General features: G+C 37.0%; 106 protein-coding genes, 8 tRNA genes, 1 other RNA gene and 1 riboswitch (1 of these 116 cut by a window edge). Of the genes, 44 read left to right on the forward strand and 71 right to left on the reverse strand.

The genetic code is table 11. The features are described 5' to 3' along the window. From V0410_RS12245 to V0410_RS12305, 13 genes are all read left to right on the forward strand, one after another. A protein-coding gene (locus V0410_RS12245) for a Kelch repeat-containing protein (protein WP_330743378.1) crosses the window boundary here: on the forward strand, positions 1-507 show its end. It extends 669 nt beyond the left edge of the window; the window shows 507 of its 1176 coding nt (coding positions 670-1176); its start codon lies off the left edge, out of view; its stop codon occupies positions 505-507. 58 nt (positions 508-565) lie between these two features. Next, positions 566-1120, forward strand: a complete 555-nt coding sequence (locus V0410_RS12250; RefSeq protein WP_330743380.1) for a hypothetical protein — start codon at positions 566-568, stop codon at positions 1118-1120. A 118-nt stretch (positions 1121-1238) separates the two neighbouring features. Next, positions 1239-1565: a hypothetical protein gene (locus tag V0410_RS12255; protein WP_278352435.1), complete on the forward strand. Its 327-nt coding sequence runs from the start codon at positions 1239-1241 to the stop codon at positions 1563-1565. Next, on the forward strand, positions 1540-2268 hold the full coding sequence (locus V0410_RS12260; RefSeq protein WP_330743384.1) for a TauD/TfdA family dioxygenase: 729 nt from the start codon (positions 1540-1542) through the stop codon (positions 2266-2268). Before V0410_RS12255 ends, V0410_RS12260 begins: the two co-directional genes overlap by 26 nt. Positions 2269-2331: 63 nt before the next feature. After that, positions 2332-2877: a hypothetical protein gene (locus tag V0410_RS12265; protein ID WP_330743387.1), complete on the forward strand. Its 546-nt coding sequence runs from the start codon at positions 2332-2334 to the stop codon at positions 2875-2877. A gap of 7 nt (positions 2878-2884) precedes the next feature. After that, a complete protein-coding gene (locus tag V0410_RS12270; protein WP_330743389.1) occupies positions 2885-3544 on the forward strand; it encodes a DUF2461 domain-containing protein in 660 nt (219 codons plus the stop codon). Between the two features lie 280 nt (positions 3545-3824). Then, positions 3825-4208: a 5-carboxymethyl-2-hydroxymuconate Delta-isomerase gene (locus V0410_RS12275; protein WP_330743391.1), complete on the forward strand. Its 384-nt coding sequence runs from the start codon at positions 3825-3827 to the stop codon at positions 4206-4208. A gap of 36 nt (positions 4209-4244) precedes the next feature. Further along, positions 4245-4748 (forward strand): DinB family protein, encoded by a 504-nt coding sequence (locus tag V0410_RS12280; RefSeq protein WP_330743393.1) that lies wholly within the window; start codon positions 4245-4247, stop codon positions 4746-4748. A 636-nt stretch (positions 4749-5384) separates the two neighbouring features. Next, complete coding sequence (locus V0410_RS12285; protein WP_330743395.1) at positions 5385-6212, forward strand: hypothetical protein; 828 nt, start codon at positions 5385-5387, stop codon at positions 6210-6212. Positions 6213-6342: 130 nt separating this feature from the next. Continuing rightward, entirely contained in the window at positions 6343-7119 is a 777-nt protein-coding gene (locus tag V0410_RS12290; RefSeq protein WP_330743396.1) for an alpha/beta fold hydrolase, read from the forward strand. 9 nt (positions 7120-7128) lie between these two features. Then, positions 7129-7482, forward strand: a complete 354-nt coding sequence (locus tag V0410_RS12295; protein WP_330743399.1) for a DUF2200 domain-containing protein — start codon at positions 7129-7131, stop codon at positions 7480-7482. 145 nt (positions 7483-7627) lie between these two features. After that, positions 7628-7753, forward strand: a riboswitch (FMN riboswitch). Positions 7754-7845: 92 nt separating this feature from the next. Beyond that, positions 7846-8493 (forward strand): 3,4-dihydroxy-2-butanone-4-phosphate synthase, encoded by a 648-nt coding sequence (gene ribB, locus V0410_RS12300; RefSeq protein WP_330743401.1) that lies wholly within the window; start codon positions 7846-7848, stop codon positions 8491-8493. Positions 8494-8629: 136 nt separating this feature from the next. Further along, positions 8630-9628, forward strand: coding sequence for a T9SS type A sorting domain-containing protein (locus V0410_RS12305; protein WP_330743403.1), 999 nt, complete (start codon positions 8630-8632; stop codon positions 9626-9628). Positions 9629-9690: 62 nt separating this feature from the next. Here the strand turns inward: V0410_RS12305 and V0410_RS12310 are convergent, their stop codons facing one another. Then, complete coding sequence (locus V0410_RS12310) at positions 9691-11775, reverse strand: TonB-dependent receptor domain-containing protein (protein ID WP_330743405.1); 2085 nt, start codon at positions 11773-11775, stop codon at positions 9691-9693. 165 nt (positions 11776-11940) lie between these two features. Between V0410_RS12310 and V0410_RS12315 the strand changes: the two genes are divergently transcribed. Together V0410_RS12315 and V0410_RS12320 are read left to right on the forward strand one after the other, a co-directional pair. Beyond that, positions 11941-12693, forward strand: a complete 753-nt coding sequence (locus V0410_RS12315) for a DUF3575 domain-containing protein (protein ID WP_330743406.1) — start codon at positions 11941-11943, stop codon at positions 12691-12693. A gap of 109 nt (positions 12694-12802) precedes the next feature. Then, positions 12803-14095, forward strand: a complete 1293-nt coding sequence (locus V0410_RS12320) for an MFS transporter (RefSeq protein WP_330743408.1) — start codon at positions 12803-12805, stop codon at positions 14093-14095. Positions 14096-14153: 58 nt separating this feature from the next. On the opposite strand, the gene V0410_RS12325 is transcribed toward V0410_RS12320, so the two are convergent. Further along, entirely contained in the window at positions 14154-14372 is a 219-nt protein-coding gene (locus tag V0410_RS12325; protein ID WP_110008184.1) for a hypothetical protein, read from the reverse strand. A 218-nt stretch (positions 14373-14590) separates the two neighbouring features. Here V0410_RS12325 and V0410_RS12330 point away from each other — a divergent pair, with 218 nt between their 5' ends. The 5 genes from V0410_RS12330 to V0410_RS12350 all read left to right on the forward strand — a co-directional run bounded on the left by V0410_RS12330 (position 14591) and on the right by V0410_RS12350 (position 17978). Beyond that, on the forward strand, positions 14591-15265 hold the full coding sequence (locus V0410_RS12330) for a DUF4919 domain-containing protein (RefSeq protein ID WP_330743409.1): 675 nt from the start codon (positions 14591-14593) through the stop codon (positions 15263-15265). Positions 15266-15465: 200 nt separating this feature from the next. Further along, entirely contained in the window at positions 15466-16317 is an 852-nt protein-coding gene (locus tag V0410_RS12335; protein WP_330743411.1) for an alpha/beta hydrolase family protein, read from the forward strand. Continuing rightward, positions 16317-16787, forward strand: a complete 471-nt coding sequence (locus V0410_RS12340; RefSeq protein ID WP_110008187.1) for an RNA polymerase sigma factor — start codon at positions 16317-16319, stop codon at positions 16785-16787. The genes V0410_RS12335 and V0410_RS12340 overlap by 1 nt, the downstream gene beginning before the upstream one ends. Then, entirely contained in the window at positions 16777-17370 is a 594-nt protein-coding gene (locus V0410_RS12345) for a hypothetical protein (RefSeq protein ID WP_330743414.1), read from the forward strand. Before V0410_RS12340 ends, V0410_RS12345 begins: the two co-directional genes overlap by 11 nt. After that, complete coding sequence (locus tag V0410_RS12350) at positions 17367-17978, forward strand: class I SAM-dependent methyltransferase (protein ID WP_330743416.1); 612 nt, start codon at positions 17367-17369, stop codon at positions 17976-17978. Before V0410_RS12345 ends, V0410_RS12350 begins: the two co-directional genes overlap by 4 nt. 97 nt (positions 17979-18075) lie before the next feature. Here V0410_RS12350 and V0410_RS12355 read toward each other — a convergent pair whose 3' ends face one another. The 3 genes from V0410_RS12355 to truA all read right to left on the reverse strand — a co-directional run bounded on the left by V0410_RS12355 (position 18076) and on the right by truA (position 21149). Then, positions 18076-19833, reverse strand: a complete 1758-nt coding sequence (locus V0410_RS12355) for an ABC transporter ATP-binding protein (protein ID WP_330743418.1) — start codon at positions 19831-19833, stop codon at positions 18076-18078. A gap of 215 nt (positions 19834-20048) precedes the next feature. Continuing rightward, the gene (locus V0410_RS12360) at positions 20049-20390 is read right to left on the reverse strand and encodes a hypothetical protein (protein ID WP_110008194.1); all 342 of its coding nucleotides are present in this window, start codon (positions 20388-20390) and stop codon (positions 20049-20051) included. A gap of 27 nt (positions 20391-20417) precedes the next feature. Then, a complete protein-coding gene (truA, locus tag V0410_RS12365; protein ID WP_330743420.1) occupies positions 20418-21149 on the reverse strand; it encodes a tRNA pseudouridine(38-40) synthase TruA in 732 nt (243 codons plus the stop codon). A gap of 108 nt (positions 21150-21257) precedes the next feature. Between truA and lpxK the strand changes: the two genes are divergently transcribed. The 6 genes from lpxK to V0410_RS12395 all read left to right on the forward strand — a co-directional run bounded on the left by lpxK (position 21258) and on the right by V0410_RS12395 (position 27130). Continuing rightward, positions 21258-22283, forward strand: coding sequence for a tetraacyldisaccharide 4'-kinase (gene lpxK, locus V0410_RS12370; protein WP_110008196.1), 1026 nt, complete (start codon positions 21258-21260; stop codon positions 22281-22283). Continuing rightward, positions 22267-23082, forward strand: a complete 816-nt coding sequence (locus tag V0410_RS12375) for a purine-nucleoside phosphorylase (protein ID WP_330743422.1) — start codon at positions 22267-22269, stop codon at positions 23080-23082. The genes lpxK and V0410_RS12375 overlap by 17 nt, the downstream gene beginning before the upstream one ends. 209 nt (positions 23083-23291) lie before the next feature. After that, the gene (locus tag V0410_RS12380; RefSeq protein WP_110008320.1) at positions 23292-23807 is read left to right on the forward strand and encodes a TlpA family protein disulfide reductase; all 516 of its coding nucleotides are present in this window, start codon (positions 23292-23294) and stop codon (positions 23805-23807) included. Between the two features lie 81 nt (positions 23808-23888). Then, entirely contained in the window at positions 23889-24344 is a 456-nt protein-coding gene (locus V0410_RS12385; RefSeq protein WP_330743426.1) for a GNAT family N-acetyltransferase, read from the forward strand. Between the two features lie 171 nt (positions 24345-24515). Beyond that, on the forward strand, positions 24516-25613 hold the full coding sequence (dinB, locus tag V0410_RS12390; protein WP_227943201.1) for a DNA polymerase IV: 1098 nt from the start codon (positions 24516-24518) through the stop codon (positions 25611-25613). Positions 25614-25657: 44 nt separating this feature from the next. After that, a complete protein-coding gene (locus V0410_RS12395) occupies positions 25658-27130 on the forward strand; it encodes an alpha-amylase (RefSeq protein WP_330743428.1) in 1473 nt (490 codons plus the stop codon). Positions 27131-27188: 58 nt separating this feature from the next. Here the strand turns inward: V0410_RS12395 and V0410_RS12400 are convergent, their stop codons facing one another. The 3 genes from V0410_RS12400 to V0410_RS12410 form a co-directional block, all read right to left on the reverse strand. Continuing rightward, entirely contained in the window at positions 27189-27356 is a 168-nt protein-coding gene (locus tag V0410_RS12400; protein WP_171006304.1) for a hypothetical protein, read from the reverse strand. A 246-nt stretch (positions 27357-27602) separates the two neighbouring features. Further along, complete coding sequence (locus V0410_RS12405; protein ID WP_330743433.1) at positions 27603-28943, reverse strand: carboxylesterase family protein; 1341 nt, start codon at positions 28941-28943, stop codon at positions 27603-27605. Between the two features lie 134 nt (positions 28944-29077). After that, the gene (locus tag V0410_RS12410; protein WP_330743435.1) at positions 29078-29980 is read right to left on the reverse strand and encodes a helix-turn-helix domain-containing protein; all 903 of its coding nucleotides are present in this window, start codon (positions 29978-29980) and stop codon (positions 29078-29080) included. A 235-nt stretch (positions 29981-30215) separates the two neighbouring features. Between V0410_RS12410 and V0410_RS12415 the strand changes: the two genes are divergently transcribed. Beyond that, a complete protein-coding gene (locus tag V0410_RS12415; protein WP_330743437.1) occupies positions 30216-31268 on the forward strand; it encodes an NAD(P)-dependent alcohol dehydrogenase in 1053 nt (350 codons plus the stop codon). Positions 31269-31320: 52 nt separating this feature from the next. Here the strand turns inward: V0410_RS12415 and V0410_RS12420 are convergent, their stop codons facing one another. Continuing rightward, positions 31321-31749 carry a winged helix-turn-helix transcriptional regulator gene (locus tag V0410_RS12420; RefSeq protein WP_330743439.1) on the reverse strand — a complete coding sequence of 143 codons (429 nt, stop codon included), beginning with the start codon at positions 31747-31749 and terminating at the stop codon, positions 31321-31323. 82 nt (positions 31750-31831) lie between these two features. Here V0410_RS12420 and V0410_RS12425 point away from each other — a divergent pair, with 82 nt between their 5' ends. Further along, positions 31832-32710 carry an NAD(P)H-binding protein gene (locus V0410_RS12425; protein ID WP_330743440.1) on the forward strand — a complete coding sequence of 293 codons (879 nt, stop codon included), beginning with the start codon at positions 31832-31834 and terminating at the stop codon, positions 32708-32710. Positions 32711-32987: 277 nt separating this feature from the next. Here V0410_RS12425 and V0410_RS12430 read toward each other — a convergent pair whose 3' ends face one another. From V0410_RS12430 to V0410_RS12595, 34 genes are all read right to left on the reverse strand, one after another. Then, positions 32988-34271: an alkaline phosphatase family protein gene (locus V0410_RS12430; RefSeq protein WP_330743441.1), complete on the reverse strand. Its 1284-nt coding sequence runs from the start codon at positions 34269-34271 to the stop codon at positions 32988-32990. Positions 34272-34502: 231 nt separating this feature from the next. Further along, positions 34503-35228, reverse strand: coding sequence for a GNAT family N-acetyltransferase (locus V0410_RS12435; protein WP_330743445.1), 726 nt, complete (start codon positions 35226-35228; stop codon positions 34503-34505). 175 nt (positions 35229-35403) lie between these two features. Beyond that, the gene (locus V0410_RS12440) at positions 35404-36153 is read right to left on the reverse strand and encodes a DOMON domain-containing protein (protein ID WP_330743447.1); all 750 of its coding nucleotides are present in this window, start codon (positions 36151-36153) and stop codon (positions 35404-35406) included. Between the two features lies 1 nt (position 36154). Beyond that, on the reverse strand, positions 36155-36679 hold the full coding sequence (locus tag V0410_RS12445; RefSeq protein WP_330743449.1) for an ankyrin repeat domain-containing protein: 525 nt from the start codon (positions 36677-36679) through the stop codon (positions 36155-36157). After that, complete coding sequence (locus V0410_RS12450) at positions 36676-37221, reverse strand: YceI family protein (RefSeq protein ID WP_330743451.1); 546 nt, start codon at positions 37219-37221, stop codon at positions 36676-36678. The genes V0410_RS12445 and V0410_RS12450 overlap by 4 nt, the downstream gene beginning before the upstream one ends. An 11-nt stretch (positions 37222-37232) precedes the next feature. Continuing rightward, the gene (locus V0410_RS12455) at positions 37233-37580 is read right to left on the reverse strand and encodes a hypothetical protein (RefSeq protein ID WP_330743453.1); all 348 of its coding nucleotides are present in this window, start codon (positions 37578-37580) and stop codon (positions 37233-37235) included. A 1-nt stretch (position 37581) separates the two neighbouring features. Beyond that, the gene (locus V0410_RS12460; RefSeq protein WP_330743455.1) at positions 37582-38424 is read right to left on the reverse strand and encodes a DUF5777 family beta-barrel protein; all 843 of its coding nucleotides are present in this window, start codon (positions 38422-38424) and stop codon (positions 37582-37584) included. Between the two features lie 125 nt (positions 38425-38549). Beyond that, on the reverse strand, positions 38550-39200 hold the full coding sequence (locus tag V0410_RS12465; protein WP_330743457.1) for a Crp/Fnr family transcriptional regulator: 651 nt from the start codon (positions 39198-39200) through the stop codon (positions 38550-38552). A gap of 204 nt (positions 39201-39404) precedes the next feature. Then, complete coding sequence (locus V0410_RS12470; protein WP_330743459.1) at positions 39405-41588, reverse strand: TonB-dependent receptor; 2184 nt, start codon at positions 41586-41588, stop codon at positions 39405-39407. A gap of 32 nt (positions 41589-41620) precedes the next feature. Next, positions 41621-42124 (reverse strand): hypothetical protein, encoded by a 504-nt coding sequence (locus tag V0410_RS12475; RefSeq protein WP_330743461.1) that lies wholly within the window; start codon positions 42122-42124, stop codon positions 41621-41623. Positions 42125-42195: 71 nt separating this feature from the next. Then, a complete protein-coding gene (locus tag V0410_RS12480; protein ID WP_330743463.1) occupies positions 42196-42666 on the reverse strand; it encodes a hypothetical protein in 471 nt (156 codons plus the stop codon). 3 nt (positions 42667-42669) lie between these two features. After that, positions 42670-45510, reverse strand: coding sequence for a T9SS type A sorting domain-containing protein (locus V0410_RS12485; RefSeq protein ID WP_330743464.1), 2841 nt, complete (start codon positions 45508-45510; stop codon positions 42670-42672). A gap of 207 nt (positions 45511-45717) precedes the next feature. Further along, positions 45718-46023: a DUF3467 domain-containing protein gene (locus V0410_RS12490; protein WP_002976436.1), complete on the reverse strand. Its 306-nt coding sequence runs from the start codon at positions 46021-46023 to the stop codon at positions 45718-45720. 87 nt (positions 46024-46110) lie between these two features. Continuing rightward, positions 46111-50376, reverse strand: coding sequence for a DNA-directed RNA polymerase subunit beta' (rpoC, locus tag V0410_RS12495; protein ID WP_110008212.1), 4266 nt, complete (start codon positions 50374-50376; stop codon positions 46111-46113). A gap of 122 nt (positions 50377-50498) precedes the next feature. Then, complete coding sequence (gene rpoB, locus V0410_RS12500) at positions 50499-54320, reverse strand: DNA-directed RNA polymerase subunit beta (RefSeq protein WP_137905183.1); 3822 nt, start codon at positions 54318-54320, stop codon at positions 50499-50501. A 641-nt stretch (positions 54321-54961) separates the two neighbouring features. Continuing rightward, on the reverse strand, positions 54962-55375 hold the full coding sequence (locus V0410_RS12505) for a hypothetical protein (protein ID WP_330743498.1): 414 nt from the start codon (positions 55373-55375) through the stop codon (positions 54962-54964). A 267-nt stretch (positions 55376-55642) separates the two neighbouring features. Further along, complete coding sequence (rplL, locus tag V0410_RS12510) at positions 55643-56011, reverse strand: 50S ribosomal protein L7/L12 (protein ID WP_062675820.1); 369 nt, start codon at positions 56009-56011, stop codon at positions 55643-55645. A 46-nt stretch (positions 56012-56057) separates the two neighbouring features. After that, positions 56058-56645 (reverse strand): 50S ribosomal protein L10, encoded by a 588-nt coding sequence (gene rplJ / locus V0410_RS12515; protein ID WP_110008215.1) that lies wholly within the window; start codon positions 56643-56645, stop codon positions 56058-56060. 17 nt (positions 56646-56662) lie between these two features. Next, positions 56663-57355: a 50S ribosomal protein L1 gene (rplA, locus tag V0410_RS12520; protein WP_002976422.1), complete on the reverse strand. Its 693-nt coding sequence runs from the start codon at positions 57353-57355 to the stop codon at positions 56663-56665. Positions 57356-57366: 11 nt separating this feature from the next. After that, complete coding sequence (rplK, locus tag V0410_RS12525; protein ID WP_047435399.1) at positions 57367-57810, reverse strand: 50S ribosomal protein L11; 444 nt, start codon at positions 57808-57810, stop codon at positions 57367-57369. Positions 57811-58080: 270 nt separating this feature from the next. Further along, positions 58081-58749, reverse strand: a complete 669-nt coding sequence (locus V0410_RS12530) for a hypothetical protein (protein WP_330743512.1) — start codon at positions 58747-58749, stop codon at positions 58081-58083. Between the two features lie 7 nt (positions 58750-58756). Next, positions 58757-59404 (reverse strand): hypothetical protein, encoded by a 648-nt coding sequence (locus tag V0410_RS12535; protein WP_137905186.1) that lies wholly within the window; start codon positions 59402-59404, stop codon positions 58757-58759. 11 nt (positions 59405-59415) lie between these two features. Beyond that, positions 59416-60036 carry a hypothetical protein gene (locus V0410_RS12540; RefSeq protein ID WP_330743515.1) on the reverse strand — a complete coding sequence of 207 codons (621 nt, stop codon included), beginning with the start codon at positions 60034-60036 and terminating at the stop codon, positions 59416-59418. Positions 60037-60550: 514 nt separating this feature from the next. Then, on the reverse strand, positions 60551-61093 hold the full coding sequence (nusG, locus tag V0410_RS12545; RefSeq protein WP_002976412.1) for a transcription termination/antitermination protein NusG: 543 nt from the start codon (positions 61091-61093) through the stop codon (positions 60551-60553). A 19-nt stretch (positions 61094-61112) separates the two neighbouring features. Further along, positions 61113-61319, reverse strand: coding sequence for a preprotein translocase subunit SecE (secE, locus tag V0410_RS12550; protein WP_002976410.1), 207 nt, complete (start codon positions 61317-61319; stop codon positions 61113-61115). A 12-nt stretch (positions 61320-61331) separates the two neighbouring features. Continuing rightward, positions 61332-61402 (reverse strand) — tRNA-Trp (locus V0410_RS12555). Between the two features lie 64 nt (positions 61403-61466). Then, positions 61467-62654 (reverse strand): elongation factor Tu, encoded by a 1188-nt coding sequence (tuf, locus tag V0410_RS12560; RefSeq protein ID WP_110008219.1) that lies wholly within the window; start codon positions 62652-62654, stop codon positions 61467-61469. 260 nt (positions 62655-62914) lie between these two features. Continuing rightward, entirely contained in the window at positions 62915-64021 is a 1107-nt protein-coding gene (locus V0410_RS12565; RefSeq protein ID WP_330743546.1) for a hypothetical protein, read from the reverse strand. Between the two features lie 2 nt (positions 64022-64023). Then, positions 64024-64590, reverse strand: coding sequence for a hypothetical protein (locus V0410_RS12570; protein ID WP_330743549.1), 567 nt, complete (start codon positions 64588-64590; stop codon positions 64024-64026). Positions 64591-64749: 159 nt separating this feature from the next. Beyond that, a complete protein-coding gene (locus tag V0410_RS12575) occupies positions 64750-67848 on the reverse strand; it encodes an efflux RND transporter permease subunit (protein WP_330743551.1) in 3099 nt (1032 codons plus the stop codon). A 69-nt stretch (positions 67849-67917) separates the two neighbouring features. After that, positions 67918-69003, reverse strand: a complete 1086-nt coding sequence (locus V0410_RS12580) for an efflux RND transporter periplasmic adaptor subunit (RefSeq protein ID WP_330743552.1) — start codon at positions 69001-69003, stop codon at positions 67918-67920. A gap of 4 nt (positions 69004-69007) precedes the next feature. After that, positions 69008-70249, reverse strand: coding sequence for a TolC family protein (locus V0410_RS12585; protein WP_330743553.1), 1242 nt, complete (start codon positions 70247-70249; stop codon positions 69008-69010). Between the two features lie 215 nt (positions 70250-70464). Then, positions 70465-71829 carry a sensor histidine kinase gene (locus V0410_RS12590; protein ID WP_330743555.1) on the reverse strand — a complete coding sequence of 455 codons (1365 nt, stop codon included), beginning with the start codon at positions 71827-71829 and terminating at the stop codon, positions 70465-70467. Then, positions 71830-72510 carry a response regulator transcription factor gene (locus V0410_RS12595; protein ID WP_110008227.1) on the reverse strand — a complete coding sequence of 227 codons (681 nt, stop codon included), beginning with the start codon at positions 72508-72510 and terminating at the stop codon, positions 71830-71832. It lies immediately after the preceding gene. 268 nt (positions 72511-72778) lie between these two features. On the opposite strand from V0410_RS12595, the gene V0410_RS12600 reads away from it, so the two are divergent. Then, on the forward strand, positions 72779-73555 hold the full coding sequence (locus V0410_RS12600; RefSeq protein WP_202841478.1) for a GLPGLI family protein: 777 nt from the start codon (positions 72779-72781) through the stop codon (positions 73553-73555). Positions 73556-73911: 356 nt separating this feature from the next. Here V0410_RS12600 and V0410_RS12605 read toward each other — a convergent pair. The 10 genes from V0410_RS12605 to rpsU all read right to left on the reverse strand — a co-directional run bounded on the left by V0410_RS12605 (position 73912) and on the right by rpsU (position 76342). Then, positions 73912-73983: transfer RNA gene (locus tag V0410_RS12605), tRNA-Thr, on the reverse strand. A 41-nt stretch (positions 73984-74024) separates the two neighbouring features. Then, positions 74025-74097 (reverse strand) — tRNA-Gly (locus V0410_RS12610). A gap of 85 nt (positions 74098-74182) precedes the next feature. Beyond that, a tRNA-Tyr gene (locus V0410_RS12615) sits at positions 74183-74263 on the reverse strand. Positions 74264-74281: 18 nt separating this feature from the next. Then, positions 74282-74358 (reverse strand) — tRNA-Thr (locus V0410_RS12620). 89 nt (positions 74359-74447) lie between these two features. Then, positions 74448-74520: transfer RNA gene (locus V0410_RS12625), tRNA-Gly, on the reverse strand. A gap of 88 nt (positions 74521-74608) precedes the next feature. Next, a tRNA-Tyr gene (locus V0410_RS12630) sits at positions 74609-74689 on the reverse strand. An 18-nt stretch (positions 74690-74707) separates the two neighbouring features. Further along, positions 74708-74781: transfer RNA gene (locus tag V0410_RS12635), tRNA-Thr, on the reverse strand. Positions 74782-74890: 109 nt separating this feature from the next. Then, the gene (locus V0410_RS12640) at positions 74891-75181 is read right to left on the reverse strand and encodes an HPF/RaiA family ribosome-associated protein (protein WP_002976393.1); all 291 of its coding nucleotides are present in this window, start codon (positions 75179-75181) and stop codon (positions 74891-74893) included. Continuing rightward, the gene (locus V0410_RS12645) at positions 75178-76065 is read right to left on the reverse strand and encodes a tyrosine-type recombinase/integrase (protein ID WP_330747690.1); all 888 of its coding nucleotides are present in this window, start codon (positions 76063-76065) and stop codon (positions 75178-75180) included. Before V0410_RS12645 ends, V0410_RS12640 begins: the two co-directional genes overlap by 4 nt. A gap of 79 nt (positions 76066-76144) precedes the next feature. After that, positions 76145-76342 (reverse strand): 30S ribosomal protein S21, encoded by a 198-nt coding sequence (gene rpsU, locus V0410_RS12650; RefSeq protein ID WP_034693154.1) that lies wholly within the window; start codon positions 76340-76342, stop codon positions 76145-76147. Between the two features lie 268 nt (positions 76343-76610). Between rpsU and ssrA the strand changes: the two genes are divergently transcribed. The 7 genes from ssrA to pyk all read left to right on the forward strand — a co-directional run bounded on the left by ssrA (position 76611) and on the right by pyk (position 82520). Beyond that, positions 76611-77012: a transfer-messenger RNA gene (gene ssrA / locus V0410_RS12655) on the forward strand. Between the two features lie 381 nt (positions 77013-77393). Next, entirely contained in the window at positions 77394-77849 is a 456-nt protein-coding gene (locus tag V0410_RS12660) for a hypothetical protein (protein WP_330743564.1), read from the forward strand. 489 nt (positions 77850-78338) lie between these two features. Further along, positions 78339-78578, forward strand: coding sequence for an acyl carrier protein (locus V0410_RS12665; RefSeq protein WP_002976354.1), 240 nt, complete (start codon positions 78339-78341; stop codon positions 78576-78578). A 34-nt stretch (positions 78579-78612) separates the two neighbouring features. Further along, positions 78613-79857 (forward strand): beta-ketoacyl-ACP synthase II, encoded by a 1245-nt coding sequence (gene fabF / locus V0410_RS12670; protein WP_002976350.1) that lies wholly within the window; start codon positions 78613-78615, stop codon positions 79855-79857. A gap of 9 nt (positions 79858-79866) precedes the next feature. Next, entirely contained in the window at positions 79867-80631 is a 765-nt protein-coding gene (gene rnc, locus V0410_RS12675) for a ribonuclease III (RefSeq protein WP_076594972.1), read from the forward strand. Beyond that, complete coding sequence (locus V0410_RS12680; protein WP_110008247.1) at positions 80609-81082, forward strand: IPExxxVDY family protein; 474 nt, start codon at positions 80609-80611, stop codon at positions 81080-81082. The genes rnc and V0410_RS12680 overlap by 23 nt, the downstream gene beginning before the upstream one ends. Continuing rightward, positions 81075-82520, forward strand: a complete 1446-nt coding sequence (gene pyk / locus V0410_RS12685; RefSeq protein WP_110008248.1) for a pyruvate kinase — start codon at positions 81075-81077, stop codon at positions 82518-82520. Before V0410_RS12680 ends, pyk begins: the two co-directional genes overlap by 8 nt. Before the next feature lie 192 nt (positions 82521-82712). Here pyk and V0410_RS12690 read toward each other — a convergent pair whose 3' ends face one another. From V0410_RS12690 to hutI, 4 genes are all read right to left on the reverse strand, one after another. After that, the gene (locus V0410_RS12690) at positions 82713-84005 is read right to left on the reverse strand and encodes an aldehyde dehydrogenase family protein (RefSeq protein ID WP_330743784.1); all 1293 of its coding nucleotides are present in this window, start codon (positions 84003-84005) and stop codon (positions 82713-82715) included. A gap of 138 nt (positions 84006-84143) precedes the next feature. Then, positions 84144-85058, reverse strand: a complete 915-nt coding sequence (hutG, locus tag V0410_RS12695) for a formimidoylglutamase (protein ID WP_330743786.1) — start codon at positions 85056-85058, stop codon at positions 84144-84146. Between the two features lie 9 nt (positions 85059-85067). Next, positions 85068-85469, reverse strand: a complete 402-nt coding sequence (locus V0410_RS12700) for a hypothetical protein (RefSeq protein ID WP_330743788.1) — start codon at positions 85467-85469, stop codon at positions 85068-85070. A gap of 14 nt (positions 85470-85483) precedes the next feature. After that, positions 85484-86707: an imidazolonepropionase gene (gene hutI / locus V0410_RS12705; RefSeq protein WP_330743790.1), complete on the reverse strand. Its 1224-nt coding sequence runs from the start codon at positions 86705-86707 to the stop codon at positions 85484-85486. A 177-nt stretch (positions 86708-86884) separates the two neighbouring features. Between hutI and ruvB the strand changes: the two genes are divergently transcribed. From ruvB to coaE, 4 genes are all read left to right on the forward strand, one after another. Further along, on the forward strand, positions 86885-87907 hold the full coding sequence (gene ruvB, locus V0410_RS12710; RefSeq protein ID WP_110008252.1) for a Holliday junction branch migration DNA helicase RuvB: 1023 nt from the start codon (positions 86885-86887) through the stop codon (positions 87905-87907). A 64-nt stretch (positions 87908-87971) separates the two neighbouring features. Continuing rightward, positions 87972-88583, forward strand: coding sequence for an FMN-binding negative transcriptional regulator (locus tag V0410_RS12715; protein WP_330743794.1), 612 nt, complete (start codon positions 87972-87974; stop codon positions 88581-88583). A 13-nt stretch (positions 88584-88596) separates the two neighbouring features. Then, entirely contained in the window at positions 88597-89463 is an 867-nt protein-coding gene (locus V0410_RS12720) for an MBL fold metallo-hydrolase (protein ID WP_110008254.1), read from the forward strand. Between the two features lie 9 nt (positions 89464-89472). Next, a complete protein-coding gene (gene coaE / locus V0410_RS12725) occupies positions 89473-90102 on the forward strand; it encodes a dephospho-CoA kinase (RefSeq protein WP_330743797.1) in 630 nt (209 codons plus the stop codon). Positions 90103-90240: 138 nt separating this feature from the next. Here coaE and V0410_RS12730 read toward each other — a convergent pair whose 3' ends face one another. The 12 genes from V0410_RS12730 to lpxB all read right to left on the reverse strand — a co-directional run bounded on the left by V0410_RS12730 (position 90241) and on the right by lpxB (position 110342). Beyond that, positions 90241-94671, reverse strand: a complete 4431-nt coding sequence (locus tag V0410_RS12730) for a GEVED domain-containing protein (RefSeq protein ID WP_330743799.1) — start codon at positions 94669-94671, stop codon at positions 90241-90243. A 167-nt stretch (positions 94672-94838) separates the two neighbouring features. Next, positions 94839-97874, reverse strand: a complete 3036-nt coding sequence (locus V0410_RS12735) for a reprolysin-like metallopeptidase (protein WP_330743800.1) — start codon at positions 97872-97874, stop codon at positions 94839-94841. 180 nt (positions 97875-98054) lie between these two features. Continuing rightward, positions 98055-98720, reverse strand: a complete 666-nt coding sequence (locus tag V0410_RS12740) for a DUF6048 family protein (protein ID WP_330743802.1) — start codon at positions 98718-98720, stop codon at positions 98055-98057. Next, entirely contained in the window at positions 98686-99162 is a 477-nt protein-coding gene (locus tag V0410_RS12745; RefSeq protein ID WP_330743804.1) for a hypothetical protein, read from the reverse strand. Before V0410_RS12745 ends, V0410_RS12740 begins: the two co-directional genes overlap by 35 nt. A 30-nt stretch (positions 99163-99192) precedes the next feature. Next, positions 99193-100605: a 23S rRNA (uracil(1939)-C(5))-methyltransferase RlmD gene (gene rlmD, locus V0410_RS12750; RefSeq protein WP_330743805.1), complete on the reverse strand. Its 1413-nt coding sequence runs from the start codon at positions 100603-100605 to the stop codon at positions 99193-99195. Positions 100606-100713: 108 nt separating this feature from the next. Beyond that, entirely contained in the window at positions 100714-102255 is a 1542-nt protein-coding gene (locus tag V0410_RS12755; RefSeq protein WP_227944177.1) for a TlpA family protein disulfide reductase, read from the reverse strand. 309 nt (positions 102256-102564) lie between these two features. Continuing rightward, a complete protein-coding gene (locus V0410_RS12760; RefSeq protein ID WP_062675785.1) occupies positions 102565-103332 on the reverse strand; it encodes a succinate dehydrogenase/fumarate reductase iron-sulfur subunit in 768 nt (255 codons plus the stop codon). Between the two features lie 24 nt (positions 103333-103356). Next, on the reverse strand, positions 103357-105369 hold the full coding sequence (locus V0410_RS12765) for a fumarate reductase/succinate dehydrogenase flavoprotein subunit (protein WP_110008262.1): 2013 nt from the start codon (positions 105367-105369) through the stop codon (positions 103357-103359). 15 nt (positions 105370-105384) lie between these two features. Continuing rightward, entirely contained in the window at positions 105385-106047 is a 663-nt protein-coding gene (locus tag V0410_RS12770) for a succinate dehydrogenase cytochrome b subunit (RefSeq protein ID WP_062675783.1), read from the reverse strand. Positions 106048-106192: 145 nt separating this feature from the next. Then, the gene (locus V0410_RS12775) at positions 106193-107965 is read right to left on the reverse strand and encodes a ComEC/Rec2 family competence protein (RefSeq protein ID WP_330743814.1); all 1773 of its coding nucleotides are present in this window, start codon (positions 107963-107965) and stop codon (positions 106193-106195) included. A 141-nt stretch (positions 107966-108106) separates the two neighbouring features. Continuing rightward, positions 108107-109198, reverse strand: a complete 1092-nt coding sequence (locus tag V0410_RS12780) for a glycoside hydrolase family 99 protein (RefSeq protein WP_330743816.1) — start codon at positions 109196-109198, stop codon at positions 108107-108109. 40 nt (positions 109199-109238) lie between these two features. Then, the gene (gene lpxB / locus V0410_RS12785) at positions 109239-110342 is read right to left on the reverse strand and encodes a lipid-A-disaccharide synthase (protein WP_330743818.1); all 1104 of its coding nucleotides are present in this window, start codon (positions 110340-110342) and stop codon (positions 109239-109241) included. Between the two features lie 78 nt (positions 110343-110420). On the opposite strand from lpxB, the gene V0410_RS12790 reads away from it, so the two are divergent. The 3 genes from V0410_RS12790 (at position 110421) to V0410_RS12800 (ending at position 112928) form a co-directional block, all read left to right on the forward strand. Next, complete coding sequence (locus tag V0410_RS12790) at positions 110421-110930, forward strand: DUF2480 family protein (protein ID WP_110008267.1); 510 nt, start codon at positions 110421-110423, stop codon at positions 110928-110930. 1 nt (position 110931) lies between these two features. Continuing rightward, positions 110932-112191 (forward strand): protein O-mannosyl-transferase family, encoded by a 1260-nt coding sequence (locus V0410_RS12795; protein WP_330743820.1) that lies wholly within the window; start codon positions 110932-110934, stop codon positions 112189-112191. A gap of 80 nt (positions 112192-112271) precedes the next feature. Then, positions 112272-112928 (forward strand): DUF937 domain-containing protein, encoded by a 657-nt coding sequence (locus tag V0410_RS12800; RefSeq protein WP_330743822.1) that lies wholly within the window; start codon positions 112272-112274, stop codon positions 112926-112928. Positions 112929-112986: 58 nt separating this feature from the next. On the opposite strand, the gene V0410_RS12805 is transcribed toward V0410_RS12800, so the two are convergent. Next, positions 112987-113106: a 30S ribosomal protein THX gene (locus V0410_RS12805; protein ID WP_065119703.1), complete on the reverse strand. Its 120-nt coding sequence runs from the start codon at positions 113104-113106 to the stop codon at positions 112987-112989. Between the two features lie 232 nt (positions 113107-113338). Next, entirely contained in the window at positions 113339-114733 is a 1395-nt protein-coding gene (locus V0410_RS12810; RefSeq protein ID WP_330743827.1) for an MATE family efflux transporter, read from the reverse strand. A gap of 112 nt (positions 114734-114845) precedes the next feature. On the opposite strand from V0410_RS12810, the gene V0410_RS12815 reads away from it, so the two are divergent. Continuing rightward, a complete protein-coding gene (locus tag V0410_RS12815) occupies positions 114846-115208 on the forward strand; it encodes an ankyrin repeat domain-containing protein (RefSeq protein ID WP_137905203.1) in 363 nt (120 codons plus the stop codon). Positions 115209-115343 lie beyond the last annotated feature (135 nt).

Raw genomic sequence — 115343 nt, forward strand, 5'->3', positions numbered from 1 at the left:
CATACATTAGCGGTATCCGGTGATAAGATTTTCATTGCAGGAGGTTATAATAATCAGACGTTTCTGGCTTACTTTGATACAACAACCAATAAATTCCACCAGCTATCATCCAATATGATTCCCAGAAGACATGCTGCAGCGGAAGTTTATAACAATAAATTATATATCATCGGCGGAAGTACAACGTCTGTAACCAAATCAGCTATTAAAAGCTTACAGGCAGCTGATATTTCTGAGAATGCACTCTCATCAAATACAGCCAATGACGATCGTGAGACCAAAACAAGAGTGTATACCAACGCATCCAAAGACGGTTTTATCATCAGCAATAAAAATAACAGCAATCAATTTGAGTTTACCGTCTACTCTTTAGATGGAGAAGTGATCAACAGGGGCTTTGCCTATTATAACAGAAATATAGATTTATCTAAAGTACAAAGAGGAACTTATATTTTCAGTTTTAAAGATGAGAAAGGGGTTTTGCAGAAGATTAAAATTGTAAGATGATAGTAAGTGCTATTTATTAAATATTTGCTTTGAAATCCTATTCACAAATAAAACACAAATGACCCAACAGATTCGTGATTCATTATTCTATGAAGGAAAAGAATATTATCTGAATAATGAAATTTTAGAGTATTACTTTAATGAATTTCCGGAATACAGACCGGAACATACAGGAGCGTTCAGTGCTTGCTGGAGAGGATATGTAGCATTCTTTGAAATAAAAGACAATGAATTGCTGATCAAAAATGTTAAATGGATGTTCAGTAAGGAAAACAAAACTCACAAATTAAAAGATTTATTTCCTAATACAAAGTTTGATTGGTTTTCAGGATTAATTCGGATCGATGCCTTTCGTGGAGAATATGATGATGAAAATAATGAAGAAGCCATTTATGAATTACTTGAAATAAGAGAAGGAAATCTGCTCAATCATTGGAAACTAAATTTTGAAGAATTTAATGATTTCAAGGAAATCCTGTTCAGAGATTTTAAAACTACAACTGACTACGAAAAATTGTTTCTCAAATGGAAAAATAATAATCCCGGAATTACAGAAACAGAAATAGACCACTATATTTTTCAAAATATTATTTATAATGTTCGTAAAATATAATACTCTTCTCTTCTTTTAAGTACAAGGGAAAACAAATAGCAATGTAATTTGATTAACAAGTAAATCTGTACTTTCGTAAAATATTTCTTAATCAGATTTTACAAAAAAATAAGCCAAAATGAAAATTGAATTAAAGACAATACTCGCAGTGGAACACGATGAGTTTCCTCAATTTATTGATATCGATATTGATGAAAACTCAGCTTCAATCGGAGAACTGATTTCAAAGGTTCATGAACTGACAAAAATCCCAACTCATATTGAACTAAAATGGGATGATCAAATTGAAAATATATCCTGTATGCATTATGTCATAGAAAATAAGGAATATGTAGACTATGTTATGATTACAGATTTAGAAGAAAAAATCTGTAATTTTCCTAAACATGGGCAGGACGGATCATTATTCATATTTATAGATGGAAATACAAGACTTGTTAATTAACTACAACTGGAAGCAAGATCTTAATCTCCAGGAAATAACAGAAGATTTACGACAGGGAAAATCTTTGGTAATTGTAAAAGATTTTCCACCACATGATGATGAATTACAATCATTTATCGGTCGTTTAGGAGTAGTATTAAATGAGAAACGGAATAATAATGGCAAAGCGGTTTTTGATGTAAAAATAACCCGCCGTAATAATTTTTTCACATCAATTGCCAACTCAAATCTAATTTTCCCATTACATACAGACTGTGCCGATTTTGATCAAATTCCTGATACCGTAGGATTGTTGTGTGTGGAACCTGCAGAAGAAGACCAGGGCATCAATACATTTATGTTCCTGAATGACCTGTTAAGACATTTATCAGTAGACGAAAGACAGAAGCTTTTGAATAAAAAATGGAAATTCAAAAATCAGGAACGAAGTATTTTAGAAATAGAAAACGGAAGATATAAAATCTGTTACGACAGAATTACGATGGAATCTTTTTCAAAACTTACTGAAGTCGAAATTGAGGAATTAAACAATCTTGATAAGCTTTTCAAACATCTTTCTTTTAATATTAAATTAAAAAAAGGAGATTTGATTTTATTTAGAAATGATTTAATGCTGCATGGTCGAAGTGCTATTGATACCAACTCTCATAGGCTGATGAAAAGGATCAGATTTACGATCCTTAATGAGTCTCTTATCCCCTAGCTTTCCCCTATATTTGTTTCCACAACCCATGCAGTGATGACGGCACAAACCAAACAAAAAAATATGACAACAAAAGAAGATTTCTGGGACAGGAAAAAGAAATTAAATGATGATTTTTTCGTAATGAGTTCCCTGGCAAATCCAGCCACCGAAGAACAGATTACAAAGTATGAAGAAAGTACAGGTTTTACATTCAGTGAAGATGTTAAGGATTTCCTGACAACATTTGGATCCTTGCTTCTTGAAGTTAAAGAAGAAGTATGGAAGCGGCCCGAAGAATTTGATGTTCTTCCGGCCTGGAAATTCGGATACGCCTTTTTTGTATATGGCCTTTCACAGGATAAAGAAATGCCTTCATGGATGGGTTTTGAAGAGAAACATGCCGAAGCGCTTGAATATAAAGAAAAACCTCTGGGCCAATTATTTTTCAAACGCAGCGGAAATCTGTACAGAGCTTATACCGACAACGGCATCATCAAAGTGGAGTACGACAAATATGACGAGGAAGATTACGATATATTTGAAGGAAATATTTATGATTTCCTGATAGAGGAAATTAACAAATTAGAAGAAGATTATCAAGAATATATCAACGAAGGAAAATCCTGATCTGAATATGAAAAAAGCATTTGAGTTTCTCACCCATCTGAAAGGAAATAACAACCGGGAATGGTTCGCAAAGCACAAATCTGAATATGATACCATTGTAAAGGAAAATAAAGTTTTATTTACCCAGATCTACAATGAACTTCAGGAGCATGATCAGCTTAAAGGAATGCATATTTTCAGGATTTATAATGATGTCCGTTTTTCCAAAAACAAAACACCCTATAAAACCAATTTCGGGGTGGGATATTCCCGTTCGAAGCCTATGCTGAGAGGCGGATATTATATTCAGCTGGAACCGGGTAACAGTTTTGTAGGAGGTGGCTTCTGGGGTCCAGAGCCCAAAGATTTGCTTCGCATCCGTAAAGAATTTGAAATCAGCAGTAAAGAAATTGAGAAAATTATCTCTGATAAAACTTTCATCAAATATTTCGGAGAATTGAAAGGAGACGCTGTAAAAACGGCACCTCGTGGGTTTGATAAAAATCATCCGGCTATTGATCTGATCAGGAAAAAACAATTCCTGGTGATGCGGAAATTTACGGATAAGGAGGTTCTGTCAGACAGCTTTCAGAAGGAAGTCATTCTGACTTTGCTTGCCATGCGGCCTTTTTTTGATTATATGAGTGAGGTACTGACTACGGATCTCAATGGAGAGCCTTTGTACTAAATTTATACTTTACAAAGTAAAATGATAATCAAAGTATTGCCTTTGATGCCTATGCCTTCCCAATTTCTGAAGATGGAATTTATGATATTGTCCTCGACATGACCGATGTTGTAAAACCACGATACAGCATTAAAAAATCAAATCCATAAAATCAGCATTCACAAAGTAAAAAATACACTTTTTCAAACCATTCTGTTTAAGAGTGGTTTTTTATTTTGGATATCCATTACTAATTTTCACTACTTTTATCTCACACAAAATCAAACACAAAATAGAATCTATGCCTCATTTTATAATAGATTGCTCACAGGATATTCTTCTGCAGAGAACACCGGATGAATTAATGGATGCTGTTTACGAAGCAGCAGACGCAACAGGACTATTTGCTCCCAACGACATCAAAGTAAGGCTTCAGCCTTATCAATATTACCGATTAGGCACAGGTAAGAAAAATTTTCTACATGTGTTTGGGTATATCATGCAGGGACGCAATACAGAACAAAAAGCTAATCTTTCCAAGAAAATCTGTACGGGGCTTTCAGAATTGCTGCCTGATATTTCTTTTCTTTCTGTAAACATCAGTGATTTTGAAGCGGCGACCTACAGCAACAAAGCACTCATCAATCCTGAAAACTCAGACCAGGACAGGCATTTTGGTTTATAACATTCACCCTTACACACACAACTAAACATTAATATTATGAGCTTAAAAACATTAGTCAGCAAAAGTGCGCAGTACAACAATTGGGTAGTCAACAAATACATCGACTGGCTATCCACAAAGTCTGACGAACAGCTGAATCAGGAAACCATTTCCAGTTTTCCAACTATTTTAAAAACATTACATCATATCTGGCAAACCCAGGAATACTGGTGGAGCCATATTTCTGAAAAGGATGATTTTGATTTTGTAAAAACAACAGAGACTACCAGCAAAGAAGATGTTTTCAATGCCATAAAAAACAATTCGCAGAAACTGGCAGATTATGTAGAAAGCTTGTCTGAAGAAGATCTTACAAAAAATGTAAAAATAGAATCCCAATGGTTTCAATGCGATTTTTCCAAATACGAGTATATCCAGCACGCTATTCTTCACAGTACCTATCACAGAGGACAAATAGTAACAATGGGAAGAAATATAGGAATTACTGATGCTCCTATGACGGATTTTAATTTCTGGAATATTTATAAAGATCAGCAGTAAAAGCCTCCAATTTTGTGGATAAGTCTGAAATAAAATCTCCGGACATCAATCCAACTCAATTAAGATATTGATTTTAAATATTTTAAATCAAAAACAGACAGTTATCCACATTTTCAAGTATTTGTGGATAATTTTCTATGATCCTTTTTTCCATTGTGGATAAACTATGGATAAGTTTTTAACCCATTGAAAACAAGCTTTATAAACATCTATAAACCATTGTCTTATAATGAATATAGTTTTTTAAGGATTTTCCACAATAGAAAATCATGTGGATAAGTTTTGTGGATAAAATTAACCCCAGTTTTTCAGCCTTACTCTTTTATTTATTTAAAGTAATAATTTAAAATTTTATCTATTTATTCATAAATCTTTATGAATATTTTTTATAAATTGCATCAAAAACAAATCACCAAATAAAGAAATACATACCACAAAATATTTATATTCAATTAATTAAAAATATATTTATAAAAAACACTATCAGAATAACAATGATTGGCAATTGTTTTTTCTGATTCCTGAATAAAACGGTTTAAGAACATAAACCATAATCAGCACAGATAATGTTTTACACAATGATGAAAAGTTATCCACAACCGAAAAAGTTTAATAACCCAATAATCCCTCATCAAAATGACAACAATCAACATCAAAGACATCATTCCTTTTCTCGGAGAAACGGCGCCGTACCTCTCTATTCCTGAAGGTATAACTTTCAGAGACCATACAATAGAAACAGAGATAGAAGACTGGAATTTTGAAAATGAAAATTTCTCACAATTAATAAAACTATTATTTTCGTTTGGAAGTCTCAGCCTGTATAACATTCTGAACGATAAAACCGGAGAAAAAATGTATTTCCTCGGCGAAAAAATCAGGATCAGAAAGTTATCTTATAAAGAACCGGCTGCCATTACCATTACCAGCGAATGTATTCTTGAATCAGACAGAAAGGGAAAATCTCACATTTATATAAGAGAGATTGATTCCAAAGAGCTCCTTTATTCTGCAGAGCTGGACTATTATATTATCACCCGTGAAGCATTCGAACTTTTTTATAAAGACCTTTTCAGTGCAGTTCCGGTAGAATATCATGACAAAAATCTTCCTGAAAGCAAAATAATCAATACCGGAATACCTCATCATTTTACAATTTCAACAGATCCTTTTACTCCTAATCAATGCAAAGGGCATTTTGAAAATCATCCCATAGTACCATTTGTGTTTATGACTCATTGTATTCTAAAGGAGATTTTCCGTTTCCTTGGAGATGAAGTATCATACGAAATAGAAAGCTTTGAAGGATACGCTTCTAATGCACTCCCAACAGGAATTACCTTCCTGACCGAAGTCTTTTACCAAAAGTATTTAAAAAATCTGCTGTATTTTAAATGTGAAATAAAAGATACTTCCGGAATCCTGTATGGAGTTATTATTTTTAGCATCAAATCAAAAAAATAAAATAAAAACGTAAACACTGTAAATTGCAGTGTTTGCTTTTCTATTAAGTTTAACAATACAGAACCATTATGATTGAAGCCTTTTTGTAAATTTGATCTAAAATATAATATACTTAATTACTCTTGTTGAAATGGAAAAATACGCAATATCATCAGACGGTCAGAAAATTCATTATAAAGAATCTGGAAATGGAAATCCTGCGCTGATCTTCATCCATGGATGGCTTGGCAATACCGAATGGTGGGAAAGCCAGAAAGAATATTTCAAAGACCAATATCATATTGTTTTGATGGATCTTGCCGGACATGGAAAATCAGATGCTTCAAGACAGGAATGGACAAGCGAAAGATATGCTGATGATATTAAATCAGTGGCTGATGCTGTTAACACGCAGGAAATAATTCTTGTAGGACATTCGATGTCCGGAGCTTATGTCCTGGAAGCTTCTTTAAAAATTCCTGAGGTAAAAGCCATCATTCTGATAGACACTCTAAAAAATCTGGACGAATCTTTTACCAGGGAACAAACTGAAGAAGTGCTTTCTCAGTACAGAAAGGACTTCAAACACACTGTAGAAAACTTTCTGCCGCAATTTTTGTTTGCAGAAGGAACACCGCCTGCGGTAAGAGAAAGAGTACAGCATGAATTTCTTCAAAATGAACCTGAATTGGCCATCAATGCTCTGTGGCCTTTATATAAAACAGACTTCAAAACAATTGCAAAACAGATTCAGGTACCCGTTATAGCTATTAATTCCGATGCTTCTCCGACTCACCTGGAAAACAACAGAAAATATTTGAAAAATTATGATTATGTAACCATCGAAGGTGTCGGACATTATCCTATGCTGGAGAAACCTGAAGAATTCAATACCATTTTGGATGGAGTCATCAAAAAATTAATCTAATATATTCCCATGCAGAACACCAGAATTTTCACAACTGCTTTTGCCAGTGTTTATCCACATTACGTTCAAAAAGCTGAGAAAAAGGGACGTAGCCGAGAAGAAGTGCATGAGATCATATTCTGGCTGACGGGATATGATGAAAGTGATCTGCAGAACATCCTTAACAACAAAACCGACTTTAAAACTTTCTTTGAACAGGCACCTCAACTCAATCCAAATGTTTCATTGATCAAAGGAGTCATCTGCGGATATCGTGTGGAAGAAATTGAAGATGAACTGATGAGAAACATCCGGTACCTGGACAAACTGATTGATGAACTGGCCAAAGGAAAGAAGATGGAAAAAATATTAAGAACAGTCTGAAAATATAATTTCAAAAAGAGTCATTGCTTAAATATGATTAAAAAGCTTCTCCAATTCAAAAAACTTCCCGAAATTAGCGGTCTGTGCGTTAAATACTATTAATGAAATAAAAATTTAATTACAACATACAGCAAAACTTAGTATAAGTTTTCTTCGGGGCAGGGTGAAATTCCCTACCGGCGGTTACAGTCCGCGACTCCTTTCTTCGGAAGGGACTGATCTGGTGAAATTCCGGAACCGACAGTTAAAGTCTGGATGGGAGAAGAAAATGAGATGACCAATAAGATTCCTTATGGACTCTTGTTGTGTTGTATTTCATTTCCATGTACCGAAGTGTATTTTAACTTTTAAAAGTAAAATAACATGGAAAAATTATTAGAACAATTCGGAGCAACCTCCAAAGAACGTGTAGAAAGAGCACTTCAGACATTACAACAGGGAAAAGGAATTCTACTGGTAGATGATGAAAACCGCGAAAATGAGGGCGATATCATCTTTCCCGCCTCCACTATTACAGAACAGGATATGGCACTTCTGATCCGCGAATGCAGCGGTATCGTGTGCCTTTGTATTTCCGAGGAAAAAAGCCGCCACCTTAATCTTCGTCCAATGGTGGAAAACAACAATTCAAAAAACCAGACCGCATTCACGATTTCCATTGAGGCAAGAGAAGGCGTAGAATCGGGAGTTTCTGCCAAAGACCGCGTGACAACAATCAGAACCGCTGTAGCAGCAAATGCCCAGGCAGAGCATATTGCAAGTCCGGGCCACGTTTTTCCTCTGATTGCAAGAAAAGATGGTGTATTTGAAAGGCGCGGCCATACTGAAGGCAGTGTAGATCTTGTAAAAATGGCCAATCTTGGTGAAGATGCCGTACTTTGTGAACTGACGAATGAAGACGGTTCCATGGCAAGACTTCCTGAAATTGTGGACTTTGCCATCAAAAAAGAAATGAGTGTCGTAACCATTGAAGATATTTATGCTTACCGTAAAATGGTAATAAACAATTAAACCCAAGCATTTTTAACGCACAGACCGCCTGTTGATCCGATCAGCAGGCGTTTTTATTAAAAATATAATTAAAAAGGAAAAAAATTAACATTTGAATACTATTTTTTAATTATTTTTAACAAAAAAAATTTTGACTATGAAAAAATCTTTACTCCTTTTACTAGGAGCATCTGCCATGATGTCTGCGCAGATCACGCTTACAAAAGCAGCCAATGACCCTATTTCCGGAAATATTGTTAATTACAACAACACAGCCGGCACCGTAAACAACTCTGCAACAGGTCCTAACGCAACATTTTCCAATGGAGGGCTTACGATGGGAGCAGCATCACAAACAACATATTCAACTCCTAGTTCTACTGAAATAGCAACTTTCCCGGGTTCTACTCTTAAAATGGTAGACGGAGCAACAACCGTTTATTACAAAGCTTCAACTTCTAAACTGGAAATTACAGGAATTGTAAATACACAGGCCACTTTAAACTTTAGTGTGGATAACGGTACTCATATTAATTATCCAACAACGTACGGACCGACACAGAACGACACCGCCAAAGGTACTTTTTCCTCATCTTCTGCCAGCGGATTATTCAGTGGCACAATGACAGCCATTGCTGATGCATATGGAACTTTAATTATAGGCAATCAAACATACAGTAATGTTCTTAGAGTAAAATTCACACAGAATTTCAATCTGTATTCATCTCTGGATGTTACTTATTCTAACCCTATCGGAGCAATAACCAATACAGCCTATTCTTATTACGATGCTTCTCACAGATATGCCCTGCTTAATTCTACAAGCGGAAATATCAGCATTCCACTGTTGAGCATCAACCAGAATGTAAAAACTACATTTGCATTAAGTGAAACATTCCTGGGCGTAAACAGTGCAGTAAAAAAAGAAAACTTAGTGGTTTATCCTAATCCTGCACAGGATTTTATCGGTTTCAAAGGAAATACGGATAATTATTCCAGGGCCAATATTTACAGCCTGGATGGCAAACTGGTTAAAACTTCAGATGTAAAGTCCGGAAACATCCAGATTTCAGATCTTCCTCCTGCATCTTATTTTATTCAGATCAGCGGAAAAAATGCTGCAGATACAAAGAACACAAAATTCATTAAGAAATAATAAAACAAAATCCCCGCTCCTACAAATGAGCGGGGATTTCTTATTAACATTCAAATTAGCATCTAAAAGGTAGCTGCAGGAGCCGTTTCATTATTAAGCTTTCGCTGAATTTCTGTCTTTTTCCCTTTCGAGAAATCATAGCTCAGCCCTAATACAAACATGGATTTGTTGTTCATAATCTGTGTATGAACTTTATAATCTACGAGACTTTCCGGTAAGCTTTTCGTTTTGTATTCTGAAGGCATTCCTATCCAGTACATTCCTGTAGAAAATGTCCAGTTCTTATGTTTATAGCTCACAAAAATATTATTCTGGTTTTCATTCGTATTAAGAAATGCTCCATTAAGGCTGTATACCGGAATATTGAACTGGTACTGAACGGAGAAAGATTTATATTCTGAAGAAAGCGAAAAGTAATTTCCTAAATAGTCATTTTTTATCAGAGCACCTTTACTAGTTCTTACTGTTTCAGAAGTTGGTGTGATTACAGCTTTTATGACCAAAAGAGTATTCCCGAAAGGTTTATAAGATCCTGTTAACTGAACTCCATATCTCTGAGCATTCTTCCCGTTTTCATAAGTCAGGGCATACCCATTCAATACATCATCGTGAACGTAGTACTGATTGATTACCCTGTTGGTATACCGGTAAAATAAGCCTGCATTAAAATCAAAATACTTATTATTAAAAGAATAAGTCAGGTTATTAGAAAAAACCTGCTGAGATTGTAAAAAGGGGTTTCCCCTCTGAACAATATTAGGAGCCAATTGCACCACGTTACTACTCAAAGCATTACTCCATGGACTTACCGGATTATAACTTGCTGTAAAACGTAGGTTCTGATTTCCTTTAAGCTGATAAGCTAAAATAACCTTTGGAGTAAAAGTCCATTCATCAAAAGTATTTTCTGCACTTTTATTGTGAATATTGGTAAGCCCTGCACCGATACGGTAGCTGAATTTATCAACCTTTCCTGCAAATTCAGTATAAAAATACTGTTCCAGATAAGTAACATTATATTGAGAATATCCGGCAAGATTATTCAGATCATTGGAAATAGAAGACCTTGAAATCCGGTATCCGGATGAAAGTTTTCCTGACTTGAAATCATGGATATGTGCAAGTTCCCCAACCAAACTCGTTTGTTTTGCTTTCAATACCATATCATTATCATATACAGACAATCCTGAACCTACAATCCATTCTTTGGCCGTTTCTGTGGTATTGGTGGTGTAATGAGAACCTACTACATTAATACTCAACTCATCTTTTTCACCGATCTTTTTAGAATAATATAGATCCAGCTTAGGAATCACATAATCCGAGCCATTATTTTTAAACATATGGTGTTCTTCTTTCAGATTATCTTCGGTAAAGACGCTCTGCCCTGTTCCTTTCGAAAACCTGCTGAAAATATCCATATTCAGTTTAGCCTGAAAAGCATAGTCGTCAGGAACAAGTCTGGTATAGCGCAAAGCTATACTCTGAAAGGTATATCCAAAATGATCTTTGCGGTTTTCATCAGACCGGTAATGCTTCCCGTTCAGCTGATAATCATAGATGCTGTTGACTCTTCTGTCATTATAATCCCTAAGATTCAGGGAATACTCAAGTCCGAAATTATTTTTCCCTTTTGTATAATTGGCGTAGGCAGAACCGTTCACAAATCCGGTATTCAAAGCCGTAGATACATCAGCCCCGAAAACATATCCTGTTTCTGTGGATCTTGTCAGAATATTAACTACCGTATCTGCTCTCGTAGCCCATCTTGCTGGCGGAATATCATAATATTCTACTTTCACCACTTCACCGGGTGCAACACTTCGGATCTGCATATCTGTCGCTTCAATCCCGTTGATAAGAAATAGTGTGGTTCCGCCTTTCGTACTGGTAATGGTATTTTCTACTGGATTCAGTTGTAACTCCGGAAGTGTACTGAGTAAATCTTTTGCATAGCGTGCTCTGGCAAGCGCTTCTTTGTCAAAAGTATAAACAGCTTTGTCTGCAAACTGTTTTTTACGCTGTGATTTCAGAATAACTTCCTGAATTTCTTTAGGGGTCCCTGCATCAGCCGTATCATTTTTCTTCTCCTGCGAAAACATAAAAGCACTGCAAAGAAAGAAGATGGTATATATAGTTTTTTTCATGTCTGAAGATGAATTATACTATTAGGACAATCAATTACCGATGAATATTACATTTATCACTTCAAACAGTTAAGGAATTGCATAATCTTTCCTCAAATTCGAATTATTATGTTAAATTCAGCCCGTTTTTTGCTGGTATTTTTTTACATCACAAAATATAGAGTCATGAAAAAAGCATTCATAGTAATTCCGTGCTTCCTGTTTTCTGCCCTGGGAGCTCAGGAAATTCAGAACAGCCCGGCAGAGAAAATGAATATCATCAAGACCAATGTCACGGCTTATGCGTTCAGAAATATCAATCTGTCTTATGAAAGAGCTATCAGCCAATGGCTTTCTGTGAATATCGGTTTCGGAACAATGCCCGAAGGAAAAGTACCTTTTATCAATGCTTTTCTGAAAGATGAAGATGAAAAAAGATTCCAGAATCTGAGAGTAAAAGCTACTAATTTTACAATAGAACCTAGATTTTATATTGGAAAAGGCTATGGAAAAGGTTTCTATTTTGCACCTTATTACCGCTACTCAAGTGTTACTTCCAATACTTTTGATTTTTATTATGATTATAAAGGTCCGAACGGAGTTACTTATCCAATTCCGCTTAAAGGACAGGGAGACACCAAAGGAAACAGCGGTGGGTTAATGGTTGGTGTACAATTCTTTCTGACCAGAAGCCAGAATCTTGTCCTTGATTTCTGGATCGCTGGAGCCCATTACGGAAGCGGAAAAGGTGATTTTACCATGACCTCGGATTATGTACTGACGCCTGATATGCAGACTCAGCTTAAAAAGGAAATTGAAAACCTGGATATTCCTTTTGTAAAGTATACGGTAGAAACCAATGCCAATGGTGCCAGAATAAAAGTTGACGGGCCATGGGCAGGCTTCAGAAGCGGGCTTTCCATTGGATATCGGTTTTAAAAACTCATTCTTATATAGTATTAAACCGTTCTTTTTAGGAACGGTTTATTTTTTTCTGAAATTTGTATCTTGGATGTCATTATAAAAAAACTTTCTGGAAACAACATCTATGGACTCAACCTCAATCTCCACAGGTCAAAGAATCAAGGCCATTATTGGCGGATCTATCGGTAATCTCGTTGAATGGTACGACTGGTATGCTTACGCCGCCTTCGCCATTTATTTCTCCCATTCATTTTTTCCTGATTCTGATTTGAATGCCCAACTGATGAATACCGCAGGTATTTTTGCCGTAGGTTTTCTTATGCGCCCTATCGGCGGTTGGATGTTCGGAAGCATTGCAGATAAGATCGGAAGGAAAAAAGCAATGACGCTCTCCGTCCTGCTGATGTCTTTTGGATCTCTGCTGATTGCCCTTACTCCCACTTATCAGTCTATTGGTATTCTGGCTCCTTTGTTACTTTTACTGGCAAGATTGCTTCAGGGATTAAGTGTGGGTGGTGAATATGGAGTTTCCGCCACTTACCTCAGCGAAATGGCCACCCAGGACAGACGCGGATTTTATTCAAGTTTTCAATATGTCACTTTGATTGGCGGACAGCTTATAGCTTTAGGTATCCAGCTTATTTTACAAAAGTTATTACTCACTGAGGCCCAGCTTGAAGAATGGGGCTGGAGAATTCCTTTTGTGATCGGAGCTATGCTTTCTATTATTGCCTTATATCTTAGGGCTAATCTTCATGAAACCGAAGCTTTTGAAAATAAAAAGGAAGTCAGCGAAAAGAAAAAAGGAACCGTAAAAGAACTTCTGAAACATCCAAAAGCATTACTTACCGTTGTGGGACTAACTTTAGGAGGAACGCTGGCATTTTATACCTACACCACTTATATGCAAAAATTTCTGGTGAATACCGTACACCTTACAAAGGAAGAATCTACATTAGTCTCCTTTATTTCACTCTTTATATTTGCCTGTCTCCAGCCTGTATTTGGAGGATTATCAGATAAAATCGGAAGAAGGCCGCTCCTTTTAGGATTCGGGATCCTGGGAACTTTATGTACGGTTCCGCTCCTTACAGCCCTCAGTACTACCACTTCAATATGGGTTGCATTTTTCCTGATTATGGCAGCTTTAATTATTGTAAGCGGTTACACCTCCATCAATGCAGTAGTAAAAGCAGAACTTTTCCCATCTGAAATCAGGGCATTGGGTGTAGGTTTGCCCTACGCAGTTACGGTTGCTGTATTTGGCGGCACAGCAGAATATATTGCGCTTTGGTTTAAAAAAATAGGGTCTGAAGAATATTTTTATTGGTATATAACAGGCTGTATTCTTTTTTCCCTGCTCGTTTACATCGGCATGAAAGACACCAAAAAGACCTCTACACTGGATAAAGATTAATATTACAAATTTTACAAAAAACATGCGCCACAGAAAATCTGCGGCGCATATTCTATTTTTAATGATAGGCCTGTTTAAATTTTTCAATCATATGATCCAGATTATGACGCTGGACATAGATACTTTTTACCTCTTCATACCTCGGCGATTTGTAGAAAACTTCATGGAAATCCATGCTGCCGTTTCCTACTTTCACAACTTTCTGTACTTCGATATTCAACTTTCTTAATTCGTCTTTGAAGACTTTAAATTCATCTTGTATACTACTACTGCTCATTAATATTTTTAGTTTTTTAGTTAAAAATTCCTTCTACCCCTTCAAATGTCAGGGGTAACATCTCAAATTCCGAATAAAGTTAGTAAATTTATTGACACAAAGTAGCAGTTTGGCAATATTTTATTATTTTTTTTACAAATAGTAAGTTGATATTATCCGATTGATGCATATTTCGTATTTTTAATCTCACAAAAAATTGTAACAACCTTATACAAACTATGAGTATCAAAGCATTTTTCTCTTTATTCTTTCTAACACTGCTGACTTTTCTGCATGCTCAGAAAATGGAATTCAAAGCACCGGATTATGCTGCGATTCAAAAAAATATTGAGGATAAAAATTCAGAATTCTATTATCCAAAGCTTTTAAAAAGATTAAAACAGAATGATACGCTCCTTACCAGCAATCAGTACCGCCATCTTTATTTCGGATATACATTTCAAAAAGAATATCAGCCTTATAAAACAGGAAAGAAAGCTGAGGAAGTAGCCAAATATTACCGAGGCGAAGGTATTTCACAAAAAGATCTTTCAAAGGGGATCCAGTTGTTTTTGGGTGCGTTGGAGGAGAATCCACTGGACTTGCGGGCTATGAATTATCTCGCTTACTTGTATCATTTGAATAAAGATGATGCTGCCGCCGAAAAAATTGCAGGAAATTTCCACGGATTATTAAATGCCATTCTTACTTCCGGTGATGGTCTGGCATGTGAAACAGGTTTTCATGTGATTTCTGTAACAGATGAATATGTCCTTTTAAACAGATTTCAAATGGAAACCAAATCTCAAAGCCTGAAGGGAAAGTGCGATTATCAGGAGTTTGAAAAGGACCAATATAAAGTTCCCGGATTCTATTTTGACATCAGCAGGTTCTATGGAAAAATATTGGATTAATCATCCCGGGAACTACTCATCAATTTAATATTTGAACCATTTAACAAAAAATAGCTAAAATAAATTTCATATGATTTTGCCCTGAACAAAAGGGTTGAGAAGGAGGAGAAATATTTTTTTTCAAAAAAAATCAAATAGTGTGTAACATTTTTTAAAGGTTCGTCTCTAAAAGACAAATACACTTTAAAACTTTAGAAATCATGAAAAAATTTACATTCCTTTTAATTATTATGTTATTTTTTTTAGCAGTATGCAATATATTCGGTCAGCAAAAAGCCTATCCGTTTGAAGTAAAGAAAACAGGAAAAGGAGATCAGGCATTAATTTTCATTCCCGGATTTGCCTCTTCAGGTGACGTCTGGAATGAAACCACCGCAAAGTTTGAAAAAGATTTCACCTGCTATACTTTAACAATGGCTGGCTTTGCCGGAACAAAACCTCAGACAGATGCCAGTTTTACAGATTGGGAAAGAGGAATTGCCGCTTATATCAAAGACAATAAAATTGAGAAACCCATTCTTATCGGACACAGTATGGGAGGCGGTCTTGCTCTGGCCATAGCGGCAGATTATCCGGAGCTTGCAGGTAAAATTATCATCGTAGACACGCTTCCCTGTCTGGCAGCACTATCTGATCCCCATTTTACATCGAAAGAAAATAATGACTGTTCGCCTGCTATTGCTCAATTGACAGCTATGAGCGATGAGCAGTTCCGGAAAATGCAGGCACAGGCGATGCCCCGTCTTCTGGCAGATACTTCTATGCAGGAAACGGTAATCAACTGGAGTATGAAATCGGACCGAAAAACATTTGCTAAAATGTACTGTGATTTTTATAATACCGATCTCAGAGAGAAAATAAAAAACATCCAATGTCCTTCTCTTATTCTTCTGGAATCTTATTTTGTCACTCTAAAGCCAACGATTGAAAACCAGTACAAAAATTTAAAAAATGCCAATATGCAGTATGCTTCAAAAGGTTTGCATTTTATCATGTACGATGATAAGGATTGGTATTTTAATCAGCTTACTCACTTTTTATCTGCGAAATAATGGTTTTTGAAGAGATATATGAACTCTACTGGCAAAGGATATTCCGTTTATGTATGGGATATGTGAATGATGCCGAACTTGCTCAGGATCTTGCCCAGGAAACCTTTATCATCGTCTGGCAGCAGCTTCCGAAATTCAGGAATGAATCCAGTATAGGGACGTGGATTTTCAGAATTGCTTCTAATAACTGCCTCCGGCAGATTGAAAAGGAAAAGAAATTCAGCAAAACCGATCTGCCCATCAATCTGGAAGAGAAAAAACAGGAATCTATAGAACCTCAGATCCAGATGCTCTACCAGTTTATTTCGGAGCTGCCTGAAACGGACAGAATTATTATTTCATTGGAACTGGAAGAGGTGAAACAGGCTGAGATAGCCCATATCGTAGGACTTTCAGAATCCAATATAAGGGTAAAGATTCACAGGATAAAAGAAAAATTAACGCAAAAGTTTAAAGAAAATGGATTCTAATATAGATTTTAACAATATATGGAAGCAGCAGACTTCTAACAGACCCAATATGGAAGAGCTTCTCGGCAAGCTGAAAAAATTCAGAAACCAGAACCTGCGCAGACTGATCTTTGCTAATATTGCATTAATCGCTACTTCCTTATTGATTCTTTTGATCTGGTACCGTTACCAGCCTGAAATGATCACTACAAAAATCGGGATTGTACTTGTCGTGCTGGGAATGGTTATTTTTCTGCTTGCCTACAACAAAATGTTTATGATATTCTACAAAATTGATCAGACCCAATCAAACCATGAATATCTGCAAAGTCTGTATGTAGTAAAAAATAAGCAGAAATGGATGCAGACCACTATACTCAACCTTTATTTTGTCATGTTGTTTCTGGGAATATCCCTGTATATGTACGAATATACTTCAAGAATGACCCTTAGCTCAGGTATTCTGGCCTATGCTTTAACATCTGTCTGGATTGCTTTCAACTGGTTTTACCTGAGACCGCGAACAATAAAGAAACAGCAAGGCAAACTTGACGAATTAATTAATAAATTTGAAGAGATCAATAATCAATTAAAAGAATCATGATATCTTCTGACAACAAAAATCACTGGGAAAATGTATATGAAACCAAAAATCCGGATCAGGTAAGCTGGACCCAGAAAAAACCTCAGACTTCCCTTGACTTTATACATTCTTCCGGATTGGGAAAAGAGGCCAGCATCATAGACATTGGTGGTGGAGACAGCAACCTTGTTGATTTTCTTCTTGAAGAAGGTTATGAAAATATTACAGTTCTTGATATTTCTGCCAAAGCTTTGGAAAAGGCACAGAAACGACTTGGAGCAGCAGCAGACAAAGTAAAATGGATCACTAGCGACATTACGGCTTTCGAACCTATGGAAACCTATGATATCTGGCATGACAGAGCAGCCTTTCATTTCCTGACCACCCCGGAACAGGTTTCAAAATATATTGATATTGCAGAAAAGAAGGTAAACCATTTTATGATTGTCGGAACTTTTTCGAAAAACGGTCCCACCAAATGCAGTGGATTGGATATTCAACAGTATGATGAAGAATCATTATCCGAAAAATTTGAAAAAAGTTTTAAAAAAGTAGACTGTATTACTGAAGATCACACCACTCCTTTTGACACGGTTCAAAATTTTGTATTCTGCAGTTTTAAAAAGTAGTAATGAATTGTATGTAGTTAATTAAATATAAAAAAAGAGAGTCATTTCTGGCTCTCTTTTTTGTTTATCTCATTTCAAAGGAATGGTTTCTCTCTGATTATGATTCTTTTTTTTCTTCCATTTCCACTTCATGTCGAAGCTGAGCTTTGTAAAGCGTGGCATAATATCCGTTCTTATCCAGAAGTTCAAGATGCTTCCCTTCTTCTACAATTTTACCATGCTCCATCACAATAATCTTGTCTGCTTTCTCAATGGTGGAAAGTCTGTGGGCAATAATAATGGAGGTCCTGTTTTTCGTAATTTTCTCTGTAGCTCTCTGAATCAGCTTTTCACTTTCATGATCAATGGAAGAGGTAGCTTCATCCAGAATTAAAATTTTCGGATCTGATAAATAAGCTCTCAGGAAAGACAGTAATTGTCTCTGACCTAAAGAAATTGAAGAACCTCTCTCACTCACTACATAATCGTATCCACCAGGAAGCTGTTCAATAAACTGATCTACTTCAATTTCTCTGGCACCCGCTTTTATTTTATCCAGTGTTATACTATCATCCCCGAAGGCAAGGTTTTCAAAAATACTTCCGTGGAAAAGGAATACATCCTGCAGCACCACGCCGATATGACTTCTGAGATTATAAAGCTCGTAATCTTTTAAATCCACATCATCAATCAGAATATTTCCGGAGTTGATATCATATAATCTTGTAATCAGGCTGATAATGGTAGATTTTCCTGCTCCTGTTGCTCCTACAATCGCTACGGTTTCTCCCGGATTTACTTTAAAATCAATTCCTTTCAGTACTTCCTGTTTTTCATCATATGCAAAGTGTACTTTCCGGAATTCAATTTTTCCGGCAAAATGATCTTTCTTCACGGTTCCGTTATTCGGCATTGAGTTTTCTTCATCCATTAATCCCAGCACTCTTTCCGCTCCTACAATTCCTCGCTGAATATTATTAAAGCGGTCTGCAATCTGTCTCAAAGGACGGATCAGCATTGAAATATACTGGATAAATGCAATCACGACTCCCGCACTGATGGTAATATAGCCTCCATAGAAAAGAATAAATCCTATGAATAATGAAGAAATAAGTTCCACCACAGGGAAGAACAGTGAGAAAATAAATACAGTTCTCAGCAATGCTCCCTTCAGCGTAATATTGATATCATCAAATTTCTTAAACTCAGATTCCTGTCTGTTGAATACCTGAATAATAGACATTCCTGCCAGTCTTTCCTGAACAAAAGAGTTTTGATTGGCTGTCCAGTTTCTCTCATCCCCGAAAGCTTTTTTCAGCCTTTTCTGGAAGAATCTTGTAATAACCACCATTAAAGGCAATATTGCCAGGGTAATATAACTCAGGTGAACATTGGTGCTGAACATCATCACCAGCACAAACAGAATTCTCAGGATATCACCGAATACCATCAGGAAACCATCTGTATATACGGTCGCAATGGTTTCCACATCTCCTACAGCCCGCGTTACCAGCTGTCCGATGGGTGTTTTATCAAAAAATGAAGTTTTAAAATAGATCAGTTTAGCATACAATCGCTCTCTGATATCCCTGATCACATTCTGTGAGATAAAATTTGAAAAATAAACCAGGAAAAAGTTTAAAACCGTTTCAGCAAATACCAATCCTACAAGAATATAGATATGCTTCATCATCAAAGCTTTGTCATGCAGCTTTGTAATATCATTATCCACCACCTGCATGGTAAGATAAGGCCTGTAGGTGGAAACGATGGAAAGGAATATGGAAATGATAAGGGTAAGGATGAACCAAGAACGAAATTTCATTCCGATAAAGAACAGCCTCTTTATAATTCCCCAGGTATCTTGTTTTTTCATTGTACGAATCGAAAGAAAGAATTAAAATAAAATTCTATGCAAAAATAAGACATTATAACCGGACTGCCTTTACAACTTTTGCAAATCGTCATAGAAAATATCAGATACCTACCATTTACAATATGAATATATTAAGCATCATTTTGTATCCAATCCGCTACATATTCTGCTTTGTTTCCTGGTTTCTGACTGCTGAAATAGAAACGATATGTCACTTACTGATCAATAGTCTTCCCAATCTCTTCAATTTCGATGGTCTTTGCAGGTCTTTCTTTTATAAATTTATTTTCAAGGAATTTATAAACTCCCCAAACCGCAACAATAGAGATGAGCCAGCCAACGATATTCACTGCTGAAAATCCTGTATAATTGACATTTTCTGCGGATTCAGGATCTGTTAATCCCATATACATACCATAACCGAAGCCTAACAAAAGCTGGGTTCCCAGATAAATACCGATAGCCAAAACACCGTATTGCCACTTTGTTTTTCCAAACCTTTCTGCTAATTGTGCATAATACCGGTAAGCGCCGATAAGAATAAAAATTGATAACATGATTATTATTTTGTTTTTAAGTTTTATTTAAAATTCATATCCCACATCTACAAGATACAACCCGTGTCCCGGAGCTGAAGTTCCCGCAGCGTTACGGTTTTTGTCTTCAATCACTTTACGGAGATCTTCAGGCTTCAGTTTTCCGGTTCCTATTTCTACCATCGTTCCGACAATCGCGCGAACCATATTTCTCAAAAAACGATTGGCAGAAACCGTGAACTTCAGCTCTGAACCATTCTGCTCCCATACTGCTTTGTAGATTTTACAGATATTGGTTTTGTTGTCGGTTTTTAACTTGGCAAAACTGGTGAAATCTTCATATTCAAAAAGAATTTTACAGGCTTCATTCATAGCATTAATATCCAGTGATCTTTTCCAGTGCTGCCATGCAGATTCCTGTGTGAATGGATTTTTTTCCAGGGAAATATAATATTCGTAGGTTCTGTACGTCGCATCAAAACGGGCGTGAAAATCATCTTTTACCGGAAAAATCCTTTTAATGGAAATATCGGGCGGAAGAAAACTGTTCAGCCTTCTTGTAAGCTGATCATCCAACTCTTTTTCCGTGTCAAAATGGGCAAATATTTTTTTAGCATGAACTCCTGTATCCGTTCTTCCTGCTCCTGTAGTTTTTATCTCTTCGCGCAAAATGATAGACAGCGCTTTTTCCAGCTCTTCCTGTACAGAAATAGCATCCGGCTGTATCTGGTAGCCGAAATAATTCTTTCCGTTGTAAGAAAATTCAATAAAGTATCTCAATGTATTGTAATAACTCCACAAAAATACTTTAATTTAACGAAATATTTGTTGAAAAGTCTTCGAGAATATTACATCAATGCTTATTAAAATTCCTATTTTTGCAATCGTATGAAAAGATGGTACCTTTATCCTTTTTCCCTTGGTTATCATTTGGTAACGGGTATCCGGAACACAATGTATGATCTGGGAGTTTTTAAGTCGACGAAATTCAAAACACCGATAATCAATGTCGGGAATCTTTCTGTGGGCGGAAGCGGAAAGTCACCAATGGTGATGTATCTTGCTCAGTTCCTGTCCAAACATTACAGAACCGGAGTGCTTTCACGGGGTTACGGAAGGCTTACAAAAGGCTATGAAGTAACCAATTACGACAGCAACTACAAAATGGTGGGTGATGAAGCGATGCAGCTTTTTGAGCGTTTTAAAAACCGTTTTGTCATTGCCGTTTCCGAAGAACGTGTTCCCGGTGCCAAAAAGGTGATCGATGATATGGATCTTGAAGTTCTTGTACTGGATGATGCCATGCAGCACAGAGCTATCAAGGCGGGATTCAATATTCTGATGACCGATTTCAGTGATCCTTTTTTCAAGGATTATCTTCTTCCTGCGGGGGATCTGAGAGAATCAAGAGCAGGATATAAAAGGGCTGACATCATCATGGTCAGCAAATGTCCTGATGAGCTGACAGAGGAAACAAAAAGGTATTACATTTCAAGAATACGACCTTCTTACGGACAGAAAGTATTCTTTTCATCCATCGGTTATGACGAAAATGTATACGGAAAAGATAAAATGCTTCCGGATAACAACCTGAATTATTATGATATTTTGCTGATCACCGGAATTGCGAACCCTAAACCGCTTCTGGAACATCTGGCAAAATTCTCAAAAAGGGTAAAACATTTAAAATTCAGAGATCATCATAATTTCACGGATGATGATATTAAAAAAATCCTTGCCGAGTATAAAAAATTAGGGGAATATAAACTGATATTAACCACAGAAAAAGACTATGTGCGTCTGAAAACTTTTGACTATCTTAGAGAAATTGTTTACTACTGGCCTATCAATGTATTGATTGATAAGAAAGAAGAATTCAATCAAATCATCTTAGATTATGTTAGAAAAAATTAAAGAAACTGCAGATTTTATCAGAAACAGGATTCAGGAAACCCCTGATTTTGCAGTGGTTTTAGGATCCGGACTGGGAAAATTACAGAATGAAGTAGAACAGATCCATGTTTTAGAGTACAAAGATATTCCTCATTTTCCGCAAACTACAGTGCCCGGACATACCGGAAAACTGATTTACGGAATCCTGGAAGGAAAAAAAGTACTGATGATGAGCGGACGTTTCCATTATTATGAAGGACATTCGATGGAAACGGTAACATTCCCGGTGAGAGTTTTCAATCTGCTGGGTATTCAAAATCTTATTCTTTCCAATGCCTGCGGTGGTGTAAACCCGGCTTACAGCGTTGCAGATATTGTCATCCTGAAAGATCATATCAACATGATGCCCGAACATCCTTTACGGGGAAAAAATATCGATGAGCTCGGACCTCGTTTTGTAGATATGAGCGAACCTTATAACAAAAAAATGATTGCCACAGCGGAACAGGCAGCTGCAAATCATCATATTAAAATTCATCAGGGAGTTTATGTGGCACTACAAGGACCAACCTTTGAAACCCCGGCCGAATATGGCATGATTAAAGCTATTGGTGGGGATATGGTAGGAATGAGCACCGTTCCCGAAGTTATAGTTGCCAGACATATGGGAATGGATGTTTTCTGTATTTCCGTGATCACAGACCTTGGCGGACCGGATGTAGCTTTTGCCGTTTCCCACGAAGAAGTTCTGAATGCTGCCAATAAAGCAATGCCCAATGTAATTGCCGTTGTCAAAGGCCTGATTAAAAACTATCAGTAAAAATAACCTAATACTGCAACTGAAGACGTAATATTCCCATCCTCTTGAGGGGTAGCAAAAACTCAAAGAATTTTTGTCGGGGTGGTTTTCACACTCTCACTCTCCTATTCCATAGAATCCATCAATATTATAAATTTTTCCTAATTCACCGGAAATCAGTTTCAGATTCCAATTCATTGTTTAGATTTGTACCCATGAAATTGTACGAAATGAAAAAGCTGATATTAATTTTTATGATGGGTATTTTTGGAATAAGTTATTCACAAAAAGCACCAGCTGTCCTTAAAACAGGATTTTCAAAAGAAGCTTTACAGCAGAAGCTGGAAGATGAAGAAGGGAAAACCGTTACCATACAACAGATTCTGGATCAGCATAAAGGAAAAGTTTTAGTCATTGATTTTTGGGCAGGATGGTGCAGAGACTGCTTAAATGCGCTGCCAAAAGCGAAGGAATTAGAAGAACATAATAAGAATATTGATTTTGTATTTCTGTCATTAGACCGTTCAAAAGAAGGGTTTGAAAAAAGTATGGAAAGATTTGATATGAAAGATAAAGAAAATTATTGGTTTTCCACAGGCTGGAAAAATGATTTCAATAATTATGTAGATCTTAACTGGATCCCGAGATATATGGTGATTGATCAGAAATCTTCCATTGCAAAATATTACGCAATATCTCCCGAAGATCCTGAACTTCAGCAAACCATCGACAAGCTTTTACAATAGTTATCCTTAACTTTAACAACATAAAAACTCATTGGAAATTTTAATTTTCAATGAGTTTTAAAATTTTATTTATATAACACCATGATCACAAGAGAAGCCACAGAACAGGATTTAGAAATCCTTTTAAAATTTGAACAGGGAGTTGTTACTGCCGAAAGACCTTTCAACAGTACATTGATTGAAGGAGAGATTCATTATTATGATTTAAAACATTTAATACAATCTCCGCTGGCAACCGTAATTGTTGCTGAAGAGAATCATGAAATCATTGCTTCAGGATATGCCCTGATCAAAAAAGCAGAGAAAGATTATTATCAGTTTAAAGAATATGCTTATCTGGGATTTATGTACGTAAAACCTGAGCACAGGGGAAAAGGAATCAATAAAGTGATTACCGATGAACTCATTTCCTGGTCAAAATCAAGGGGAATGACTGAGGTAAGGCTGGACGTATATGCTCAGAATGAATCTGCCATAAAAGCTTATGAAAAAGCAGGATTTGAACCTCATCTTCTCACCATGAGACTGAAGGCTTAAAAAGGATGGAAGCAGGAAGATGGAAGTAGTTTATGTCCTAGGAATAATCTATGATTTTTTTTAATTAATTTTAAACAAATAGGTTATAACTTCCCATATCTACCACATTAATCTCAAACTTCCCTGCTACAAAAAAATTTACCGTCAATAAAGGAATCCATATCTTTGTATATGGATTTTTCTTTGCCTCTTCGTAAAATTATTCATGTGGACATGGATGCATTCTATGCTTCTGTGGAGCAGCATGATAATCCTACGTTGAAAGGTAAGCCCATAGCCGTAGGAGGACAACACCGTGGTGTAGTGGCAGCCGCAAGCTATGAAGCCAGAAAATATGGTGTCCGATCTGCCATGCCCAGTAAAACAGCCAAAGAAAAATGCCCTCAGCTTATTTTTGTTCCTCCCCGCTTTGCCCGATATAAAGAAATCTCGAAAAAGATCCGGGAAATTTTTTACGAGTATACCGATCTGGTAGAGCCGCTGTCTCTGGATGAAGCCTATCTGGATGTCACCGAAAATAAAAAAGGAATGGAATCTGCCAACCTCATCGCCAAAGAAATCCGTCAGAAAATCTTTGAACAGACCGGATTAACAGCTTCTGCGGGAATTTCAGTGAATAAGTTTCTGGCTAAAGTTGCTTCTGACATCAATAAACCTAATGGCCAGAAAACCATTCATCCTGATAAAATGGAACAATTCCTTGAAGAATTGCCCGTAGAAAAATTTTATGGGGTTGGAAAGGTTACGGCTAACAAAATGTTTAGTTTAGGAATTTATAAAGGAAAAGATTTAAAAAAGAGATCACTTGAAGATCTGATAAGGCTTTTTGGAAAATCCGGCCAGCATTATTATAATGTGGTTCGCGGAATTCATACATCCGAAGTGAAACCTCACCGGATTCAGAAAAGTGTAGCCGTAGAAAGGACTTTTTTTGAGGATCTTCTTGATGAACAGCAGATTAACGAAAAGCTGGAAAGCCTGGCTGAAGAAATTCATCAGAGATTACAGAAAAATAATATTCTCGGAAGAACTTTAACATTAAAAATAAAATATAAAGATTTCTCTCTTTTTACAAGAAGCATTACAAAAGAAGATTATTTCTCGTCACCGGAACAGTACTATAACACCGGAAAAAAACTATGGGAACTCCGGCCTTTTGATAAAGCTGTCCGGCTGCTTGGGTTATCTCTTTCCCACCTGAATACGGAAGAAAAGAAACAGGTTTCCGTTCAACTAAAAATCCCGTTTGAGGAATTTGAAAATGAATAGGTCATATTTTTTTGCTATCTTGTATCAATCAAATCAGCAAATTTATGAACCCAACCATGATTCAGTTTTTTCACTGGTATTCTGAAGGAGACGGAAAGTTGTGGAAAGAAGCCGAAAAACAGGCAAAATATCTGGCAAAACTTGGAATTACTTCTGTATGGTTCCCTCCAGCCTATAAAGGAACAAACGGCGGCTACTCGATTGGTTATGATGCCTATGATCTGTATGATCTCGGAGAATTTGACCAGAAGGGAACTATTCCTACCAAATACGGCACTAAAAACGATTATATAAAAGCTATTAAAGCCTTAAAGAAACAAAACATACAAGTCATTGTAGATATTGTTCTGGGACATAAAGCCGGAGGTGATGAGCTTGAAAAATTTAAAGTTGTAAAAGTAGATGAGGAAAACAGGGAAAAAGTGATTTCTGATGTCATCGAAATAGAATCTTATACGAAATTTACCTTTCCCGGAAGAGGAAAAAAATATTCTGATTTTGAATGGAACTTCACCTGCTTCAGCGGTGTAGATTATGCCGAGGGTATGGACTCTCATATCTTTAAAATCCAATCTGAATATGGAAATGACTGGGAGGAAATGATTGATGATGAAAAAGGAAATTATGATTACCTGATGTATAATGACATCGAACACCGGAATCCTTTTGTACGGGAAGAACTCAACCATTGGGCAAAGTGGTATTTTGACCAGACAGATTTTGACGGCGTGAGACTGGATGCTTTAAAGCACATTTCATTTGATTTCTACAAAGAATGGCTCACTCTGCTTCGTTCCAATTCCGGGAAAAATATTTTTGCCGTAGGCGAATACTGGGCTCCGGGATATCTACATTTACTTCAAAAGTATATTGAAGTGACAGAAGGCTGCATGAGCCTTTTTGACAGTTCATTACAGAATAACTTTCATACAGCATCACGGGAAGGCGCTTCGTATGATCTCAGAAGAATTTTTGATGAAACCCTTACCCAGGCAGATCCCCTACATTCGGTAAGTTTGGTAGCCAATCATGATACGCAGCCTTTACAGGATCTTGAAGCTCCTGTAGAGCCATGGTTCAAGCCACTTGCCTATGCTCTTATTTTATTGAGAAAAGACGGTTATCCATGTGTTTTCTATCCGGATCTTTATGGTGCTCATTATACGGATAAGGACAGAGAGGGCAACGATCAGGAAATATTCATGCCTAAAATTGATGGAATTGAAGAACTATTAAAAGCCAGAAAAGAACATGCCTATGGTGACCAGCATGATTATTTTGAAGATGCCAACTGTCTCGGCTGGGTTCGTACAGGAGATGAGCAACATAGTGGATGCGCAGTCGTTTTAAGTAATAAAGATGCTTATAACAAACCTATGGAAGTAGGAAAACTTTATGCCGGAAAGAAGTTTAAAGACCTGCTGAAAAGATTCGAAGAAAAAGTAATTATTGATGAAAACGGATGGGGAAATTTCTCTGTTCCCGCTGGAAATGTGAGTGTCTGGATTCCGGAGTAAAATTAATTTAACAGAAACCCTTGTCAAGGTTTGGAACCTTGACAAGGGTCTTTAAGATTTAGCAGTAAATATATCTGCAATTCCAAACATCTATAGCCCATTCACAACAATACCCTTCTTCGTTGGAAGTACAACATACCCTGTCTCTGTTGATATCTCCGGCTTTTAAACTTTTTAATTCCTGACGGTTCAGTTTTCTTACTTTGAAGTCTCTGTTCGTTTTCATAATTATTATTTTTTATGGTTTAGATAATAAATATACATTAAAAATTATAATTATGAATAAACATTCAACACTAACTACTTGATTTAGCATATATAATTTCATTATTAAAGATAAATATTGAGAATATGATGAACCACCCCGTCAAAAATTTTTCGAATTTTTGCCACCCCTCCAAAGGATGGGAATGTTTACGTCTTCAGTTGGATTTCGGTTAAGATTAGAGATTTCCTAAAGTTGGATTTATTATTACATCTTTCGCAGTTCCAGGATTTCCGGTCTTTCTGAGGTATCAGCTATTTTTCCGGTTCTGGCAAATTCTGCCCAAAGTGCCCGTAATTTTACACCATTCTCATGAATACGGCTCCAGGGAATATCTTTCAGCAGTTCGGAAGATTTCCAGGCAGCTTCGTTGCCAAAAATCAATGGGAGATCTATACAATGTGGTGCTCCAATGTGATTATCTTTTAATTTTGAATGAATCCTGAAGAGATAGACATTTCCACCGGCTTCAGCCAAGTTACTCGCAAACTGTCTTGCCGGATTTCCGTAGATAAGCGCAGTCGTTTTTTCAACTGTTTTATCCATGAGTTTTAAACCCAATCCTTTTCCAAAGTATTTATTTAAAGCCTCTGAAGTTTTAAGATAAAAAGCAGTTTCATCATTATTTAAGCCAATCAGAACATCATATTTCTGAGCGCTTTTTTTCCACATTTTCACGGATTCTTCTTCTTTACACAAAGGAAAATATCCGTATTGAGTACCAAAAGGCATTGCTGCTTTCAAACCATATTTTATTACAGAGGGTACCAATATTTTATATTCGTCCATCATTTTTAAAACGTCGGTTTCATCTTTCAAAAATTCTGTTTTTTTCAGAAATTCTGCCGACATTTTTTGTCTTTTATGGCGTAATCCCAGGGGAGCACTCTGAATAATCACACGCTGGAATAAGCCTTCCACACCTTCTGATATCATTAAATGGGCAATAGCATCGCCTCCTGAAGACTGTCCGAGAAGGGTAATATTATTTTCATCGCCTCCCAGATCAGCTATATTGTTTTTAATCCACTTTAGTGCTTCGATGATATCCAACAGTCCTAAATTGGCAGGTCTTTTTTTATCTCCCCCTAAAAAACCAAATAATCCCAGACGATATGAAACACTCACAACGATAATATGCTGTTCTTTTACCCATTCGGCAGGATCGGCTGTAGCCAGATCTCCACAGCCTATTTCATGGGAACCTCCATGAATCCAAACGACAACAGGGAGATTTTCATTTTCAGAAATAACTTCGGGACAGGTTATGGAAAGATATTGGGTAGATTCATCTGCTTCAAAACTTTCAACAGGTGTCGCTCCGATCATTTTTTCAACAAGCGGACTTAAAGCCTGCGGGCACACCGGAGTCTTTTCCGGAGATATAATGATTGATGATAGAGAGGATTCTACAGCGACTGGTTTTTTAAATCTTTCAGAATGGGCATAACGGATACTTCTGGCTCTGATAATTCCATTTTCTTTTAAGGCTAAAATTTTTCCGAAACGAGTCTCGAAAATAGTGGTATTCTGCTGATTGGGTGTCATCTTTACAATGGTGAAAACTTTTCTCTTTAAATTTAATTATTTAAACCTAAATATCACAAATGCAGGTACAAATATTCACAAACCATTATTGTGTTATTCGTGAAAAAAAATAGTGTTATCCGTTTTGAAAAAGACTAGTTCAGGATTTTATATTCGCTGGGAGAAACTCCTACTTTGGTTTTAAAAAGTCTTGTAAAATGCTGGGGATATTTAAATCCTAAATCATAAGAAATTTCACTTATTGTTTTTGTCTGATCCAGAATCTGTTCTTTGGCTATATCAATCAGTTTATTGTGGATAAACTCCTGAGCTGAGATTCCCAGTTCTTTTTTGATCAGATCTCCGAAATAATTGGCAGATAAATTCAGCTTTTCTGCAAAATAATTGACCATTGGAAAACCTATATTTTTGGGATTTTCAGATTTTAAATAATCATCCACCAGATTTTCAAATTTCCCGATGACTCCCTGATTGATATGGTCTCTTGTAATAAACTGGCGGTCATAAAAACGCATACAGTAGTTCAGAAAAAGCTCAATATTATTAACAATTAAAGATTTGCTGTGTTTATCAATAGACTGCTCCAGTTCCAGTTTAATATTTTTAAAACAATCCAGCACTACTTCCCTTTCTTTTTCTGAGAGATGAAGCGCTTCATGCACATCATAAGAGAAGAAGGAATAGTCTTTCATATTCTTCCCTAAGTTGGTTCCTTTAATTAAATCCGGATGAAAAATAAGGGCAAAACCTGCAGGCTGGATAAATTTGTCATTATTATAAATTCCGTACGTCTGCCCGGGAGCAATAAAAACTAAAGTTCCTTCCTGATAATCATAGCTGTGTTTCCCATATTGCATGTCTCCGCACATTACATCTTTCAGAAAAACGGTATAAAACCCGAATTTTCTCTGGTGCTGGCAGATAGGATCGGATTTGGAAAAATCAATAATACTCACCAGCGGATGCAGGGTTTCATGATTGGCCATTTTATTGTATTCCGAAACACTGTTGTAGATTTCAACCTCCTGATTTTCCATGAAGTACATTTTTATTACTATTCAAAATTACCACTTTCATTTGTAACTGAAATAGTGCCTGTAAAATTGGTAAGTAATTCGGTAATCTGTATAAGTTGGGTTTAAATGAAACTTTCGACTTTTGTACCGTTATGGATTCTACTCCGAACGGCAGGTTTACTTATTGACAACGGATTATAATGCAACGGGTACCATAACATATAAATGATCCTAAATAAACTAAAATATAAAAAAAATGAGTACAATCACAGTAAAAGCTTATGGCGCTGAGTCTACCACGGCAGATCTGAAAGAAATGAATATTGAAAGAAGAGAAGTCACCTCAAAAGATGTAGAAATTGAAATTCTATACTGCGGAGTATGCCACTCTGACCTTCATACCGCAAGAAATGACTGGGGCGGATCTTTATATCCTGTAGTTCCGGGGCATGAAATTGTAGGAAGAATTACAAAAGTGGGAAGTGAAGTTTCCAAATTTAAAGTTGGAGATCTGGCAGGTGTAGGATGTATTGTAGATTCTTGTGGACACTGCGACAGCTGTCAGCATGATCTTGAACAATATTGCCTGAATGGCTTCACCGGAACTTACAACGGAAAGGATAAACATCTGGGAGGTCATACTTTTGGAGGATATTCTCAAAAAGTGGTAGTGGATTCTCACCACGTTTTAAAAGTGCCTGAAAATCTTGATCTGGCAGCCGTAGCTCCTCTTCTTTGTGCAGGTATTACCACCTGGTCACCTTTAAAACACTGGAATGTAGGTCCTGGTTCTAAAGTGGCAGTTGTAGGGTTGGGAGGTCTTGGTCACATGGCCATTAAACTGGCAAAAGGACTGGGAGCTGAAGTTACTTTATTCTCCAGAACTCCGGGGAAAACTGAAGATGCAAAACAATTGGGTGCTGATCATGTTGTGATTTCTACAGACGATGCACAAATGGATTCTGTAAAAGGAAAATTCGATGTGATTATTGATACAGTTCCTTATGTACATGACGTTAATCCGTATGTGGCTACTTTAAATATCAATGGAACTCATGTTCTAGTAGGATATCTTGGAGGTTTAGAGCCTATTCTGAATACAGTTCCTATGATTATGGGAAGAAAATCGGTGGCTGGTTCGGTAATCGGTGGTATTGCGGAAACTCAGGAATTGCTGGATTTCTGTGGAGAGCACAATATCGTTTCGGAAATTGAAATGATCAAAATGCAGGAAATCAACGAAGCGTATGAAAGAATGCTGAAAAGTGATGTAAGATACCGTTTCGTTATTGATATGCAGTCTTTATAATTCTTTGATAGAATAGTAACAGAAACAGGCGCTTCACTCCGAAGCGCCTGTTTTATTTTTTCAGGTTTTGGCTGAAAGCATTCTGATCCTGATTCGTTATATATCTGTTTCCTTCAGCACATTTATTATCATTTCTTTCCATATCCTGAAATGCCCAGGCTGCCATGGCATCAATAACAGGAGCCAGTTCATTCCCTGCGTCGCTCAGTTTATAGGTGACATGTGGTGGTATTACCGGTTTTGCCGTTCTGATAATCAATCCGTCTGCTTCCAGCTGTTTCAAATGCTGGATGAGCATTTTTTCTGTTACGGCCGGAATTGCTTTTTTCAATTCACTGTATCTTTTTTCTCCTGTGGAAAGATTGAACAGGATAATAGGTTTCCAGAATCCCCCGATTCTTTCCATAACATACATTACAGGACAATCCTGTACCGTCTTTCTGTTTTCCTGGATAGTTGAACTTTCTTTGATGGCTGTCATAGTTACATACTTTAGGGTAAGTACTTGTATAAAAGTAAGTACAAATATAACTTTGTTCTCAGAAATAAAAAAATATTCACATATGAAAATTGTAATCACAGGATCACTAGGAAATGTAGCTAAGCCATTAGCCCAACAGTTAATTGCAGAAGGGCACAATATTACAGTAGTAAGCAGCAGCGAGGCAAGAAAACAGGATATTGAATCGATGGGTGCAACGCCAGCCATAGGATCTATCACAGACGTTAACTTTTTAACTCAGACTTTTGAAGGGGCTGATGCTGTTTTTGTAATGACCCCTCCGGCTATCAGTCCGGATAAGATCGTGGAAAACACAACCAATGCAGGAAAAAATTATGCTGAAGCTTTAAAAAATGCCCAAGTGAAAAGAGCAGTAATGCTAAGCAGCGTAGGAGCAGAATCGCCGGTAGAAAATGGCCCTATCGCCGGTCTTCACAATATTGAAAAAATATATAATGAAGCAGAGAACACTTCTTTTACTTTTTTAAGAGCCGGATACTTTTACAATAACTTTTTTAATGATATTCCTTTGATTCAAAATGCAGGAATCATTGGAGCAAATTATCCTGCGAGTATTGAAGTACCAGTTGTACACCCAACTGATATTGCGAAAGCTGCTGCAGAAGAACTGGTAAACGACGGAAATACCAATACTATCAGATATATTGTAAGCGATATAAGAAAAGCCTCTGATTTTGCTAAAGTTTTGGGTTCTGCTGTTAATAAGCCGGAACTTCCATGGGTAGAGTTCTCTGATGAAGATTCTTTAAACGGAATGCTGCAGGCAGGATTACCTGAAGATATGGCTAAGCTATATGTTGAAATGGGAAGAGGAATAAGAACCGGTGTTGTGCAGAAAGATTTTATTGATCATGGTTCCCCGGTTACAGGAAGTGTTAAATTGGAAGATTTTGCCAAAGAATTTGCTTCTCAATTGTAATTTCTTTTGTCTTGAAACAAAAGAAACAAAAGTTCAAGACTGGAATTAAAATGCTAAAAATAATTTTTGCTCTCTAAAAATTCTAAACTCGCGTGGATTCACTATTAATTTAGTATCGAATTTAATTCCCGCGCTTCAAACAGTAGAATTTTCTTAACGTTCACAAAACTTATTTTTTTAACGCTTTTAATTCCTAAATCAATTTATAAAACAAGATTCGGCGCACCTTTGGTGCGCCGAATCTTGTTTTATACTATTATATTTTAATCTTTAAAAATTATTTCTTCTCTTTCAGGGCCTCTTTTAAAACTTTCAGCTTCCCGTCAATAGGCTGATCAATTTTTAATCCTAAAACCTCAGCGACCAATGGATAGACATTGATGTTCGCAAATTCGCTGATCACCATATTGTTTTTAAATTCCGGTCCCCAGGCAAAGAAAACCGCTTTCATTTCCGGTACCACTTTAGGGTTATAGCCGTGTTTTCCAACAGATGTTTTCTTACCTTTTTCCAGAAATATTTTTGGGGCTTTAGGAATCAGAAGAATCTGTCCTATTCTGTTGTACTGGTCGTCTCTTGTTGCAAAGTGAAGGTATCTGGGAAGTTTTTTATCGAGATATACTTCGTAATCATCCGTTTTATTAGCCTTCAGTTCTTTGTAAACTACTTTTACCTCATCCGGATTTTTAACATAAACTCTCAACAAAGTCTGGGAATTATAAAAATCAAATCTGTTTTTATCAAAAAGAAGAGCAGGAATTTCCAAAGGTGTACCGCCGTCTACTTTAATCATCCCATGATCGGAAACAAAAACAAAGTTAACATTTTTTAATCCTAAGCCATTTACTTTCTGAACAAGATCACCAATAGCCTGATCTATGAGATGAACAGCTGTTTCCGTTTCTTTGGCATCAGGACCAAAATGATGCCCGCTTCCATCTACTTCCGGGAAGTACAATGAAATAAAATGAGGTCTTTTATCTTCAGGCAGTTTCAGCCAGTTTACCACTTTTTCTACCTTTTCGGAAGGCGTGAACTTTTCGTGATATGGATAATAATAAGTGGGTCTCATCCCTCCTGCATCGCTGGCAGATCCTACCCACATTAAAGAGGCTGACACCATTCCCTGTTTTTCAGCAAGCCCCCAAAGCGGAATTCCTCCGTACCAGCTCCCGTCCTCAGCATTTTTCTTATTGCTCATCGCATATCCTTCTTTTCTCTTATAATCATAGAAAAAATTATCAATCAGACCATGATGGGAAGGATAAAGCCCGGTGATAAGACTCCAGTGGTTGGGGAAAGTAATGCTTGGATAGCTTGGAATCATTGCTTCAGCCTTTACACCGCCATTAGCCAGTTTTAAAAGATTTTCAGCATTATATTTCTGAGCATAATCATAACGGAAACCATCCGTTGATATCATGATCATATAAGGTTTCGACTGTGCTTCAGTATTATTTTGCCTTCCTGGTATCACAACCTGGGCAGTATCAATACTGGTTTGCTGGGCAAAAGCCGTAAAGGAAATGAGCAGCAGTAAAAAATGGATTCCTCGCTTCATTAATTTAAAATTTTCGGCAAAGTTACATCCTATCCTTCTCCCTGAAAAGTTTAAGAGATTAAAAGTATATTAAAACCTCTTATTTTGTTTGAATCAAAATTAATCGCTGTTTAAATAGACCTTTTCATTTCAAATTGTGACAGCCAGTTGTTCAGTCCTATTTTTTCACTAAGAAACTTTCCAGTACTTTCTGAAGAATCATCCACATTGTTTAACGCTATCGCCTGCCCATTATTTTTTTTCTCTGATAGCATTAAAGAGCTTTGTACCTATTCCTTGATTTCTGTAATTCTTATCTACAGCAAACTGATATATTTTTTTCGATGCAGGGCCATAAACAATATATCCGACGAGCTTTTCCCCTTCATAAGCCCCTAAAGTCACATAATTCTCAGGCATCGGTTCCAATACGAAAACAGATCCCTGCCATGAAGGTTCAATATCCCAGAAAGAACATAACAACTCCCATTGAAATTCTTTCAAATCCTTAATAGAAACCTCAGCATTTTCTTTTCCCTGCTGAATACTTCCGTTGAAGCAAAGTAATCTTCGTACAATTGTAAATCCGAGATTTTCATAGGCTCTGATGGCAGGCTGATTTCCTTCAATCACTTCAAGCAGTAAGGTATTGGCATTTCTATCCTTTAAAACAGGAATAATAAAATCATACATTTTTCTCACCAGGCCTTTCCCCCTACTTTCAGGAACTACTCCTGTACCGCCATTGTAAATAATTTTCTCCCCGTTTTCAATTTTTTCGGACTGAAGGATAAAGCCAACCAGTTTCCCCTCTTCAAATGCTCCGGCAGACAAACTCAGATCTAATTTTTCTGCTGCAATTTTTGAAACAAGCACTTCTTTTGTCAAGTGAAAAGGAACAACATAATCAGAAAATGAGTAATTGAATACGGATAAAAGTTCATCTATTGTGATCTCTGCTAAGGTTTTGAATTCCATAGGGCTCGTAAAAATTATAAGGTCAAAAAATTTTCCTTTATTAAGAATCAGGATATATACAAATATATAAATTTTAAAGGAATCTCCCTGAAATCGGGACTTTAAGAAAAAATGATACCCCTGAAAAATCAGAGGTATTCATTATTAAATATTGAGGTGTGTTTTTTCCGAAAAATTATTCTTTGATCAGTTTTTCATATGATGTGCTTCCATCTTTAAGCTGAATTTCAAGATAATAACTTCCTGATTTCAGATTTTCAACACTGATGCTTTCTCCATCCGGTTTTACTGACAGCACTTTTCTGCCTGTTGCTTCGTAGATATCAACGGATTTTATTTTGTCAGAATTTTTGAAATTAACGGTTGATTTTGCCGGATTAGGGTATAGATTTACCTTATTGCTATTGGCTGCAATTTCACTGGTAGATAAAGTGGCAGCTGTCATTGTTAATGTTGCATATCCTCTTCCTGCATCATGATATCCTAAAGAAGTTCCTCCACTTTTACGGGAATAGAAAATATTGATGGTTCCGGCAGCATTGGCAATGGCAAAATCTCCTGCTCCACCTGTAAGTGACCTTGTTGCCACTACAGTTCTTGTAGATCCGGATACGGTGTTCGAAGTTTCTGTCCAGTCCTGAGATGCATCAGCTGAAGGTGTGTTGGGAACTCCGCTAAAAGAATAGTCTCTGTTGGCAGAAGCGTTATAAATAAAACCATCTGCACCGACTGCCATTCCTGTAGTTCCAAAACCAATTCCCATCATAGAGTTGCTGTCACCTGTTACCGTAATCGTTACTCCAGAGGGAGTCGTATCTAATTTCACCGTCATGGAAGTTGCCGGTAAATTTACCGTTCCAGACGAAAACTGTGCCAATGCGAAATTGGCAAAAAGCACGCTAAGCGTTAGTAGAGTTTTTTTCATATCAATTTTTTAAAAGATTAATAATTTCCTTGTTATTGGTTTGTAATGCATATTCGAAAGGGGTCATTCCCATTGAATCTTTCTTTGTTTTATCTGCTTTATATTTCAGCAGCTGTTCTACCAGATCTTTATTTCCGGATTTTACAGCCCAGAATAAAGGAGTGTATCCTGTTTCATCTGCAATATTGGGATCTGCTTTTTTCTTAAGCAGATGTTCTACAAGGTCTTTGTTGTATTTAATCGCCAGACCTGCCAATGCCGTTCCTTCACGGCTTTTGTAATTGACATCTTTTACATTTTCAATCAGAAAATCGGCAACGTCTGTATTTCCTCTGTAACAGGCCAGAATAAGGGGTGAAAATCCGTGTTCATTGTTTTGATTGATCACATCCGGGTTCTGTTTCATCAGTTCCTGTACTTCAGCAACCGTTCCGCTTCTGGCAATATCAAATATTGATTTCGTTTTTTCCTGGGCAGATAACAATGAACCCAGGAACAGCCCCAATACTAAGATTATATTTTTCATTGCTTTACCATTACATAGTTATATTCGATGTTGACATTTTCAGCCACTTTCTTGGTTACCATTTTCGGAATGGTCACCTTATAATCTACCGGTCTGGCTACAAACCCACCCTGCATATAGATTTTGCCGTCTTTTGCATATAATGTGGCAGAAGAAGTAACAGCTTTGTCCACACCATGAAAATTAAGCGTTCCCTGAACGGTATATTTCTGAGGACTTGTGGTAAGCTTTGTTTTATCAAAGTTGACAATTTTCCCTTTGAAAGTGGTTTTAGGATATTTTGAAGATTCAGCATAGCTTTCATTGAAATGCTCTTCCATTAATTTTGTTTTAAAATGAAAGTTTTTAACGGTTGAAACAGATGCCATTTCCCCGTTATCTGCATTCAGAATCACAATATTATTATCATCCTGGGCAAAGATATCGTCAAACAGAGGTACTGATGCTTCAAAAGTTACTTTTCCAGTTTTAGAGCTATATTTTTGTGCCGAAGCGTAACCCGCAGAGAGTAGTAATACGCTTAATAATGCTAATTTTTTCATAATCATTTATTTTAATTTTCATGTAATCCGTCAGCTTTCCATTTGATGAAAATATTAATCTGAGCGGCAGATAATGAACCTCCCTGTGGCATTTTCCCGGGATCACCATTAGGCCTTTGGATACGGTCTAAAATTCCGTCAATATTATTTTTCACCTGATCATAAGTAACCAGCGGTTTAAAACTTCCCGCAGAATGGCAGCCTATACAGCTGTTATCCACAATGGGTTTTACATCTGAAGTATATTTTACAGGTGCCGTGATAGGTGTATTATCAGAAATCTCTTCGTAAGTTCTGCTGTCACAAGCCGTCATTATGATTACTGACGACAATATCAATAAGGATGTTAGCTTTTTCATATTAAAAAACTCTGTAAAGATTAAACCCAAAGAAAATATGTCCCTTTCCCCATGCTCCTGTGGCATTGGTAAGATATCCGATATCAGAATTAATCTGGGAGTTTGTCAGTAAAAGCTGGAACACGTGTCCTCCGGTTTCTATATCTACCCCTAATGACAATGGGTTTTTATAAAAACTGTGATCGTCAAAATTCACAAAGTATTCTGCATTCACAGAAACCCGTTTTGAAATTTTATAGCGTCCTCCCAACCCTGCCAGAAACTGGTTTTTGTTTTCAATGGTAGGTTCGTAAAGGTTTTTATGCACAAAGGAAGGCGTAAGCTGTACGGAAAGCTTATCACTGAATCTTCTTGAGATCAATGCCTGGCTAAGATAAGAAAGCCTGTCACTGAATGTAAGGTGAGGATAAGTGTCCTTATCCAGTTCAGTATTGGCTCCCATTACGTTATACCCCACAATATCCACCGGGAAGTTTTCACTTTGTTTTACCAGCCTGTATTTCACGGCTCCTTCAAATGTTTTCATATTGGTTTCCCTGGAGAGGCTTACAGATACTGCGTCTGAAATACCATAGATAACACCTAGTTTGGTGGAAGCATGATCAAGACCGAAAAAGTCTTTAAATCCAGCGCTTATATCACCAAATCTATGAGCAACAATAATGTACCATTCTTTTTTGGCTGCCAGTTTTGTAGATTGTCCTGTTACAATCTGAAGAGCCTTGAAGGCGGGTTGTGAGGTTTCTGTATTGGTTTTAACCGTGTCAATATCTTTCAGCAGATCTTCCTGTGCAAAGGCAAGACCTGAAGAAAACATTGACAAAAATAAGAGAGTTTTTGTCATATACAATTTGAATTAAATTATGATATGACAAACTTATTGAGTTCTCAATTCAAAAACAGGTGATAAAAGTCACCACTCAAATTGTTTTTATCAATAATAGAAATAAGCTTTTCAAACAATTGAAATTAGACTGTTCTAACATTTTCATTTACAGGAACTTTTATTCCTTCTTTAGTCTGAACAATTTCACCCTCGCTTTCAATTTTTTTCAGAACTCTGCTCACAACTTCTCTGGAAGTCCCCAAACTGTTGGCAATTTCACGATGGGTGATCTTAATAGGATTGTTTCCCTTAGACGAAATCTGTTGTTTGATATAATTGAGAACCCTTTTATCCAGTTTATGGAAAACAGCATCATTCACCATATTCATCACTTCTGAAAATCTTCGGTCATATTCATGGTAAAACAGCTTATTGATTTCCGGAAACCTGATAAGCCACTCATGCATGACAGAAACAGGAATAAGAATCGCTTTCGAATCTTCTTCTGCAATGGCATATACCCTGCTGATATAATCTGTCAGAATGGATGAAAAGGTCATGAGACAGCTATCTTTCGGTTTGATATAATAGTAGATCAGTTCTCTTCCGTCATTAAGGGTAAAGACTTTGATAGAGCCTTTTATGAGGAAAGGGACAAATTTATTCTTCTGCCCTTCTCTTATGATTTCTGTTTTTGCTTTTATATCAACAGCAACAGCATGTTTTTCAAGCTCAGATAAAAATTCGGCACCCAAAAAGCCAAATTTACTTACAGCGAACGAGTTATCAATCATATCTTATATTTTCTGCTTTTTCTTAAACAAAGATATAAAATTGATGTATGCTTACTACATATTTCCATCTCATTAAAGAAAATTAACAATTAGATAAATCCAATATGAATTTCATTGATGTATAATTCAATAAAAAACCACAGTCATGAACTGTGGCATTTTTATTTTGTTGTAAAAAAGAGATCTATGAATATAAAAGTATATTTAAAATCTGTATTTCACATTGAATCCGTAAAAGAAATAGGCTTTTCCAGGTCCCGGATTGAGATCAGTAGGAACTGTGTAGTTACTTCCTTTATCTGAATCGTTGATATTATTTCCTAAGAATAAAAATGTATAATTAATCTGACTGGTAAGATTATTACCCATCACATACAGATCGAGATCCAGTTTATTGAATGACTTTTTAAACCCTAATTTTGAATTAAGCAATCCGAAACCTTTTACCAGATTGGAATTGTTAAAGTCAGAATAAACATTTCCGAGATAATTATAGGTATTCACCAGATAAAATCCCGGTTTGGTAAAGATATCCAATCCTACAGCATATTTATTTCTGGGAACTCCTACTACAGTTTTATGGTCATATACCATTAGTTTCCCTACAATCTTCCCTGTAACAGGGTCTTGATATTTGGGATCATAGATTGAAAAATCTTTATATTTTGTATCGTAATAAGAAAGGTTTACAAAGGGAACAATCCTCTCAATAAATGAGTTTTCAGTTCTGTACTGATATCCTATACTAAACTCAAGGCCTGTATTTTTCTGAGTTCCGGTATTGGCCCAGTACGTTTGTCCACTTGTATTACCTGGTAAAAGCAGCTGTGTAAGTTTATCGGAATAGTCGATTCTGAATACTGAAATACGGTAATCCAGTTTTGTATTCAGTAAAAGACCATGAACACTGAAGTCCAGCATTCTTGCACGTTCAGGTTTTAAATCATCATTTACAGTGTTGGTGGCAGTTATAAACGAAGAAGCTGCAGTGGGTGAATTATATCCTTCACTATAGCTTAGATTAAAGATCTGGTGTTTCCATTCTTTTTGCAAGGCAAAGTGAGGAGTATAGGCCATGTCATATTTCTTATTGAAAGACTGGTCCTTACGCCCAACTACCAATCCTGGCAAAGCAAAAAGGTCTTTCCTGTCATAGTTGGTTCTGTTACCGCTTATTCCTGCTAATAATGTAAGTCCCCAGGGCTTATACGTCAGATAATCGATCACAAAATAGGTGGATTGATTATTATTATACTTAAAATAAGATGCTCCGGACATTCCTGTGGTCAGTAATGGTTGTGATGGATTAGTTCCGTCAAAGCGATAGCTGGAAGTTGTAGAAGCAGAATTTTGTATCTCTGCTCCAAAATCCAGCCGGTTTTCAAAGTCTTTACATTCATTTTTCAAAGTAAAAGTAGAACGCAGCCCTACATTCGGGGAACTTGTCACTCCATATGCTCCGGCGGAAACACTTTCCGTGTTTGCGTTATAATAAAACAGAGTGGTATAATTTCTTAAATTTGAAGTGAGGCTTACGGTATTACTTAATCCTACTCTTGTTGATTTTATTTTTGTTCCGGCATTTTTACTTATATAAGCTGCATTTCCATTATCAATCCCCGCATAGTAATCGTCATATGAAATCTGTCCTGAAGTGTGTTCGTATGAATAAGCCTGACTTGCAAGGAAACTTAACTGATCTTTTTTGCTTAATTTCACTGTACCATTGACATTGAAAAAGTTTTTTAATCCACCTCCATTGGGTCTGTAACCATCCGTTTCAAGATGTCCATATGCAGCATTTACAGAGTAGTTTTCATCTGCAGCATTCAGCTGTGTTCTGGATTGAAAGGTTTTAAAAGCACCCAACATTACATCTTCCGAAACTGAAATTCCTTTTGTAAAATCCGGTCTTGTATAAAAACGGACCGCTCCGCCTGTTCCACCTCCATACATGGTGGCTGCCGGACCTTTAATAACTTCTACATTATTGACATAAGCAAAATCCATATCATCCAGAACAGTGATTCCTTCTGCTGTAGTTAACGGTATATTATTCCAGTATGCTTTCACTCCCCAGTTGTTGAATTTCTGGTCATTTCCATATCCCCGGACAACAAGTCTCTGCCCTCCAAAATTGGTTCTTTTATCGACCTGCAGTCCCGCCATGGTGGATAAAGTCTGATCTATTGCTGCCGGATTATTTCTGTTAAGGTCTTCCTCAGAAAGAGTTTCTACTGACTGTCCGTGTCTTTTAAATTCCGCACGTTCCTGTTTTATTTTTTTTCTTCCCAGGATATTAACTTCATCAATTGTCCCCTCCTGATTTTGCTGAGCATGCGCTATAATGCAGCCTAACACCGCTGCCATGCATATATATTTTTTCATTATTCAAATTTGTGTTACCATTAATATACGATTCATATCTGTTTTGATGGGCTACACATTTCAGGAGGAGGAGGAATAATGGATATATAGGATGTATTTGCTGATGGAAAATTATAGTCCGGGAGTATTCTGAAATCTGAATTATCAGAAACATCATCTTCTTTATGAGAAATAACCGCAAAAAAAAGAGAGGTTTTACATCCACTTTTACGATGCAGAGGGAAGTCGATATGCTTGTGTAAATCTATATTTTGTACAGCCAGCTTTTTTGAGAGATCTACCAGGGAATTGATGATCATATCTTTTTTATCCCTATAACAGAAGAATTTTTTTTCACCATTAATAATCCGTATTTGGATAATATCATAAGAATATCCGTTAAGAATAAACTCCTTCTTTTCTTTCCACTCCACATTTGCAATATCTGCTTCTGAAAAGAACACGGTTTCTGAATCCTTGAATTTACTCCTGGTAATATTATATTGTGTCTTCTTATACAACTCTTTTTTCAGAAAAGTAATACCGGAATATATCATATTATTGAAAAATATGATAACAGAAAGGCACAATACAATAGAAAATAGTTTTTTGTACAAAGGAGCAGGTATTAAGGAGCAGGCTCACCGGAAAAATTAACTGCAGTAAATTTTGAAATGTTTATTCTGTGCAGCGTCTGTGAACCTTGTACATTATATTCTATCCAATTGTCTTTTGGATTTATTTTTAGGGAAACAGGATTTTCATCAGGTTTTCCTGCCGGCACCTGATCAGCCATTTTGGTTTCATCTTCATTTTTATACTGAAGATTGCCTCTTACCATAATTGTATTTCCAATATTATCTTGAATAAACGGAATAGTATTTCCTTCTGCCCTCAGTGTTTTTACCGTAACTATACTGTTATTATTTTTCTTTACTTTAACGGTATACATGATTCCCTTTACTCCTGATCTTCCTCCTGCCCATTCTGTTTTCTCAGCAGAGATGACTGATATTACTTCATCCTGATATAAAGAGGATACCGGCATCCCGCAGGAAGCCAGCATCCAAAACACAGTTAAATATAATTGATTATTCATTTTTTAGTCATTATCTCCTCCTTTAGGTCCCAATACCAGGAAGTTGCCACTATATACAACTTCACCTTTATATTCGGCTTTCAGTATATAATTTCCAGATAACATTTTTTGTCCGAACTCTTCATCAGATTTTACATTTTTCTTACTATACACCAGCCTGCCTGATGCATCCACAATACTTATATCCACGCTGTTGCATTTAGCTGTATCAAATCTCAAATGGGAAATCCCTTTTGAAGGATTCGGATATATAATATTCATATTCTTTTTAAATTGGGTCTCTGTGGTTGACAATTGAGTCAGCGTATTCTGCGTTGTCCAGGCTCCTCTTCCGTAAGTAGAAACCAATACTGTTTTAGTAGCAGGTCTGTAATCCAGATTAGTAATTCTCACATTCCCTATATTTCCAGTTACTGAAGACCATTCAGGAGTTAAATCCAGGAAATTAGTAGTTCCCCAAACTCCCATTTCTGTTCCTACTAATACTTCATTGGGATTGTCTGGATTTCTGAGTATAGTTCTTACCGGCATATCAGGAAGGTTTCCTTCTTTGTTCTGCCAGGTTGTCCCTCCATCTGTAGAATAGAAAACGCTGGTGAGGTTATAATTGAAAAGTGTCACCATCATCTCATTTTCATTTGCTCCAAACTCGATATCAGAAATAGTTCCTGCTATTGGTGATGTTAACAGAGTTGCTGTGTATGCTGTGGTATTTGCATTTGCTATTTTAAAGATTCTCCCCAGATTGGTTCCTACAAAAAGTGTGGTGGAAGCAGTTGTATAAGGAGATACTTTCATCCAAGATATCTGCTCCCCGGACTGTGCTGTTCCTACAGTAACCACATTATTAGTGAATGATGTAGCAGTACCGGAAAGTCCGCTTGTTCTGAAAAGCGTAAGCCCGGAACGGTAAGAATAGAAGGTATCATTTTTTCTATCCAAAGCTATTTCATTGGCGAAATGTCCTAAATTTGCATTGGTACCGGCGATAAGACTAGATACATTGTTAGTCAATAAATAATGATTGTTATAAGTATAGCTCGAAATTTCATATGTGTCCAGATCATCGTACTCTGTGTACATACCATCTCCCCCTGTACCAGCAAACTTGGAAAGAAAGTTATTGGATTGTGGCGCACCATAAAGCCACCATGAACCATTATCCTGAGCCCCGGCCAATAATTCTTCATCTACCGGAGTTTTTGTCGGATTAAGCATTGCTGTGTAGAACTGTGTTACATTATACCTGGTATTTCTTGCAACAAAGCCATCTACAGTCCCAATATTGGTTTTATTGGCAGCATAATAGATTCCTCCATCATTTCCAAAAAGCATTTGCCCGGTTGCGTAATTATTATAAGGATTGAATATGATTGCATGCTGGTCCGCATGAACTGTAGAAACCTGCAAAGTGGCCATATTGTTATTATTGGACCATTTTGAAATCTGACTCCATGTACCTCCTCCGTTCGTAGATTTATACAGATCAACACCTCCGATATACACTGTATTGTCATCCTGAGGATCTGCTGCAATCACAAGATCATAAAAAGATTGTCTCCGGGTGAAATCATTAGCAGGAATAGCTGTATCTGTAGGCGCAGGTAATGTCAAAACAGGTGCTGCATCATTGGTAGCCTGCCATGTCACTCCTCCGTCAACAGAACGTGCAATTCTGATTGGTTCTGTAGTAGTAGAGCTTCCCTGCATAAAAGCATACACTTTATTAGCATTTGTTTTGGAAAGGCAAAAATTAACTCTTGCTCCTGCATTTCCGACATTATATACCTGATTAAAAGTATTTCCGTCTGCAGATTTAAAAATTCTTCCTCCTGAGTCTACATTGGAAAGCCTTGAAGTTCTTGTAGAAACCCATACAGCATTATCTGCTCCTATTTCTATCTGTTGTATAGAATATCCGGTTGTACCGGCTGCATTTGTTGTTGTATCTAAGGCCAGTAAATTAGTATTTTTGTTAAATGTAACCCCTCCATCAGTTGATTTATATAACCCAGCCTGATATATTCCATTCCATCCCGCAACAAAAGTAGGGGTCCCTACATAAGTTCCGCTTACCCCTGCATATACCTCCGAAATTCCATTATTATTTCTAACTTTAATATCATTAATATAAAAGTTTCCATTTACTATTCCATTCGAATAGGTTACCGGTATGGTAAATATCTGTGTCCAGGTAGCACCTCCATCCGTCGATTTCCAGATTCCGGATCCTTTAGCATCACCCGTTTCACATTCCCCTGTACCAACATAAAATACCTTCGGATTGTTTGGATCGTAAGTAATGCTTGAAACCGAAGTATTGGCCCAGAATGTACTGAGTGGCTGCCATTCATTTGTACTTACAGAAGGATCCTGATTAACCCAAAGTCCACCGGAAATTCCGCCCGCAAAGACTCTTTTGCCGGTAGTATCATTAGGGTCATACATAATAGCCCTTGTTCGTCCTCCTACATCATAAGGTCCTCTTTCAATCCAGGGTTCATTAATAATTTTTCCGGTGGAAGAATGATGATTACTGGAAATAAATGACATAGGCTTTTCAGAACGATATTTACCTGACAATATATCATGATTTATTTTTACCAGTTTCTCAAAATAGGTCCTTCCGGTAACCGGATCCATTGTTCTTTTGTAATCTTCCTCATAATATTCATTAGGAGGTATTCCAGCAGCCCTGGCAGTTTTATGCAGCTGTTTAAGGTTCTTGCCGTACTGGGCATACAATTTCTGTAAATGTTTTTGATTATTATTAAGCGTATTTTGCTGTGCATTAGTAAAAGTGCAGAATAATACCGCTACGATAGGATAGATTTTCAGTTTCATTTGTTTTTTTTCAAATATATTAAAAATAAATATTAAATATTCAATAAAAACAAAAATACATTATGAATATAAATAAAAAACTACCATAAACATATCAAATACCTATTTGGGCGTTTTTTATTTTTTAATTAAAATGCTTATTTTTTTAATTAAAAAACAAAAAGCCCCGGATAAATCCGGGGCAATTATATGATTACAAAAGAAATCTTACGCTTGAACGTTGTTTCCTCCTAATACGAAAGGCTCAACTTCTTTGATTTCTCCGAACTGCTGCTCGTAGTTAGCGATGTTCTGTTGAAGAGCGTTTAATACTCTTTTAGCGTGAAGTGGAGCAAGAATTACTCTTGATCTTACTTTAGCCTGCTGAACACCTGGCATCAACTGAATAAAGTCTACTACAAATTCAGATGGAGAGTGGTTTACCAATGCAAGGTTAGCATAGATACCAGCCGCTACCATTTCGTTTAATTCGATGTTGATGTTTCCGTCTTGTGGATTTTGATTGTTGTCCATTGTTATAAATTATGTTTTTAAAATTCGAAATTTGAGATTGTGAAAATATAAAAATAATTTCAAATCCCAAATTTCAAATCATTAATTTTAGTTAAGGTCTTCGAATTCTTTCTTAGAACCAACAATAACGTTCTGATATTCTTTGAGACCTGTACCTGCAGGGATTCTGTGACCTACAATTACATTTTCTTTAAGACCGTTAAGATCGTCTATCTTACCAGCAACCGCTGCTTCGTTAAGAACTTTAGTTGTTTCCTGGAATGATGCTGCAGACATGAATGATTTAGTCTGAAGGGCAGCTCTTGTAATACCTTGCAGTACCGGAGTTGCCGTAGCAGGAAGAGCTTCTCTTACTTCTACCAATGCTAAATCTTCACGCTTCAACTTAGAGTTCTCGTCTCTTAATTCTCTTGCAGTAATCATCTGACCTGGCTTGAATTCTTTAGAATCACCAGCATCTACTACTACTTTAAGACCGAATACTCTGTTGTTTTCTTCAAGGAAGTCATACTTATGTTCAAGAGCTCCTTCAAGGAATTGAGTATCACCTCCATCTACGATAGATACTTTCGTCATCATCTGTCTTACGATAATTTCGAAGTGCTTGTCGTCGATTTTTACCCCCTGTAGACGGTAAACTTCCTGAATTTCGTTTACTAAGTATTCCTGAACGGCAGTTGGACCTTTAATTCTTAAGATATCTTCCGGTGTGATAGAACCGTCAGAAAGTGGAGAACCTGCTCTTACGAAGTCATTCTCCTGAACAAGAATCTGGTTGGAAAGTTTTACCAAGTAAATTTTTCTTTCTCCAGTTTTAGCCTCAACAATAAGTTCACGGTTACCTCTCTTGATTTTTCCGTAAGAAACTACCCCGTCGATTTCAGTAACAACCGCTGGGTTTGATGGGTTTCTTGCTTCGAATAATTCGGTAACTCTCGGAAGACCTCCGGTGATATCCCCTGCTTTTGCAGATTTTCTTGGGATCTTGATTAAGACTTTACCAGCCTTAATTTTTTCACCATCGTTAACCATTAAGTGGGCTCCTACCGGTAAGTTGTAAGCTTTTTGCTCAACTCCTTTAGAGTCTACCACCTTAAGGGTAGGTACGGCTTTCTTATTTCTGGATTCAGAGATTACTTTCTCTTCAAATCCTGTTTGTTCGTCAATTTCAAGCTGGAATGAAATACCCTGGATGATATCCTCGTATTCTACCTTACCTGAAGTTTCAGCAATGATAACCGCGTTATATGGATCCCAACGACAGATTGTATCTCCTTTCTTCACTTTATCACCTGGTTTTACAGATAATATAGATCCGTAAGGTACATTAGCTACCATTAATGGAGTTCTGGACTCATTATCAGCAACTAATCTGAATTCTGTTGAACGGGAAACCACAACCTCAGCTGTATTACCGTTTTCATCTTCTGAAGTAATAGTTCTTACTTCATCCATTTCTACGATACCATCTCTTCTTGCAACGATAGATGGGTTTTCTGATACGTTACCTGCAGTACCCCCCTGGTGGAAGGTTCTCAACGTAAGCTGAGTACCTGGTTCCCCAATGGATTGTGCTGCAATTACACCTACCGCTTCACCCATGTGAATCACTTTACCTGTTGCCAGGTTTCTACCGTAACATTTCGCACAGATACCTTTCTTAGCTTCACAAGTTAATGGTGAACGAACCTCCACTGCTTCTAATCCAGCTTCTTCGATTCTCTTTGCCAAAGATTCAATGATCACCTGATCTGCACTTGCGATAAGCTCGTCAGTTTCAGGATCGTAAATATTATGAAGAGATACTCTACCTAAGATTCTTTCAGAGATTCTTTCAACGATCTCGTCATTTTTCTTAAGTGCAGTAACTTCTGTACCTCTTAGAGTTCCACAGTCGTCTTCTGTAACGATAACGTCCTGTGCAACGTCTACCAATCTTCTCGTTAAGTAACCGGCATCAGCTGTCTTAAGAGCGGTATCCGCAAGACCCTTACGAGCACCGTGGGTAGAGATAAAGTACTCTAGAATCGAAAGACCTTCCTTAAAGTTGGCAAGGATCGGGTTTTCGATGATCTCCGCTCCGGTAGAACCGGCTTTCTGCGGTTTTGCCATCAAACCTCTCATCCCTGATAACTGACGGATCTGTTCTTTAGAACCCCTCGCTCCAGAGTCAAGCATCATGTATACAGAGTTGAAACCACCTTGGTCAGTTTTCATTCTGCTCATGATCATTTCAGTTAATCCTGCGTTGGTATTTGTCCAAACGTCGATTACCTGGTTATAACGTTCTGTATCGGTAATTAGACCCATGTTATAGTTAGCTCTAATTTCGTCTACAGTTTCAATTGATTGTGCAATCATCTGCTTTTTCTCAACAGGAACTACAATATCCCCTAGTGAGAAAGAAAGACCTCCTTTGAATGCGTTTGAATACCCTAGGTCTTTCATTGCATCAAGGAACTTAACAGTTGTAGGGAAATCCGTATCAGCAAGGATCTTACCGATAACGTTTCTCAATGATTTCTTAGTCAGAAGTTCATTGATATATCCTACCTGCTTAGGTACAATCTGGTTGAACAGGATTCTACCTACAGAAGTTTCGATCAATCTTGTAACGATTTCTCCATCTTCTTTGATAGGTAGTCTACATCTTACTTTAGCATTTAAAGATACTCTTCCTTCAGCATAAGCAATTTCTGCTTCTTCAGGAGAATAGAATGCAAGACCTTCTCCTTTTACTTTCATCGTCTCTGTAGAGCTTAATTCTTTAGTCATGAAATAAAGACCAAGAACCATGTCCTGAGATGGTACTGTAATTGGAGAACCGTTTGCAGGGTTCAGGATGTTCTGAGAACCTAACATCAATAACTGAGCTTCAAGGATCGCTTCTGGTCCTAGTGGCAAGTGTACCGCCATCTGGTCACCATCGAAATCGGCGTTGAAGGCCGTAGTTACTAACGGGTGTAGCTGGATTGCCTTACCTTCGATCATCTTAGGTTGGAAAGCCTGAATACCCAGTCTGTGAAGCGTAGGTGCTCTGTTCAATAGAACAGGGTGACCTTTCATCACGTTTTCAAGGATATCATAAACTACCGGTTCTTTTCTGTCGATAATTCTCTTTGCAGATTTTACTGTTTTTACAATTCCTCTTTCAATCAGTTTTCTGATGATGAACGGTTTGTAAAGTTCAGCTGCCATATCTTTAGGAATACCACATTCGTGAAGCTGTAAGTTTGGACCTACAACAATTACCGAACGCGCAGAGTAGTCAACCCTTTTCCCCAGTAAGTTCTGACGGAAACGACCTTGCTTACCTTTCAATGAATCAGAAAGTGATTTCAACGGTCTGTTTGATTCCGATTTTACTGCAGAAGATTTTCTTGTGTTATCGAATAATGAATCTACAGATTCCTGAAGCATACGCTTCTCGTTTCTCAAGATTACTTCAGGAGCTTTGATCTCCAATAATCTCTTCAAACGGTTATTTCTGATGATAACTCTTCTGTAAAGGTCATTCAGGTCAGAAGTTGCGAAACGTCCTCCATCCAATGGAACCAATGGTCTTAGTTCTGGTGGGATAACAGGAAGTACACGCATGATCATCCACTCTGGTCTGTTGATCATTCTTGTATTAGCACCTCTTAATGCTTCTACAACGTTCAATCTCTTAAGAGCTTCTGTTCTTCTTTGTTTTGAACCTTCGTTGTGAGCTTTGTGTCTCAAGTCGAAAGACAATGCATCAAGATCAATTCTTTTTAAAAGATCTTCCACAGCTTCAGCCCCCATTCTGGCGATGAATTTGTTTGGATCAGAATCATCAAGATACTGGTTTTCTACAGGAAGAGTTTCCATGATATCAAGGTACTCTTCTTCTGTAAGGAATTCCATATTTTCAAAATCAGAACCGTCTAATTTTTTAGCAATACCCTGCTGGATCACCACATATCTTTCGTAGTAGATGATCATATCTAATTTCTTAGAAGGAATTCCTAAAAGGTATCCGATTTTGTTTGGTAATGAACGGAAATACCAGATGTGTGCAATTGGAACTACAAGGTTGATGTGCCCGATTCTCTCTCTTCTTACTTTTTTCTCAGTAACTTCTACTCCACAACGGTCACAAACGATCCCTTTATAACGAATTCTCTTGTATTTACCACAAGCACATTCGTAATCCTTTACAGGACCAAAGATTTTCTCACAAAATAGCCCGTCTCTTTCAGGCTTGTGAGTTCTGTAGTTAATAGTTTCCGGTTTTAAAACCTCCCCTCTTGAGTCTTGTAAAATAGACTCCGGTGAAGCTAAACCGATGGTTATTTTATTAAATCTACTTGATTTATTTTTATTTGACATAATTTTTTTTAGATTTTAGATTTCAGATTTCAGATTTCAGACGAAATCATCATTCCAAATTCAAGGATTATAAAATTCTTAGAGTGTCGTAGTCTGACATCCTGTGTCTGACATCTGATATCTTACTCCTCCAATCTTACGTCTAATCCAAGACCTTGTAACTCGTGAAGTAATACGTTGAATGATTCCGGAATACCTGGTTCAGGCATAGATTCACCTTTTGCAATTGCTTCATAAGTTTTTGCTCTACCAATCACGTCATCCGACTTCACAGTAAGGATCTCTCTCAGGATGTTAGATGCACCGAATGCTTCAAGTGCCCAAACCTCCATCTCTCCGAATCTCTGACCTCCGAACTGAGCTTTACCTCCTAATGGCTGCTGAGTAATCAATGAGTAAGGACCGATAGAACGTGCGTGCATTTTGTCATCAACCATGTGTCCTAATTTCAGCATGTAAATAACCCCTACAGTCGCAGCCTGAGTAAATCTTTCTCCGGTACCACCATCATAAAGGTAAGTGTGACCGAATTTAGGAAGACCTGCTTTGTCTGTATATTCAGTAATCTGATCAAGAGTTGCTCCATCGAAGATTGGTGTAGCGAACTTCATACCCAACTTCTGACCAGCCCATCCAAGAACTGTTTCATAAATCTGACCGATGTTCATACGGGAAGGTACCCCAAGTGGATTCAATACGATATCTACCGGTGTTCCGTCTTCCAGGAATGGCATATCTTCTTCACGAACGATTCTTGAAACGATACCTTTGTTACCGTGACGTCCTGCCATTTTATCTCCTACATTCAGTTTACGTTTCTTAGCGATGTAAACTTTAGCCAGCTTCATGATACCTGCAGGAAGTTCATCTCCGATTGAAATAGCAAATTTCTCACGGTTTTTAACTCCTTGAATGTCGTTATATTTGATTTTGTAATTGTGAATCAATTGTTTGATCAATTCATTCTTGTCAGCGTCTACTGTCCAGTCTGAACCGCTAACGTTTACATAATCTTCAACTGAAGTTAATAACTTGTGAGTGAATTTCACACCTTTACCGATGATTTCTTCGTCAAGGTCGTTTTGTACCCCCTGAGAAGTTTTACCGCTTACCAGTGTATTTAATTTTTCAATTAACGTATTTCTCAACTCGTCAAACTTAGCCTTGTAAGTGTTTTCAATTTCTTCAAGTTTAAGTTTTTCTTCAGTTCTTTTCTTTTTGTCTTTGATGTTTCTTGAGAACAATTTCTTGTTGATAACAACACCTCTTAATGATGAGTCAGCTTTCAATGAAGCATCCTTCACATCACCAGCTTTATCACCGAAGATTGCTCTAAGAAGTTTTTCTTCAGGAGTAGGGTCAGATTCACCTTTTGGAGTAATTTTACCAATCATGATATCTCCAGGCTTCACTTCAGCACCGATTCTGATCATACCGTTCTCGTCAAGATCTTTCGTAGCTTCTTCAGATACGTTTGGAATATCTGCTGTAAGCTCTTCCATACCTAATTTAGTATCACGAACTTCAAGAGAATATTCATCTACGTGGATTGAAGTAAACCAGTCTTCACGTACAACTTTTTCGTTGATTACGATTGCATCCTCGAAGTTGTACCCTTTCCAAGGCATGAACGCTACTACTAAGTTTCTACCAAGAGCCAATTCTCCTTTTTCAGTAGCATACCCGTCGCAAAGTACCTGTCCTTTTTCCACTACATCACCTACTCTTACGTTTGGTCTTAGGGTAATGGTTGTACTCTGGTTCGTTTTTCTGAACTTAGTAAGGTTATATGTTTTAGTAGCAGACTCGAATTGTACTAAATCTTCGTCTTCGCTTCTTTCATATTTAATAACGATTCTGTCAGCATCTACGTACTGTACTGTACCTGTACCTTCAGCGTTAATTAAGATTCTTGAATCTCTTGCAACTTGCTGCTCAAGCCCTGTACCAACGATTGGAGCCTGTGGCTTCAATAGAGGAACGGCCTGACGCATCATGTTGGATCCCATCAATGCACGGTTCGCATCATCATGCTCCAGGAATGGAATTAATGAAGCGGAAATACCGGAAATCTGGTTTGGTGCTACGTCGATAAGGTCTACCTGGCTAGGTTCTACTACCGGATAGTCACCATCCAATCTTGCAATGATTCTGTCTGTTTCAAATTCACCGTTGTCGCTCAATTCAACGTTTGCCTGAGCAATTACTTTAGATTCTTCATCTTCCGCATTTAAGTAGATAGGATCTGCGTTAAGCTCAATCTTACCGCCTTCTACTTTTCTATATGGAGTTTCGATGAAACCTAGTCTGTTGATTTTAGCATAAATACCTAAAGACGAAATCAAACCGATGTTTGGTCCTTCCGGAGTTTCAATCGGACAAATTCTTCCGTAGTGAGTATGGTGAACGTCTCGAACCTCGAAACCTGCTCTTTCTCTTGATAAACCACCAGGCCCTAGTGCAGATAATCTTCTCTTGTGAGTGATCTCTGATAGAGGGTTGGTTTGGTCCATAAACTGAGAAAGCTGGTTGGTACCAAAGAACGAGTTGATTACTGATGTCAATGTCTTCGCATTTACAAGGTCAAGCGGAGTAAAGATTTCGTTATCTCTAACGTTCATTCTTTCCTTGATTGTTCTTGCAATTCTTGAAAGACCTACCCCGAACTGTCCAGCCAACTGCTCACCAACAGTTTTAATTCTTCTGTTTGATAAGTGGTCAATATCATCAACCTCTGCTTTAGAGTTGACAAGCTCGATTAAGTGTCTTACAATAGCAATGATATCTTCTTTTGTAAGAACCTCAGTTGTAGTTGGAATGTTAAGACCTAGCTTTTTGTTCAATCTGTAACGTCCAACTTCACCTAATGAATATCTCTGCTCAGAGAAGAATAATTTTTCAATGATTCCTCTTGCCGTTTCCTCATCTGGCGGATCTGCGTTTCTTAACTGACGATAAATATACTCTACCGCTTCTTTTTCAGAGTTAGTAGGGTCTTTTTGTAATGTATTCTGGATGATAGAGAATTCGTTGCTGTTTTCTTTGTGAATAAGAATTGATTTCACACCCGCATCAAGAATAAGATCTAAGTGTTCTTTTTCAAGAATAGTTTCTCTATCCAGGATGATTTCGTTTCTTTCAATAGAAACTACCTCACCTGTATCTTCGTCTACGAAATCTTCGAACCAGGTGTTCAATACTCTCGCAGCCAATGTTCTCCCTTCTACTTTTTTAAGGGCAGCTTTAGAAACTTTCACTTCTTCAGCAAGGTCGAAGATCTGAAGGATATCCTTATCAGATTCATAACCGATCGCTCTTAATAAAGTTGTTAATGGTAATTTTTTCTTACGGTCGATATACGCGTACATTACGCTGTTGATATCAGTTGTAAATTCCATCCAAGATCCTTTGAAAGGGATAATTCTTGAATAGTAAAGTTTGGTTCCGTTTGCGTGGTAAGTTTGTCCGAAGAATACACCAGGTGAACGGTGAAGCTGCGTAACGATAACTCTTTCAGCACCATTGATGATAAAAGAACCACTTGGCGTCATATAAGGAACCGGACCTAAGTATACGTCCTGAACCACAGTCTGGAAATCTTCATGTTCCGGGTCAGTACAATACAGTTTAAGTCTAGCTTTTAGAGGAACTGAATAAGTAAGTCCTCTTTCCACACACTCATCGATTGAATAACGTGGAGAATCTACCAGATAGTCTAAGAATTCTAATACGAATTGGTTTCTTGAATCCGTAATTGGGAAATTCTCTTGGAAAGTCTTGTAAAGAGCTTCTGTCTTTCTGGCTTCAGGAAGTGTATCAAGCTGGAAAAATTCTCTGAAAGATTCAATTTGGATATCCAAAAAGTCCGGAGTGATGATTTTTCCTTTCGCTGATGAGAAATTAATTCTCGGATTTCCTTGAGTTGTTGATTTTGTTTTACTCATAAAACTTTTAAGAAAGGGTTAAAAAATATTTTGATTCATTAAAAAATATCAGAAAAGAACAAAGAAACAAGATAAAAGTAAAAGGTAAAAGTGTTTTTGGCGCTCACAAAGGACCTTAGATTCTTTTAAACTTCCTACCTGGTTCTTTCTAACTGCAACACTGGTATATCTTTTCACAGCGTAATGCAAAATATTTTTATTACTTTTGAGGCTGTATTACCGCAGTATTTATATACACGAAATCCCTTCCACGTTTACACAGTGAAAGAGTTGATTTTCAGTATTTTATAAATTTACATACAATTTTTCGCGCCAAAAGAAGGGCAAAGATACAAAAAGTTATCCACAAAAACAAATAAATCATCTCATTTTGAGACTCTTAAAAACGAGAGAGGCTGCCCAAATATGAGCACCCCCTCCACAACACAAGCTAATCCTATGATTATTTCACAATAACCTTATAAGATTTTATTTTTGAGGTTTCCGTGACTGAACAAATACAAATACCTACCTGAGCGATTTCCCGGAAACTTACAGGTTATTAGTAGAACGATGGTTAATATTTTATTTTTCATTTCTAATGCTATTTGATGTTTTCATATAAATGCTTTTTGAAAGGACAATTCCAATACATTTTCATCTCATTCATAAACGACACCGTAAGGACACTTACGCTTGTAAGATGTTACAGGATTACGAATAATGCCATCCATTCTATTGGGCAGTCGATTTACTACTTCTGAGGAAGTATATTTCAGAATTGTTGTTTTAAAAAAAGGAAAATTATCCCGGAAACTTTTATTACATAACAAATAGCTTTCTTTTTGACCGGCAGAACCGTTATACAAACCTGTCCAATGATGACCTTTAGTATACAGATCAACGGAAACATCAGTAAAGCAAAACCACAAATGATTGGTAATAACTGTACCATATGACAACTCAAGCTTTGCCATTATTACAGATATTATCTTCGTGTTTAGTTTTCCTATAGCCGTCAAAATCTTCAGAAGCGTAATCTTATGACCAAAGAAAAGAAAGTTATTTCTATCCAATTATTGTGTTTTTTCAATACAAATATAATATTTTTTCAATTAAAACAACAATTAACTGATAAAAATTCACATAAAATAATTAAACACAATAATGAACGTAAAAAAAATCACACATCACCACAAAATATGTAATCATAAAAAACTATATCAGTATTAGTAATAACAATATTATATTACTATTAAAAATTAAAAGACACATTTACAAAAGCTTACATACAAAAAAGCCCGGGCATTTGCCCGGGCTTCTTTATTTATATACAATTGAAATTATTTCAATTCTACTTCAGCACCAGCTTCTTCTAATTGCTTCTTAAGAGCTTCAGCTTCGTCTTTAGAAACACCTTGCTTAATTGCAGCAGGAGCTCCGTCTACGATATCTTTAGCTTCTTTAAGACCAGCACCAGTTAAATCTTTTACTAATTTAACGATAGCTAATTTAGAAGCACCTGCAGACTTAAGAATTACATCGAATTCAGTCTTTTCTTCAGCAGCATCACCTGCACCACCTGCAGCAACAACTACAGCAGCAGCAGCTGGCTCAATTCCGTACTCATCCTTAAGGATAGCAGCTAATTCGTTTACGTCTTTTACAGTTAGGTTTACTAGCGTTTCAGCTAAATTTTTTAAATCTGACATTGTTGTAATGTTTTTGTTGATTATTTATTTAATTTTTTGAGTGTAATTATTCAGCAGCTGGCGTTTCGTCAGTGCTTTCTGCAGCAGCTTCAGGAGCTTCAGCAGGAGTTTCTTCTACCGCAGGAGCAGCTTCTTCAGCTTTAGCTTCTACAGTTTCAGGTTTGTTTTGAAGAGCAGAAACAACTCTCTGGATTGGAGACTGAAGTAATCCAATGATTTCACCGATCATTTCTTCTCTAGACTTGATGTTAGCCAACATGTCCAGGTTGTTGTCACCAACGTAGAAAGTTTCTTGAACAAAAGCAGACTTTAAAGCTGGCTTTTCTTCTTTCTTTCTGAATCCTTGGATCAATTTCGCAGGAGCGTTTGCTGTTTCAGCAATCATTAACGCTGAGTTTCCTTTGAAAGATGGGAACATTTCAGAGTAATCAACTCCTTCAATCTGCTCCATTGCTTTTTGTAAAAGTGTATTTTTTACTACTTTCACTTTGATATTTTGTTTGAAAGCCTGTCTTCTGAAATCTGAAGATTTACCAGCGTTCAAACCTTCTAAATCTGCTACGTATACTACTTTTGCATCCTGAAGCAAATCTTTGATCTCTTGTATTGCTACAACTTTTTGGTCTTTTGTCATTGTCTTAAGGATTATTATTAGTTAACAGATTTAGTATCAATTGCAATACCTGGGCTCATTGTAGAAGATAAATAGATACTCTTCACATAAGTTCCTTTAGCAGCAGTTGGTTTCATTTTGATCAATGTCTGGATTAATTCCTGAGCATTTTCTTTGATCTTGGCAGCATCGAAAGATACTTTACCAATACCAGCATGGATAATACCATACTTGTCTACTTTGAAATCAATTTTACCTGCTTTTACTTCAGTTACTGCTTTACCAATTTCCATTGTTACAGTTCCTGATTTAGGGTTTGGCATTAAACCTCTTGGACCTAATACTCTACCTAATGGACCTAATTTACCCATTACAGCTGGCATTGTAACGATAACGTCAACATCTGTCCAACCTTCTTTGATTTTTTGTAAATATTCGTCAAGACCTACATAGTCAGCACCAGCAGCTTTAGCTTCTGCTTCTTTATCTGGAGTTACAAGAGCTAATACTTTAACATCTTTACCAGTACCGTGAGGAAGAGATACAACACCTCTTACCATTTGGTTTGCTTTTCTAGGGTCTACTCCTAATCTTACAGCGATATCTACAGAAGCATCAAACTTTGTAGTGTTCACTTCTTTTACAAGAGCTGAACCTTCTTCAAGGTTATAGATTCTTCCTTTTTCTACTTTGCTTAAAGCTTCCTTTTGCTTTTTAGTTAATTTTGCCATTTCTTTAAGTTTTAAGCGTTAGTTGGTTTAGTTCCTGTTACTCTTAATCCCATAGATCTGGCAGTACCTGCAACCATAGAAAGAGCAGAGTCCATTGTAAAACAGTTAAGATCCGCCATTTTATCTTCAGCGATTTTCTTTACCTGTTCCCAAGTTACAGAACCTACTTTGTTTCTGTTTGGTTCACCAGAACCTCCCTTGATCTTAGCTGCATCCATTAGCTGGATTGCTGCAGGTGGAGTTTTAATAACGAATTCAAAAGATTTGTCTTCGTATACTGTAATTACTACAGGTAAAACTTGCCCTGGCTTATCTTGGGTTCTTCCGTTAAATTGCTTACAAAACTCCATGATGTTCACACCTGCAGAACCCAATGCTGGACCTACTGGTGGAGAAGGGTTAGCTGCGCCACCTTTCACCTGAAGCTTTACCATTTTAAAGACTTTCTTAGCCATTGTTTGTTTTTTAAATTTGAATAATTAATGAGTTTGGAAGCATTTATTATTCAGTAGGTTATGCACTCACATAACAATAAACCTACTTTTTGGACTGCAAAAGTATAAAATATTTTTGAAATAGCAAACGGAAATTGCTGATTTTTAAAAGTTTTAGAAAAAAAATAAATCAAGCCCCATTAATGTATCTTTGAAAATATAGCCCCAAAAACAAAAACGGTTATCTGCATTAAATAACCGTTTTTAAAATATTTTAAAAGAAAAGACTGATTAAAAGCCTGAAGGTTTATTAATTGTTTTCGTAGAACCGTCGTTTCCACCAAGATCATCATTGATATCGTTTATATTTTGCTTTTCAATTAATCTTTTGTAAGCCATCAGATAAAGATCAACCGTAAAGTTATTATAGGTTCTTGATGGTGTAGTTGTGTTGGTGGCGATCATTCTGCTATCTGTAAATCTAGCTCTGACGTGCCATGTTCCGTTACTTTTGAAAGCCACTACATCCGGCGATCCCTGTTTGTTATCATTCACACCGTTGTCACCATAATCAAGCATTACACTGGTATTTCCATCGTTCAGCTTGAAGGAATAATTGTGGAGGATAACTAAAAAGTTGTTGGCATCAATTTTAGTATCATAATCTGTAATTCCTGTTCCAGGTACACCGGTAAGGGTAAGTTTAAGATAATTGAACAGCCCGCTGCTTTCCAAAGCCGGATCATACAGTTGTAAGGCATTCTGCGAAGTGGCTAAAAAGCTTCCTCCTGTCATCGTAGGTTCTCCCGGATTTCTTAAATATAAGGAATTCGTATGTGTTTTTCCATTAACATCAAGTGTTTCTGAGGGATTAGCAGTGTTGATCCCTACTTTTCCTTTCTGGGCGTTTAAAAACATCCCAAGACATAGGATTATTGTGATATAAATTTTTCTTTCCATAGTTTTTTTATTGAAGGCCCAGTGGCGTATTGGTTGATACTCCCGAATATCCCGGTGAAGCAGATGCTGAAACAGAACCGTTAAAAGTTCCCCAATCTTTCACTAAGGATTTTTCAAAGACATTTAAGGTAAGTGTCCAGGTTCCATTGATGGAAGAAACAGTTCCTGCTCCTTTAAAAGCTAAATTAATAGCATGGTACTGTTTACCGCCGCTGGTCACCTGTGTAATTTCAGTTGAGTAAGAACCATACGATTTTGGGGTCGTACTTGTGTTCGCTGCTGAAACCGCTCCTGTAAAAACAGCACCTGTAATGGCCACCACATATTTACTTGCATCTAATCCTGTATTGAGATTCACAACTTCATCCTGTCTTACATTTTTCAATACAACATTATACATATTTACAGGGGCTACATTACGGAGCGATATATCCAGCAGCTTCACCTTACCTACCGGTGAAGTATCTTTTGACCGGGTAAGAAGAAGATAGTTTCCGCTTGCCTTTGTATTTTCAGTATCTATTAAATAAGATTCTACTAATGTTTCCCCTTCAACATCAAGAGTTCCTTTGGGTGTTTTAGTATTTATTCCTACTTGTGCATTTATGCTTAAAGCAGCAAAACCCGTAAAGAGTATCGCAATAATTTTTTTCATAATTTATGTTTTTATTGAATTAATGGAGCTGTCGCCGCACCAGTAGCTGACCCATTAAGGTTTTGTGTTGAATTAAAATCTTTCGCGTACGACCTATCAAACACCAGTAAGTTGAGTGTCCAGACTCCTGTAGGTAAAGAATTATCAGGGGCAAATCCATGGTAATCTGCCTTAAGCTTCCATGTCCCTCCTGAAGAGTAAGCAAAGATCTGTGGCACTGGGGTAAGCCAGTCTCCGGAATAAGTTCTTGTAGGCTGTGTAAAACCAAAAGAAGAGATAACCACCAAAAATTTGCTGGAATTGATCTTGGTGTCAAATTGATTTACCCAATCTTTGTCATTAGGATCGCAGGTAATTTTGAATTGAACAAGGTTAATAGGAGCCGGTGAATTAGGTACAAAAGAATCATTGTACGCTGTAATTTTGTTGTCCGGCGCCGGAGATTTGATAATGAAAGTGTAATTCTCATCCGCTTTCAGTTTTTCCAGGGGTTGTTTAAAAACAATTCCTGATGTCTTCATTGTACCGTTTACGGTAAGCTCTTTTTCTGGTGTCGCAGTATTGATACCAACCTGCGCACTCATGAGCACTGATGTGCCCACCAGAGTGATCATCGAAATAATTTTTGTCATTGAGTTATGTGTTTATAAAGCTTATGCTCTTGGGTGACTGATCTTAATTCTATTCTTATTTAAAACATAGAATGCCCATACCTCTGTAACCAGTGTATGAAATAAAAAGAATAAAATTTTGTGGATTAGCTAACAGCTTGGTTGCAAGAAGTATGCCATATGAAAGTGAATTAAGGAACTAAAAGGAACTTGATCCATAAAAAAGCAAAAAGGGTCACGTAATGGTGATAATTCAATTAAAGTAAACTACTTTATAGAAGTAGTCAGCAGAGTTATGAAATTTGAATATCAGCACAATAGTTTCAGCAAACTTAAAAAAACTCTAGCCAGAGTGAAAAAAAAAATGAAGATTCAAATTCAATATTTCATTATGAATTAATAGAACGGCACTATTATTTACCGAAAAAATAACCGAGAAGCATCGCCAGAGACTATTGTTAAAATATATTGAAATGGAATCAGCAAAAAAAGACTGCTTTAAAAGCAGTCTTTTTTATATTTTATAAGTAATGTATTATACTTTTTCTACTTGCATGTAGCTCAGTTCCATTGGAGTTTTTCTACCGAAGATCAATACAGAAACTTCAATTTTCTTTTTGTCTTCAAGAATCTTCTCAACTGTACCATTGAATCCGTTGAAAGGTCCGTCGATTACTTTAACGTTTTCACCTACTACATAAGGAATTTCAACATCGCTTGCAAATTCTGAAAGTTCATCCATTCTTCCAAGCATTCTGTTTACCTCTGATTTTCTCATTGGAACAGGATCACCCCCTTTTGTTAAACTTAAGAAAGAAATAACTCCTGGGATATTTTTAATAACGTGAGGAATCTCTCCCATCAGGTCAGCTTCAATCATCAAGTAGCCAGGATAGTAAGGTCTCTCTTTAGGAACTTTTTTACCGTTTCTAATCTGGATTACCTTTTCCATAGGAATAACCACTTGAGTAACGTACTGCTCAAACCCTAAACGTTTGATTTCTGTCTCAATATAGTTTTTCACTTTATTTTCCTGTCCGCTGATTGCTTTCAGCACATACCATTTCAATTCGCTCATTATGGAAAATACTTAATTATTAATTGAACAAGTTGATTAGCATTCCTATGATGTTGCTGATTGCTTTTGAAAACAATTCATCAACTCCAAAGGTAAATAAAGCCAGAATAACTGTCGCAATAGTAACTACAATTGTAGAAGACTGAAGGTCAGCCCATTTTGGCCATTCAACTTTATGTCTGAATTCGTTATAAGAACCTTTTAAAAAATCGACAAATGAACTCATAATTTATATTTGCACGGGCACAAGGATTCGAACCCTGATCAACGGTTTTGGAGACCGGTATCCTACCATTGGACGATGCCCGTAGTTAAAAAAAGCTCCGTAAAGAGTGTTCCTTACGGAAGCTTTTTATATTGTTTTAGATGTGGATTAGTCGATGATTTCAGTTACCTGACCTGCACCTACTGTTCTACCACCTTCTCTGATCGCGAATCTAAGACCCTCGTTAAGAGCGATTGGCTGAAGTAATTCAACAGTGATTGTTAAGTTATCACCAGGCATTACCATTTCTACACCTTCTGGTAAGAAGATCTCACCTGTAACGTCAGTAGTTCTTACGTAGAACTGAGGACGGTACTTGTTGTGGAATGGAGTGTGACGTCCACCTTCTTCTTTAGAAAGGATATAAACCTCAGCTTTGAATTTCTTGTGTGGCTTAACTGAATCTTTCTTAGCGATAACCATACCTCTCTTGATGTCAGTTTTTTCAATACCTCTCAACAATAGACCTACGTTATCACCAGCTTCACCTCTGTCTAGGATTTTTCTGAACATCTCAACCCCTGTAATAGTAGAAGTTAATTTTTCATCACCCATACCTACGATATCAACTGGATCACCAGTGTTGATAACACCAGCCTCGATTCTACCAGTTGCTACAGTACCTCTACCTGTAATAGAGAATACGTCTTCGATTGGCATTAAGAATGCTTTATCCTGATCTCTAACAGGCTGCTCGATCCAAGTATCAACTGCATCCATTAATTCTTCAACAGTCTTAACCCACTTCTCGTCTCCGTTAAGAGCACCAAGAGCAGATCCCTGGATTACTGGAGAGTTATCTCCGTCATATTCGTAAGTAGATAATAAATCTCTAAGTTCAAGTTCAACAAGCTCTAAAAGCTCAGCATCATCCACCATGTCAACTTTGTTCATGAAAACAACGATTCTTGGTACGTTTACCTGACGGCAAAGTAGGATGTGCTCTCTAGTTTGAGGCATTGGTCCATCAGTTGCAGCACATACTAAGATAGCTCCATCCATCTGAGCAGCACCAGTTACCATGTTTTTAACATAGTCGGCGTGACCTGGACAGTCAACGTGTGCATAGTGTCTGTTTTCAGTTTCGTACTCGATGTGAGCTGTATTAATAGTGATACCTCTTTCTTTTTCTTCTGGAGCAGAGTCAATAGAAGAGAAATCTTTCTTCTCAGCAAGACCCTTGTTAGCTAATACACTACTGATAGCTGCAGTAAGTGTAGTTTTACCATGGTCAACGTGACCAATAGTACCAATGTTCAAGTGTGGTTTGTTACGATTAAACGTTTCCTTTGCCATGATTTAAAATTATTTATTTATTGTTTTTCAAATTTTCGGTGTGCAAATATAATGAATTTTTAAATACCAAAAACTTTTTATTAAAAAAACTTTCAATATTATCATCCAGTGAAGGACAAACCTTATATTTCAACGTATTGAGACTGCAAATTTACACATTTTTCCGGATTGAAAAAATCTTTCTGAAACCTTTTATGAAAAAGCCTGAAACCCAATATAAAAAATAAGTTTCAGAAAGCAGCATTCACTCTTACCTGTGTTTATTTCAGAATATTATTCCGATCAGTCTTCCTTAATGACCGAATCAATAAATACAATGAAAATAAAAACGCACTTCCCAGCATAATAAGAGGTGTGGAAAGTTTGCAGAATGCAATAAGGGAGAAGAGACCGTTTATCACAGATCCCATTGTATTAATATTAAAAATTTTCAGTACTAAAAGGTATAGAATTACTACTGCAATAGCTGCTTTCCTATATTCCGGATTAAATATTCTGAGCATCCCATTCTTGATTCGGTTTCTGAAACCTGACGGCAGGAGCCATGCCGGAATAAAAAGGCTGTAAAGTCCTATGGAATTCATAAAAGATATATTCAGCATCAATAATACATTAAGGTGAAAGAAAATAGTTACCAGCAGCATATATCTGAAAAATTTCGGAGACATGAACGCTACAATAAAAACCATTTCAAAAATAACAGTAAAATAATCCAGGGCTTCCCAGAATATTTTAGAATTAATTCCTTCATAAAAATCCGAAAGCAGATCGTTCCACCCTATAATAAACCTATATTGCGTAAAAAATATTTGAGTATACTGAATATCAGTGCTCAGCCAGCCTCCCAGAATTTTAGAAAACCCGGCAGTAAACATTCCGAAGCTGAAAATCAAACTTATCATAAACAGAGGCCACGATTTTGCCAGCTCATCCGTTTCTTTTACGGGCTCAGGAAAGAAGCTAAAGGTTTTGTTCCAGGGAGAGAATGCCATTATCATGATCGGAAGTGTATAAATAAAATCGTGATTCACTTTTCCAAACGAATAGGCATAATTATTCGTCAATACATACAGGATCATATACAATATTGCAAATATTCTAGGTTTATATCCTATCAGTATCAACAATAAACATGCGTAGATTATATATCTGCAAAGCACAAAAAATGCTTCAGAAGGGACAATATCCGTGAAAGACAGGATGCTGATGGGCGGAAGCATAGCACTGTTAGGAATAGAATGGATCCAGCTGTTATCTGCTACTCCCGACCATAACAGGAACATGGAAAAAAATATTCTGTAAAATGCCAGGAACTCATAGCTGGGACGGTAAGAAACAAAGGGAAGTTCTTTTAATTTATTCATCATTATTAGTTTAAAAAACGATAACTCAGTACAGTATCATACACAGATTTCTGGGTCAATTTTCTTGTGGTTATATCAAAATCTTTAGTTTCATTGATCACCTGTATAGCGGCGACTTTTTTACCGGGAAATCTTTTCTCAAGTCTGTTTACAATGAATTTTTTACTTTCTTCCATATCCACTTTTTTAATGTTCCGGTTAAGGATAGATTTTTTCAACAGGTAAAACTTCTTTTTATAAGGAGGAAGGGAATTCACCCGGCTGTCCAAAACCGGATATTTCCTTGGAAAAAGCAAATTCTGAATAAGGGTAATCTGTATGGTTCTCGGTATACTTTCTCCCAGATAATCATTATTGACCAAAATACTGTCTGACCCGTCTTTAAAAAAGACATGGGAAGTGGTTTTGGTAAAATTAATATATTTTCCATCTTTTATGGGATAGGATGCGAATCCCGGAAAGTTAAATGAAGGATAGGTTTCTTCAATATTAACCTTAAAAACAAGTTGCAGGGGAAGCAAGACGATTAAAAAGCCAAACAAAAAAAGAACTCTTTTTTTGTAGCGTTTCATTTTGTGTTTTAACATTTGTGTATAGAGATGAGGGATTAATTATAAGATATCATTTGTTTTTTTCTAATTGCCCAATTTAATTATTTTATTCGAAATCAGACGACAAGAAATTAAAAAAAATCGCCTTAGGAATTTCCAAAGGCGAAATATTATAACAAATTAAATTGATTGCAGTTTTCCTGTTCTGTTGAAGATCCAGAAAATAATCGGGAAAATAAGCAGAGTAAGCACTGTAGCTGTAATCAGTCCTCCGATAATGACAATTGCAAGAGGTTTCTGAGACTCCGATCCGATTCCTGTAGACAAGGCAGCCGGCATAAGCCCTATGGAAGCCATCAATGCTGTCATAATTACAGGTCTCGTCCTGGATTTTACTCCATTTAATATAGCGGTATCGATATCCATTCCGTCTTTAACATTCTGGTGGAATTCTGTAATAAGGATTACCCCGTTCTGGATACAAATTCCCAGAAGAGCAATCATTCCTACTCCGGCAGAGATTCCAAAATTGATTCCGGTAACATGCAAAGCGATGATACCTCCAATCAAAGCAAAAGGTACGTTTGCCAATACCAGAAGAGAATCTTTCATATTGCCGAACAGAATAAACAACAGGAAGAAAATCATCAGAATACTCACCGGTACTACCTGCGCCAGCCTGTGTGAGGCACGCTGCTGGTTTTCAAACTGACCTGTCCATCCTATTGAATAACCGTCCGGAAGTTCAATCGTTTCTACTTTTTTCTGAGCATCCGCAATCGTACTTCCCAAATCCCGGTCACGGATGGAGAATTTCACCCCGATGTATCGCTTGATATTGTCTCTGTAAATAAATGCGGCTCCGTTATCTTTAACAATGGTGCTTATTTCTTTTAAAGGAATCTTTGCTCCATCCTGTGTAGGAACCATCAAAGCAGCAATGTCATTTTCATTGGTTCTGTATTCCTGAGAATACCGAAGACGGATCGGGAATTTCCTTTCCCCATCAAACATTTCAGAGGCAGTTTTCCCTCCAAATGCCATCTCCAGCACAGCCTGCGCATCTGCGGGCATCACTCCATAAGCGGCCATTTTATCTCTGTCCAAAACCACGCTTACTTCCGGCTGGCCGATATTTTTAATAATTCCCGGATCCTTCACGCCTTGTACGTCTTTAATTTTAAGCAAAACTTCGTGGGCTAATTTGTCAAGGGTTTCCAGGTTATCACCATAGATTTTGATTCCGTTTTCAGCTTTAAAACCGGCCACTGCCTCTGCTACGTTATCTGAAATAGGCTGGGAGTAGTTGAAAGTAATTCCCTGATAACTTCTGAGTTTTTTGTCTATTTCATTGATCAGTTCGTCATAAGTAATCTTACGCTTCCATTCTTCTCTTGGCTTAAGGTTTACCGCAAACTGTACAAATCCGAATCCGTTGGGATCGGTTCCATCATTACTTCTTCCCGTCTGGGCGAGCACATCTGTCACTTCGGAAAAGCTCATAATGTCCTTCTTTAAAAGATCAGCTGTTTTCAGAGATTCTTTTAATGAGGAGCTCATCGGCATTTCGGCTGTGATCCACAATGAACCTTCATTCAACTGGGGTAGGAATTCTGTTCCAAGGAATTTCCCCGAAAACAAAGTAACAGCCAGAAAGGAAATCGCTACAATCATACTCATCTTCTTATGCCTGAACGTTAAATTAAAGCCTTTCAAAACGATTCTGTCCCAGAAATTCACAAACGGATTGTTTTTTTCTCTTACATTTTTATTTAAAAGGATATGCGAAAGAACAGGAACAAGAGTTAATGTAAATATCAATGCTCCCATTAATGCAAACCCTAATGTAAATGCCAGAGGAGAAAACATTTTCCCCTCTACTTTCTGGAATGAGAAAATAGGAATCAAGGAAGTAATGATGATTAATTTTGAAAAGAAGATGGCTTTTCCCAGTCCTGTTCCGGTTTGCTTAATCCATCCTCCCTTGGCAAGTTTATTAAACTTCTCCGTCCCGTACTTATGCGCTTTATGATCCAGCATTACGAAAAGGCCTTCCACCATGACGACGGCTCCGTCTATGATAATCCCGAAGTCTACTGCTCCCAAAGAAAGCAGGTTCGCACTCATTCCTGCCAGTTTTAAACATAAAAAGGCAAACAATAAGGATAATGGGATAATGATGGAAACAATCAGCGTGGTTCTCCAGTCTGCCATAAAGATCAAAACAATAACCGTTACCAGTACGATACCTTCAATAAGGTTATGCATTACGGTATGAGTGGTAAAATCCATCAGATTGTCACGATCGTAGAAAGTCACCATTTTAACATCTTTCGGAAGTACTTTTTCGTTAAGCTCTTTAATTTTAGCCTTCACCCCTACTAAAACCTCTCTCGGGTTCTCCCCTTTTCTCATCACAACAATTCCTTCCACCGTATCGTCATGATGATTAAGAGCGGCCTGCCCTACTCTGGGCATGGAACTTTCGTGAACTTCTGCTACATTTTTTACCAAAACAGGGTTTCCACTGTCATTCTGAATGGTAATATTTCCAATATCCGCTACAGATTTTACCAAACCGATACCTCTTACCACATAAGCCTGACCATTTTTTTCAATGACATCTCCTCCTACATTCAGGTTACTTTTGGTGACAGCATCATATACCTGAAGCGGCGTAAGGTTGTATTTATCCAAAGCTCTCGGATCGATACTCAGTTCAAAAACTTTATCCTGTCCTCCGAAAACATTGATATCCGCAACGCCGGGAACTCCTCTTAAAGCACGGTCTATTACCCAATTCTGCAGGGTAAGCAGCGCCCGGGAATCTTTGGTTTTACTTTCAAGCGTATATCTGAAAATTTCACCGGTTGGCCCGTAGGGTGGCTGTACTTCGGGATCTACCTCATCAGGAAGGCTAATGGTTCTTAACTGGTTATTGACCTGATTTCTGGCAAAAGTATCGTCCACCCCGTCGTCAAACAGAATTTTAACAATAGAAAGCCCAAACATGGTGGTACTTCTCACACTTGTTTTCTTTTGAACCGGGCTCATTGCCAATTCAATGGGAGTAGTAACAAAACGTTCTACTTCTTCTGCACTACGCCCATTCCATTGGGTAATGATGACAATCTGAGTATTGGTTACATCCGGAAAAGCTTCAATAGGCATGTTTTTGAAACTTATAAAGCCGGAGATGGCTAAAATCGCTACCCAGATAAAGGTAAATGCTTTATTTTTTAATGAAAAAGCAATTATATTTTTTATGAATTTATTCATGATAGATACATTGATGACCTAAAAAAGCCGTTAAAGAAAAATATCAGTATTCTTAATGGTTTAATAAGACTAGCTGTTCAGTGAACGGTAGATCAGCAGCTGGTTGTTGGTAATCACTTCTTCTCCTTCTTTCAGACCGTCTGCAATATAGGTGACATCACCCACCTGCTTTAATACTTTGATTTCTCTGATCTTCACATCTGTCCTGGATTTAAAAACCACTACGAAGCTTTTATTATCATCAAAAATCACTGCTTTGGAGGGAACGGTAAGCGTAGAGTTGCTTTCCAGACTGGAAACTTTTATCGTGGCTTTACTCTCTGGGATCAAAAGTCCGTTGGCATTGTCTAATACGACTCTTGCCTGCATGGCATTGGTCTGCGGGTCAATAATTTTGAAAATTTTATCAATTTTTCCGTCAAAAACTTTGTCCGGATAAGATAGAGTAGATACCTGAGCTTTCATTCCAAGACTGATTTTATCAATATCAGATTCATTGACATTCATAATCGCCCATACATTGGTGGTGTTGGCCACATCAAAAATATTATCGCTTCTATCACTTCTCAGCTGCATATCTTTATTGATACTTTTCTGAACAATATAACCGCTGATAGGTGCTACCACACTGTATATATTCCCGGTTTTTACATTATAAACCGTACTTACTGCTGCAGCTCTCTGTAACTGATCTTCGGCTTTTTGCAACTGGCTTTTAGCTTCCAGTACATCTCTTTCGGTATTCAGTTTTCCTTCATAGAGTTCTTTCGCGACACGAAGGTTATTTTTTGCCACTACCAGATCTGTTTTTGCATCACTTACATCCTTCTGAATTTCTGCAAGCTCAGTACTTCTGATGGTGGCTAAAACCTGTCCTTTTTTTACATAGTCGCCCAATTCTACATTGACGCTCATTACATTTCCTCCAACTAATGGATAAACATCTATATAACTGTTTTTGTCTGCGGAGATTTTTCCGTAAAAACTGTATTCGTCTTCTATATTTCTTTTTTCAACCTTTGCCAGGGAAATAGAACTCAGCATCGTATTACTGAGTTCAAATCCTTTTTTGGTGTGAATATTTTTCTCTTCCTCTTTTTTTGAACAGGCTATTAATGAAAGAACCATCAATACGGGAATAATATATGTTTTCATGATTTTAATAGAAGATTTTCGTTTGTACTAGTTGATTAAGCTGTTCTGCAGACTGCATGATCTCATTTTTCATATCGTAGATCTGAAGGGCTGTTTCCCTGTAGCTGTCCATAAAGTCTGTAAATTCAATCAGGTTGACATTTCCCTTTCTGAAATTGTTCAGCATTCCGTTATAAACAAGCTCCATATTCTGAAGATCTGTCGTTTTCACATCCTGCAGCTGATCATATTGTGCTTTCCAGGTTTTGTAGGCAGACTGAACTTTGGTTTCCAGAGTCAGCTTTTGAAAGTCTGCATTTTTCTGGTTCTGTTGAATCGCATAGTTTGCTTTTACAACATTTCCCTGATTCGCTTTCCATAGCGGCAAAGGAATTCCCAAGGTTAGATTCGCTTCGTTATTAAAAGTTCCTCCCGCCTGATCCCATGCAGCTCCTACCGTAACATCAGGGACATTCAGTGATTTCTGCCATTGTGCATACAGCTTACTGCTATCAATAAGCTTTAGATTATACCGGTAATCTGCATTATTTTCAAGGGCTTTACCTTTCAACTCTTCTTCATTACCGAAAGGCTGTGCTGCCAAAGCTTCTTTAGCTTCGGTTTCGGATATTGTTGGCTCTATTTCTTCTGAAACTCCTGTCAGAACTTTCAGATTCTGTTCAAAATCAAGAATATTTTTGTTGATCTCCAGCTTATCATGATTGAGTTGGATCACTATACTCTGTAATCTGACAGCATCTTTAAGAGAAACATTTCCTTTGGAAGACTGTACACGGTAAGCATCTAAGAGATCATTCATATATCCCAGCTGCCTGTTGGTGTTTTCCAGTTTTAGTTTTTCATAATAAAGATTGAAATAAGCAGAACGAAGCTGATATCGTAAATCTGCCAGCAATTGGGAAAACTGAAGCTGGGCCAGTTCTTTATTGGACCTGGCAAAAGCAATTTCATTTTTCTTTTTGCCACCCATATAAATCAATTGAGTAATACCTGCTCCCTTAGAATGTCCTACATCAAAAAACTTTTTGTCCTGCGGATTATAAGCATTGAACTGTCCGCTTAATTGAGGTAATTCCCAGATTTTAGCCTGCAGAATATCCGCATCAGCCATATTGATATTGTACTGTTCGGCGAGCAGCTGGAGGTTGTTCTTCTGAAACGCTTCTTCGCATTCCAAAAGAGACATCTGCTGTTGTGCCGCCATGAATGAGGAAACGGCCAGGCACAGCACTGCAATTCTGTTCATTATTTTTATTTTTAAATTACAAAATTGCTTTGATGCGATTAAAAGAAACTTAAATGACGCTTAAAAAAATATTAAAATAGGCTTGAGCAGGCCGTTTATCCAATAAATCAACGGATAAAACAAGTGAATTTTTCTCTAATTATTGAATTTTTGTTAAAAAAAACCAATCGCAGGTTTAACAAAAAAACAACTGTTTTATATCAGTTGTTTTTCATTTATTTTTTAAAACTTATGGTAAACTTATTGATGAAATCTGCTGGTGAAGAATATACAATATCTGCATCATGATATTCCAGAATCCTTTTGACAATTCTAAGACCTAATCCTGACCCCGCAATATTCTGTGCATTATTTCCTCTCGTGAAAGCTTCAAACAGTTTAGCCTGCTCATCTTCAGAAATCGTATTACCATGGGAAATTACTTCAATAGAAAGATTATCATTGGTTTCAGTAATCAGGACCTTCACCTCTGTATTGTCCGAATACACGGCAGCATTTTTAAACAGGTTGATAAAGACAATCACCAATAATGACTGGATTCCCCTGATGGTTAAAAATGCATTTTCAAAGCTATTTTCATTGATCAGAAAATCCAGTTTAAGCTGTGGATAACTTTTTTCTACAGCTTCAAAAGCTTCAAAAATAACTTCATCAATTCTTACTTCCTCATAAATACTCTGAATATTTTCTTTATCAAATTTGGTCAGCAATAAAAGCGAGTTGGTCAGATCGGACAGTTGATATACATCTCTCTGGATTTGCTTTAAAGATGATAATGTTTCCGGAGAATGTTCTTCAAACTTAATCAGGTTTTCCAGCTGAAAGGCCATTCTTGTTATTGGGGTTCTGATCTCATGCGAAGCACTGGCCGTAAAATCTTTTTGGGACTGAAATACATCATCCAGCCTTCCAATCATTGTATTAAACGATTTTGCCAGAACGCTTACTTCATCATTTGACTGTTCTACCGGGATCTGTGTGGTAAGTTTATGGGCAGTAACTTCAGAAATTTCTTTGTTCAGATCTTCCAAAGGACGGAGGAACTTTTCCACAAAATAATAGCTGAAGAAACCAATAAGCATAGTACTCATCACATACGCTGTAATCAAAAGATATTTAAGATAACCTAATTTGGATTTTCCGTTTGTATCAAAGGCACTTGTAAGGATATAGTAATTTTCACCATTGATATTCCTGAGCGCGGCGTAAATTTCCGGGACGGTTTTTTCCGTATAGATAATCTTCTTTTTATCCAGCTCTTTAAGCATGGCGCTGTCCCAAATGACATTCCGGTCTTTAATCGTACTGTAGATGAGTTCTTTTTTTTCGTTGAAAATTAAAATCTTTTCATTCAAAAGGATATTATCTGAATTTTCATTGAAAAAAACAGGTGCTTCTTCTTCAAAGTCTTTGGATTTTGAAATGAAATGGGAAGTAAATTCAAGCCTCTGCCTGAATCTTTCTTTAAATTCATCTCTTCTGAAATCATTAAAAGATAAATAAATGACCGCCATCACCATCCCAAAAAGTAGTGAAAAGGCGATACTGATCGTTAGGGCTATCTTTCTTTTTAAAGACATTTATAAAGGACTTAGGTAGTATCCGAAACCTGAACGGGTGTGGATCAGTTTTATTTTAAAATCTTTATCAATCTTTTTCCTCAGAAAATTGATATAAACTTCTACGGTATTGGTATTCGTATTAAAATTGTGTTCCCATACATGTTCTGTAATCTGTTGTTTGGAAACCGTTCTTCCCTGCGCTTCCGCAAGATAAACCAACAGCTGGAATTCTTTTAATGTAAGTGTTATTTCATTTCCTCCACGATAGACCTTCTGTTCTGTTTTATTGATAATAAGGTCGTCAACTCTTAGAATATCCTGATCTGCATTATCAGAAGGTGCCTTTCTTCTCAACAGCGAATTGATTCTTAGCAGAAGTTCTTCAAACTGAAATGGCTTTACAAGATAATCATCAGCCAGTCTGGTGAAGGCGTCTTTTTTATCAGAGATATCTCCATAAGCAGAGATGATAATGATGGGGGTATTTTTGTCAAAAGAGCGGATCGTCTGGCAGACATCAAGTCCATTTATCTTAGGAACATTAATATCGAGTAAATACAGATCATAACTACTGTTTTTTATCTGGCGGAGAAAAGTTTCCCCGTCATAGATTTTATCACAATTAAAATTATTTGATTCTAAAAATCTGCACAACTCTGCAGACAGAATGAGATCATCTTCCAGTAAAAGAATATTCATCAAAAATTTATTTTACACGAATTTAACGAAAATTTTATGATTGTGATTGTAAAGCTGAAGTAAAAATCGGATCGATCTCCAATATATTAAGCCCAACAGTTGAAGCTTCGTTGGAAGTGTTTGAATAAAATTAAAGAATTTTATGAAGCGAAAAACCTTTTTCACTTAGTATGTATTCTATATAATAAAGAAGTTTTAGAAAATGCAGATTCCTCTAATAGAGAATAAAAAAATATTTGTATTATTATCTTGTAATTCAAACGATTATATGAAAATCACATTACTATACATATCAGGGCTCATTTTAACTTCACTATTATTTTCTGCTCAAAATAATAATGCGGTTATGGAGATTAATTATGAGACAAAATTAATTTCTGATAGCCTGAATAGAGAAAAAGTAAAGGTTTATTCATCAACTTTATTATGTAATAATACCGAATCAATTTATTGCAGTGCAGAAGCTAAAGCATACTATAAAGGAAATTCCACACAAACTATCAGTACAAATTACGGGAATATCCCTAAATATCCTAAAGCCGTAGAAAGCATTTATAAAGCCAACGGGGTTATTAATGCATTTCTACCGGTAGGAAAATATATTTTCTCGTTTGATGAGCCCAAACTCAATTGGGAGGTTTTGCATCAAACTAAACATATCAAAGGTTTTAAATGTCAATTAGCAAAAACCATCACCGATACTGGAGATACTTTTTTTGCATGGTTTACAAACGATATTACTATTTCGGATGGACCATTCCGTTTCAAAGGACTCTCAGGAATGGTTCTGGAAGTTTTCAATAAGAGTAAAACAATAGAAATTTACGCAACTGATATTAAAAAATCAGACGAAATTATAGAACCTCTAAAATATTATAATGAGGTTAAAGCTAAAAATAAACAACAGTTTTTAGAAGCAAGAAAAAACTTTCACGAAAATCCATCAATGTATAATGGTAATTTGAAAGTGGTAGATGCTAATGGCAATGATAAAACTAAAATGATGACAGACCGTTTGAAAAATGTAAATACTTTCCTTGATTAAGAATAATCCTTAAAGGAGTAAATGTTTCCAGGTATAAAAATCTACATCTATCCTAACTGCTTTCTTAGTTATCTGATCAATTATACTATCAGCTATTTTTACGTATATTATCCATCCTATATGGATTGGCTTAGAACTAATTGGCTTAGGTACTCAAATCTTACCAAAATACAATCTTCATCATTTTTGCGTTCTAATTATACAGTATGGAATACCGGCTGGTATTACCACATTTAACCCATGAATTTTTTAATCCATATCTTGTATTCTTGGCTATCTACATTGTACACAACCTGTTTCTTTTTCAAATAAAATTTGGGCATAAAAAAATCCCGAAGAAATTCGGGAAAATCGAGAGCCAACTACGGGACTTGAACCCGTGACCTCTTCCTTACCAAGGAAGCACTCTACCGCTGAGCTAAGTCGGCATCAACTAAAAAAATCACACTAAGTAGCGTGATTTTCGTTGAGCGGAAGACGGGGGTCGAACCCGCGACATTCAGCTTGGAAGGCTGACGCTCTACCAACTGAGCTACTTCCGCAATTTTGTTTCCAAAATTATTGGTAAACGCTGTGCAAAACTAAGAAAACTTATTTAATCTTGCAAGTTTTTTATAATATAAAATGTGGGGAGAGCAGGATTCGAACCTACGAAGCCGAAGCAACTGAGTTACAGTCAGTCCCATTTAGCCACTCTGGAATCTCCCCAGATATTTTATATTAAAATGGAGCCTCCAGAGGGATTCGAACCCACGACCCCGAGATTACAAATCACGTGCTCTGGCCAACTGAGCTATGGAGGCATTTTAATAAAGGACTGAAACTGATCGAGAAACTCTACTCTACACATTCCAGTGTTAAAAAAATCACTCTTAATGTTGTGATTTTATTGAGCGGAAGACGGGGGTCGAACCCGCGACATTCAGCTTGGAAGGCTGACGCTCTACCAACTGAGCTACTTCCGCAATTTTGTTTCCAAAACTATTGGTAAACGCTGTGCAAAACTAAGAAAACTTATTTAATCTTGCAAGTTTTTTTTATAAAAATATAAAGTGGGGAGAGCAGGATTCGAACCTACGAAGCCGAAGCAACTGAGTTACAGTCAGTCCCATTTAGCCACTCTGGAATCTCCCCAAAAGTTTATATTTTATGAGCCTCCAGAGGGATTCGAACCCACGACCCCGAGATTACAAATCACGTGCTCTGGCCAACTGAGCTATGGAGGCAAATATAAAAAAGAATTCAAAAGATCGCTGTTCCTTTTTTGCGAGTGCAAATATAGAACGGATTTTTTGAATTCTCAAATTTTTTATAAACTTTTTTTAACTTTTTTTTCTACGCCATTTCTTTTTTCTTGATTAATAGCTTTTTAGCAGTATCAACGCAAAGGTCCAGACTTTCTTCAAAACTTGTAGTGGTCTTCTTTACTACGATATCGTCTCCCGGAACCGCTAAAATAATCTCGGCAGTTTTATTAGCTTTATCCGAATTATTTTCAACTTTCAAGAACACCTTACACTCCTGAATTTTGTCATAGAAGGTATCCAATTTACTTACTTTTTTGTCGATGTGTGATTCTAGTGGTTCGTGTGGAGTTAAACCAATTGATTGTACTGAAATCTTCATAATTCTTCTTTTTTTGATGCTCGAGGGTGAGCCTGATTAAACACTTTTTTCAATTGTTCAATATTAGCATTCGTATAGACTTGAGTACTGGCAAGGCTGGAATGCCCTAATATTTTTTTCACTTTGGAGATCTCCGCCCCATTATCCAATACGTGGGTAGCAAAGCTATGCCGAAGGATGTGAGGACTTTTTTTTTCTTTCGTTGTTACAAGACTAAGGTACTTATTAACTACCACATAAACAAATTTTTCATTGAGTTTTTTCCCTTTCTTATTGACGAAAAAATATGATTTAAATTCTGTCTGCGGATTTCTTATTTCCAGATAACTTTTCAGAAGTTCAGACAATTCATTGGAAATGGGAATTACCCTTTCTTTATTCCCTTTTCCTATTACTTTTAATTCATTTCCATATAAGTCAACATTCTCAAATATCAGGCCACAAAGTTCCGCTTTACGCATTCCCGTCTGATAAAGAACCTCCATAATGCACTTTTCAAGCACGTCATGTACCTGTTCAAAAACTCTTTCATTGAGATCTGTCATTTCCTCTTTAGACATAGGAATCTGTTTTTCAGCATAAAACTTCAGGGAAGAAATTCCTTCAACGGGAGAAACTGTAATTTCACCTATTTTTAAAAGAAAAAGATAAAAACTGCGGAGAGAAGATAATTTTCTGTTGATACTTCTTTTCGAAATGTTATTTTCACTCAGTTCGACAATAAAATTCCGGATGATTTTCTTGTCTGCCTTGGTTAAATTGTCGGAAGATTCTGTTCGGAGAAAGAAATGGGAAAAGTCTTCAAGGTCTTTTTGGTAGCTTGTGATAGTATGAGGAGAATATCTTTTTTCGAATTGTAAGTATTCTAAAAACTTTTCCAGCATCATAGGGTATAAAAATAAAAATTCACTCCTCAAATATAAGAATTTAAGAAGTGAATTAATATATGGTTAAGAAAAAATCTTAAGCCTGCTCTTCTTTGCTAAGCGCTCTTTGTTTGTAAGCCGCTTTTAGTCTAGCTTGTCTCAAAGTTACAGAAGGCTTAATAAACTGTTGTCTAGATCTTAATTGACGAACAGTTCCTGTTTTATCAAATTTTCTCTTGTATTTTTTTAAAGCTCTGTCGATGGATTCACCATCTTTTACTGGAATTATTAACATATTTTACATCTCATTTTGGATTGCAAAAGTAGACATTTTTTATCAGAACACAAAATATATTGCAATAAACAATCACTACTCTATCTCATTTTTATTAACAAACCCCATATTAAAAGTCATTTACAGACAATAATATTTTTTCCACAATAACCGGATATTCAATTCTTAAAACTTCAGGATACTCATTTTGTTTCCAAATTTCTATTAAAACCACTAACATTAATGAAATGTAAACAAAAAGCATTATCTTTGCATTCACTTTATTCATGGGGTTGACTGGTTTCGACAGCAAGACCAATGGGTAAGTAAGCATGCAGAGAACCGTAGCGCGATCTCTATAATCCCTTGCTACAAAATTTTAACTGGCAACGAAGAGTTCGCTCTTGCAGCTTAATATCGAAGTATAGTAGATCAAGCGTTTTCCCGAAGATTTTAGTAGGGAAGCAAGATATTCCACAAATGCTCTGTTCTGCGGCGTTTGATCCTGGGATATAGGAATGCAGAAATAAGGCTTTAGAAGCTTTGGCTAAAGCTCGAAAATTTCAGAAGATAAGCTGGTCGTTGGGTGTCTATCCTCTGCTTCCAGTCGAAAACCAATGGTAGAATAAGCATGTAGAAAGCTTATGTATTGCTTGTTTGGACGAGGGTTCGAATCCCTCCAACTCCACTAAAAGGGAATCTATTATTGTAGATACCCTTTTTTATTTCCACGTCCGTATTACAGTTTTCTGTTATAAAAAAATCATCTCATTAAAACCCACTACATGATTTTATCTCTCTAACGATAGATATTTGTGTTGGAAAATTTTCTTACAGAAAGATACAAACTCAACTTACCTACCCTCCTACAATCTTATTAATATAGACATTAACATAAAAGAAATTACAACAAAAACCATATCTTTACGTTAATAATTGGGACAAAAAAAGTATAAACTCTTTATTATGTTTCAAAAAGTTAAATTACAAACCAAATTTTGAATTTAAACTAAATAACAATATTCAACATTTGAGTAGCTTAATAATAACTAAACCATATAATAACTAAACCATGAGAAATTTATTATTATCTCTTTTATCATTATCATTTCTAATGTTCAACTGTTCCGGAAATGATGATAACTTACCTAATAATGAACAAAAAAACACCACTACTCCTCCACCCACGGCACAGCATTTCCACCCGCCAACATGGATACAAGGTGTTTGGGCCTGGAAACAAACTAGTGTTGCACCAGTTCAATACATAAAATTCACACAGGATGATATCATTTTACCTAACAATATAAGTTATAACAACTTAATAAACCAATCCCAAAATGCAAATCTGGTACTGGCAATTGAAAAAGAAGGATATACAAGTACATTATATTTTTATACAGAAACCCGCAAACCAACTACCGGCAATCTGTATAGCGCTGACGAGTTTAGGGTAAAAAAAATAAATGATACATTGATGGTAAGATATCCGGATTTTTCTCCAGCTATCTACTATACAAAGCAATAACCAGCGGTAAAATCAGACTCAAACTCAAGTCTTCATCAAAACATTCTAATTAAGTAACTAGCCATGAGACAAAATCCTCAGTTAGTCACGAATATTAATGTTTGGGTATTTCAAATAACATTACAGCCAACATGATAAACTATATAGTAAATTGTATAGTCTAAGAAGAATTTATAAAAAAACTTTATAAGTCTTTGATTTAAAAAGCTGATCAGTGGTAATTATACAGAAATAAATAAACTAGTTTTCATAAAACACGAAGCTAATAATACTGAAATTTGTATGATCTATCTTCTATATCTTCTTATTGGTTTTTCATAACAATTTACACCTCTACATTAACAACAATATAACCTCCTGAAAACTAAAAGACTAAAGCGAAACAATCTAAAATGAAAGCTTCCGGTCCACAAAAAAGACTAAAAAAATGTTTTATCGTAAAGAATTTTATATATTTGCACCATCTAACAATTAAAAAAATAATTTACTATGTCAGACATTGCATCAAGAGTAAAAGCTATCATCGCTGATAAGCTTGACGTTGAAGAAACAGAAGTAACTCCTGAAGCTAGCTTCACTAACGATTTAGGAGCTGATTCACTAGATACAGTTGAGTTAATCATGGAATTTGAAAAAGAATTTAACATTCAGATCCCTGATGATCAAGCTGAAAAAATTACTACTGTAGGACACGCTATCGCTTACATCGAAGAAGTAGTAAATAAATAATATTCTTCAACAAAAAAGAAATTAAACAAAGTTTATGGAATTAAAAAGAGTAGTTGTAACCGGATTTGGAGCAATAACACCAATAGGAAATAATGCAAAAGAATACTGGGAAAATCTTGTGAAAGGTGAGAGCGGTGCCGCTCCGATTACTCTTTTTGATGCCACAAACTTTAAAACAAAGTTTGCTTGCGAGGTAAAAAATTTCGATCCGTTACAGCATTTCGATAAGAAAGAAGCTAAAAAAATGGATAGAAATACTCAATTGGGACTTGTTGCTGCGAGAGAAGCAGTAGCGCATTCCGGCATTATTGAAGACAATGTAGATAAAAACAGAGTTGGTGTAATCTGGGGTTCCGGAATCGGAGGATTAGAGACTTTTGAAACTGAAGTGTTAGGATGGGCCAATACGGAAATTCCGAGATTCAACCCTTTCTTTATCCCAAAAATGATTGCGGATATCACTCCAGGACATATCTCAATTGAATACGGTTTCCACGGACCAAATTATACAACTGTATCTGCATGTGCATCTTCAGCAAATGCTATAATTGATTCCAAAATGCTGATCCAGTTAGGAAAAGCAGACGTGATTGTGTGCGGAGGCTCTGAAGCAGCCGTTACAGCAAGTGGTGTCGGTGGATTCAACGCAATGATGGCACTTTCTACAAGAAATGACGATCCAAAAACAGCTTCAAGACCTTTCGACAAAGACAGAGATGGATTTGTATTAGGTGAAGGGGCAGGATGTATCGTTCTTGAAGAATATGAGCACGCCGTAAAACGTGGTGCTACAATTTATGCAGAATTACTGGGAGGTGGTTTAAGTGCTGATGCACATCACATGACTGCTCCACATCCTGAAGGCCTTGGCGCTTATCTGGTAATGAAAAACTGTTTGGAAGATGCAGGCTTAACTGCTGATGAAGTAGATCATATCAACATGCATGGTACTTCTACTCCATTAGGAGACATCGCAGAATCCAATGCAATTTCAAAATTATTAGGCGAGCATGCTTATGACATTCAAATTAATTCTACAAAATCAATGACTGGCCACCTTTTAGGTGCTGCGGGTGTTATTGAAGCTATCGCTGCATTGGGAACTATTATTCATGGTACTGTTCCTCCAACCATCAACCATTTTACTGATGATGAAAATATTGACAGCCGATTAAACTTTACGTTTAATACAGCTGTGAAGAAAGATGTAAAAGTAGCCATGAGCAATACTTTTGGATTTGGCGGGCACAACGCTTGCGTTCTATTTAAGAAAATCTAAATTCAATGAATGGAGTTACAGAAATACTTTTCTAAATTCCTTCTCAAAAAAAGAAAAAGACAATTAACGGAGAGAGAGTATTTTCTCAGTACCGAGCTTAGAAAAGTATTGGGTACCGAGGTACAGAATATTGCTCTTTACCGCGAAGCTTTTTCTTTGAAAAATTCTTCTAAAAATCAAGACAGCAATTACGAAAGACTTGAATTTTTGGGAGATTCTGTTTTGGGTACAATTATTTCTTGTCATTTGTTCCAGACTTATCCTCAGGCCAATGAGGGATATCTGACACAAATGAAATCTAAGATTGTTAATAGGAAAAACCTCAATAAATTAGGAGAAGATCTCAAGCTTACCAGCCTTTTGCAAAAGCAGAACAGCTCATCAGCTTTGGGAGAGAATATCTCTGGAAATTTATTCGAAGCCTTAATCGGTGCCGTTTATTTAGACTTCCATTATGATACCTGTAAAAGGATTATTCTGGAAAAGTTGCTGACCCCTTCCGAGATCAATAAGCTTGAAAACAAAATTGTAAGCTATAAAGGTCTCCTGCTCGAATGGAGCCAGAAGAAGAAAGTCAATATAAAGTACGAAACCTGCGAGGAAATACAGGCTAATAAATCTGTCGTATTCAGGTGCCATGTATGGCTGGGAGACGAAAAAATTGCTAATGCAACAGAGACTTCCAAAAAGAAGGCAGAGGAAAAAGCAGCACAGAGGGCATTTTATATTTTAAACAAAAAAGAAAATATACTTGGAAATTCAAAAACTTTATGATCTTGATGATATAGAATTTGAAGATATTGCCATAGGATTGGTAAGATTAGCCAAAGATATACCTGCTCACGAGTTTTTCTACAAAATAAATCAAATCAACAACCTGAGTTTTTCAAGAAAGAAAGATCTTGTCTTTCATGGGGGATATTATGATTATTTTTTTCCAAGATATGAAGCCTATCACAAGTTTTCAAAGACCTGTTTTACCTTCATTTCCAATAAATCTTCCGAAAGTAAGCAAAAAAAAATCCAGACAGAACTCTTTACAGAAGAAGAAAACATTAAATTTTTATTAAATAATCAGGTAGATGTGGAATATATTCTGCATAGTTCGGAACAGTTTCCTGATTTTTCCGTAATTTTGCTCCCTGAAAATCTTGTTTTTCCAATTCAAGATTATACATTGAGTTCTGAAGAGGAACTTTATCAAATTATCCAGTATTATGAATAAGTATTTAAAGAAGACAAAAATTATCGCAACACTAGGGCCTGCTTCATCGTCGAAGGAGGTAATGTTAGATCTAATGAAAGCGGGTGTTGATATTTTCAGAATAAATTTTTCACATGCAGATTACGACTTAGTTCGAAAAAATATTGAAATAATTAGAGAGCTAAACAGTGAGTATGGTTATTCTGTAGGAATCCTCGGCGATCTACAGGGACCTAAACTGAGAGTGGGAGTTGTAAAGGAAGGATCTTATCTGAACCCGGGTGACATTCTTACCTTCACCAATGAAAAGATGGAAGGAGATTCCACTAAGGTGTATATGACTTACCAGCAGTTTCCACAAGACGTAAAAGTAGGGGAAAGAATCCTTATTGATGACGGGAAACTCATGCTGGAGGTTATCGAAACCAATGAAAAAGATACTGTAAAAGCAAAAACCATTCAGGGAGGTCCGTTAAGTTCTAAAAAAGGAGTTAATCTACCTAATACAAATGTTTCTCTTCCTGCCCTGACAGAAAAAGATGTTCAGGATGCTAATTTCATGCTTGACATGGAAGTTGACTGGATTGCCCTGTCTTTCGTACGTCACGCACAGGATATCATCGACCTGAAAGAATTAATTGCAAACCACCCGAACGGTAAATTCAAGACTCCTATTATTGCGAAGATTGAAAAGCCTGAAGGCGTTAAAAATATTGATGAAATTCTTCTTGAATGCGACGGATTAATGGTTGCACGTGGAGACCTTGGTGTAGAAGTTCCAATGGAAGAAGTTCCTGCGATCCAGAAAAACCTGGTAGAAAAAGCAAGATTCTACTCCAAACCTGTTATCATTGCCACCCAGATGATGGAAACGATGATCAATAGCTTAACACCAACAAGAGCGGAGGTAAACGACGTTGCTAACTCTGTATTGGATGGAGCTGACGCTGTAATGCTTTCCGGAGAAACTTCAGTAGGCAGATATCCGGTTCAGGTTGTGGAAAACATGGCTAAAATTGTAAAGAATATCGAAACGACTCACTTCTACCAACATAAAAATGAGCCAATCGAGAAAGATTACAACTGTATTGATGAAAGATTCATTACCAACAGGGTTTGTCTTGCAGCAGTAAGAATCGCTAAAACAACAAACGTTTCTGCTATTGTAACGCTTACTCACTCCGGATACACCGCTTTCCAGCTTGCAGCACACAGACCAAACTCTCACATCATCGTATATAGTGGTAACAGAAGAGTAATTACAATGCTGAACCTTCTTTGGGGTGTTCATGCCTATTACTATGATATGAAGAAGTCTACCGACGAAACGATCATTCAGGTCAATATGTTAACGCACAACTATGGTTATATCGAAACCGGAGACTTCGTCATCAACATCAATGCTACTCCATCCTATGAAGGTGGAAAAACCAATACATTGAGATTGACTACGGTGTAAGCAATAAGCAATAAGCAAAATTACTTTTTGTAACAGCATAAAAACTCCCGGAAACAAGTTTCCGGGAGTTTTTATTTTATAGTGTAAAGTTTACTTTTAACTTATAAATGGTAGTTTGTCATTCTGAACGCAACGAAGTGAAGTGAAGAACCTCTGAGATTCCTTGTTTCCTCGGCATGACATTTTATCCTTTTAATTTCCTACAATCGTCTTAGCTGTTACAAATTCTTTTAAAGCCAGTAAAGACAATTCTGTTCCATATCCTGAAGCTTTTGATCCTCCGAAAGGAAAACGGGGGTCAGAGCTGGTCATGCGGTTGATATTGACTGTTCCTGACTCAAGGTTTTCAATAAAGAATAGCTGACGGTCTTTATTTCTAGTCCATACGGAATTGGAAAGCCCGAATGGAATATCATTGGCCATCTGTAAAGCTTCTTCATCATTTTTCGCAATCATCACCATACCCAGAGGCCCGAAAAGTTCTTCTTTTAAAATAGGATTTCCTTCCTTCACTCTGATTAAACCTGGTTTAAATTCATTTTCAGAAACTCTTTCCAGAGGAATAATAATTTCAGCACCATTTTCCAATGCCCTGTTGAACTGAGCTTCCAGTTCATCAGCAAGGTCAGGTCTCGCCATTCCGGCCAGTTTGGTTTCTTTATCTAAAGGATCTCCAATCTCATATTTCTTATATTCTTCAATAAAGATTGGCAAGAACTGATCTTCAATTTTTTCATCAATGATAAATCTTTTTGCCGCTGTACAGGTTTGTCCACAATTTTGAAGTCTTGATTTTACACCGGCTTTGGCAGCTGCTTCAAGATCTGCATCATCAAAAATGATAAATGCATCACTTCCTCCTAATTCAAGCAAAGATTTTTTGATATTTAAACCGGCTATTGAAGCTACTTCTCCTCCGGCTTTTCCGCTGCCTGTCAAGCTTACTCCTTTTACAGTATCATGTTCAAGGATTTCCTTTACCGCTTTATGTCCTACCTCAAGATTCTGAAAAACACCTTCCGGAAAACCTGCTTCAAGAAGAACTTCTTCAATGGCATTTCCGCTTCCGAAACAAATTGAAGCATGCTTCAAAACTACTGTATTTCCTGCTAAAATGGCGGGAGTAGCAAATCTCAATACCTGCCAGAAAGGAAAATTCCACGGCATTACACCTAAGATTACTCCTTTCGGAGCATAGTGAACTTCAGAATAAGCAAATTCCGATTCTACTTTTTCTGCTTGTAAAGTATTCTCGGCGTCTGCATAATAATTCATCATCAAAGCGCACTTTTCCACTTCAGCAATAGATTCTGAAATGGGTTTATTCATTTCTGTTGTAATTATCTTTCCAAATTTCTCCGAATTATTCTTTAAAATTTCCGCTGCTTTTGCAATTAACTTCTGCCTTTCCTCAAACGGCACTTTTCTCCACACTGAAAACGCTTTATCTGCTTTAATAAGCTTGCTTTCAATTAATTGTTCCATAATATAAATTTCTGTTTTAAATTCAGCTAATGAATTTATAAGCGCCTTTATTTTAAAAGCACGGTGAAATCAGCAAATTCCATTCCTTAAGGGTCAATAAAATAATGATTTTCTCTATCGGAAGAATATAACTTTATCTTAAATCATTAGCCATTCGTTCACAAGACATGCTGCCAGTCTTGCTGTTCTGTCCTGGATATCGAAAGAAGGGTTCACTTCTGCCACGTCCAGCGCTACCAGTTTTTTATTTTTTAAGATATGTCTGTAAAAATGCATAAATGCTGTATCTGCAAAGATACCGTTATATGCCGCCGCGGAAACTCCGGGAGCGACTGATGCATTAAAGACGTCCATGCAAATGGTAAGATAGGCATAATCTACACTGTCCAGCAGTTCGTCAATACGCTGATAGACGGAGGTAAGATTTTCAAAAAATAATTCGTCTGCCAGAATATATTTCATTCCATACTGATGAGCGGTATCAAAAAGCTTTAATGTATTGGAGTTTCTCTGGATTCCAATATGCAAAGAATGGATAGGTCCTTCCTGAGCAATCTGCCAAAACCCGGTTCCGGAGCTTGGCCCTACTCCTTTTTCCGGCTGTCTGTTATCGAAATGGGCATCGATATTGATGATTCCTATTTTCTGTTCCGGAAAGGCTGTTTTAACGCCCAGATAATGAGCATACGTCACTTCATGGCCTCCACCTAAAACAAGAGATTTTCCTCCTTTTAAAAGTACTTTTGATACATTCTTGGCAAGGTTATTCTGAGTATTTTCCAGATTGCCGTCTTCACAGGTAACATTCCCAAAGTCCAGCATGGAAAAGTCAGGAAGAATCACCGGAAAATTAGACATATTTTTCCTGATCACATCCGGAGCATCTTTTGCTCCCTGACGGCCTTTGTTTCTTCTTACTCCTTCATCTACAGCAAAACCGTGCAATGCAAAATCTCCTGTAGAAATATTGTCGTAATTACGTTCTTCTTTTACCCGTTGAAATATTCTGTGATAGAGAAGTTCTTCTCCGTCCAATCTGCCTTGCCAAATCATAATCTAAAATTATTCTCTAAACCTGCCTCTTATTGTAGGTATAAATGTTCTGAAAAATAAAACTATAAATACTATTAAAACGCCACTAAATTTAAATTGCAAACTTCTATTTTCTTTACTAAAATAAAAAGTCACAATACCTAAAGCAACAATAGCTATTAAGTAAAATGTAGAATAAAGATAACCTCCTCTATTTTCAAGTTTAAATTCGCCTCCATTTGCAACAAACATTTCATCCAACATATTATTGGCTGTAGTAGACTCTACCTTTCTAACATCTGAAGTCAAGTTCTTCATAATAAAGTCTTTTTTAGTTCCTGATTTTACAGCATTCAACGCATATTCAACATTCTTTTCAGAAACACCAAGCGAGACATATTTTTCTTTAATCTCTTCTAATTTAATTTTCATTGTTATGTTTTTAGTTACTTTTTATTTCCATCAATATAAACATGTTCTGCTTTAAGGCTTCCCTGGTTATACAGTACATTCTGGAAATTATTGGTCTTAAAAGTGACAAAATCGGCCTTTTTCCCTGCTTCCAATTGTCCTCTGTCTTCAAGGTTCAATGCATAAGCAGCACGGAAGGTCATCCCTGCCAAAACTTCAGTTGTTGTAAGCTTTTGGAAGGTGGCTAAAATAGAAGCCTGGGTAATGAGATTTCCCATTGGCGCAGATCCCGGATTCCAGTCACTAGCAATAGCCACGATAGCACCTGCGTCTAATAATTTTCTTGCAGGGGTAAATTTCTCACCAAGTCCCAGGCTTGCTCCGGGAAGAGCTGTTGCTACGGTGTCAGACTCTGCAAGGAATTGAATATCTTCGTCAATGGTTGCTTCCAGATGGTCTGCAGACTTCGCTCCCACTTCTACTGCAATTCTTGAACTTCCAGGGGTAAACTGATCTGCATGAACGGTAATTTCAAAACCTAACGCTTTTGCTTCCAGCAAGAATTCTTTACTTTCTTCCGGTTGAAAAGCAGACTTTTCAATAAAGATATCTACTCTATTCGCTAAGCTTTCTTCTTTTACTTTCGGTAAAATTTCGGTAATGATATATTCCAGATATTCAGGGTTACTTCCTTCAAAATCTTTTGGTTTTAAGTGGGCTGAAAGGCAGGTAGGAACTAAAGTGGCTTTAGTTTCATTCTGAGCTTTTTTAATCATACGAAGCATCTTCAACTCGTTTTCCACATCCAGGCCGTAACCGCTCTTCACTTCAATGGTGGTAATTCCCAGATCAACCAAAAAGTTGATTCTTTCTATTAAGGTTTTTAACAGTTCTTCTTCTGACGCATTTCTTGTATGCTGTACAGAACTCCAGATTCCACCACCACTTTCCGCAATTTCAAGATAAGTTTTCCCTGCATTGCGCATAGCAAAATCGTTGGCACGGTTTCCTCCGAAACAAATATGGGTATGTGAATCTACAAAAGCAGGAAGAACAACCTGCTCTCCTTCAATATGTTCAATTTCTATAGTGGGATTTTCTGTTTTTAATGTTTCAAAACTTCCAACTTTCTGAATGGTATTCTGATCTACTACAATTCCTCCGTCTGCAATAATTTCAAGCTGCTCATCAGAAAGTTTTCCTCTTAATGGTAAATTAGCAAGTGTTACCACCTGCTTAAATGGTCCTATTAATTTCATTAATATGTATTAATAATTTCTTCTCTCAAAAATACTTAAAATATCCCAATTATTTAAATCTTAGCGGTTCTCATTTTCAACCCAGGCTTAAACCGCTGTATCAATCTCAACGTTTTCTCAATCTGGCCTTCAACCTTTGTCTAAATTTGCTATCTTTGAAGTAAATGAAATGAATTAATGCCAGATTTTTTACATCCAGATAAGGAAAACTACTCAAACGAGGAGCTGATGCAGGAAGAGCAGATCCGTCCCCAGAGCTTTAAAGATTTTGCGGGACAGAGAAAAACGCTGGAGAACCTTGAGGTTTTTGTTACCGCTGCGAAAAGACGTGGCGGAGCACTAGATCATGTTTTATTACACGGTCCGCCGGGGCTGGGTAAAACGACTCTGGCCAATATTATCGCTAATGAACTTGGGGTAAACTGCAAGATTACATCCGGCCCCGTATTGGATAAGCCGGGAAGTTTAGCGGGCTTGTTGACCAATCTGGAAGAAAATGATGTTCTTTTCATTGATGAGATTCATCGTCTTTCTCCTGTAGTAGAAGAATACCTGTATTCTGCCATGGAAGACTATAAGATTGATATTATGCTGGAAACAGGTCCTAATGCCAGAAGTGTACAGATCGGCTTAAATCCGTTTACTCTGGTGGGAGCTACTACAAGAAGCGGAATGCTTACGAAGCCAATGCTTGCCCGATTCGGGATTCAGAGCAGGCTGGAATATTATTCTATTGAGCTTTTATCAACCATTATTCAAAGAAGTGCAAGAGTTTTAGGTGTTGTTATTTATGAGGATGCTGCGATAGAAATAGCAAGAAGAAGCCGTGGAACGCCAAGGATTGCCAATGCATTACTGAGAAGGGTACGTGATTTTGCTGAAATCAAAGGAAATGGTGAGATTGAGATCAAGATCACAAAATATGCTTTGGACTCTTTAAATGTGGATGAATTTGGTCTGGATGAAATGGACAATAAAATCATGCGTGTCATGATTGAAAATTTTAAAGGAAAACCGGTTGGTATTTCTGCCCTGGCAACATCAATTGCCGAAAATCCGGAAACACTGGAAGAAGTATATGAACCGTTTCTGATTCAGGAAGGTTTTATTATCCGAACTCCAAGAGGACGGGAAGTTACCGACAAAGCTTACAAACATTTGAATATTACAAGGCCTAAAAACCCGGGAGAGCTATTTTAAATTCAAAGTTTTGAGTTCAAGGTTAAAAGTTTAAGGTTTAAGGTTAATGAGAATTGATTAGTTTATGTTTATACCTAAATTATACAGAAGCGAAGATTACGATTTGATGAGAGAGATTATCAAAGAAAACTCTTTTGCTTTACTGATTTCTTCTGTTGATAAGATACGGGCAACCCATTCCATGATGATGCTTAATGAGGATAATCCTGAAAATATTTACATTGAAACCCATATTTCACGGGCTAATCCCCAGGCAAAAACCATACAGAATGGAGATGAAGTTCTTTGTGACTTTTTGGGAGCGCACACTTATATATCCAGCAGCTGGTATGATCATATGAATGTTTCCACCTGGAATTATGAGGCGGTACAGATTCACGGAAAAGTTGAAATAATGAATCATGATGAACTGTATGCCCATTTGGATAAATTAACGTCCCAATATGAAAGTTTTCAGCAATGTCCAATGATGGTGAAAGACATGGGAAGGGAATTTGTGGAAAAGGAAATGAAAGGTGCTTTTGGGATTAAAGTTATTCCAACCGAAATATTCATCAAACAAAAACTTTCTCAGAACAGAAAAGAGAATGATTTTAACAACATCATTACTCAACTTGAACAATCTGATGATAACGCAAGAAAAATTGCGGAGAAAATGAAATTAATAAAGAAATAATCAAAATATACATATGAAGTTATATCCAATACAATGTGGAAAATTTAAACTGGACGGCGGTGCTATGTTCGGAGTCGTCCCGAAGAGTCTGTGGGAAAAAACAAACCCGGCAGACGAAAAAAACCTGATCGAGCTGGGAACCCGTTCTCTGCTTATTGAAGATGGAAAAAAATTAATCCTGGTAGACTGCGGTTTAGGTAACAAACAGGATGACAAGTTTTTTGGACATTATTCGCTTTGGGGAGACGATACTCTTGATAAAAATCTTAAAAAATACGGCTTTATAAAGGAAGATATTACGGATGTATTCCTTACTCATCTTCACTTTGACCACTGCGGCGGAGCTATAGAATGGAATGACGACAGAACCGGATACAGACCTGCCTTTAAAAACGCCAACTTCTGGACGAATGAAAATCACTGGCAGTGGGCTACAGAACCTAATGCAAGGGAAAAAGCCAGCTTCCTGAAGGAAAATATTATGCCAATGCAGGAAAGCGGACAGCTTAATTTTTTACCGCTTCCCACTACCGGAAACTACGGTTTCGCTCCTGATCTGAAGATGGACGTTATCTTCGTAGACGGACATACGGAAAAGCAGATGCTTCCGGTAATCCAATATCAGGAAAAAACGGTTGTTTTTGCAGCCGATCTTATTCCTACCGCAGGACATATCAATCAGGTATACGTGATGGGATATGATACCAGACCTCTTTTAACACTGGAAGAAAAAGGAAAATTCCTTAAGCAGTGTGTAGACAACGAATATTTATTATTCTTTGAACATGATGCTCATAACGAATTGGCAAGTCTTAAAATGACTGATAAAGGGGTAAGACTTGATGAGACGTTTAGCTTTAATGATGTTTTTGGATATTAATTTTTAATCATGGAAGAATTACATTCAGAAACACAGCAGACAGAGCCGGAACCAGCACCCAAGATCATTGGTTTAACAGGAGGAATAGGTTCCGGAAAAACCACAGTAGCACGCTTTATAGAGGAATTCGGCTTTCCGGTTTATTATTCCGATGACAGAGCAAAAGCTATAGTTAATGAGAGTGAGGATCTGAAAATAAAAATCAAAGAACTTCTTGGTGAAGATGCTTATGATGAAAACGGATTGTATGACAGAAAATTTGTAGCGGATAAAGTTTTTAAAAACAGAGACCTGCTTCAGCAGTTGAATGAAATTATTCACCCTGCTGTAAAAATTGATTTTGAAAACTGGGTTAAGAAACAAAGCAAGTATCTAGTTTTTAAAGAAACAGCTTTGTTATTTGAACTGAAACTTAACAGACAGTGTTATAAATCTCTTCTGGTGACAGCCGAGGATAACATCAGAATCAAAAGAGTAATGGACAGGGATAATAAAACCTACCGCGAGGTAGAAGCGGTCATGGAAAAACAAATGCCCGAAAGGGATAAAATTAAAATGGCAGACTGCATTATCTACAATAATACCAATCTGGAAGAATTAAAAGAAGAAACTGAAAAAGTGATTTTCAGTATTGAATAAATAAAAACTCGTTAGAAGCTTTTCTAACGAGTTTTTTTTCTGCAAAAATATTTCCTGGAAGGTTGTTATTCAACCAGGATCTTTTTATAAAAAATAAGCCCCATTTCTGGAGGCTTATTCTATTTGAAATTTAAATAATTATTCTTTGATAAATTTCTTTTGGGTAGTATTACCGTTGTCGTCGATATCAATTACATAAACACCGTTAATCAATCTGCTTACATTGATCTGGTTGTTGAGTAAGATACCGTCTGCGATAACCTGTCCGGCTGCATTGTAAATCTTATATTTAGCTCTCTTGCTAACATTTTTCACAAACAGCACTGAGCTTACCGGGTTAGGATAAATCATAACACTTGTCTGATCAACCGGGTTAGCAACAACAGGTTTAGAGATTCTTACCGTGTAATCCTCTACTTCTCCGTTTTTGAAGTCAGTACAGTTTACAGGGATACCGTCTCTCGACATGGCTACTCTCATCACTACATACTTATAATCTGTCATACTTACAAAGGCATCTGCCGGTACATTGAATTTACCTGAAACAGGGCTATTTGAATTTGGCGAAGAAGTAAATACTCTTTCATTGATGTCAAACTCTCCGTTTCTGTTGAAGTCAATCCAAACTGCGATTCCTTCGTTGTAAGTAGTTCCTGTCCATTTTTTCTCAATGATGATCTCATTGTCAGTAGATCCCTGGATCATCTCGATGAATGTTTTAGGAACTCCTGTGTAATCTGTATAAGTAGATGCTCCGGATTCATTCTCCATTGTTTTCTTACCAGTAGGCTTCACTGTAACTTTAGAGATATGCTCTCCTGTTGAGTTTTCAGCCTTCATCTTACAGTAGATTACTGTAGGAGTTGTAAAGTAGTAAGGAGGAGTATAGTTTCCTGGTGTACCGTTACAGATATTTACTACCTGCATTTCATATTTTGTTAATTCTGTAAGACCTGTCAATACAAGGTTATTAACTAATGATGGTACTTCTGTCCAGCTTGGAATACCTACTTTTCTATATCTAAGCACATATGTTGCTCCCGGGAACGGATCCCACTGAATTGCCGCTGATGTAGGAAGCAATTGGGTAATTGTTAATCCCGGAGGCGGAATCTCACATATTCTTTCTGTAGTAAATACTTTAGGGTTAGAATATGGATTTAATGTACTTTCACCGTTACATTGGTTAGCAATCTGTACTTCATAAGTTGTATATGGCTCTAAAGGAGTTGCACTTCCTAATACATAAGTATTGGCAGGAGCTGCCGGTAAACTTATAGTAGCCCATGTAGTAGTACCTACTTTTCTCCATCTCATGGTATACGTAGAACTTGCTGCAAGCGGAGACCATGTAATCAATGCTGTTGTTGGAGTAATATTAGTTACTGTCACATTCGGAGGAGTAGGATCACATCTTGTAGTGAATGTTTTGATCGGTGTTGCTGTTCCAACAATATCTCCACAGATTGCCGCAACCTCTACTTCATAAGTAGTTGCCGGTGTCAATCCACTGATTACTAACGGCAGGTTACCTAATTGTGCAGAAGCATATACCTGTGTCCATGCCGTTGTTCCCTGAACTCTGTATCTCACCACATAGCTCACTCCTGCTCCTGTGATGGTAACAGTAGCTGTTGTATGTGTTGTTGTAAATGTTGGTGCGTTAGGAGTTGCATTGCTGCAAGGTCTGATTCTTACTCTATAGTCTTCTACTTCTCCATCCACTGCGTTCTGACACATTACCGGAGCACTTGTACGTTTCAGTACAACCCTCATTGTAGTTGTTAATAGTCCTGTGTAAGCATTTGAAGGAACTGCAAAAGTAGCCGTCACCGGAGTTGTTGTATTGGCTGGAGAAATTAAGATTCTCTCGGCATCTGTAAACTGTCCGTTTCTGTCAAAGTCGATCCAGGCTGTTACAGCATCGTTACCTGTTGCACCTGTCCAGCCTTTTGCTACGGAGATTTTATTATTCTGAGAATCTACATCTAAAGTAATTAGAGTCTCCGGAGTTGTATAGCTGGTATAATTAGTCTGTACCGAAGTATTATTCATTGGCGGAACTCCAAGGTTCGAAGAGGTAACAGTTACATTCGAAATATGATCATTCGTACCGGTTCCTGTCATTGGACAGTAAGTTAATGGAGGGGTCGTGAATGTTACTGTTGAAGAGTAAGATCCTGTAGAACCGTTACACGTGGTAGAAACCTGAACATCATAATTAGTCTGCTCTGTAAGACCGGTAATTCCATAGAAGTTCTGACCTGCAGGAACTGTAGCGGTTTGCCAAACTCCACTCGGAGAAACTCTCCATCTGATATTATAAGTAGCTCCTGTTGTTGCCACCCATGATACCGTTGCTGTAGTAGCTCCGATATTATTTACTGTAATATTTGTTGGAGCAGCTGTTGAACAAGGCTGAGCATCTACAAATTTTACTGCATAATCTTCCACCTCTCCCTGAGTGAATGTACCACAAGGGTTAGCATTATCAAAATATCTCATTACTACACGCATACGGGTAGGAAGATTTCCTGTATACACGTTACCACTTGCAACGGTAGGTACTGAGAAAGTAGCCGTTACAGGAGTAGTTGAATTGTATGTGGTATTAAGAATTCTTTCACTGGTTTCAAATGTTCCGTTTCTGTTAAAGTCTACCCAGGCTGAAACTGCATATGAAGAAGAAGAACCTGGCCAGTATTTGTTTACAGAAATTTTATTATTTGCTGAACCTCTTTCAAAGATCACTACTCTTGTAGCATCCGGTGTATAATCTTTATAATTGTCAGATCCTGAATTACTCATCATAATAGGAGTATTCGTAGGGGTAACAGTTACATTATTAATATATCCGCTTGTTGCAGTATTACTTGTAGGGCCTGCTGTACAGTAAGTAAGAGTAGGTGTTGTAAAGGTAACAGTAGGTGAGAATGCACCTGTTACTCCTCCACAAACAGTGGCTACCTGTACATCGTATGCAGTCTGCTCCAATAATCCGGTAAGTATCTGGTTACTGATTAATGGTGTATTTACTGCAATCTGCTGCCATGCTCCGGAAGGAGAAACTCTGTATCTTACGATATAAGTAGCTCCGGTAGTTGATGTCCAGGTAACATTCGCTGAAGAAGGAGTTATGTTATTAACCATGATATTAGATGGCGGTGCTGTAGAACATCCTGCTAAATCGATAAGTTTTACTGCATAGTCTTCAGTTTCACCATAATAATAAGTTCCACAAGCGTTAATAGGGCTGTATTCATTTAATACAACACGCATTTTTGTAGTCAGGTTTCCTGTATAGGCACCACCGGCAGCGGTTGGTATTGTAAATGTAGCTGTTACCGGAGTTGTTGTATTACTTGGTGAAGTAAGTACTCTTTCAGTTGTTTCAAAAACACCATTACGGTTAAAGTCAATCCAAACTCCTGTTAAGAAACTATATTGAGTACCGGGCCAAGCTTTTGAAACTGAAACGGTAGCTGTACCCCCTCTTACCAAAGTAACTACTCTAGCAGGATCTGTACTGTAATCTGTATAGCCACTCTGACCGGAGTTGCTGTACATAGACGGAGCACCTTGTGCATTAACAGAAACCTGATTGATATATCCGTCAATATAGGTACTTGTAGCACCTGAATTACAATAAGTAAGTGCAGGAGTTGTAAAGTTGACACTGGAAGAGAATGCTCCCTGTGTACCTCCACAGATAGTCGCTACCTGAACTTCGTATTGAGTCTGCTCAGTTAATCCGGTAATAATCTGGTTTGCGACCATAGGAGTTGTCACATTGATTGTTGTCCAAGCTCCCCCTGATACAGGTCTGTATCTTACAACATAAGTAGCACCTGAGGAAAGGTACCATCCTACATTAGCAGAAGTTGTTGTCAGGTTTGAAACTGTAATATTGGTAGGCGGCGCTGTTGAACAAGCTGAAAGCGCGTGGCTTTCCAACTGTATTCTCGGAATATCTGCAAGTCTGTCTTTTGCAGAAGGAGGTGCTGCAGGATCAGGATTTGCACTATCTTCATAATAGATGATCCCCCTGTTCGCTCCTGCATTGTATGATCCCCAGGCCGTACCTGGAGAAGATGCATAATCAGGAGTTTTTTCATTGACAGCAACCACAAGGTTGTCTGTTCCATTCCATAAAAATGGTGTAGACAATTGAAGAGTTACCCAGCTTCCATTCGTTAGGTTAGGTAAAACTCCGTCAAACACCTGAGTCATAGAACTTACCGGAATCCAGCTTGTATTGGTGGCAAAGTTATTCTGGGTTGTGTTTCCCATATATACCACCCAATCCTTATATACAGCCTGAGAGGATGCAACGGTGGTGGAATAAAACTTTATAGCCGTGATATAGTTTGACGTGCCTATAGCAGTCGTAAGCTCTGCAGCAGTATAAATCTGCTGAGAATAACTATACCCATAATAGGAACGTATGGGGAGATACACAGAGGTACCCGTTCCTGTCCCGATCTGGCCTGCCTGAGCCGAGACTTTGGATACAAAGCCTGTGCAAATCAAACAGAGAAACAGAATTAAAGAGGTAAAGAATTTCTTCATAATGTTTTCATTATAATATTAATCACACAAATCTAATCATTTTTTATTATTAATTTATAAGTACATTTATGTTTTTTTTATAAAAAAATAACAAATTAACTACTTATGATCTAAATAAAGAAATCCCCGGGAAGTTCCGGGGATTTACTAATATTTAAAGGTTATCTTTATTTCTTGATAAATTTAGATTTGAATTGTTCAATTCCTTTATCATCAATGGTAATTATATAACCACCTTTAACTAAAGCTGAAACATTTACTTTTCCATTATTGATATTTCCTCTGTCTACTAATTGTCCGGCAGCACTATAAATTTTATAAGTTGCTTTATCTGAAACTTTAGTAATATTTAAAACATCAGTTGCAGGATTTGGATAAATCTGAATACCATTATTTTTAACATCGTTTTCAGAAGTAGAAAGGTTACCCGTGATCACTACATTATAGTCTTCAATTTCTCCATATTGGAAATTAACATCACATACATATTCTGCAGGTAATGACAGACCAACGTTTCCATTCCCTGTACCGGCACCAACGAAGAATGCTACAACTCTCATTCTTAATGGCTGTCCTTCTACTGCATTACTAGGAATCGCAAAGTTTCCACTTACTACCGTTGATGGCTGTGTTAAAGTCACCGGATAATTCAATACTCTTTCCGAATCACTGAAAATACCATCCTTGTTAAAGTCAATAAATGCGGCTACAGCATCATAATCTGCAACATCAGGGTTGCCTACTTTAACAGATATAGGATATGTATTTCCTTTTGTTAAGTTAATCTGAAGAGCTGAATTCGTTGTATAGTTTGTATAAGTACTGCTTGCTGAAGTATTATTTATATTTGCTACAGTTACATTCGCAATATACTCATAGTTTGCATTTGTTGTAGAAGCTGTACAATAAGTAAGTGAAGGTGTACTAAAGTTCACAGATGCAGAATATGTTCCTACTGTACTTCCACAAACTAATGCTACCTGAACTTCATACGTAGTACCATCAATTAAACTGTTCAGGTTGATTGAAGGCACTGATGTATCTGCTTCAGTCCAAACTGTTGTACCTACTTTTCTGTAACGTACTTTATAAGTTGCACCAGTATAAGACATCCAGGATACACTTCCTGAAGACACGGTGATATTGCTTACCACAACGTTAGTTGGCGCAGCACTGCTACAAGCAGATAGAGGTGCAATAGTGACAGGTCCTACTGCATAGAAAACATTTCCTATTGAAGAAACTCTTACTTTAATAGTCTGACCATTCAATGAAGAAGGGAAAGTAAAGTTTTCAGTTCCGTCGTTAGGTGTTGAAGCAGATAATACAGTCCAGTTTGTACCGTTATCTGTAGTATAGTCAATTTTTACGTTCGCAACATTATAAGGAGCTGCATTGGTATTGGCAACAATCCACTGAATTGGCGTTGGCGTATTCACATCAGCATATTGGTTAGCTAATCTGAAAGGACCATTATCTCCTACAACAATAGTCTGAATTTTAAAAGCAGATTGCTGTTGGGCTACATTGGAATTATTATCTCTTACCGTTAATGCAAAATTTGTAGTTCTTGCCTTAGTAGATACAGCTTCCCATGTATTGTTCGCATTATTTAATACTCCGTTCATTACAGAAGTAAATTTCGGGAAGTATCTTGTCGGGCTTGCGTTTGGAGCAGCAGATCTGAATGAAGCTCCTGATGTTGTATTTCCTAAATTATACTTATCAATAGAAACTGAAGCATCATCTACCTCTTCCCAGGAATAAGTCATTGGATCATTTTCAGGATCTGTAGCAGAACCTGTTAAAGCAAAAGCAGTACCTTTAGGTATGGTATATGTTGGAAGATCAGCAATTACCGGTGGATTGTTGGTGATTGTAGTTTCTACATCACAAGTTTTTGCAATTAAATTAGCCTGTACCTGACCGATACTTGCTTTATGGAAATAAGGATCAGAGTTTTGCTGAACATCTGTATCAGGGCCGGTAATACCTGCATATCCCATGATCGTTGTTCCTGAACCTGGTTCCATATTGACTCCGCTTCCTTCAAGATTATGAGAGAAAGTATGGTTAGCTCCTAACTGGTGCCCCATTTCGTGTGCAACATAATCAATATCAAAAGCGTCACCAGACGGGATTCCATTCGCCGGAGAAGTAAATCCTGAACCTTTTCCTTTAGGAACTGCAGTTGTAGGATTGATACATACACATCCGATACATCCGGCATTTCCTCCACCTCCTGATTTACCGAACAAGTGTCCGATATCATAATTGGTATCTCCAACATTGGCTGTCAGAGCTGCTTGCAGCTGTGTATTCCAAGCTCCTTGTGATCCCGTTGCAGCAGCAGCATATGGATCGGTTGCCGGATCAATATAAATTACATTGGGAAAGTTCTGCAGGTTCAGGTGCAATGCAAAATCTTTCTCAAAAACTCCATTTACTCTGGTTAGGGTATTATTGATAGCAACAAGAGCAGGAGCTCTTTTCTCGTCATCCGTAGCAGTGGCAGGCACGTTTGCAAGTGTCATAAAGTATTGTGTATACTCACCTGTAACAGACATTGCCAGTCTCATTGTTCTGTATTTCTTATCAGAACTTTTGTTAAAAGTTGTTGGCTGATTAGAAAAAGACTGTCCATTTTTCAATAAAGCATCTATATCCTTCTTAGCAGCAGGAGATTCTTCTGTAGAACACAGGAAACCGTTTTTATCCTTTTTTGTTTTAGGATGAACAGCATAAACGGTTTTGTCTGCTGATGCCGGATCGATAAATTCATATTTATCTCCATGGATAATCATTGACTGAAAATCATTAGGAGCGATACTGAATCTTAAATATTTGGTAGGGTCATCGACACTTGTTCCAACATAAGATCCCAATTCATACTTGTCTGCCAGCTCTTTTACAACTACCGGAAAACTGTATACATTAAACCTTTCAATCTTCCCACTCATAGTAGGAAGAGAAATTACTACAGGAGTGGAATTGGCTCCCATTTCCTGTGCATTCTTCAGCTGAGATCTCAGTAAGTTAAGGTCCAGTTTATAGTACCCGTTACCTCTTACATTAGATTGATCTACTCTAAATCCTGTACTTCTTTTGTTGTCGTCTCCTTTTTTAAGAGAAGTTGGTGTCCATTGCCCGAACACTGCCCCTCCTATACAAGTTAACATTAAAGCAGTAAATACTCTTTTCATAAATTAAAACACAATTATAATTTCCGCCAAATATAGCTATTTTATAACTCACATAAATAAAATAAGTTATTATTTTTTAACATTATACATCCAATGAGTATATTTATTAAAAAAAATACAAACTTTAGAACAATCTAAAGTTTGTATTTTATGTATTTTAAAACTTATGTATTACTATTTTTAGAACTTATAAGCAATATTCCATGCAAACCCCATATTAAACTTTGAGGAACTTCTTCCAAAACCGGGAACGATCATTGGAGAAATATCATCCTGTTTGGAAGTGTAAACCATATATCGTGGCTGAAGATTTACATCTATATAAAAATTGGAACTAAACAATTGCACTCTGCCCCCCAACGTACCTTCAAGCCAGAAAGAAGACTGAGAGGATGAAGGAAATGCTTCAGAGGAATTACTACCTCCAAATCCGCGAACGGGGATTGCCATATATTCCTGGTTATAGAATGACCCTGCTGCTTTTCCTCCAGCATAAAATCCGTTGAATTCATTCTCTGCATCTTTTGCCAGCATATAGAAAGCCCCCAACTTAACGAAGGGACCGCTTGCCTTTGCATCATAACCATTCTTCTGGTACACATTCTTTTCAAAACCTGCTTCCGCAATAGCATGCAGATTTCCTTTTATCTTTGACGAAATAAATCCCTGATACAGTTTTCTGTCTGAAAAGAATCCGGCTCCGGTGTTCAGAACATCAAGCCCAACCATAAAATTGGGTTCATATTTCTCATGAACTTTCTTCTCTGCTTCCTTTTTTTTCTCTTGTGCCCAGCTTATTATTCCCAATAAACTAAAAAGAAAGGTAAAGATTAGTCTTGTCTTCATTCTCTATTTGATTTTGCCCGGCTTCCAGTTTCAGAACAGGATTCGGAGTTACTAATTCTGAACTTAAATTCTCATAAGATTTTTTGATTCCGCATCCCGGAGATACATAGGTAGACTTTGAACTATAGCTGATTCTTACATGAGACTCCGGGCCTTTGAATCTGGTTTTGAAATAAACATCCGTATAGGGTGAGTTGTCTACACGTAAAGGAATTAACCTGGAATCAATGTTGGCAAGTTTTCCCAAATCCACCTTTCCTCCGCCATAGTCTACTGATACATACAATGTATCTATGGTTGTATCCTTTCCTTCCGCCAATGTTCTGAAACCTACCTTCATTCTGGGGGTTCCTTCTCCGCTTTCACAGATATCATCATCTCCGCCACAGGAAAAAAACATTCCTAAAAAGCAGATTGCTATGAGAAATTTAAAGTACTTCATATTAAGATTTGAAATTCAAATTTAAATAATTTATTTTTTAACAAGCAATGCAATGTTCTCAACATGGTGCGTTTGCGGGAACATATCTACCGGTAAGATCTTTACTAAAGTATAATGATCTTTCATCAGTGCAAGATCTCTAGCCTGTGTTGCTGAGTTACAGCTTACATAAACTACTTTTTCAGGTGAAAGTTTTAAAATCTGCTCTACAACCTTCTGATGCATTCCGTCTCTTGGAGGATCCGTGATTAGCACATCTGCTTTAGGGTGGTTGGCCATAAATTCATCATTGAAAATATCTTTCATATCTCCACAATAGAACGTTGTGTTTGTCAATCCGTTCAATGCGGCGTGTTCTATTGCTGCGTCTATGGCTTCCTGTACAGATTCTATTCCGATCACCTGTTTTGCATTTCTTGCTACATACTGGGCGATTGTTCCTGTTCCTGTATAAAGGTCATACACTACTTCATCTCCTTTAAGATCTGCAAACTCCAATGTTTTTCTGTATAGCTCCAGCGCCTGTTTGTAGTTGGTCTGAAAGAATGATTTCGGGCCGATCTTAAACTGCAGTCCGTCCATTTCTTCCATAAGGTAACCTTCCCCGAAATATACATTGATATTTAAATCATAAATAGAGTCATTCTGCTTAGGATTAATAGCATACACCAATGTTTTAATCTGCGGGAATTTGCCTAATAAGAATTCAAAAAGTTTTTCTCTGTTTTCTTTTTCTTCCCTGTAAAGCTGGAAAAGAACCATCCACTCTCCTTTGGAGTTCTGTCTCATCATTAAGGTTCTTAAGAAACCTTCCTGATTTCTCACATCAAAAAAGTCAAGGCCAGTATTAACGCCATATTCTTTTACAGCCAGTCTAATGGCATTGGAAGGATCTTCCTGAAGGAAACACTCTTTCAAATCAAGAATCTTGCTCCACATTCCCGGAATATGAAAACCTAAGGCATCTTTGCTTCCGAAATTTTCTTCGGAGCTGATTTCATATTGAGTAAGCCATCTCGCATTAGAGAAGGAAAACTCCATTTTATTTCTATAAAAATATTGTTCTTCAGATCCTAGAATCGGCACCGTTTCAAAGTCATCAATTCCTCCGATTCTTTTGATATTATTGTAAACTTCTTCCTGTTTAAAATCAAGCTGTTTTTCATAGCTCATATTCTGCCACTTGCACCCTCCGCAGGTACCGAAGTGAATACATTTAGGTTCTACTCTGTAAGGTGATTTTTCAAGAACTTCAATGGCTTCGCCTTCATAATATTTTGACTTGGCTTTCTTCACTCTCACATTCACAATATCTCCTGGAATTGCGCCTGTTACCATTACTGTTTTACCTTCCTCTGTTTTTCCTATTGCCACGCCTTTTGCTCCGGCAGTCAACAATTTTATATTTTCAAGAGTCAGATCTCTTTTTTTCTTCCTACTCATTCTAAAATTTTCTATTTTCCTAATTGAAACTTTTACGTTCCAGTTTGCAAAAATACAATAAAAAAAACCTTATCCGAAGATAAGGTTTCTATACAGTGTTAAAGTTTATTATTTTGTTGGAGCCGGCTGTGGATTTGCTGGCTGTGGAGCTTGCTGCATTGCAGATGGATCAAGCTGCAGTTGTGGCTGCATTTGTGCATTCGGATCTACTTTCGGAGCAGAAAGACCTGTCAGTTTATCAAGAATGGTCACCAATTCCTGCTCACCAAGGTTCACGAAAGACCTGCTGGCAATTTTACCGTCTTTATCGATGATGACAAAGCAAGGCAATTTGAATCCGTATACGCCATATTTCTTAGCGATATCTGAGTTCAATCCTCCTTCTCCGTAAACATTTACTCCCTGAATTCCTTTTAATAAAGAATTACTAGTTTTAATGAACTGGTCTTTTGTATCATCAACGTTTACAAATACAAAATTCATTTTAGACTTATAGAAGTTTACGACTTCTTTTAATACAGGTACGGTAGCTTCGCTGATGTAAGGGTTCCATGAAGCATAGAAGAACAGCATATAAGGTTTTCCTTTGTTTTCAGAAAGCTTGTAAGCTTTTCCGTCTTGTTTTGCTAAAGCTGCTTCGGGAGCTGCCTCTCCGATTTTAAGTCCTGTAATCGCTACCTGCATTTTTAAAAGGTCGCTTTTAATAGTAGCATCTTTAATATCTGAATCGATGATCTTCTTAATCTTGTCGATATTGGCAGCCGGAGTTGTTGGATGAATATCAGCCTGGGCCATTACAAATGCAAGAAGATAATCTTTTGTTGTTTGAGATAAATCTTTTTTAGTTTTTAAATACTGGGCAAACATCTCAGAAGTTGTAATACCTGTTTTTCCTTTGCTGTTTGCTTCAGCATATTTCTGGAAATCAGGAGTCATTTTTACCAGCAGATATTGTCTGTAAAGAGGAATAGTTTTCACCATTGCTTCTTTGTCTGTTTCTAACTGGGTTTCATAATCTTTAAAAGCTTTAGATGATTTGTAAGAAGGGTTTCCGGACATAGGACCGTGAGACATTTCATAGTTGGCAAGCAAATTAAGAATGGTTACTTTCACATCATTTTTTTTCCACTCTAATAATCCTTTGCTTGGATTATTTTTCTTAGCAAGGTCATCTACGTTTTTATTAATATCCGCTTCAATTTTATGCATCCCTTTTAAAAATGCTGCTTCATCACCTGCCATCAAAGCGCCTAAGTTAACTTTATTACCATATTCAGCTAAAAACTTCTGAGAAGCTGTAAGGAAATCATTATTCTTTTTAGCATCTCCGGTAATCACATATTCATTTGGGAAGGTAGCTCCGTTTCCTGAGATATTCACTTTTTGTCCTCCTTCAAGATAGATCAGGCTTTGTCTGCCTGCGTAGTTGATTACGTACATCCCATCCTTAGGAGCATCAAAACTTCCTGAAAAGTTTCCGTCTTTATCGAGACCTATATTAATTAAAGGCAGGGTTCCTACTCCTGAAGCTTCTACAAATTCAATTCTTTCCAATGGTGAGCTTCCGGTAATTTTTCCTTTTACTTCTACTTTTTTTGAACAAGACATCACAAAGAATGTGATGATAAACAATAAAAGATATTTTTTCATTTCAATTTTTAATATTACACAAAAATACGCTTTTTAGGGCTTGCTAATTCACACTAATTATTTTTTTTAAAAAATTTATTATTACCGTTCAAAAGGGGTATTCCAATTATTGAATGACACCTTTTTGATGGTAAAAAGCATTTGAAAGCTTTTTCATAAAAACGATTCAACTACCTTTCAAATATATAGTTAATAAATAAAGAATGACGAAGATCCGGCCATAAGTTAACAAACTTTAACAGAGTCTTCTTTTTCATAAAAAAATCGCCTCCAAAAATGAAGGCGATTTTCTATGTATTTGAATCAATTCTATCCTTGATCTACAAGAGCAGCCATGTATTCTCTGTTCATTCTCGCAATGTTTTCAAGAGAAATACCTTTAGGGCACTCTACTTCACATGCTCCGGTATTTGAACAGTTTCCGAATCCTTCCTCATCCATAGCTTTCACCATGTTCAGAACTCTTCTCTTAGCTTCTACTCTACCTTGTGGAAGTAATGCATACTGAGAAACTTTTGCTCCAACGAATAACATTGCAGATCCGTTTTTACATGTCGCTACACAAGCTCCACATCCGATACAAGCTGCAGCATCCATTGCTTTATCTGCATCTTCTTTCGGAACAGGAATCGCGTTAGCATCCAGTGTATTACCGGAAGTGTTTACAGAAATGAAACCTCCTGCTGCCATTACTCTGTCGAATGCGCTTCTGTCTACCATCAAGTCTTTGATAACAGGGAAAGCAGCACTTCTCCAAGGTTCAATAACGATAGTCTCTCCATCTTTGAACATTCTCATGTGAAGCTGACAAGTTGTGATACCTGTATCAGGTCCATGAGCTCTACCATTGATGTAAAGAGAACACATACCGCAGATTCCCTCACGACAGTCGTGGTCGAAAGCGATAGGTTCTTTTCCTTCGTTAATTAAATTTTCGTTCAGGATATCTAACATCTCTAAAAATGAAGAGTCTGTAGATACATCTGATATTTTATAGGTCTCAAACTGACCTTTAGTTTTACTATTTTTTTGTCTCCAAATTTTCAGCGTAAGATGTAAGCCTTTTTTTGCACTCATAATGTTATATTTATAGGTTGGAGATTATTTATAACTTCTAGTTTTAACCTCGATGTTCTCGTAGATCAGTTCTTCTTTATGCAACACTTCCGCGTTGATATCGTCTCCCTGATATTCCCAAGCTCCGACGTATTTGTAGTTTACGTCATCTCTTTCCGCTTCTCCATCCGGAGTTGAATGGTCTTCACGGAAATGTCCACCACAAGATTCGTTTCTATGTAGTGCATCGATAGCCATTAATTGTCCAAGCTCAAGGAAGTCTGCTACTCTGAATGCTTTTTCAAGCTCAGTGTTCATTCCTTCTCCTTCTCCCGGAACTTTTACGTTTTTCCAGAAGTTGTTTCTTACTTCTTCAATTTCCTTAATTGCTTCTCTTAAACCTTCAGGAGTTCTTCCCATTCCTACTTTATTCCACATGATGTTTCCTAACTGCTTGTGGAAATAGTCTACAGAGTGAGTTCCTTTATTGTTTAAGAAGAAATTAATTTTCTCTTTAATTCCTTTTTCAGCCTCGTCAAATGGTGCTGAATTGGTAGGAATAGTTCCTGTTCTGATATCTGCAGAAAGGTAATCTGCAATCGTGTAAGGAAGTACAAAATATCCGTCAGCAAGACCCTGCATCAATGCAGACGCACCTAATCTGTTTGCCCCGTGATCTGAGAAGTTAGCCTCACCGATTACGAAACATCCAGGGATCGTAGACTGAAGGTTATAATCAACCCATACACCACCCATTGTATAGTGAACCGCAGGATAAATCTTCATTGGAGTTTTGTAAGGATCATCAGCTGTAATTTTTTCGTACATTACGAATAAGTTACCATACTTCTCCTCAACCCACTTTTTACCAAGATCATAGATCTGCTGATCTGTAGGATTATGAATATGCTTTTCGATAGCGGCTTCTTTACCTTTTTTCATGATCTCTGTAGAGAAATCAAGGTAAACACCTTCTTTAGTATCATTATTTTCAATTCCGTATCCGGCATCACATCTTTCCTTAGCAGCTCTGGAAGCTACGTCTCTAGGTACAAGGTTACCGAATGCAGGATATCTTCTTTCCAGATAATAATCTCTATCTTCTTCTTTAATATTTTCAGGTCTTAATTTACCTTCTCTGATCGCTACTGAATCTTCAATTTTCTTAGGAACCCAGATTCTTCCTGAGTTTCTTAATGATTCAGACATCAAAGTCAGTTTAGACTGCTGTGTTCCGTGAACAGGGATACAAGTAGGGTGAATCTGTACGTAGCATGGGTTTGCGAAGTAAGCTCCTTTCTTGTGGATTTTCCACGCAGCTGAAACGTTAGATCCCATTGCGTTGGTAGAAAGGAAATATACGTTTCCGTATCCTCCTGAAGCAATTACCACTGCGTGAGCAGAGTGTCTTTCAATTTCACCTGTTACAAGGTTTCTTGCGATAATCCCTCTTGCTTTTCCGTCAACAATAACAAGATCCAACATCTCATGACGGTTGTACATCTTAATTCTTCCTTTACCGATCTGACGACTCATTGCAGAATAGGCACCTAATAATAACTGCTGTCCGGTTTGTCCTTTTGCGTAGAAAGTTCTTTTTACCTGAACCCCACCAAATGAACGGTTATCCAGCTGGCCACCGTAATCTCTTCCGAAAGGAACCCCCTGGGAAACACACTGGTCAATAATATTTGCAGAAACTTCAGCTAATCTGTAAACGTTAGCTTCTCTTGCTCTATAGTCACCACCTTTGATGGTATCGTAGAATAATCTGTAAGTAGAGTCACCATCTCCCTGGTAATTCTTAGCTGCGTTGATCCCTCCCTGAGCTGCAATCGAGTGAGCTCTTCTTGGAGAATCCTGGTAGCAGAATGCTTTTACGTTGTATCCTTGCTCAGCTAATGTAGCTGCTGCAGAACCTCCTGCCAAACCTGTACCTACAACAATAATATCAATCTTATCTCTGTTGTTTGGTGCAACAAGGTTCATATGGTCTTTATGATTTTTCCACTTGTCTTTAAGAGGACCCGCTGGAATTCTTGAATCTAATTTACTCATATTAGTATATTGATATTATTGAGTTATAAAATGGAAAACTGCTACGATGATGAATCCTGCAGGGATAAGAATTGAATACCATTTCCCGAAAGCTTTGATCACCGGCGTATATTTTGGATGTCTGGCACCGATAGACTGGAATGAAGACTGGAATCCGTGAGCTAAGTGTAATCCTAACAAAACAAAAGAGATTACATATAAAGCCACTCTCCAAAGATCAGCAAACTTTTCATGAAGCTCAGGCCAGAAACGTTCTGCATCAGGAGTCAATCCTTCTACATACTTGTAATTCATTTCGTGTAGCCAGAAATCATATAAGTGAAGCGCCAAGAAAGCTAAAATAACAGCTCCTGAAATAATCATATTTCTGGACATCCATGAAGAATTCACAGATGCGTTGTTTGCTGCATACTTTACCGGACGCGCTTTATTATTCTTGATCTCAAGTACAAATCCCATTACAAAATGGAAAATTACTGCAAAACCAAGAATAGGCTGCATTAAGAACTGCACAAAAGGATTATAGCCCATAAAGTCAGATGCTGTATTGAATGCATCCTTGTTTAGAACTGATAACAAATTGGTTGTCAAATGCAGTATAAGAAAAATCAGCAAAAACAGAGCTGATAATGCCATAGCGTATTTTCTACCTATCGTAGAACTCGTTAAACCTGCCATATAAGTTTAAATTTGAATTTCCACAAAATTAAGAAAGTTTAACAATATCGAAAAGTGAGAAATCTCACAAATAGACAGTTTGTAATCTTTCTAAATAAGATTTTCACCCGTTATAAATACAGGAAAATGGCTAAATTCAGAACCGTCATTTCAGATCATAAGTCTTATCTCTGAAAACTACTTTTTGAATGGAGGGTGACAAGGTTTTTATCTCAAAATGGTCTACTCTTCTGGATGCACAATATGGGTTGATTATATACTGTAAAACCTCCGCCTTATTTTTCATATCCGAAATCCAGAAACATACTCTGCTACCATTTTTTACTGAAAAAACGATGCTTTTATTAAAATGATGAACCAATATCTCTTCTTTCTGATGTTCAAAAGCCGTGATTCCGCTTCTTATCATCAGAAAGAGTAAAACTGCGGTCACCAAACTCATCCTATTTTTCACATTGAATTTCAGAATAGCCGGCCTTAACCAATATACAAACACCGATGCTGATATCACTTCTATTCCACTCATTGGAATATTTTCAAAGAAAAGAAAATCAACCTCAGCAAACCAATGGATCATCTTCAGCAGAACCTGAATAACTTCATCATACACTCTGTTTATAAGATCAAAATCAATTCCCAAAGAAATAAGACCGGTCATTACAAATGAAAAGACAATGATAATTTCAGAAAAAGGAACAATGACTACATTGGCAATAATTGATATGAATGAAAACTGGTGAAAATAACAGAGCACCAGAGGAAGTGTTGCCAACTGTGCTGATAAAGAAAGTGTAATGGTGTTATACAAAAGTTTTTTAATATCATTATCCTGCTTTGGAAAGCATTTCAGCAATGGCTGATTCAACCAGTAAATTCCCAAAACAGCCAGAAAGCTAAGCTGAAAACCCACATCAAAAAGCTGCTGGGTATCTCCAATCAGAATAAAAAAAGCAGACAAGGCCAGTGAGTGAAGGAGATCCGGCTTTCGTTGAAGCAAGACGAAAATAAAATAAACACTCAACATGATGCATGACCGCAATACTGAATTACCCAATCCGATAAAAGCGGCAAACAACCAGATGAAAATCAAACTGAGAATGACCGCGTATTTTCTGAGTTTTAAGGTTATAAAACGAGTCAGTAAAAAATAAAAAATCCCAAAAACAACCACAATATGAGTTCCGGAAATGGCCAGAAAATGAACCAGTCCTGACCTATTAAAATCTCTTACAGTGCCTGCATCAATTTCTGTTCTATCCGCCAGAATAATACCTTTTAGAAATTCTTTAGTTTTTTCTGAAATTGCTGTTTTATCTATTTTTCTAAGAACCTCAAACCTGTATTGTTTAAGCCGGTCTGCCCATGCTAAATCATTCCGTTCCGCAGAAACAATTCCTTCTGAAATATAAATCTGGTAATGAATATGTTTCCTTTTGAGGTATTGGGCATAATCGAACTGAAAATCATATGTTGGCGCCTGAGGTTGCGTAATATAAGCCTCAGCTTTGTAGTAGTGAATAAAATCCAGTTCTTTCCTGTCTTTTGGAACATATAGAATTGCATTGAAAGATGTACTCCCTTTCCGGATTATTCCTTCATATTTTCTATACTTTTCAGAAGAATTTAATTTCTGAGAGATCTTAAATGTAACTGTTTCATGTTTCTTTATCAGAAGCTTATCGTCTGACAAAGAGGTATTATAAAAATGAAGAATAATGCCTGCTCCAAACATTAGGAGCATCAGTAAAACAGTTTTTGCTTTATGTAGAAAATAAGAATGAAAGCAGATTAAAACAAGCAGGACCAAACAAGTTACAGCAACACCATCAATAAAACATTCCGCCAATGCTATTTTATCCTGAAAAAGAATTCCAAGAATAAAACATACTGCCAGAATAAGAAGAGGCTGCTTGTTCAATTTCCATTAATTATCCTTTTAAAATAGGTAACTAAAGCAGAATTTATAAACTCTTAAAGAACTAAATAAGCGCTCTGTCTTCATTAAAAATGTCAACAGAACGCTTTATTTTTTATTTTAAAAATTACATTTAAAAGTATATTATTTCTTTTTCAGAAATTTATCCGTCAAACGCTTTGTTTCTTTGATATAAAATAAAGGGTCTTTACCGTAATCTTCATATTTGAAATTACCTGCTTTTTTAGGAACAGCAGGCTCTATTTGTGTTCCTTCATGCCATTCATTAAATGATGTTATTCCAATAAACTCAGGATTTACTTTAACAGCAGCATCAAACATCTTCTCATAATATTTTCCGTTGTCTCTGCTTTTGAAATTGGCTTCATTCCACGGGCGGATTCTTGTATCGGAATAACCAGGACCTACACACGGAATAAAAATCAGATGATGATCTTTAGCAAATCGGGCCATAAAATCCCAGTTGGCTGTTGTACTTCCATACACAAACCCTTCACTGGCAAAATAAGTATAGAAACCGTCAAAACCTGAGTTATTAAAAAATTTAGCATCATCTTTCTCCACCCAAAGCCCGATATAAAGAGCATCCAGCTCTGTATTCCTGACTGTTTTTTCTCCTTTTTCAGATAATATTTTAATCCATTCTTCTTTGGGAATTTTATAACTGTCGTAAACATAAAACAAAGGCTTCCCTTCTTTTTTATAAAATGCGTGATGATTGGAATACGTCTTTACAAGGTAAGAAAGCTGTTCTTTTAATTCTGATGTATTTTTATAGAACGGCTCAATATGAAAGGCAATTTTTAAATCAAAGCGATCAGCAATATCCAGATATTTGATAAGACTTTTATCCGTGAACGAATCTTTTCCCAGCCAGCTTACCACAACCACTCCCACTCCGGAGTCTTTAATCATTTTCATATGCTGTTCGATGGTTTTCGGATCATTGGAGCTGTAGTTGCCAAGCGCCGGATAAAAATTTGCTCCGATATCATCTCCTCCTGTGTAATGGCCCATATTATTCCATTTCGGGTTGCTCCAGTGGGGAAGGATTTCATGGTTCCAGTGCTGATAACTTCCGTCCGTTGCAGGGTTTCCGTACCAGCCGTAATAAAATATCTGGACTTTATCTCTTTCATCATTCTGCTGGGCAAAACTGTTTGAGAAAAATAATGTTAACGTTAATAATAGAAGAAAACGGTTAAAATAATTCATAGTTACAATGTAGATTAAATTCTCAAAAGATTGATAAAGACTATACTTTCAATATCACCTCAGCAGCATGCTCACTTGCGCCTTTTCCACCGAGCTTTTCTCTCAGAAGGTTATAATCATTCAGAACCTGTTCCCTTTTCTCTCCTGACAAAATTTTAGTAAGCTCTTCTACCAGATTTTTAGTATTCAGATCATTCTGAATCAATTCTTTTACGACTTCTCTGTCCATAATCAGATTAACCAGAGAAATATAATTGATATTTTTCACCAATCTTTTAGCAATAGCATAGGAAATTTTACTTCCACGATAACAGACTACTTCAGGGATATTCAGCAAAGCTGTTTCCAGCGTTGCAGTTCCGGAAGTCACAAGAGCCGCCTTTGAGCATCTTAGCAGATCATAAGTTTTATTGGAAACAAAATGAACATTATCATCTACATATTTCTGATAAAATTCTTTTGGAAGACTTGGGGCTCCGGCAATCACAAACTGATAGTTTTGAAACTGCGGTCTTACGGAAAGCATGATTTCAAGCATTTTTTCCACCTCCTGTTCTCTCGAACCGGGCAGCAATGCTATGATTTCTTTTTCGTTCAAGCCATGCTCCGATTTGAATTTTTCAATACTGATTTCCTGCAGATCCGAAATAGCATCCAGCAAAGGATGACCAACAAAATGAGAGTGAACGCCGTGTTTTCTATAAAAATCTTCTTCAAAAGGGAGAATCACCATCATTTCATCCACATATTTTTTGATAATCTCTACGCGACCTTCTTTCCATGCCCAAAGCTGTGGAGAAATATAATAAACAACTTTAATTCCCAACTCTTTGGCAAATCTTGCAATTCTCAGATTGAATCCAGGATAATCTACCAGAATCAGGACATCAGGTCTGTTTTTCTGAATGTCCTCTTTACAGAATTTAATATTATTCAGAATAGTACGGAGGTTCATCACCACTTCCAGAAATCCCATAAAAGCAAGGTCACGGTAATGTTTTACCAGGGTTCCTCCCTGAGCTTTCATCAGGTCACCACCCCAAAATCTGAATTCCGCTTGGGGATCCTTGTGTTTTAAGGCTTTCATCAGGTTGCTTCCATGCAAATCACCGGAAGCTTCTCCTGCAATAATATAATACTTCATTTCTATAGTAAGGATAGAGAACAAATTAAGACAGATATGATCTTAATTCGTAAATTTGTTCAAAGATAATGATAAAAAATGTCAGAAGAATTTGAAATCCGGAATAAAGTTGCAGAAAGCGGCCTTATCAATTTTGACCTTACCACTTTACTGCCAAAAGGGGAAAGAAAAGGTATTGACCTTAAAGATTTCCTTTTTCAGGAAATGATCCTTAAAGAAAAGGATTTCCGTGAAAAGGTAGATGCAATCGATACGGAACAATATAAAGATACTTATATATACATCTACAATTCTGTAGATACCATTATTCCTCTTTGGGCTTATTTTGTTTTAACCGCAAAACTTACAGATGTAGCTAAGAAAATAGTTTTTGGAAGCCGTGAAGACCTGGAAGTTATTTTAATGCATAATGCCATCCAGACTCATGATTTTGAGGAAATGAGAGGAAAGAGAGTCCTTGTAAAAGGATGTTCAGATAAAGAAATTCCTGAAAATGCTTATATTGAATTGGTAGAACAACTGAAACCAATAGTAAAATCCCTGATGTTCGGAGAAGCCTGTTCTAATGTTCCTATTGTAAAGAACTAATATGAACAAATCTTTATCAGCCGTATTTTTATTTATTATTTTTCTTGGTATCTATTATTGCGGGAGTTTTTCAAAAATTCCTTTTGCTGATTGTGTAGGATTTGTGCTGAGTGCAGAAAAAGGCATATGGGAAACAACTGCTACCGCAACCAGTCACTTTTTATATATTAATACTGTTATTTTCATTAAAAATCTCGCAGGCATCAACGCTATTGAAGCAAGCAGGTTTTTAGTAGTTTTTTCAGGAGCAGCCACAGTTTCTGTCATTTATCTTACGTTGAAAAGTATTTCAAAAACAGAATGGGCATCTATTACGGCTGCTTTTGTATTTGGCTTCAGTTTTACCTTTTGGAGAAACGCGGAAATCGTGGAAGTATATACTTATAATTCGCTTTGGGTAAGCCTTTTTTTCTTTTCGGTTATCAAAATTTTTACGGAAAACAAGAAAATCTACATCCTGTTAAGCAGTTTATTTCTAGGGGTAAGCTTATGGGTACATATTCAGAATATTCTCCTGATCCCTGCTTTACTGATCTTTTTATTTTATTTCAGAAATGAAAAAAAATATGCAGCAGCTTCATTATTGATATTTGTTGTGTTATTCGGTTCTTTATTCATCTTGAATATTTCCCAGGGACTTCCTTTCAAATCTCCTTATAGTTCTGATCAGGGAACTTGGGTAGAAGACTCCCTGAAAAAAGATATCATTCAATACATAAAGGATTTCTTTCAATCTTTCGTATATCTTATTTATAATTTCAATCTGTTTATATTTTTTGGTATCGCAGGTATCCTGTCTCTGTACAAAACCAACAGAAAAATGTTTTTTGTTTTTGCTGCGGGGGCCGTATGTGTATATGGGTTTTCAACGTTTTATGCGGTATCAGACAATTACGTTTTCTTTCTGCCTTTCAATATCATTTTTGCTTTGTCTATTGGCTACGGTCTTTCTTCTGTCAAATATACTAATCTTAGAAAATTTTCATGGGTCTGCCTATTGATTCCTGTAGGATATCTTCTACTGTATAAAGTCATTTTTTTAACAGAGGAAGGAAAAGAATTTCATTCATTTAAGGAGTATAAAGGCGGACTTTCTTACTATGTACTTCCATGGATGAATAACAACGTAGGTATTCTGGAGTTCACCATTGATAAAAAACAGGCACCGGAACCCATTGAATGGATGACCGCTAGTGCAACAGAATATATAAAGCTGTTAAAAAGCAAAGGCTATACTGAAGAGCAGATTAGAAAACTTTAACAATAATTGTGAGAGCCGGTTATTTTCTGAGGCATATTTTTTGATAACTTTGGTTTACTTAATACTTAATAAACACAAAAATGAGTTTAATTGACCTTCTTACAGGGAACACCGGCAATCAGGTTGCTGAACAGGCTGAAAACAAGTTCGGGATCAGCAAAAATCAGGTAATTGCCCTATTAGCCGTTGCTGCACCTCTTATCATTTCTTATCTTAGAAATAAATCTCAGGATACTAAAGAAGCGGAAGCTTTAAATAATGCTTTAGATAAAGACCATAACGGCAGTATTTTAAATGATGCTTCACAAATTGAGGCAAGACAGGCTGAAGGAGGATCGATCCTTGATCATATCTTTGGCGGACAAAAAAGTACTGTTGAAAACCAGTTATCACAGAACACAGGAATTTCAATAGACAAAATTGGTCCTATTCTTGCGATGCTGGCACCAGTAGTTATGGGTTATATCGGACAGCAGAAACAGCAGAGTAATGTAGGAGCAGGCGGCCTGGGAGATCTTTTAGGAGGAATTCTTGGAAATGCTTCCAATCAGGCTCAAGCCCAGCAGTCTAATCCTTTGAATGACATTCTTGGAAGTGTTTTAGGAGGTGGTGGACAATCTCAATCATCAGGAAATCCTCTGAACGATATACTGGGAAATGTATTGGGTGGCGGAGGAAACCAACAACAAGGCGGCGGACTAGGCAGCATCCTTGGCAATATTTTAGGTGGTAAATAATTAATTTAATTTTCATAAAAAAGACCGGAGATATGATCTTCGGTCTTTTTATTTTTGATTACTTTTTAGATTTCTCTTCAGAAGCTGCAAAAGATTTTGAGGCTTTTTTAGGTCTTCTTTTACCATAACTTCCGGAATTAATTTTTCCTCTTCTTGATTTTTTGTCTCCTTTTCCCATAGTATTATGTATTTGTTGTTCTACGAATTTAGAAAATACAATACTAAAATCCAATTAATGAAGCTGTTAAAGTTTTATAAATTAGGAATGGAAGAGGGAAGCTGGAAGTTATTATCAGGTTACTATTTTCACTTCTCAACCAGCAGATTACCTATCTTTTTCATTTTTGTTAACAAAGACTAGATTAAATATTTCAAGTTGCCAGTACTTCCCTCTTCCAGCACCCAGCCTTTTAAACTTTCACCGCCTTCCATTTTCCTTTTTTAAATAGGATAAAAGCAACAATGGTAATTAAAGTTTCTGCGGCTGGAATTGATATAAAAACACCTTTTGGTCCCATATCAAGATACTTTGATAAAAAATAAGCCAGCGGAATCTGAAACAGCCAGAAGCCAAAAAGGTTAACCCATGTAGGAGTCCATGTATCACCAGCTCCATTGAATGCGTTGATCATCACCATCCCGATTCCATAAAAAATAAATCCTATGCTCATAATCTGAAGCGCATTTTTAGCAAAATCTTTAATGGCAGTTTCCTGAGTAAAAAAGCCTACTAAAAAATTCCCCATAAAAAGAAAGATCAAACTTACGATCAACATAAAGATGACATTATATTTCACGGTTTTCATCACCGACTGTTCCGCTCTCAACATTTCATTCGCTCCCATATTCTGCCCCACCAATGTAGACGCAGCATTACTCAATCCCCAGGCTGGAAGCATAAAGAACATCATCAGTCTTAAAGCGGTCTGGTAACCTGCCGATGCATTCTCTCCTCCTGTAGTAGCTACCAGTTCTGCAAGAAAAATCCAGCTGCAAGAAGCAATGACAAACTGAAAAATACCGGGAGTTGCAATTTTTATAATAGATTTGATTAATCCGTAATTCGGTTTAAAATAAGGAAGTTTAATTCTTATCTGAGTATCAGCAATCAAAAGATGATACAGCTGGTAAATAACCCCAATACTACGCCCTATTGTTGTTGCCAAAGCAGCTCCCGTTAGTCCCAAAGCAGGAACAGGCCCCGATCCTTTTATCAGAATCGGACAGAGAATAATATTGGCAATATTGGCTATCCATAAGCTTTTCATCGCAATCATCGCGTTTCCGGCTCCTCTGAAAATACCATTAATTAAAAATAAAAGCATAATGATTGTACTGCTTCCCATCATAATCCGGGTAAAATCCTTCCCATAAGCTGCTGCCTCTGGTTTTGAGCCCATCAGGATTAGAATTTCTTCAGCATAAATTACTCCAAGTAAGCTTAAAACGAAAGTAATCCCAAAGGAAACGAGCAACACCTGTGCGGCACTTCTGGAAGCCTGTTCCGGATTTTTTTCACCAATCCGTCTTGCCACCAGCGCTGTGGCTGCCATACTCATTCCAATCGCAATAGAATACATTATGGAAAGTACAGATTCGGTAAGTCCTACCGTCTGGATAGCAAAACCGCTTTCTTTCAGATGGCCGACAAAATAGAGATCCACAAGCGCAAATACGGATTCCATAGCCATTTCCAGCATCATGGGAATGGCTAAAAGCAGGACAGCACTTCTGATATTCACTTTCGTAAAATCGGTTTCTTCACCGCTGAATGCTTTTTTCAAAAATTCAATATATCGTGTCATTTCACAATTAATAATTTATGTAATTCCAAAAATACAAATCCAATTATTAGAAAAACTTAGCAATTGGTAATAAAATTTAATTTAGATTTGTATATTCTTAAAAATTATCCTTATGAAAAAAATAATCTCTACTATCTTTCTATTTGGAATGTTACTGTCTGGCAGTATGTTATCTGCCCAGAAGATGACTCAGGAAAAGATGAAAGCCATTTATTCTGATGATATTGCAACATTTAAAAAACAGTTTGCTCCGGGAGATTACAACAAATGTTTCCTTGTGGGAGATATACTTTATTCACCCCTTGGCTTCAGTGTAATGTCTGACAGAAAGAATATTATCAACTTCCTTTTGGACAATAAGGCTAATGTGAATAAAAAATGTCAGAACAAAACACCTCTTGAAGTAGCTGATGAAACAAAAGGCAGTGAAGAAGTAAAGAGAATTCTGATCGCAAAAGGTGGTAATAGAATTTAAAAAAATCTAAAAACAATATATGAAACTTCCGAAAGGGAGTTTTTTTTATTTATAAAACCTGCAAAAATCTTATCTTTGCCAACGAAAAATTCAAGGTTCGGAATTGAACCTTAAACATTGAACTTTAAACAAATA

Source organism: Chryseobacterium sp. CP-77, from assembly GCF_036362765.1.
Lineage (GTDB): Bacteria > Bacteroidota > Bacteroidia > Flavobacteriales > Weeksellaceae > Chryseobacterium > Chryseobacterium cupriresistens.

Coding starts and splice junctions, on each gene's coding strand:
- V0410_RS12570 (WP_330743549.1), bottom strand. CDS start 64,590: ATGAAACGCTACAAAAAAAGAGTTCTTTTTTTGTTTGGCTTTTTAATC.
- V0410_RS12415 (WP_330743437.1), top strand. CDS start 30,216: ATGAGTACAATCACAGTAAAAGCTTATGGCGCTGAGTCTACCACGGCA.
- pyk (WP_110008248.1), top strand. CDS start 81,075: ATGAATAAGTATTTAAAGAAGACAAAAATTATCGCAACACTAGGGCCT.
- V0410_RS12455 (WP_330743453.1), bottom strand. CDS start 37,580: ATGAAAAAGCTAACATCCTTATTGATATTGTCGTCAGTAATCATAATG.
- rpoB (WP_137905183.1), bottom strand. CDS start 54,320: ATGAGTAAAACAAAATCAACAACTCAAGGAAATCCGAGAATTAATTTC.
- V0410_RS12270 (WP_330743389.1), top strand. CDS start 2,885: ATGAAAAAAGCATTTGAGTTTCTCACCCATCTGAAAGGAAATAACAAC.
- lpxB (WP_330743818.1), bottom strand. CDS start 110,342: ATGAAGTATTATATTATTGCAGGAGAAGCTTCCGGTGATTTGCATGGA.
- V0410_RS12590 (WP_330743555.1), bottom strand. CDS start 71,829: ATGTCTTTAAAAAGAAAGATAGCCCTAACGATCAGTATCGCCTTTTCA.
- V0410_RS12720 (WP_110008254.1), top strand. CDS start 88,597: ATGAAGTTATATCCAATACAATGTGGAAAATTTAAACTGGACGGCGGT.
- V0410_RS12285 (WP_330743395.1), top strand. CDS start 5,385: ATGACAACAATCAACATCAAAGACATCATTCCTTTTCTCGGAGAAACG.
- V0410_RS12805 (WP_065119703.1), bottom strand. CDS start 113,106: ATGGGAAAAGGAGACAAAAAATCAAGAAGAGGAAAAATTAATTCCGGA.
- V0410_RS12770 (WP_062675783.1), bottom strand. CDS start 106,047: ATGGCAGGTTTAACGAGTTCTACGATAGGTAGAAAATACGCTATGGCA.
- V0410_RS12740 (WP_330743802.1), bottom strand. CDS start 98,720: ATGAAGACAAGACTAATCTTTACCTTTCTTTTTAGTTTATTGGGAATA.
- V0410_RS12690 (WP_330743784.1), bottom strand. CDS start 84,005: ATGGAACAATTAATTGAAAGCAAGCTTATTAAAGCAGATAAAGCGTTT.
- V0410_RS12260 (WP_330743384.1), top strand. CDS start 1,540: ATGGAAATACAAGACTTGTTAATTAACTACAACTGGAAGCAAGATCTT.
- lpxK (WP_110008196.1), top strand. CDS start 21,258: ATGAAAAGATGGTACCTTTATCCTTTTTCCCTTGGTTATCATTTGGTA.
- V0410_RS12315 (WP_330743406.1), top strand. CDS start 11,941: ATGAAAAAAGCATTCATAGTAATTCCGTGCTTCCTGTTTTCTGCCCTG.
- V0410_RS12325 (WP_110008184.1), bottom strand. CDS start 14,372: ATGAGCAGTAGTAGTATACAAGATGAATTTAAAGTCTTCAAAGACGAA.
- V0410_RS12760 (WP_062675785.1), bottom strand. CDS start 103,332: ATGAGTGCAAAAAAAGGCTTACATCTTACGCTGAAAATTTGGAGACAA.
- V0410_RS12440 (WP_330743447.1), bottom strand. CDS start 36,153: ATGAAAAAAACTCTACTAACGCTTAGCGTGCTTTTTGCCAATTTCGCA.
- rplL (WP_062675820.1), bottom strand. CDS start 56,011: ATGTCAGATTTAAAAAATTTAGCTGAAACGCTAGTAAACCTAACTGTA.
- V0410_RS12360 (WP_110008194.1), bottom strand. CDS start 20,390: ATGTTATCAATTTTTATTCTTATCGGCGCTTACCGGTATTATGCACAA.
- V0410_RS12375 (WP_330743422.1), top strand. CDS start 22,267: ATGTTAGAAAAAATTAAAGAAACTGCAGATTTTATCAGAAACAGGATT.
- V0410_RS12765 (WP_110008262.1), bottom strand. CDS start 105,369: ATGAGTAAATTAGATTCAAGAATTCCAGCGGGTCCTCTTAAAGACAAG.
- V0410_RS12305 (WP_330743403.1), top strand. CDS start 8,630: ATGAAAAAATCTTTACTCCTTTTACTAGGAGCATCTGCCATGATGTCT.
- V0410_RS12385 (WP_330743426.1), top strand. CDS start 23,889: ATGATCACAAGAGAAGCCACAGAACAGGATTTAGAAATCCTTTTAAAA.
- V0410_RS12470 (WP_330743459.1), bottom strand. CDS start 41,588: ATGAAAAAATATATATGCATGGCAGCGGTGTTAGGCTGCATTATAGCG.
- V0410_RS12815 (WP_137905203.1), top strand. CDS start 114,846: ATGAAAAAAATAATCTCTACTATCTTTCTATTTGGAATGTTACTGTCT.
- V0410_RS12310 (WP_330743405.1), bottom strand. CDS start 11,775: ATGAAAAAAACTATATATACCATCTTCTTTCTTTGCAGTGCTTTTATG.
- V0410_RS12595 (WP_110008227.1), bottom strand. CDS start 72,510: ATGAATATTCTTTTACTGGAAGATGATCTCATTCTGTCTGCAGAGTTG.
- dinB (WP_227943201.1), top strand. CDS start 24,516: ATGGATTTTTCTTTGCCTCTTCGTAAAATTATTCATGTGGACATGGAT.
- V0410_RS12485 (WP_330743464.1), bottom strand. CDS start 45,510: ATGAAACTGAAAATCTATCCTATCGTAGCGGTATTATTCTGCACTTTT.
- rlmD (WP_330743805.1), bottom strand. CDS start 100,605: ATGAGTAGGAAGAAAAAAAGAGATCTGACTCTTGAAAATATAAAATTG.
- V0410_RS12250 (WP_330743380.1), top strand. CDS start 566: ATGACCCAACAGATTCGTGATTCATTATTCTATGAAGGAAAAGAATAT.
- V0410_RS12275 (WP_330743391.1), top strand. CDS start 3,825: ATGCCTCATTTTATAATAGATTGCTCACAGGATATTCTTCTGCAGAGA.
- V0410_RS12645 (WP_330747690.1), bottom strand. CDS start 76,065: ATGCTGGAAAAGTTTTTAGAATACTTACAATTCGAAAAAAGATATTCT.
- V0410_RS12780 (WP_330743816.1), bottom strand. CDS start 109,198: ATGAATTATTTTAACCGTTTTCTTCTATTATTAACGTTAACATTATTT.
- fabF (WP_002976350.1), top strand. CDS start 78,613: ATGGAATTAAAAAGAGTAGTTGTAACCGGATTTGGAGCAATAACACCA.
- V0410_RS12340 (WP_110008187.1), top strand. CDS start 16,317: ATGGTTTTTGAAGAGATATATGAACTCTACTGGCAAAGGATATTCCGT.
- V0410_RS12660 (WP_330743564.1), top strand. CDS start 77,394: ATGAGAAATTTATTATTATCTCTTTTATCATTATCATTTCTAATGTTC.
- secE (WP_002976410.1), bottom strand. CDS start 61,319: ATGAGTTCATTTGTCGATTTTTTAAAAGGTTCTTATAACGAATTCAGA.
- V0410_RS12795 (WP_330743820.1), top strand. CDS start 110,932: ATGAACAAATCTTTATCAGCCGTATTTTTATTTATTATTTTTCTTGGT.
- V0410_RS12800 (WP_330743822.1), top strand. CDS start 112,272: ATGAGTTTAATTGACCTTCTTACAGGGAACACCGGCAATCAGGTTGCT.
- V0410_RS12530 (WP_330743512.1), bottom strand. CDS start 58,749: ATGGAAAGAAAAATTTATATCACAATAATCCTATGTCTTGGGATGTTT.
- V0410_RS12450 (WP_330743451.1), bottom strand. CDS start 37,221: ATGAAAAAATTAGCATTATTAAGCGTATTACTACTCTCTGCGGGTTAC.
- rplJ (WP_110008215.1), bottom strand. CDS start 56,645: ATGACAAAAGACCAAAAAGTTGTAGCAATACAAGAGATCAAAGATTTG.
- tuf (WP_110008219.1), bottom strand. CDS start 62,654: ATGGCAAAGGAAACGTTTAATCGTAACAAACCACACTTGAACATTGGT.
- V0410_RS12600 (WP_202841478.1), top strand. CDS start 72,779: ATGAAAATCACATTACTATACATATCAGGGCTCATTTTAACTTCACTA.
- V0410_RS12540 (WP_330743515.1), bottom strand. CDS start 60,036: ATGACAAAAATTATTTCGATGATCACTCTGGTGGGCACATCAGTGCTC.
- V0410_RS12790 (WP_110008267.1), top strand. CDS start 110,421: ATGTCAGAAGAATTTGAAATCCGGAATAAAGTTGCAGAAAGCGGCCTT.
- V0410_RS12345 (WP_330743414.1), top strand. CDS start 16,777: ATGGATTCTAATATAGATTTTAACAATATATGGAAGCAGCAGACTTCT.
- V0410_RS12665 (WP_002976354.1), top strand. CDS start 78,339: ATGTCAGACATTGCATCAAGAGTAAAAGCTATCATCGCTGATAAGCTT.
- V0410_RS12700 (WP_330743788.1), bottom strand. CDS start 85,469: ATGAAAATTAAATTAGAAGAGATTAAAGAAAAATATGTCTCGCTTGGT.
- ribB (WP_330743401.1), top strand. CDS start 7,846: ATGGAAAAATTATTAGAACAATTCGGAGCAACCTCCAAAGAACGTGTA.
- rplA (WP_002976422.1), bottom strand. CDS start 57,355: ATGGCAAAATTAACTAAAAAGCAAAAGGAAGCTTTAAGCAAAGTAGAA.
- V0410_RS12730 (WP_330743799.1), bottom strand. CDS start 94,671: ATGAAGAAATTCTTTACCTCTTTAATTCTGTTTCTCTGTTTGATTTGC.
- V0410_RS12715 (WP_330743794.1), top strand. CDS start 87,972: ATGTTTATACCTAAATTATACAGAAGCGAAGATTACGATTTGATGAGA.
- coaE (WP_330743797.1), top strand. CDS start 89,473: ATGGAAGAATTACATTCAGAAACACAGCAGACAGAGCCGGAACCAGCA.
- rpsU (WP_034693154.1), bottom strand. CDS start 76,342: ATGTTAATAATTCCAGTAAAAGATGGTGAATCCATCGACAGAGCTTTA.
- V0410_RS12475 (WP_330743461.1), bottom strand. CDS start 42,124: ATGATATATTCCGGTATTACTTTTCTGAAAAAAGAGTTGTATAAGAAG.
- rpoC (WP_110008212.1), bottom strand. CDS start 50,376: ATGTCAAATAAAAATAAATCAAGTAGATTTAATAAAATAACCATCGGT.
- V0410_RS12640 (WP_002976393.1), bottom strand. CDS start 75,181: ATGAAGATTTCAGTACAATCAATTGGTTTAACTCCACACGAACCACTA.
- V0410_RS12395 (WP_330743428.1), top strand. CDS start 25,658: ATGAACCCAACCATGATTCAGTTTTTTCACTGGTATTCTGAAGGAGAC.
- V0410_RS12465 (WP_330743457.1), bottom strand. CDS start 39,200: ATGATTGATAACTCGTTCGCTGTAAGTAAATTTGGCTTTTTGGGTGCC.
- V0410_RS12430 (WP_330743441.1), bottom strand. CDS start 34,271: ATGAAGCGAGGAATCCATTTTTTACTGCTGCTCATTTCCTTTACGGCT.
- V0410_RS12490 (WP_002976436.1), bottom strand. CDS start 46,023: ATGGACAACAATCAAAATCCACAAGACGGAAACATCAACATCGAATTA.
- V0410_RS12295 (WP_330743399.1), top strand. CDS start 7,129: ATGCAGAACACCAGAATTTTCACAACTGCTTTTGCCAGTGTTTATCCA.
- V0410_RS12330 (WP_330743409.1), top strand. CDS start 14,591: ATGAGTATCAAAGCATTTTTCTCTTTATTCTTTCTAACACTGCTGACT.
- V0410_RS12565 (WP_330743546.1), bottom strand. CDS start 64,021: ATGATGAATAAATTAAAAGAACTTCCCTTTGTTTCTTACCGTCCCAGC.
- V0410_RS12425 (WP_330743440.1), top strand. CDS start 31,832: ATGAAAATTGTAATCACAGGATCACTAGGAAATGTAGCTAAGCCATTA.
- V0410_RS12575 (WP_330743551.1), bottom strand. CDS start 67,848: ATGAATAAATTCATAAAAAATATAATTGCTTTTTCATTAAAAAATAAA.
- nusG (WP_002976412.1), bottom strand. CDS start 61,093: ATGAGCGAATTGAAATGGTATGTGCTGAAAGCAATCAGCGGACAGGAA.
- rnc (WP_076594972.1), top strand. CDS start 79,867: ATGGAGTTACAGAAATACTTTTCTAAATTCCTTCTCAAAAAAAGAAAA.
- V0410_RS12735 (WP_330743800.1), bottom strand. CDS start 97,874: ATGAAAAGAGTATTTACTGCTTTAATGTTAACTTGTATAGGAGGGGCA.
- V0410_RS12355 (WP_330743418.1), bottom strand. CDS start 19,833: ATGAAAAAACAAGATACCTGGGGAATTATAAAGAGGCTGTTCTTTATC.
- V0410_RS12280 (WP_330743393.1), top strand. CDS start 4,245: ATGAGCTTAAAAACATTAGTCAGCAAAAGTGCGCAGTACAACAATTGG.
- V0410_RS12745 (WP_330743804.1), bottom strand. CDS start 99,162: ATGAAGTACTTTAAATTTCTCATAGCAATCTGCTTTTTAGGAATGTTT.
- V0410_RS12460 (WP_330743455.1), bottom strand. CDS start 38,424: ATGACAAAAACTCTCTTATTTTTGTCAATGTTTTCTTCAGGTCTTGCC.
- V0410_RS12480 (WP_330743463.1), bottom strand. CDS start 42,666: ATGAATAATCAATTATATTTAACTGTGTTTTGGATGCTGGCTTCCTGC.
- V0410_RS12585 (WP_330743553.1), bottom strand. CDS start 70,249: ATGAACAGAATTGCAGTGCTGTGCCTGGCCGTTTCCTCATTCATGGCG.
- V0410_RS12265 (WP_330743387.1), top strand. CDS start 2,332: ATGACAACAAAAGAAGATTTCTGGGACAGGAAAAAGAAATTAAATGAT.
- V0410_RS12420 (WP_330743439.1), bottom strand. CDS start 31,749: ATGACAGCCATCAAAGAAAGTTCAACTATCCAGGAAAACAGAAAGACG.
- V0410_RS12350 (WP_330743416.1), top strand. CDS start 17,367: ATGATATCTTCTGACAACAAAAATCACTGGGAAAATGTATATGAAACC.
- hutG (WP_330743786.1), bottom strand. CDS start 85,058: ATGATTTGGCAAGGCAGATTGGACGGAGAAGAACTTCTCTATCACAGA.
- V0410_RS12580 (WP_330743552.1), bottom strand. CDS start 69,003: ATGAAAACATATATTATTCCCGTATTGATGGTTCTTTCATTAATAGCC.
- V0410_RS12320 (WP_330743408.1), top strand. CDS start 12,803: ATGGACTCAACCTCAATCTCCACAGGTCAAAGAATCAAGGCCATTATT.
- V0410_RS12435 (WP_330743445.1), bottom strand. CDS start 35,228: ATGGAATTCAAAACCTTAGCAGAGATCACAATAGATGAACTTTTATCC.
- V0410_RS12410 (WP_330743435.1), bottom strand. CDS start 29,980: ATGGAAAATCAGGAGGTTGAAATCTACAACAGTGTTTCGGAATACAAT.
- V0410_RS12405 (WP_330743433.1), bottom strand. CDS start 28,943: ATGACACCCAATCAGCAGAATACCACTATTTTCGAGACTCGTTTCGGA.
- V0410_RS12290 (WP_330743396.1), top strand. CDS start 6,343: ATGGAAAAATACGCAATATCATCAGACGGTCAGAAAATTCATTATAAA.
- V0410_RS12400 (WP_171006304.1), bottom strand. CDS start 27,356: ATGAAAACGAACAGAGACTTCAAAGTAAGAAAACTGAACCGTCAGGAA.
- V0410_RS12755 (WP_227944177.1), bottom strand. CDS start 102,255: ATGAAAAAATATCTTTTATTGTTTATCATCACATTCTTTGTGATGTCT.
- V0410_RS12255 (WP_278352435.1), top strand. CDS start 1,239: ATGAAAATTGAATTAAAGACAATACTCGCAGTGGAACACGATGAGTTT.
- hutI (WP_330743790.1), bottom strand. CDS start 86,707: ATGAAATTAATAGGACCATTTAAGCAGGTGGTAACACTTGCTAATTTA.
- V0410_RS12335 (WP_330743411.1), top strand. CDS start 15,466: ATGAAAAAATTTACATTCCTTTTAATTATTATGTTATTTTTTTTAGCA.
- V0410_RS12535 (WP_137905186.1), bottom strand. CDS start 59,404: ATGAAAAAAATTATTGCGATACTCTTTACGGGTTTTGCTGCTTTAAGC.
- V0410_RS12380 (WP_110008320.1), top strand. CDS start 23,292: ATGAAAAAGCTGATATTAATTTTTATGATGGGTATTTTTGGAATAAGT.
- ruvB (WP_110008252.1), top strand. CDS start 86,885: ATGCCAGATTTTTTACATCCAGATAAGGAAAACTACTCAAACGAGGAG.
- rplK (WP_047435399.1), bottom strand. CDS start 57,810: ATGGCTAAGAAAGTCTTTAAAATGGTAAAGCTTCAGGTGAAAGGTGGC.
- V0410_RS12445 (WP_330743449.1), bottom strand. CDS start 36,679: ATGAAAAATATAATCTTAGTATTGGGGCTGTTCCTGGGTTCATTGTTA.
- V0410_RS12810 (WP_330743827.1), bottom strand. CDS start 114,733: ATGACACGATATATTGAATTTTTGAAAAAAGCATTCAGCGGTGAAGAA.